109 protein-coding genes, 1 tRNA gene and 2 pseudogenes (1 of these 112 running past the window's edge) are annotated in these 111947 nt (G+C 62.1%); 66 read left to right on the top strand and 46 right to left on the bottom strand.

The genetic code is table 11. The annotated features are described in order from the left end of the window. Together AC066Y_RS32280 and AC066Y_RS32275 are read right to left on the bottom strand one after the other, a co-directional pair. Positions 1-812, bottom strand: partial view of a bifunctional helix-turn-helix transcriptional regulator/GNAT family N-acetyltransferase gene (locus tag AC066Y_RS32280; RefSeq protein ID WP_478277399.1) — the 5' portion only. 130 nt of this gene lie to the left of the window's left edge; the window shows 812 of its 942 coding nt (coding positions 1-812); it begins with the start codon at positions 810-812; its stop codon lies beyond the left edge, outside the window. 92 nt (positions 813-904) lie between these two features. Continuing rightward, a complete protein-coding gene (locus AC066Y_RS32275; RefSeq protein WP_173641253.1) occupies positions 905-1474 on the bottom strand; it encodes a glycosyltransferase family protein in 570 nt (189 codons plus the stop codon). 165 nt (positions 1475-1639) lie between these two features. Here AC066Y_RS32275 and AC066Y_RS32270 point away from each other — a divergent pair, with 165 nt between their 5' ends. The 4 genes from AC066Y_RS32270 to AC066Y_RS32255 all read left to right on the top strand — a co-directional run bounded on the left by AC066Y_RS32270 (position 1640) and on the right by AC066Y_RS32255 (position 6047). After that, a complete protein-coding gene (locus AC066Y_RS32270) occupies positions 1640-2818 on the top strand; it encodes a PA0069 family radical SAM protein (protein ID WP_478277398.1) in 1179 nt (392 codons plus the stop codon). 167 nt (positions 2819-2985) lie between these two features. Next, positions 2986-3432 carry a VOC family protein gene (locus AC066Y_RS32265; protein WP_478277397.1) on the top strand — a complete coding sequence of 149 codons (447 nt, stop codon included), beginning with the start codon at positions 2986-2988 and terminating at the stop codon, positions 3430-3432. 78 nt (positions 3433-3510) lie between these two features. Further along, positions 3511-4287, top strand: coding sequence for a ribonuclease HII (locus AC066Y_RS32260; protein ID WP_478277396.1), 777 nt, complete (start codon positions 3511-3513; stop codon positions 4285-4287). 254 nt (positions 4288-4541) lie between these two features. Continuing rightward, the gene (locus AC066Y_RS32255; RefSeq protein WP_478277395.1) at positions 4542-6047 is read left to right on the top strand and encodes a glycosyltransferase family 39 protein; all 1506 of its coding nucleotides are present in this window, start codon (positions 4542-4544) and stop codon (positions 6045-6047) included. A 96-nt stretch (positions 6048-6143) separates the two neighbouring features. Here the strand turns inward: AC066Y_RS32255 and AC066Y_RS32250 are convergent, their stop codons facing one another. Further along, positions 6144-6968, bottom strand: a complete 825-nt coding sequence (locus tag AC066Y_RS32250; RefSeq protein ID WP_478277407.1) for a uracil-DNA glycosylase — start codon at positions 6966-6968, stop codon at positions 6144-6146. A gap of 282 nt (positions 6969-7250) precedes the next feature. On the opposite strand from AC066Y_RS32250, the gene AC066Y_RS32245 reads away from it, so the two are divergent. The 6 genes from AC066Y_RS32245 to AC066Y_RS32220 all read left to right on the top strand — a co-directional run bounded on the left by AC066Y_RS32245 (position 7251) and on the right by AC066Y_RS32220 (position 16760). Next, positions 7251-8909 carry an electron transfer flavoprotein-ubiquinone oxidoreductase gene (locus tag AC066Y_RS32245; protein WP_478277394.1) on the top strand — a complete coding sequence of 553 codons (1659 nt, stop codon included), beginning with the start codon at positions 7251-7253 and terminating at the stop codon, positions 8907-8909. A 555-nt stretch (positions 8910-9464) separates the two neighbouring features. Next, positions 9465-11252 carry a tetratricopeptide repeat protein gene (locus AC066Y_RS32240; RefSeq protein ID WP_478277393.1) on the top strand — a complete coding sequence of 596 codons (1788 nt, stop codon included), beginning with the start codon at positions 9465-9467 and terminating at the stop codon, positions 11250-11252. A gap of 193 nt (positions 11253-11445) precedes the next feature. Then, entirely contained in the window at positions 11446-12333 is an 888-nt protein-coding gene (locus tag AC066Y_RS32235) for a 4-(cytidine 5'-diphospho)-2-C-methyl-D-erythritol kinase (protein ID WP_478277392.1), read from the top strand. 1101 nt (positions 12334-13434) lie between these two features. Then, the gene (locus AC066Y_RS32230; RefSeq protein ID WP_478277391.1) at positions 13435-14361 is read left to right on the top strand and encodes an SMP-30/gluconolactonase/LRE family protein; all 927 of its coding nucleotides are present in this window, start codon (positions 13435-13437) and stop codon (positions 14359-14361) included. Between the two features lie 133 nt (positions 14362-14494). Beyond that, on the top strand, positions 14495-15088 hold the full coding sequence (locus AC066Y_RS32225) for a GNAT family N-acetyltransferase (protein WP_478277390.1): 594 nt from the start codon (positions 14495-14497) through the stop codon (positions 15086-15088). Between the two features lie 28 nt (positions 15089-15116). After that, positions 15117-16760 (top strand): GMC family oxidoreductase, encoded by a 1644-nt coding sequence (locus tag AC066Y_RS32220; RefSeq protein WP_478277389.1) that lies wholly within the window; start codon positions 15117-15119, stop codon positions 16758-16760. Between the two features lie 168 nt (positions 16761-16928). Here AC066Y_RS32220 and AC066Y_RS32215 read toward each other — a convergent pair whose 3' ends face one another. From AC066Y_RS32215 to AC066Y_RS32205, 3 genes are all read right to left on the bottom strand, one after another. Continuing rightward, positions 16929-18431 (bottom strand): flavin-containing monooxygenase, encoded by a 1503-nt coding sequence (locus tag AC066Y_RS32215; protein WP_478277388.1) that lies wholly within the window; start codon positions 18429-18431, stop codon positions 16929-16931. A gap of 72 nt (positions 18432-18503) precedes the next feature. Further along, on the bottom strand, positions 18504-19346 hold the full coding sequence (locus AC066Y_RS32210; protein ID WP_478277387.1) for an AAA family ATPase: 843 nt from the start codon (positions 19344-19346) through the stop codon (positions 18504-18506). Between the two features lie 105 nt (positions 19347-19451). Continuing rightward, positions 19452-19697 (bottom strand): GlsB/YeaQ/YmgE family stress response membrane protein, encoded by a 246-nt coding sequence (locus AC066Y_RS32205; protein ID WP_456758239.1) that lies wholly within the window; start codon positions 19695-19697, stop codon positions 19452-19454. Between the two features lie 285 nt (positions 19698-19982). Between AC066Y_RS32205 and AC066Y_RS32200 the strand changes: the two genes are divergently transcribed. The 3 genes from AC066Y_RS32200 (at position 19983) to sseA (ending at position 22585) form a co-directional block, all read left to right on the top strand. Beyond that, positions 19983-21158: a vWA domain-containing protein gene (locus AC066Y_RS32200; protein ID WP_050632069.1), complete on the top strand. Its 1176-nt coding sequence runs from the start codon at positions 19983-19985 to the stop codon at positions 21156-21158. Between the two features lie 55 nt (positions 21159-21213). Then, positions 21214-21627 carry a rhodanese-like domain-containing protein gene (locus AC066Y_RS32195; RefSeq protein ID WP_050406810.1) on the top strand — a complete coding sequence of 138 codons (414 nt, stop codon included), beginning with the start codon at positions 21214-21216 and terminating at the stop codon, positions 21625-21627. Between the two features lie 100 nt (positions 21628-21727). Beyond that, positions 21728-22585: a 3-mercaptopyruvate sulfurtransferase gene (gene sseA / locus AC066Y_RS32190; protein ID WP_478277386.1), complete on the top strand. Its 858-nt coding sequence runs from the start codon at positions 21728-21730 to the stop codon at positions 22583-22585. A gap of 10 nt (positions 22586-22595) precedes the next feature. Here the strand turns inward: sseA and AC066Y_RS32185 are convergent, their stop codons facing one another. Continuing rightward, the gene (locus AC066Y_RS32185; protein WP_478277385.1) at positions 22596-23438 is read right to left on the bottom strand and encodes a hypothetical protein; all 843 of its coding nucleotides are present in this window, start codon (positions 23436-23438) and stop codon (positions 22596-22598) included. Positions 23439-23766: 328 nt separating this feature from the next. Between AC066Y_RS32185 and AC066Y_RS32180 the strand changes: the two genes are divergently transcribed. Continuing rightward, entirely contained in the window at positions 23767-25014 is a 1248-nt protein-coding gene (locus tag AC066Y_RS32180) for a L,D-transpeptidase (protein WP_478277384.1), read from the top strand. Between the two features lie 73 nt (positions 25015-25087). Here AC066Y_RS32180 and AC066Y_RS32175 read toward each other — a convergent pair whose 3' ends face one another. Both AC066Y_RS32175 and AC066Y_RS32170 read right to left on the bottom strand, forming a co-directional pair. Continuing rightward, positions 25088-26050, bottom strand: a complete 963-nt coding sequence (locus tag AC066Y_RS32175; RefSeq protein WP_478277383.1) for a D-2-hydroxyacid dehydrogenase family protein — start codon at positions 26048-26050, stop codon at positions 25088-25090. Between the two features lie 126 nt (positions 26051-26176). Further along, on the bottom strand, positions 26177-26419 hold the full coding sequence (locus tag AC066Y_RS32170) for a hypothetical protein (protein WP_478277382.1): 243 nt from the start codon (positions 26417-26419) through the stop codon (positions 26177-26179). Positions 26420-26690: 271 nt separating this feature from the next. Here AC066Y_RS32170 and ettA point away from each other — a divergent pair, with 271 nt between their 5' ends. Together ettA and AC066Y_RS32160 are read left to right on the top strand one after the other, a co-directional pair. Next, entirely contained in the window at positions 26691-28340 is a 1650-nt protein-coding gene (ettA, locus tag AC066Y_RS32165; RefSeq protein ID WP_478277381.1) for an energy-dependent translational throttle protein EttA, read from the top strand. Between the two features lie 168 nt (positions 28341-28508). Continuing rightward, positions 28509-29093, top strand: coding sequence for a TIGR00645 family protein (locus AC066Y_RS32160; RefSeq protein WP_478277380.1), 585 nt, complete (start codon positions 28509-28511; stop codon positions 29091-29093). Between the two features lie 30 nt (positions 29094-29123). On the opposite strand, the gene AC066Y_RS32155 is transcribed toward AC066Y_RS32160, so the two are convergent. Further along, entirely contained in the window at positions 29124-30215 is a 1092-nt protein-coding gene (locus AC066Y_RS32155; RefSeq protein ID WP_478277379.1) for a toll/interleukin-1 receptor domain-containing protein, read from the bottom strand. A gap of 243 nt (positions 30216-30458) precedes the next feature. On the opposite strand from AC066Y_RS32155, the gene AC066Y_RS32150 reads away from it, so the two are divergent. Then, complete coding sequence (locus AC066Y_RS32150) at positions 30459-31691, top strand: lytic murein transglycosylase (RefSeq protein WP_478277378.1); 1233 nt, start codon at positions 30459-30461, stop codon at positions 31689-31691. Positions 31692-31774: 83 nt separating this feature from the next. On the opposite strand, the gene AC066Y_RS32145 is transcribed toward AC066Y_RS32150, so the two are convergent. Together AC066Y_RS32145 and AC066Y_RS32140 are read right to left on the bottom strand one after the other, a co-directional pair. Further along, positions 31775-32059, bottom strand: a complete 285-nt coding sequence (locus AC066Y_RS32145) for a hypothetical protein (RefSeq protein ID WP_029084043.1) — start codon at positions 32057-32059, stop codon at positions 31775-31777. Between the two features lie 237 nt (positions 32060-32296). After that, positions 32297-32602 (bottom strand): hypothetical protein, encoded by a 306-nt coding sequence (locus AC066Y_RS32140; protein ID WP_050422015.1) that lies wholly within the window; start codon positions 32600-32602, stop codon positions 32297-32299. 387 nt (positions 32603-32989) lie between these two features. Between AC066Y_RS32140 and AC066Y_RS32135 the strand changes: the two genes are divergently transcribed. Beyond that, a complete protein-coding gene (locus tag AC066Y_RS32135) occupies positions 32990-33265 on the top strand; it encodes a (2Fe-2S)-binding protein (protein WP_050422037.1) in 276 nt (91 codons plus the stop codon). Between the two features lie 226 nt (positions 33266-33491). Further along, positions 33492-33980, top strand: a complete 489-nt coding sequence (gene bfr / locus AC066Y_RS32130; protein ID WP_092126895.1) for a bacterioferritin — start codon at positions 33492-33494, stop codon at positions 33978-33980. A gap of 96 nt (positions 33981-34076) precedes the next feature. Here bfr and AC066Y_RS32125 read toward each other — a convergent pair whose 3' ends face one another. The 4 genes from AC066Y_RS32125 to AC066Y_RS32110 form a co-directional block, all read right to left on the bottom strand. After that, the gene (locus tag AC066Y_RS32125) at positions 34077-34487 is read right to left on the bottom strand and encodes a hypothetical protein (RefSeq protein ID WP_478277377.1); all 411 of its coding nucleotides are present in this window, start codon (positions 34485-34487) and stop codon (positions 34077-34079) included. 162 nt (positions 34488-34649) lie between these two features. Continuing rightward, positions 34650-35003 (bottom strand): hypothetical protein, encoded by a 354-nt coding sequence (locus AC066Y_RS32120; protein ID WP_478277376.1) that lies wholly within the window; start codon positions 35001-35003, stop codon positions 34650-34652. A 159-nt stretch (positions 35004-35162) separates the two neighbouring features. Next, complete coding sequence (locus AC066Y_RS32115; RefSeq protein WP_478277375.1) at positions 35163-35510, bottom strand: MmcQ/YjbR family DNA-binding protein; 348 nt, start codon at positions 35508-35510, stop codon at positions 35163-35165. Positions 35511-35572: 62 nt separating this feature from the next. Continuing rightward, positions 35573-35974, bottom strand: coding sequence for a nuclear transport factor 2 family protein (locus AC066Y_RS32110; protein WP_478277374.1), 402 nt, complete (start codon positions 35972-35974; stop codon positions 35573-35575). A gap of 139 nt (positions 35975-36113) precedes the next feature. Here AC066Y_RS32110 and AC066Y_RS32105 point away from each other — a divergent pair, with 139 nt between their 5' ends. Continuing rightward, positions 36114-36803 (top strand): ArsR/SmtB family transcription factor, encoded by a 690-nt coding sequence (locus AC066Y_RS32105; protein WP_478277373.1) that lies wholly within the window; start codon positions 36114-36116, stop codon positions 36801-36803. A 15-nt stretch (positions 36804-36818) separates the two neighbouring features. Here AC066Y_RS32105 and AC066Y_RS32100 read toward each other — a convergent pair whose 3' ends face one another. After that, entirely contained in the window at positions 36819-37064 is a 246-nt protein-coding gene (locus tag AC066Y_RS32100) for a DUF2188 domain-containing protein (RefSeq protein ID WP_478277372.1), read from the bottom strand. A gap of 118 nt (positions 37065-37182) precedes the next feature. Between AC066Y_RS32100 and AC066Y_RS32095 the strand changes: the two genes are divergently transcribed. Further along, entirely contained in the window at positions 37183-37449 is a 267-nt protein-coding gene (locus AC066Y_RS32095; RefSeq protein WP_173641287.1) for a DUF2277 domain-containing protein, read from the top strand. Between the two features lie 86 nt (positions 37450-37535). Then, positions 37536-37763 carry a hypothetical protein gene (locus AC066Y_RS32090; protein WP_478277371.1) on the top strand — a complete coding sequence of 76 codons (228 nt, stop codon included), beginning with the start codon at positions 37536-37538 and terminating at the stop codon, positions 37761-37763. Positions 37764-37835: 72 nt separating this feature from the next. Here AC066Y_RS32090 and AC066Y_RS32085 read toward each other — a convergent pair whose 3' ends face one another. Next, positions 37836-38363: a collagen-like protein gene (locus tag AC066Y_RS32085; protein ID WP_478277370.1), complete on the bottom strand. Its 528-nt coding sequence runs from the start codon at positions 38361-38363 to the stop codon at positions 37836-37838. A gap of 131 nt (positions 38364-38494) precedes the next feature. Here AC066Y_RS32085 and AC066Y_RS32080 point away from each other — a divergent pair, with 131 nt between their 5' ends. Beyond that, positions 38495-39481, top strand: a complete 987-nt coding sequence (locus tag AC066Y_RS32080; protein ID WP_478277369.1) for a hypothetical protein — start codon at positions 38495-38497, stop codon at positions 39479-39481. 3 nt (positions 39482-39484) lie between these two features. Here AC066Y_RS32080 and AC066Y_RS32075 read toward each other — a convergent pair whose 3' ends face one another. Together AC066Y_RS32075 and AC066Y_RS32070 are read right to left on the bottom strand one after the other, a co-directional pair. Then, entirely contained in the window at positions 39485-39745 is a 261-nt protein-coding gene (locus AC066Y_RS32075; RefSeq protein ID WP_478277368.1) for a helix-turn-helix domain-containing protein, read from the bottom strand. Between the two features lie 169 nt (positions 39746-39914). Beyond that, a complete protein-coding gene (locus AC066Y_RS32070; RefSeq protein WP_478277367.1) occupies positions 39915-40682 on the bottom strand; it encodes an SDR family NAD(P)-dependent oxidoreductase in 768 nt (255 codons plus the stop codon). 124 nt (positions 40683-40806) lie between these two features. Between AC066Y_RS32070 and AC066Y_RS32065 the strand changes: the two genes are divergently transcribed. Further along, positions 40807-41280: a hypothetical protein gene (locus AC066Y_RS32065; RefSeq protein WP_478277366.1), complete on the top strand. Its 474-nt coding sequence runs from the start codon at positions 40807-40809 to the stop codon at positions 41278-41280. Between the two features lie 86 nt (positions 41281-41366). Here AC066Y_RS32065 and AC066Y_RS32060 read toward each other — a convergent pair whose 3' ends face one another. Beyond that, entirely contained in the window at positions 41367-41621 is a 255-nt protein-coding gene (locus tag AC066Y_RS32060; protein WP_478277365.1) for a hypothetical protein, read from the bottom strand. 273 nt (positions 41622-41894) lie between these two features. On the opposite strand from AC066Y_RS32060, the gene AC066Y_RS32055 reads away from it, so the two are divergent. Continuing rightward, positions 41895-42335 (top strand): lipid-binding SYLF domain-containing protein, encoded by a 441-nt coding sequence (locus AC066Y_RS32055; protein ID WP_092124605.1) that lies wholly within the window; start codon positions 41895-41897, stop codon positions 42333-42335. Between the two features lie 406 nt (positions 42336-42741). Here AC066Y_RS32055 and AC066Y_RS32050 read toward each other — a convergent pair whose 3' ends face one another. The 4 genes from AC066Y_RS32050 to AC066Y_RS32035 all read right to left on the bottom strand — a co-directional run bounded on the left by AC066Y_RS32050 (position 42742) and on the right by AC066Y_RS32035 (position 46326). Further along, positions 42742-43323: an NUDIX hydrolase gene (locus AC066Y_RS32050; RefSeq protein ID WP_212311617.1), complete on the bottom strand. Its 582-nt coding sequence runs from the start codon at positions 43321-43323 to the stop codon at positions 42742-42744. A 19-nt stretch (positions 43324-43342) separates the two neighbouring features. Continuing rightward, positions 43343-43804, bottom strand: a complete 462-nt coding sequence (locus AC066Y_RS32045) for a GNAT family acetyltransferase (RefSeq protein ID WP_478277364.1) — start codon at positions 43802-43804, stop codon at positions 43343-43345. After that, complete coding sequence (locus AC066Y_RS32040) at positions 43801-45228, bottom strand: FAD-binding oxidoreductase (RefSeq protein ID WP_478277363.1); 1428 nt, start codon at positions 45226-45228, stop codon at positions 43801-43803. Before AC066Y_RS32040 ends, AC066Y_RS32045 begins: the two co-directional genes overlap by 4 nt. Positions 45229-45339: 111 nt before the next feature. Beyond that, positions 45340-46326, bottom strand: coding sequence for an L-threonylcarbamoyladenylate synthase (locus AC066Y_RS32035; protein ID WP_478277362.1), 987 nt, complete (start codon positions 46324-46326; stop codon positions 45340-45342). A gap of 79 nt (positions 46327-46405) precedes the next feature. On the opposite strand from AC066Y_RS32035, the gene AC066Y_RS32030 reads away from it, so the two are divergent. Beyond that, positions 46406-46482, top strand: a tRNA-Pro gene (locus AC066Y_RS32030). 135 nt (positions 46483-46617) lie between these two features. Here AC066Y_RS32030 and AC066Y_RS32025 read toward each other — a convergent pair. Further along, positions 46618-47049: pseudogene (locus AC066Y_RS32025) on the bottom strand (tyrosine-type recombinase/integrase); the annotation flags it as partial. A 54-nt stretch (positions 47050-47103) separates the two neighbouring features. On the opposite strand from AC066Y_RS32025, the gene AC066Y_RS32020 reads away from it, so the two are divergent. Next, on the top strand, positions 47104-47526 hold the full coding sequence (locus AC066Y_RS32020; protein ID WP_478277361.1) for a hypothetical protein: 423 nt from the start codon (positions 47104-47106) through the stop codon (positions 47524-47526). A gap of 1273 nt (positions 47527-48799) precedes the next feature. Further along, positions 48800-49123, top strand: coding sequence for a DUF736 domain-containing protein (locus AC066Y_RS32015; protein WP_478277360.1), 324 nt, complete (start codon positions 48800-48802; stop codon positions 49121-49123). Positions 49124-49305: 182 nt separating this feature from the next. Here the strand turns inward: AC066Y_RS32015 and AC066Y_RS32010 are convergent, their stop codons facing one another. Together AC066Y_RS32010 and AC066Y_RS32005 are read right to left on the bottom strand one after the other, a co-directional pair. Continuing rightward, entirely contained in the window at positions 49306-49950 is a 645-nt protein-coding gene (locus AC066Y_RS32010; RefSeq protein ID WP_478277359.1) for an Lrp/AsnC family transcriptional regulator, read from the bottom strand. A 313-nt stretch (positions 49951-50263) separates the two neighbouring features. Further along, a complete protein-coding gene (locus AC066Y_RS32005) occupies positions 50264-51670 on the bottom strand; it encodes a helix-turn-helix domain-containing protein (protein ID WP_478277358.1) in 1407 nt (468 codons plus the stop codon). A 137-nt stretch (positions 51671-51807) separates the two neighbouring features. Here AC066Y_RS32005 and AC066Y_RS32000 point away from each other — a divergent pair, with 137 nt between their 5' ends. The 14 genes from AC066Y_RS32000 (at position 51808) to AC066Y_RS31935 (ending at position 67629) form a co-directional block, all read left to right on the top strand. Beyond that, positions 51808-53337 carry an acyl-CoA carboxylase subunit beta gene (locus AC066Y_RS32000; RefSeq protein WP_478277406.1) on the top strand — a complete coding sequence of 510 codons (1530 nt, stop codon included), beginning with the start codon at positions 51808-51810 and terminating at the stop codon, positions 53335-53337. A 2-nt stretch (positions 53338-53339) separates the two neighbouring features. Next, positions 53340-55355 (top strand): acetyl-CoA carboxylase biotin carboxylase subunit, encoded by a 2016-nt coding sequence (locus AC066Y_RS31995; protein ID WP_478277357.1) that lies wholly within the window; start codon positions 53340-53342, stop codon positions 55353-55355. Positions 55356-55977: 622 nt separating this feature from the next. Beyond that, entirely contained in the window at positions 55978-56337 is a 360-nt protein-coding gene (locus tag AC066Y_RS31990; RefSeq protein WP_478277356.1) for a VOC family protein, read from the top strand. Positions 56338-56404: 67 nt separating this feature from the next. Further along, positions 56405-56911 (top strand): flavin reductase family protein, encoded by a 507-nt coding sequence (locus AC066Y_RS31985; protein ID WP_478277355.1) that lies wholly within the window; start codon positions 56405-56407, stop codon positions 56909-56911. A 306-nt stretch (positions 56912-57217) separates the two neighbouring features. Further along, the gene (locus AC066Y_RS31980; RefSeq protein WP_478277354.1) at positions 57218-58087 is read left to right on the top strand and encodes a branched-chain amino acid ABC transporter permease; all 870 of its coding nucleotides are present in this window, start codon (positions 57218-57220) and stop codon (positions 58085-58087) included. Further along, positions 58071-59102: a branched-chain amino acid ABC transporter permease gene (locus tag AC066Y_RS31975; protein ID WP_478277353.1), complete on the top strand. Its 1032-nt coding sequence runs from the start codon at positions 58071-58073 to the stop codon at positions 59100-59102. Before AC066Y_RS31980 ends, AC066Y_RS31975 begins: the two co-directional genes overlap by 17 nt. Further along, positions 59099-59824, top strand: coding sequence for an ABC transporter ATP-binding protein (locus AC066Y_RS31970; protein ID WP_478277352.1), 726 nt, complete (start codon positions 59099-59101; stop codon positions 59822-59824). The genes AC066Y_RS31975 and AC066Y_RS31970 overlap by 4 nt, the downstream gene beginning before the upstream one ends. Next, on the top strand, positions 59817-60536 hold the full coding sequence (locus AC066Y_RS31965; RefSeq protein WP_478277351.1) for an ABC transporter ATP-binding protein: 720 nt from the start codon (positions 59817-59819) through the stop codon (positions 60534-60536). Before AC066Y_RS31970 ends, AC066Y_RS31965 begins: the two co-directional genes overlap by 8 nt. Before the next feature lie 163 nt (positions 60537-60699). Next, complete coding sequence (locus AC066Y_RS31960) at positions 60700-61467, top strand: enoyl-CoA hydratase/isomerase family protein (RefSeq protein ID WP_478277350.1); 768 nt, start codon at positions 60700-60702, stop codon at positions 61465-61467. Beyond that, positions 61468-62250: a creatininase family protein gene (locus AC066Y_RS31955; RefSeq protein ID WP_478277349.1), complete on the top strand. Its 783-nt coding sequence runs from the start codon at positions 61468-61470 to the stop codon at positions 62248-62250. A gap of 199 nt (positions 62251-62449) precedes the next feature. Beyond that, on the top strand, positions 62450-63580 hold the full coding sequence (locus AC066Y_RS31950) for an LLM class flavin-dependent oxidoreductase (RefSeq protein ID WP_478277348.1): 1131 nt from the start codon (positions 62450-62452) through the stop codon (positions 63578-63580). A 94-nt stretch (positions 63581-63674) separates the two neighbouring features. Further along, positions 63675-64388 (top strand): enoyl-CoA hydratase/isomerase family protein, encoded by a 714-nt coding sequence (locus AC066Y_RS31945; protein ID WP_478277347.1) that lies wholly within the window; start codon positions 63675-63677, stop codon positions 64386-64388. Between the two features lies 1 nt (position 64389). Further along, entirely contained in the window at positions 64390-66261 is a 1872-nt protein-coding gene (locus tag AC066Y_RS31940; RefSeq protein WP_478277346.1) for an AMP-dependent synthetase/ligase, read from the top strand. 135 nt (positions 66262-66396) lie between these two features. After that, positions 66397-67629 carry an ABC transporter substrate-binding protein gene (locus AC066Y_RS31935; RefSeq protein ID WP_478277345.1) on the top strand — a complete coding sequence of 411 codons (1233 nt, stop codon included), beginning with the start codon at positions 66397-66399 and terminating at the stop codon, positions 67627-67629. A 63-nt stretch (positions 67630-67692) separates the two neighbouring features. Here the strand turns inward: AC066Y_RS31935 and AC066Y_RS31930 are convergent, their stop codons facing one another. Further along, on the bottom strand, positions 67693-68556 hold the full coding sequence (locus AC066Y_RS31930) for an AraC family transcriptional regulator (protein ID WP_478277344.1): 864 nt from the start codon (positions 68554-68556) through the stop codon (positions 67693-67695). A gap of 302 nt (positions 68557-68858) precedes the next feature. Between AC066Y_RS31930 and AC066Y_RS31925 the strand changes: the two genes are divergently transcribed. Next, complete coding sequence (locus AC066Y_RS31925) at positions 68859-69404, top strand: hypothetical protein (protein WP_478277343.1); 546 nt, start codon at positions 68859-68861, stop codon at positions 69402-69404. 487 nt (positions 69405-69891) lie between these two features. On the opposite strand, the gene AC066Y_RS31920 is transcribed toward AC066Y_RS31925, so the two are convergent. Next, positions 69892-70275 carry a MarR family winged helix-turn-helix transcriptional regulator gene (locus tag AC066Y_RS31920; protein ID WP_478277342.1) on the bottom strand — a complete coding sequence of 128 codons (384 nt, stop codon included), beginning with the start codon at positions 70273-70275 and terminating at the stop codon, positions 69892-69894. Between the two features lie 380 nt (positions 70276-70655). Between AC066Y_RS31920 and AC066Y_RS31915 the strand changes: the two genes are divergently transcribed. The 9 genes from AC066Y_RS31915 (at position 70656) to AC066Y_RS31875 (ending at position 80115) form a co-directional block, all read left to right on the top strand. Next, positions 70656-72914: a xanthine dehydrogenase family protein molybdopterin-binding subunit gene (locus AC066Y_RS31915; protein ID WP_478277341.1), complete on the top strand. Its 2259-nt coding sequence runs from the start codon at positions 70656-70658 to the stop codon at positions 72912-72914. A 4-nt stretch (positions 72915-72918) separates the two neighbouring features. Continuing rightward, positions 72919-73368 (top strand): CoxG family protein, encoded by a 450-nt coding sequence (locus AC066Y_RS31910; protein WP_478277340.1) that lies wholly within the window; start codon positions 72919-72921, stop codon positions 73366-73368. A 2-nt stretch (positions 73369-73370) separates the two neighbouring features. Beyond that, complete coding sequence (locus AC066Y_RS31905; RefSeq protein ID WP_478277339.1) at positions 73371-74246, top strand: FAD binding domain-containing protein; 876 nt, start codon at positions 73371-73373, stop codon at positions 74244-74246. Continuing rightward, positions 74243-74731, top strand: coding sequence for a (2Fe-2S)-binding protein (locus tag AC066Y_RS31900; protein WP_478277338.1), 489 nt, complete (start codon positions 74243-74245; stop codon positions 74729-74731). The genes AC066Y_RS31905 and AC066Y_RS31900 overlap by 4 nt, the downstream gene beginning before the upstream one ends. Before the next feature lie 38 nt (positions 74732-74769). Next, the gene (locus tag AC066Y_RS31895) at positions 74770-75981 is read left to right on the top strand and encodes an FAD-dependent monooxygenase (protein ID WP_478277337.1); all 1212 of its coding nucleotides are present in this window, start codon (positions 74770-74772) and stop codon (positions 75979-75981) included. 32 nt (positions 75982-76013) lie between these two features. Continuing rightward, a complete protein-coding gene (locus tag AC066Y_RS31890) occupies positions 76014-76730 on the top strand; it encodes an isochorismatase family protein (protein WP_478277336.1) in 717 nt (238 codons plus the stop codon). Next, the gene (locus AC066Y_RS31885) at positions 76727-77539 is read left to right on the top strand and encodes an alpha/beta fold hydrolase (protein ID WP_478277335.1); all 813 of its coding nucleotides are present in this window, start codon (positions 76727-76729) and stop codon (positions 77537-77539) included. The genes AC066Y_RS31890 and AC066Y_RS31885 overlap by 4 nt, the downstream gene beginning before the upstream one ends. 61 nt (positions 77540-77600) lie before the next feature. After that, positions 77601-78653, top strand: coding sequence for a 2,5-dihydroxypyridine 5,6-dioxygenase NicX family protein (locus AC066Y_RS31880; RefSeq protein WP_478277334.1), 1053 nt, complete (start codon positions 77601-77603; stop codon positions 78651-78653). A gap of 112 nt (positions 78654-78765) precedes the next feature. Next, a complete protein-coding gene (locus AC066Y_RS31875; protein WP_478277333.1) occupies positions 78766-80115 on the top strand; it encodes an MFS transporter in 1350 nt (449 codons plus the stop codon). A gap of 337 nt (positions 80116-80452) precedes the next feature. On the opposite strand, the gene dinB is transcribed toward AC066Y_RS31875, so the two are convergent. The 4 genes from dinB to AC066Y_RS31855 are packed head-to-tail and all read right to left on the bottom strand — an operon-like array spanning position 80453 to position 83165. Beyond that, positions 80453-81556: a DNA polymerase IV gene (gene dinB / locus AC066Y_RS31870; RefSeq protein ID WP_478277332.1), complete on the bottom strand. Its 1104-nt coding sequence runs from the start codon at positions 81554-81556 to the stop codon at positions 80453-80455. Beyond that, positions 81553-82278 carry an SOS response-associated peptidase gene (locus AC066Y_RS31865; protein ID WP_478277331.1) on the bottom strand — a complete coding sequence of 242 codons (726 nt, stop codon included), beginning with the start codon at positions 82276-82278 and terminating at the stop codon, positions 81553-81555. The genes dinB and AC066Y_RS31865 overlap by 4 nt, the downstream gene beginning before the upstream one ends. Positions 82279-82281: 3 nt before the next feature. Beyond that, on the bottom strand, positions 82282-82731 hold the full coding sequence (locus AC066Y_RS31860; protein WP_478277330.1) for a hypothetical protein: 450 nt from the start codon (positions 82729-82731) through the stop codon (positions 82282-82284). A gap of 44 nt (positions 82732-82775) precedes the next feature. Continuing rightward, positions 82776-83165 (bottom strand): hypothetical protein, encoded by a 390-nt coding sequence (locus AC066Y_RS31855; protein ID WP_478277329.1) that lies wholly within the window; start codon positions 83163-83165, stop codon positions 82776-82778. A gap of 145 nt (positions 83166-83310) precedes the next feature. Here AC066Y_RS31855 and ku point away from each other — a divergent pair, with 145 nt between their 5' ends. Both ku and AC066Y_RS31845 read left to right on the top strand, forming a co-directional pair. After that, positions 83311-84234, top strand: coding sequence for a non-homologous end joining protein Ku (gene ku, locus AC066Y_RS31850; protein WP_478277328.1), 924 nt, complete (start codon positions 83311-83313; stop codon positions 84232-84234). A gap of 35 nt (positions 84235-84269) precedes the next feature. Continuing rightward, the gene (locus tag AC066Y_RS31845; protein ID WP_478277327.1) at positions 84270-84947 is read left to right on the top strand and encodes a Rossmann-fold NAD(P)-binding domain-containing protein; all 678 of its coding nucleotides are present in this window, start codon (positions 84270-84272) and stop codon (positions 84945-84947) included. A gap of 11 nt (positions 84948-84958) precedes the next feature. On the opposite strand, the gene AC066Y_RS31840 is transcribed toward AC066Y_RS31845, so the two are convergent. Next, positions 84959-85216 (bottom strand): hypothetical protein, encoded by a 258-nt coding sequence (locus AC066Y_RS31840; protein WP_478277326.1) that lies wholly within the window; start codon positions 85214-85216, stop codon positions 84959-84961. A gap of 1056 nt (positions 85217-86272) precedes the next feature. Here AC066Y_RS31840 and AC066Y_RS31835 point away from each other — a divergent pair. After that, complete coding sequence (locus AC066Y_RS31835; RefSeq protein ID WP_478277325.1) at positions 86273-87517, top strand: IS110 family RNA-guided transposase; 1245 nt, start codon at positions 86273-86275, stop codon at positions 87515-87517. 537 nt (positions 87518-88054) lie between these two features. Continuing rightward, positions 88055-90067, top strand: a complete 2013-nt coding sequence (locus tag AC066Y_RS31830) for a ParB/RepB/Spo0J family partition protein (RefSeq protein WP_478277324.1) — start codon at positions 88055-88057, stop codon at positions 90065-90067. Between the two features lie 293 nt (positions 90068-90360). On the opposite strand, the gene AC066Y_RS31825 is transcribed toward AC066Y_RS31830, so the two are convergent. Continuing rightward, on the bottom strand, positions 90361-90516 hold the full coding sequence (locus AC066Y_RS31825) for a hypothetical protein (RefSeq protein WP_478277323.1): 156 nt from the start codon (positions 90514-90516) through the stop codon (positions 90361-90363). A 267-nt stretch (positions 90517-90783) separates the two neighbouring features. On the opposite strand from AC066Y_RS31825, the gene AC066Y_RS31820 reads away from it, so the two are divergent. Further along, positions 90784-91095, top strand: a complete 312-nt coding sequence (locus tag AC066Y_RS31820; RefSeq protein WP_478277322.1) for a DUF736 domain-containing protein — start codon at positions 90784-90786, stop codon at positions 91093-91095. Positions 91096-92240: 1145 nt separating this feature from the next. Here the strand turns inward: AC066Y_RS31820 and AC066Y_RS31815 are convergent. Further along, the gene (locus AC066Y_RS31815) at positions 92241-92687 is read right to left on the bottom strand and encodes a hypothetical protein (protein WP_478277321.1); all 447 of its coding nucleotides are present in this window, start codon (positions 92685-92687) and stop codon (positions 92241-92243) included. 53 nt (positions 92688-92740) lie between these two features. On the opposite strand from AC066Y_RS31815, the gene AC066Y_RS31810 reads away from it, so the two are divergent. Next, a complete protein-coding gene (locus AC066Y_RS31810; RefSeq protein WP_478277320.1) occupies positions 92741-92950 on the top strand; it encodes a helix-turn-helix domain-containing protein in 210 nt (69 codons plus the stop codon). Positions 92951-94473: 1523 nt separating this feature from the next. Here AC066Y_RS31810 and AC066Y_RS31805 read toward each other — a convergent pair. The 7 genes from AC066Y_RS31805 to AC066Y_RS31775 all read right to left on the bottom strand — a co-directional run bounded on the left by AC066Y_RS31805 (position 94474) and on the right by AC066Y_RS31775 (position 101396). Beyond that, on the bottom strand, positions 94474-94674 hold the full coding sequence (locus AC066Y_RS31805) for a hypothetical protein (RefSeq protein WP_229165582.1): 201 nt from the start codon (positions 94672-94674) through the stop codon (positions 94474-94476). A 355-nt stretch (positions 94675-95029) separates the two neighbouring features. Next, entirely contained in the window at positions 95030-95203 is a 174-nt protein-coding gene (locus tag AC066Y_RS31800) for a hypothetical protein (RefSeq protein ID WP_478277319.1), read from the bottom strand. Between the two features lie 1539 nt (positions 95204-96742). Then, complete coding sequence (locus AC066Y_RS31795) at positions 96743-97615, bottom strand: ABC transporter ATP-binding protein (protein ID WP_478277318.1); 873 nt, start codon at positions 97613-97615, stop codon at positions 96743-96745. Beyond that, complete coding sequence (locus AC066Y_RS31790) at positions 97612-98475, bottom strand: ABC transporter permease (RefSeq protein ID WP_478277405.1); 864 nt, start codon at positions 98473-98475, stop codon at positions 97612-97614. Before AC066Y_RS31790 ends, AC066Y_RS31795 begins: the two co-directional genes overlap by 4 nt. 41 nt (positions 98476-98516) lie before the next feature. Then, positions 98517-99938, bottom strand: a complete 1422-nt coding sequence (locus AC066Y_RS31785; RefSeq protein WP_478277317.1) for an ABC transporter substrate-binding protein — start codon at positions 99936-99938, stop codon at positions 98517-98519. A gap of 166 nt (positions 99939-100104) precedes the next feature. Further along, the gene (locus AC066Y_RS31780; RefSeq protein ID WP_478277316.1) at positions 100105-100881 is read right to left on the bottom strand and encodes a Crp/Fnr family transcriptional regulator; all 777 of its coding nucleotides are present in this window, start codon (positions 100879-100881) and stop codon (positions 100105-100107) included. A 158-nt stretch (positions 100882-101039) separates the two neighbouring features. After that, positions 101040-101396, bottom strand: a complete 357-nt coding sequence (locus AC066Y_RS31775) for a gamma-butyrobetaine hydroxylase-like domain-containing protein (RefSeq protein ID WP_478277315.1) — start codon at positions 101394-101396, stop codon at positions 101040-101042. A gap of 222 nt (positions 101397-101618) precedes the next feature. Here AC066Y_RS31775 and AC066Y_RS31770 point away from each other — a divergent pair, with 222 nt between their 5' ends. The 4 genes from AC066Y_RS31770 (at position 101619) to AC066Y_RS31755 (ending at position 105488) form a co-directional block, all read left to right on the top strand. Beyond that, complete coding sequence (locus AC066Y_RS31770; protein WP_478277314.1) at positions 101619-102392, top strand: ferredoxin--NADP reductase; 774 nt, start codon at positions 101619-101621, stop codon at positions 102390-102392. A 105-nt stretch (positions 102393-102497) separates the two neighbouring features. After that, complete coding sequence (locus AC066Y_RS31765) at positions 102498-104240, top strand: fumarate reductase/succinate dehydrogenase flavoprotein subunit (RefSeq protein ID WP_478277313.1); 1743 nt, start codon at positions 102498-102500, stop codon at positions 104238-104240. Between the two features lie 34 nt (positions 104241-104274). Next, positions 104275-104508 carry a 4Fe-4S dicluster domain-containing protein gene (locus AC066Y_RS31760; protein ID WP_092226673.1) on the top strand — a complete coding sequence of 78 codons (234 nt, stop codon included), beginning with the start codon at positions 104275-104277 and terminating at the stop codon, positions 104506-104508. Between the two features lie 2 nt (positions 104509-104510). After that, positions 104511-105488, top strand: a complete 978-nt coding sequence (locus AC066Y_RS31755) for a HEAT repeat domain-containing protein (RefSeq protein ID WP_478277312.1) — start codon at positions 104511-104513, stop codon at positions 105486-105488. A gap of 694 nt (positions 105489-106182) precedes the next feature. Here the strand turns inward: AC066Y_RS31755 and AC066Y_RS31750 are convergent. Next, positions 106183-106360: pseudogene (locus AC066Y_RS31750) on the bottom strand (transposase); the annotation flags it as partial. 96 nt (positions 106361-106456) lie between these two features. Here AC066Y_RS31750 and AC066Y_RS31745 point away from each other — a divergent pair. From AC066Y_RS31745 to AC066Y_RS31730, 4 genes are all read left to right on the top strand, one after another. Continuing rightward, entirely contained in the window at positions 106457-108265 is a 1809-nt protein-coding gene (locus tag AC066Y_RS31745) for an MASE4 domain-containing protein (protein ID WP_478277311.1), read from the top strand. Between the two features lie 670 nt (positions 108266-108935). Further along, entirely contained in the window at positions 108936-109220 is a 285-nt protein-coding gene (locus AC066Y_RS31740; protein ID WP_478277310.1) for a MarR family transcriptional regulator, read from the top strand. A 115-nt stretch (positions 109221-109335) separates the two neighbouring features. Then, entirely contained in the window at positions 109336-110403 is a 1068-nt protein-coding gene (locus tag AC066Y_RS31735; RefSeq protein ID WP_478277309.1) for an HWE histidine kinase domain-containing protein, read from the top strand. Further along, a complete protein-coding gene (locus AC066Y_RS31730) occupies positions 110400-110798 on the top strand; it encodes a response regulator transcription factor (protein WP_478277308.1) in 399 nt (132 codons plus the stop codon). Before AC066Y_RS31735 ends, AC066Y_RS31730 begins: the two co-directional genes overlap by 4 nt. Before the next feature lie 290 nt (positions 110799-111088). Here AC066Y_RS31730 and AC066Y_RS31725 read toward each other — a convergent pair whose 3' ends face one another. Further along, positions 111089-111718, bottom strand: a complete 630-nt coding sequence (locus AC066Y_RS31725; protein WP_478277307.1) for a response regulator transcription factor — start codon at positions 111716-111718, stop codon at positions 111089-111091. Positions 111719-111947 lie beyond the last annotated feature (229 nt).

Here is a 111947-nt window from a genome sequence, read left to right as displayed (position 1 = left end):
AGCGTCATCTTCCTGTAGCCCATCTCGCGTGCGGAGCGGATGCATTGCTCGACCAGCGCGCGGCCGACGCCGAGCCCGCGCGCCTTCTCCTCCACCGCGAGCAGCCGCAGCTTGGCGACCCCGTCGCCGCCGTTGACCAGGAAGACCGAGCCGACCGGCTCGCCGTCGACCTCCGCGATCCAGCAATGCTCACGGGCCGGATCGAACGATCGCAGAAACTGCGCGCAGATCTCGGCCACTAATGCCTCGTAGCTGATGTCCCAACCGTATTCTTCGGCGTAGGCGCGTCCCTGTTGCGAGATCACCCAGCCCATGTCGCCGACGCGATGGCTGCGCAGCAGGAAGCCCACCGGCTTCTCGGCCGGCGGCTCCAGCGACTGCTCGATCGTGCTCATGGCACGCACCACGGCCGCACGGCGGTCGCCGTCCATCTGCTTCAGCAGCGCGCCAACCTCGCTGCGCGAGCGGTTGTCGAGGTCGGCGGCAGCGGTGCGGCCCTTGGCGGTGAGGGCCACCTCATTGACGCGCTTGTCGGCCTTTGACGGCTTGCGGGTCACGATCTGGCGGCGCTGCAGTGCCTGTAGCGTCCGGCTGACGAAGCCGGCATCGAGATCGAGATCGCGCACCAGGTCCGTCGCGGTGCAATCCGTGCGATGCGCGAGCTCGTAGATGATGCGCGCTTCCTGCAGCGTGAACGGGGAATGCAGCAGCTTCGGCTCGATGATGCCGAGCTTGCGGGTATAGAACCGGCTGAAGCCGCGGACCGCAGCGACCTGGCTATCGAGGGCGGTGTCATGGGAGTTTGATTTCATCAAACATATTATTTGACGGAATCAAATGATCTGCAAGCGCTTTCTCACCCGTTTTCTTCGCGCGAACCGGTGCCTGCTTCGTTGAATATGCCCTACGCCACCATGATCCGGCTGCGCAGCATGGTGCGCGAGGAGCGGCCGAGCCGGCGCAGCAGGCGCGCCTCGGAGCGGCGGGCGTCGGGCCGGTAGCCGCCGATCCGCTCGTAATGCTCGCGTGCGATCAGAAGGCCCTGCTCGGCCGAGGGGCCGGCGATCATCCGGGCGACGAATTTGAGGCCGTCGCGCAGCCCGGGATCGGTGTAGGGCGCGCGGGCGTAGCGGAAGATGCCGGCGCGGTCCTTGCCGCTCGCCGCCACCATCTGGATGAACTGGGTGGTCTCCTCGATCCAGCCGGCATCGAGCACCGCGCCGGGATGCAGGAACATCAGCCAGGGCGAACGCGCCTGCCTGGCGCCTGCCGCGAGCGCCGCGGCGCGCGTGCCCTCGAAACGCAGGAAGTGACAGCCGGCGATGTCGGCAACGCGCTCCATCACGTCGCTGTTGGTGCGGTCGACCAGCAGCACCTCGCGGATGACGCCGGCGGCCGCGCCCGGCACCAGCGCGGCCAGCGTTGCGACCGCCGTGCGCTCGACTCCGTCGGTGGGGATGATCACGCTCAGCATGATTTTGAGGCTTCGGTGGCTCAAACGGTGGAGAAACTCCGGCCGTGTTATCACCTTGTCATATTCAAAGCAGCCTGTTCGCCTGCAGATTTTTACGCCATCACTTTGTGGATCTTCTCGGTTTGCGTTCTTGATTTGTTCTCATGTTGTTGTTAGCTTCAAAGCATGAGCCGAGCATCCTCTCATGCCCTCAAGCACCCGCCGGTAACGGCGCCCTCCGATAACCCGGCGGGTGCACCTTCACCTGTTCCTGCCCCTTTTCCCGAGCTGGCCGTCGCGATCGAGCGCGAGCGGCGGCGCGGCCGCGGCGCGCAGTCCAATGCCACCGGCCGCTACGAGGCCGAAGCGCGGGTTGCCTTCGACGACGGCTGGCAGAGCCTCGATGACCTGCCGCCGTTCCAGACCACCGTGGCGCTCGACACCTCGCGCAAGGTAATCACCCGCAACGATTCGCCCGATATCGGTTTCGACCGCTCGATCAATCCCTATCGCGGCTGCGAGCATGGCTGCGTCTATTGCTTCGCGCGGCCGACCCACGCCTATCTCGGCCTGTCTCCGGGGCTCGACTTCGAATCGAAGCTGTTCGCCAAGCCGGACGCCCCCGCGCTGCTCGAGAAGGAGCTGGCGGCGCCCGACTACGAGGCGCGGATGATCGCGATCGGCACCAACACCGATCCCTATCAGCCGATCGAGCGCGAACGGAAGATCATGCGCGGCATCCTCGAGGTGCTGGAGCGCGCCGGCCATCCGGTCGGCATCGTCACCAAGTCGGCGCTGGTGACCCGCGACATCGACATCCTGGCGCGGATGGCCAAGCGCAATCTCGCCAAGGTCGCGCTCTCGGTGACGACGCTCGACCCGAAGCTCGCCCGCACCATGGAGCCGCGCGCCTCGACCCCGCCGAAGCGGCTCGAGGCGATCAAGCGGCTCGCTGATGCCGGCATACCGACCACGGTGATGGTCGCGCCCGTGATCCCGGCGCTGAACGATTCCGAGATCGAGCGCATCCTCGATGCCGCCGTGCATGCCGGCGCCAGGGAGGCGAGCTACGTGCTGCTGCGGCTGCCGCTCGAGGTGCGCGATCTGTTCCGCGAATGGCTGATGGCGAACTATCCCGACCGCTATCGGCATGTCTTCACGCTGATCCGCGACATGCGCGGCGGCCGCGACTACGACTCGCAATGGGGCACAAGGATGAAGGGCACCGGCCCGATGGCCTGGATGATCGGCCGCCGTTTCGAGATCGCCTGCGAAAAGCTCGGCCTCAACAAGCGGCGCACCAAGCTGACCACCGATCATTTCGCCAAGCCGAAGCGCAGCGGGCAGCAGCTGAGCTTGTTCTAGGTGGGAGTAGGAGACCCGTAGCCCGGATGAAGCCAACGGGTCGCGCGAACGCGCGCCCGATGACAGGCTCCGCGAAATCCGGGACCTGTGTCCGCGGTGAGACTTTCCCGGATTGCGCTTCGCTCCATCCGGGCTACGAAGAAGAAGTCAAAACAGTGAGTGCAGCCATGAGTAACGCCCCGACCGCACGCTTCACCGTCCTCACGCTCGGCGTCAACGACATGCGCGCCAGCATCGCCTTCTACGAATCGCTCGGCTTTGCCAGAAAGATGCGCGCGACCGGCGAGGAGGTCGCCTTCTTCGAGACCGGCGGCAGCGTGCTCGGGCTGTTCCCATGGCATCTGCTCGCCACCGACGCAGGGTTGCCGGATCAGCCGCGGCCTTCAGCGTTCCGCGGCGTTGCGATTGCCTGGAACTGCAACGACGATGCCGAGGTCGATCGCGTGATGGCATTCGCGCTGTCGAAAGGTGCCACATTGCTCAAGCCCGCGCAGCCGACCAGCTATGGCGGCTATTGCGGTTATTTCGGCGACCCCGACGGCCACGCCTGGGAAGTGGTGCGCGCGCCGGGCTTCGAGGTTCTCGATAGCGGGCGGGTGTCGATCCCGGATTAGGGCGAGCCGAACTGAATAACGGGGAAGGGCGCCGAGTTCCCGGTTGCGCCGGGGAGCCGGCTTGATCACCATCCCCGCATGATTCGGGATAACTCCAAACGCGCGTCAAAGACCGCATCGAGGAAGGCGCCGGCCAAATCAGCCGGGCCGGACAAGCGCGTCATCGCCGTGACGCGGCCGAGCTTCCGGCGCGAGCGCGCACTGATCAAGCGCGGCATCTGGCCGGTCGCCGGCTGCGACGAGGCCGGCCGCGGCCCGCTGGCAGGTCCCGTGGTCGCCGCCGCCGTGGTGCTGGATCCCGCTCGCGTTCCCAAGGGCCTCGATGATTCCAAGCGGCTGACCGCCGAGCGCCGCGAGGAACTGTTCGAGGAAATCTGCGCCACCGCAGCATTCTCGGTCGCGGTGGCCTCGCCGGCGCGAATCGACCGCGACAATATCCTGCGCGCCTCGCTGTGGGCCTTGGCGCGCGCCGTCCATGCGTTGCCGGAAATGCCGAAACACGTCTTCGTCGATGGCCGCGACAAGCTCGCCACGCCCTGCGACTGCGACGCCGTGATCGGCGGCGACGGCATCGTGGCCTCGATCGCGGCGGCCTCGATCATCGCCAAGGTGACGCGCGACCGCCTGATGTGCGCGCTGGCGCTGGATTGCCCCGGCTACGGTTTCGAGCAGCACAAGGGCTATGGCGTCCCCGAGCACCTCGAGGCGCTGGACCGGCTCGGCCCTAGCACCCATCACCGCAGCTTCTTCGCGCCGGTCGTCGCCGCGCGGCTGAAGCACTTCCCGGTCCCGGCCGAGCTTGACCTGTTCAAGGTGGACGCCGAAAGCGATGCCGCGGCATCGGCGGCGGCGTAGCGCGAACGCGCCGATCATCCTCACTCGTCATCCCCGCGCATGCGGGGATCCAGTATTCCAGAGACAGCTGCGTCTAAGCCCAGCCGCCGCGGCGTACTGGATGCCCCGCCTTCGCGGGGCATGACACCTGTGTTTGGCTTTGCACGGGTAGACCCATCGGCCCCGGTTGCCTCTCCCGCCGCCGCCCGTTATCAACTCCCCAGGGATCAGATGGCGCCGCTCCGTGCGGGTGGCTGGGGCATTTCAGGCGTTTCATGCGGTTTACCTCCCTGGTTGTCGAACTGATCCGCGCCCGGCCGCGCCTCGTGGTGTGGGTCGTGGTGCTGGTGCAGGCGGCGATCTGGCTGTTCCTGCCGCTGATCTTCTACGGCAGTCCGCCCGGCAATCTCGCCACCGTCCTCGCCTTCGGCCGCGAGTATCAGGTCGGCACCGACATGGGGCCGCCGCTTTCGTTCTGGCTCGCCGACATCGCCTTCCGTGCCGCCGGCAATCACGTGTTCGGCGTCTATCTGCTGGCGCAGGTCTGCGAGATCGCCACCCTCATCGCCTTCTACCAATTGGCGCGCGCCATCGTCGGCGGCCCGCAGGGCGTGCTGGCGGTGCTGCTGTCGATGACGGTCGTGGTGTTTTCCTCGCCGAGCGTCGAGTTCGGGCCGCTGATCCTGGCGCGTCCGCTGTGGGCGCTCCTGCTGCTGCATTCCTGGCAATTGATCGGGCAGGATCGGCGCGCCGCCTGGTTCGCCTGGTCGATCGATTGCGGCCTGCTGCTGCTGACGACGCCGGCGGCGCTCGGCATGATCCTGCTCGTGGTCGGCTTTGCGCTTGCAACCGAGCGCGGGCGCCGCACGCTGCGCGCGGTCGATCCGCTCTATGCGCTGCTGGTCATCATCGTGCTGGCGCTGCCCTATCTGATCTGGCTGGTCCGCGCCGACGTGCTGGCGCTGCCGACCTTGCCCGCGGCTGCCGATCTCAAGGCCCGCGCGCTGCGCTGGGGTGTCGTGCTCGGCGGGCTGATCGTGGCGACGGGTGCGATCGTGCTGCTGGCGATCCTCAATTCGCGCTGGTTCGCCCGCGACCGTGAGGATGCCCCGATCATCTACCGTCCGCCGGTCAGTCCGCTGGCGCAGCACTTCGTCTATTTCTTCGCGTTCGCGCCGGCGGTCGTGAGCAGCTTCGTCTCCGGGCTGTTCGATCTGGATCGCGCCTTCGGCGGCGCCGGCGTGGCGCTTCTGATGTCGGGCCTCGCGGTCGTCGTCGCGACCGGCGATCTGATCCATCTCAGGCGGCAGCGGCTGTTGCGCTCGGTGTGGGCCTTCGCTGTCGCTGCGCCCGCCGCGGCCGCGCTGGCGGCGGCGCTGTTCCTGCCCTGGACCAGCACCACCGAGGTGCCGATCTCGCTGCCGGCAGCCGCGATGGGACGTTTCTTCGACGACAGCTATGAACGCCGCACCAACCAGCGCCTGCGCGCGGTGGCGGGCGATCCCGAGCTCGCCAGCCTGATTGCGATGAACGGGCGCCGTCCGCATCTTTTGCTCGACGCCGCGCCGCAGCGGACGCCCTGGCTGTCGGTCGCAAAATTCAACGAGACCGGCGGCGTCGTGGTCTGGCGCGCGCAGGATACCGCCGGCACGCCGCCGCCCGAGCTCGCGCAGCGTTTCCCCGGCCTGGTGCCGGAAGTGCCGCGCTCGTTCGACCGGCTGGTCAACGGCCGGCAGCCGGTGCTGCGGATCGGCTGGGCGATCGTGCGGCCGAAGGGGTAGGGATCCGTAGGGTGTGTTAGCCGAAGGCGTGACCCATCATTCTTTCCGCGATGAACGAAGTCGGTGGGTTACGCTTCGCTAACCCACCCTACGAGGCTACGAAGCCGTGGCAGCTTGCAGCACCTTCGCGATCGCGCGCAGATCCTGCCACGACAACCGCTTGTAGGACGGTGAGCGCAGCAGATAGGCTGGATGGAAGGTGGCGACGGCGCGGATCGTGCGCGTGCCGGTGTCGTAATCGATCCATTTGCCGCGCGTGCGCATGATGCCCTCGCGCGTGCCGAGCAGCGCCTGCGTCGAGGGATTGCCGAGCGTCACCAGCACGTCGGGATTCACCAGTTCGATATGGCGCTGGATGAAGGGCAGGCACACCTGCGTCTCCTGCGGCGTCGGCGTGCGGTTGCCCGGCGGCCGCCACGGGATGACGTTGGCGATATACGCCTTGCTGCGATCGAGCCCGATCGCCGCGATCATGCGGTCGAGCAGCTTGCCGGAGCGGCCGACGAACGGCAGTCCCTCGATGTCCTCGTCGCGGCCCGGCGCCTCGCCGACGAACATCACGCGCGCCTGCGGATTGCCATCGGCAAACACCAGCCGGGTCGCGGTGTGCTTCAGCGCGCAGCCGTCGAATGTCTCCATCAGCGTACGCAAGGCTTCAAGCGTCGGCGCGGTGCGTGCGGCCTCGCGCGCGGAGGCGATTGCGGCGTCCGGCGCGATGGTGATTTCGCTGCGCGGAACGGCGGGCATCGGCGGTGGCCGCAGCGGATTGAGTGCAACCGATGGACGCGGCGCGGCGGGGGCGGGAACTGGCTCGGGCTCTTCCAGCCGGTTGATCGGCTCGTCGCCAAGCGCGCAATCGACCCCGGCCTCGAGGTAAAAGGCCAGCAATTGCTGCAGTGTAGGGGTGGGCTCGGGCGTCAGGGCCATGATGGCTGCAATCTAGAGCATGATCCGGAAAAGTGTGAAGCGGTTTTCCGAAAAGATCATGCTTAAACAAGGAGCTAAAGCGTGATGATCCTTCATCGCGCTTTAGAGCATGGAGGAGAAAAGTGGAGGCTCGATTTCGGAAAAGATTATTCTCTTCGGTATCCGGGCCGTGCAAAGCCATGGAAGCGCAATTCCATGGTTGTCCTTCCGCCAAAAATCGGAAACAACGACTTTTGAAAAGCTTAGAAGCGTTCTCAACGGGCTGAGATCAAGATCATGAGTGCTGAAGACCTTCCCCCGCGCGAGTCTATGGAATTCGATGTCGTCATCGTCGGCGCCGGCCCGTCGGGCCTGTCGGCCGCGATCCGGCTGAAGCAGCTCAATCCCGAGCTCTCGATCGTCGTGGTGGAGAAGGGCTCCGAGGTCGGCGCGCACATCCTGTCGGGTGCGGTGATCGATCCGGTGTCGCTCGACAAACTGATCCCGGACTGGCGCGAGGACGCCGACTGTCCGTTGAAGACGCAGGTCAAGGAAGACCGCTTCTACTGGACGACGTCGCAGGGCTGGTTCCGCATTCCGAACTTCATCATGCCGCCGTTGATGCACAATCATCACAACTATATCGGCTCGCTCGGCAATGTCTGCCGCTGGCTGGCGCCGAAGGCGGAAGCGCTCGGCGTCGAGATCTATCCGGGCTTTGCCGCCACTGAGGTGCTTTATGACGACAAGGGCGCGGTGCGCGGCATCGCGACCGGCGACATGGGCATCGCCAAGGACGGCAGCCACAAGGATTCCTACACCCGCGGCATGGAGCTGCTCGGCAAGTACACGCTGTTCGCCGAGGGCGCGCGCGGCTCACTGTCGAAGCAGCTGATCGCGAAGTTCAAGCTCGACGCCAACTCCGAGCCGCCGAAATTCGGCATCGGGCTGAAGGAGGTCTGGCAGATCGATCCGGCCAAGCACCGCAAGGGACGGGTTCAGCATACGCTGGGATGGCCGCTGAACGACAAGACCGGCGGCGGCTCGTTCCTCTATCATTACGACGACAACCGCGTCGCGGTCGGCTTCGTCGTGCATCTGAACTACAACGACCCGTATCTGTCGCCGTTCGACGAATTCCAGCGCATGAAGACGCATCCTGATATCCGCGAGCTGTTCGAAGGCGGCAAGCGGCTCGCCTATGGTGCGCGCGCCATCACCGAGGGCGGCTACCAGTCGGTGCCGCGGCTCTCTTTCCCCGGTGGCGCGCTGATCGGCTGCGCGGCCGGCTTCGTCAACGTGCCGCGAATCAAGGGCGTCCACAATGCGATGGGCTCCGGCATGCTCGCCGCCGAGCATGTCGCGGCCGCGCTCGGCGCCGGACGCGCCAATGACGAGCTCGTCGAGTACGAGAATGCCTGGCGCTCGTCCGCGATCGGCAAGGACCTGTTCAAGGTCCGCAACGCCAAGCCGTTGCTGTCGAAGTTCGGCAACCTGCTCGGAATGGCGCTCTCCGGCTTCGACATGTGGTGCAACACGCTCGGCTTCTCGCTGTTCGGCACCCAGTCGCACGCCAAGCCGGATAGCAAGACGCTCGATCCGTCCAAGCAGCACCAGCCGATCGCCTATCCGAAGCCGGACGGCAAGATCTCCTTCGACAAGCTGTCGTCGGTGTTCCTGTCCAACACCAACCATGAGGAGGACCAGCCGGTCCATCTCAAGGTCGCCGACATGAACCTGCAGAAGACGTCGGAGCACGACGTGTTCGCCGGCCCGTCGAACCGCTATTGCCCGGCCGGTGTCTATGAGTGGGTCGAGGAATCGGCAGGCCCGCGCTTCCAGATCAACGCCCAGAACTGCGTCCACTGCAAAACCTGCGACGTGAAGGATCCCAACGGCAACATCACCTGGGTTCCTCCGGAGGGCGGCGGCGGTCCGAACTACGAGGCGATGTAAGGCCAAGGGGCGAGGCTGACGCGGCCGACCACATTTGCGTGAGCCAGATTGCGTCTGCGCCGCAACCTGCGCTTGGTCTCTCCCCTTGTGGGAGAGGCCGGATTGCATCGACGGAGGCAATCCCGGTGAGGAGTACCGGTCCATCGAGGGATTTCGACCGACGGATAGACTTGAATCCCTCACCCGGAATTCAAGCTTCCGCTTGAATTCCGACCTCTCCCACAAGGGGAGAGGTGGAACTGGCCGTGTGGCGAGCCCCCGAGGCGCTTTTTGCTTCCGCACGCGAATATGCCGGGGCCGGTCACGATACCGCCATAGTGGGAGGGTCTTGCGGTGGGGCTGGCTGGATCGGCGGCCTAACGGCCTAATCTGCCAATTGATTCGGCATGGGTTACCTTTGGGCGATCCTTGCGGATAAACGTCAAAAGCGGCATTGTCGCTCGCCGTGATGCCGCCGCTTGGGTTCGCATTTTGAGACTGATCGCAAGACCTTGTCGCGAAGATCTTGGCCGTAAATCCTTCGTGGCCTTAAACCCCTGGAGCAAGGCGAACGTGATGCTGTCCACCCGTTTCAACCGCCTGACGATTGCCGTTCTTGCTGCTGCGGCGCTTGCCGTGCCTGCGCAGCTTGCGGCGCAGACGCCCGACCATCCGACCGACAATGCCGCGCAATTCCCGAGCAAGACCGACCTGAAGTCGCTGACCACCGCCGGCAGCTATCTGGCCGCCCGCCACGCCAGTGTCGAGCGCGATGCGGCCTCGGCTGCGGCGTTCTACCGCTCGGCGCTGCGCACCGATCCGAAGAATTCCGAGCTGCTCGACCGCGCCTTCATCTCCTCGCTCGCCGATGGCGACATCGAGGAGGCGGTGAAGCTCGCCGACCGCATCCTGACCCAGGACAAGGCCAATCGCGTCGCCCGCCTCGTCGTCGGCGTGCGCGATCTCAAGCTGAAGAAATACGCCGCCGCGCAGTCCAACATCAACCAGTCGGTCCGCGGCCCGATCACCGATCTGGTGGCCACGCTGCTGTCGGCCTGGGCGGCCTATGGCGCCGGCGACAGCAAGGGCGCGGTGGCCTCGATCGACAAGCTGACCGGCCCCGAATGGTATCCGATCTTCAAGGATCTGCACGCCGGCATGATCTACGAGCTGTCCGGCAAGGAGAAGGATGCCGGCGCCCGCTTCGAGAAGGTCTACAAGCTCGACGATTCGATGCTGCGCACGGTCGACGAATATGCGCGCTGGACCTCGCGCAACAAGGATGCCGCCGCCGCGACCGCGATGTACGAGGCGTTCGACAAGAAGCTGCCGCGTCATCCGCTGGTGCTGGAGGGCATCAAGGAAACCAAGGCCGGCAAGAAGCTGCCGCCGCTGATCGATTCACCGCAGGCCGGCGCCGCCGAGGCGCTGTACGGCATCGGTGCGACGCTGACCCGCCGCGGCGGCGAGGACCTTGCGCTGGTCTATCTGCAGCTCGCGCTCTATCTGCAGCCGAACCATCCGCTGGCGCTGCTGTCGCTCGCCGATCTCTATGAATCGGTGAAGAAGCCGCAGATGGCGATCAAGGTCTATGAGCGGATGCCGGCGTCCTCGCCGCTGAAGCGCAACGCGCAGATCCAGCTCGCGACCAATCTCGACGCCGCCGACCGCAGCGACGAGGCGATCAAGATCCTGAAGGAAGTCACCACGGATCAGCCGAAGGACATCGAGGCGATCCTGGCGCTCGGCAACATCGAGCGCGGCCGCAAGAAGTTCGCCGACTGCGCCACCACCTATTCGCAGGCGATCGACGCGCTGCCGGCCGCCGGCGGCGACAAGAACGCCTGGGTCACCTATTACTACCGCGGCATCTGCGAGGAGCGCTCCAAGCAGTGGAACAAGGCCGAGGCCGACATGCGCAAGGCGCTCGAGCTGCAGCCCGAGCAGCCGCATGTGCTGAACTATCTCGGCTATTCCTGGATCGACCAGGGCATCAACCTCGACGAAGGCATGAAGATGATCAAGCGTGCCGTCGATCAGCGCCCTGACGACGGCTACATCGTCGATTCGCTCGGCTGGGCCTATTACCGGATCGGCAATTACGACGAGGCGGTGAAGAACCTCGAGCGCGCGATCGACCTGAAGCCGGAAGATCCGACCATCAACGACCATCTCGGCGACGCCTACTGGCGCGTCGGCCGCACGCTGGAAGCCAAGTTCCAGTGGGCGCATGCCCGCGACCTCAAGCCCGAGCCGGAAGAGCTGCCGAAGATCCAGGCCAAGATCGACAACGGCCTGCCGGACGACACCTCGAACGCCGCCTCCGCCGACAAGAAGAAGGACGACGACGGCAAGGGCGGCTAGGGCCTGCGGGGAGCGGCAAACTCGGTGTCGTCCCTGCCTAGTGCGCAATTGCGCACTAGGCAGGGGACGACGGCGGCGGATGCGGCGCCTGGGCCGGGATACCCTCCGGAATTTCCGTGCAAACAAAGGGATAGGATCGTGAGGCGATTTACGCTAATCGCAGCGTAATGTTTGTTTTTAGGGGTTTATCGCCGTGCCGGCGCTGATTGAAGAAGGGCGTGCCAAGGTCAACCTGACGCTCAGGGTTGTCGGGCGGCGCGTCGATGGGTTTCACGACCTGGAGAGCGTCGTCGCGTTTGCCGATTGCGCCGATCGTCTCACGCTCGAGCCGGGGCCTGAACTGTCGCTCTCGATGCTGGGGCCGCTGGCCGATGCCTGTGGCGATACATCTGATAATCTGGTGCTCAAGGCCGCGCGCCTGCTCGGCGAGCGCGTCGCGGACCTCGAGGTCGGCCACTTCACGCTGGAGAAGGTGTTGCCCGTTGCGGCCGGCATCGGCGGCGGCTCGGCGGATGCCGCGGCCGCGCTGCGGCTGCTGGCGCGGCTCAACGAGCTCTCGCTCGACGATAGCAGGATCATGGAGGTCGCGCTGCAGACCGGCGCCGACGTGCCGGTGTGCGTCGCCTCGCGCGCCTGCGACATGACCGGCGTCGGCGAGGGCCTGCTGCCGCTCGACCTGCCGAAAATGCCATGCGTGCTGGTCAATCCGCGCGTGCCGGTTGCGACCAAGGATGTCTTCAATGCGCTTGGCCTGCGCCATGGCGAACTGTTGATCGGCGCCACCGATGTCGTGATGCAGGGGCCGTCCTGGCCGGACGCCGGCCGCGCGGTCGACGACTGGATCGCGGCGCTTTCGCGCGGCACCAACGATCTCGAAGCCCCCGCCGCGCGCATCGAGCCCGTCATCAGCGACGTCTTGTCCGCGCTGCGCGAGACCAGGGGCGTTCGCCTGGTGCGCATGTCGGGCTCCGGCGCGACCTGCTTTGCGGTGTTCGGAAGCGATGCCGATGCCCGGGTCGCCGGCGAACGGCTCCGCACCGATTATCCCGGCTGGTGGGTGCATGCGGGCGCGCTGAGCTGACGCGCTCGCAATTACTTCGTAGGGTGGGTTAGCCGTAGGCGTAACCCACCGACCGGTCTTTCATCGATCGATCCGTTCATTTTGGCTGACAATGGTGGGTTACGCTTCGCTAACCCACCCTACGCACCGTGTTCCGGGCGGGTGCGACAAACTGCCCCGACGGGCAACTCAGCAAAAACCTGTCAATCCTCGCGCGCGAAGATATTTCGCTTTATCAGAAGTATAACTCAGTGGCTGTCTCACCCGATCGAGGGGCGCTGCGCATCGTCACGGGTGTTGCGGTGAGATGCGGTGGACGCTGATCGCGCAGTCGACGAATGCGCGTGAAGCGGACGGTGAAGTCGTGTGGTTCTGACGCCCTAGCGGCCGGTGTCTCCTCGCAAGATGCAAAAGCGTGTTGCGGAGGCGGTGACAAACAAGGCCAGTCTCGCCGGGAGAGCACGAAGTAAGCCATAACCCATCGCGCAGGGAAAGCCGGATTGCTCCGGTTATACCTGTGGTCCTACCCCGAGCTTTCTACCTTTTGCTCGGGGCCCATGGGTGCGATCGGCACCCGGCTTTCCCTGCGAGAGCGAGGGCGGAACGACGAGCAAAGCTCGGGCGGATCACGTCGCGAGAATGCGGATGTATGACTCGACAGTCGAGCCACACATTCAGTGTCGTCCCGGGCTTGACCCGGGACCCATAAGCACAAATGGAAGTTGTTGCGCGACGTTGGGGCCACAGCCCCCTCCAACAACACAACCCTGTGGTTATGGGTCCCGGCCTTCGCCGGGACGACGATTGTGGATGTAGGCCGTGCCACACAATCATCGTCGTCCTGGCGAAAGCCAGGACCCATTACCCCAAATGAGAATAGTTGTGCGATGCTGACGCAACGATCCCATTCATTACCAAGCGCGGTGGTTATGGCTCCTGGCTTTCGCCAGGACGACGTTGTGGGCGTAGCATGGTGCTGCCCACCACCTCAACGCCGGGCAGCGTTGCGCCCCTGATTGCTTGGCAAGCCAAACCCCGTTTGCCATAACAGGATGAAACAACAACGTTGCGCGTGCGGGACCGTTCGGAATCCGCCTGCAGCCAATAAGCCGGGAGGATGCCATGGCCAATATCCGCGTACTCGCCACCGACCTCGAGTTTCCCGAAGGTCCGGTCGTGATGCCCGACGGTTCGGTCGTGTTGGTCGAAATCCGCGGCCAGCGGCTGACCCGGGTCTATCCCGACGGGCGCAAGGAGATCGTGGCCAAGGTGCCGGGCGGCCCGAACGGCGCGGCGCTCGGCCCGGACGGCAAGATGTACGTCTGCAACAATGGCGGCTTCTCCTGGATCCCGACCCGCAACATGATCATGCCGGGGCCGCAGCCGGAGGATTATCTCGGCGGTTCGATCCAGCGCGTCGATCTGCAATCCGGCAAGGTCGAGACCGTGGTGACGAAGTGCGGCGAGCATGAGTTGCGCGGGCCGAACGATCTGGTGTTCGACAGACAGGGCGGCCTGTGGTTCTCCGATCTCGGCAAGCGCCGCGCCCGCGAGATGGATGTCGGCGCATTCTATTATCTGAAGCCCGGCATGAACGAGATCGTCGAGGCCGTGCACGGCATCCTGCCCGCCAACGGCATTGGTCTCTCGCCGGACGAGAAGACCGTCTACATCGCGGAGACGCCGACGGCGCGGCTGTGGGCCTATGAGGTGTCCGAGCCCGGCACCATCAAGCCGCGCGACGTGATCTATCGCGGCGAGCGCGGCAAGCCGATCGCGGGCCTCGGCGGCTATCAGATGTTCGATTCGCTCGCCGTCGAAGCATCGGGCAATGTCTGCGTCGCGACGCTGATCTCGGGCTGCATCTCGGTGATCGCGCCTGACGGCACGGTGGTCGAGCGGGTGTCGACCGGCGACCGTGTCACCACCAACGTCGCCTTCGGCGGACCCGACCTGAAGACCGCCTACATCACGCTGTCGGGCAAGGGCGAGCTGATCGCGATGGACTGGTCGCGGCCGGGATTGCCGCTGAATTTTCTGAATAAATGATGCGCTCGCCGTCATTGCGAGGAGCAAAGCGACGAAGCAATCCATCCCGCCACATGTGCGGATAGATGGATTGCTTCGCTTCGCTCGCAATGACGATTAGAGTGAGACCCGCTTCTACGTAGAGGATATTCGAATGCCCTGGCTTGAACCGGTCACCCTTCGCGGCGCGCATGCGCGGCTCGAACCGCTGTCCCATGATCATCGCGACGGTCTCGTCGACGCAGTGAAGGACGGCGGTCTCCCTCAACTCTGGTACACCTCGATCCCGCAGCCGGAGAACATGGCCAAGGAGATCGACCGAAGGCTCGGCCTGCAGGCGGCCGGATCAATGCTGCCGTTCACCGTGTTCGATGCCGACGGCCGGATCTCGGGCATGACGACCTACATGAACGTCGACACGCCGAACCGCCGCGTCGAGATCGGCTCGACCTGGTACGCCAAGCGTGTGCAGCGCAGCGCGGTCAATACGCAGTGCAAACTGCTGCTGCTCCAGCACGCCTTCGAGAAGCTCGATTGCATCGCGGTCGAGTTCCGCACGCACTTCTTCAATCACCAGAGCCGGCGCGGCATCGAGCGTTTGGGTGCCAAGCAGGACGGCATCCTGCGCAGCCATCAGATCGCGCCCAACGGCACGTTGCGCGACACCGTGGTTTACAGCATCATCGCCAGCGAATGGCCGACGGTGAAGGCGCATCTCAACTATCAACTCAACGAAAAGCCGCGCTGACACGTTGGTCGGCGCCAGAAACGAGACGATGGAAACGTTCGACTATGTGATCATCGGCGCAGGCTCCGCCGGGAGCGTGCTGACCAACCGGTTGAGTGAAGATGCGGGCACGCGGGTGTGCGTGCTCGAGGCGGGGCCGAGCGACTGGCATCCTTACATCCATCTGCCGGCCGGCTTCATCAAGACCTTCCACATGAAGAGCGTGAATTGGGCCTACCAGCAGGAGCCCGGTCCGTATACGGGTGGCCGCAGCATCTATGCGCCGCGCGGCAAGACACTAGGCGGCTCGTCCTCGATCAACGGCCACATCTACAACCGCGGCCAGCGCCAGGATTTCGACACCTGGGCGCAGCTCGGCAATCGCGGCTGGGGTTATCCCGACGTGCTGCCGTACTTCCGGCGCATGGAGAGAAGGATCGGCGACGGTGACGACACCTATCGCGGCCGCGACGGCAACCTCACCGTCACCACGATGGACTGGCAGGACCCGCTCTGCGAGGCCTTCATGGCGGGCGCGGTCAGCCTCGGCATTCCGCGCAATCCTGACTACAACGGCCAGATCCAGGAGGGCGTGTCGTACTGCCAACGCACCATCCTGAACGGCCTTCGGGTCAGCGCCGCGACCGCGTTCCTGCATCCGGCGCGAAAGCGCCCGAATGTCGACGTGCGCACGCACGCCCATGTCACCGGCATCATCTTCGAGGGCAAGCGCGCGGTCGGCGTGCGCTACAACCGCGGCGGCAAGCACGGCGATCCGCTCGAGATCCGCGCCACCAAGGAGGTCATCCTCTCCGGCGGCGCCTACAACTCGCCGCAGCTGTTGCAGCTCTCCGGCGTGGGGTCGCCCGACCTCCTGAAGTCGCATGGCATCGAGGTGCGCCACGCGCTGCCCGGTGTCGGCGAAGGCCTGCAGGATCACTACGCGCCGCGCTCGGTGGCCCGGGTCAAGAACATCCGGACCATCAACGAGCTGCGCCGCGGCCTCAGCCTGTGGGGCGAGGCGATCAAATGGGCGACGACGCGGCGCGGGCTGCTGTCGCTGTCACCGACCATGGTCTACTGCTTCTGGCATTCCGGCGAGACCACCGAGAGCTCCGATTTGCAGCTCACCTTCACGCCGGCGAGCTACAAGGAAGGCGTGCAGGGCCAGCTTGAGGACGAGCCCGGCATGACGGTGGCGTCATGGCAGCAGCGGCCGGAGAGCCGCGGCTATGTCCGGATCCGCTCCGCCGATCCGTTCGCGCCGCCGATCATCCAGACCAACTATCTCGCCGAGGAGATCGACCGCCGCGTCGTCGTCGCCGGCATGAAGCTGGCGCGCCGGCTGCTCGCCTCCGAGCCGCTCAAGCCGTATTTCGCCTATGAGGATTTTCCGGGTCCGAAGGTCACGAGCGACGACGAACTGCTCGCGGCCGCGACCCAGCGCGGCACCACCACCTTCCATCCCGGCTGCACCTGTCGGATGGGCCCGGCCGACGCGCCCTGGGCCGTGGTGGATGACCAGCTTCGGGTCCATGGCATGGAGGGCCTGCGCGTGATCGACGCCTCGATCATGCCGCGGATGATCTCGGCCAATCTCAACGCCTCGACCTTGATGATCGCCGACAAGGCCTCCGACATGATCCGCGGCAAGACGCCAGAGGTGGCCGCGAAACTGCCGGAGTATGCGTGAGGGAAAGCTGTGCGCGCCGATGCTTCTTGATCAGCGCGCTGTGTCTAACACCGTCATGCTGAGGAGGCCGCGAAGCGGCCGTCTCGAAGCACGACGGCCCGACTGGGGCCGTGCATCCTTCGAGACGCGCTACGCGCTCCTCAGGATGACGGGACTGCTATCAGGAGCTCAGCCGTAGACGAACGCCTTGTCCTCGAGGTCGATCGCCGGGAATTCATCCTTCTCGGCCCAGTAGTCCTGGTTGTGCTGCCACTCCGGCTTGTCGCCGCGCTTCGGCAGCAGGTGCATGCCGCGCATCATGTAGCCGGGGTTGAAGTTCTCCGGATCGATCCACGGCAGCAGCGGCATGTTGTGGTCTTCGGGGCGCAGCGCCGGCGTCACCTTGTTCGCGCCGGTCGCCTTCATGTGCTTGAGCATGCGGCAGACGAAGTCGGCGACCAGGTCGACGCGCAAGGTCCAGCTGGCGCGGAAATAGCCGAACACCCAGACGAGGTTCGGCACGCCGGTGAACATCATGCCGCGATAGGTCACGGTGTCCTTGAAGTCGAGCGGCTTGCCGTCGATTGCGAAGTCGATGCCGCCATTCGCGGACAGGTGGAAGCCGGTCGCGGTGATGATGATGTCGGCCTCGAGCTCCTTGCCGGACTTGAGCAGGATGCCGGTCTCGGTGAAGCGGTCGATCTCGTCGGTGACGACCGAGGCCTTGCCGCCCTTGATGGCGTGGAACAGGTCGGCATCCGGAATGAAGGCGATGCGCTGCCGCCACGGCCGGTAGCGCGGCGTGAAGTGGGTGGCGATGTCGTAGTCCTTGCCGAGGACGGCCTCGACCGCCGCCAAAAGGTCCTTCTTGGCGCCCTCGGGCTCGGCGAAGGTCCGCCTGGTGAAGGCGTCCTGCTCGAACAGGATCTTGCGGCGGGTGATCTCGTGGATCCAGGCCTCGTCGACCTGAAGCCTGCGCAGCTCCTCGGCGATCTCGATCGCGTTGCGGCCGGTGCGGAAATAGGTCGGCGAACGCTGCAGCATGGTGACATGGCCGGCGTCCTTGGCCATCGCCGGGATCAGGGTCGCGGCCGTTGCGCCGGAACCGATCACGACCACGCGCTTGCCCTTGTAGTCGAGGTCGTCGGGCCAGGTCTGCGGATGCACCACCGTGCCCTTGAACTTCGCCATGTCGGTCCATTCGGGCGTGTAGCCCGCGTCATGGCGGTAGTAGCCCTGGCACATCCAGAAGAAGTTGGTGGTGAACCGCAACCGCTCGCCGGTGTCGATGCGCGTGGCATCGATGGTCCAGAGATTGGTCTCGTTCGACCAGTTCGCCGCGGTGATGGTGTGGCGATAGCGGATGTGGCGGGCGAGGTCGTTCTCCTCGATCACCTCGCCCATGTATTTCAGGATCTCGGCGGCGCTGGCGATCGGGGCGCTGGTCCACGGCTTGAAGCGGTAGCCGAACGTATGCAGGTCGCTGTCGGAGCGGATGCCCGGATAGCGGTGGGTGGACCAGGTGCCGCCGAAAGTCTTCTGCGTCTCCAGCACCACGAAGCTGGTGCCCGGGCATTGCGTGGTGAGGTGGTAGGCGGCGCCGACGCCGGAGATGCCGGCGCCCGCGATCAGGACGTCGAAATGCTCGGTCGTGACGGGCTCGGCGGCGCGGATTTGGGTCTGGACGTTCATCTTCCCTGGTCTTCTTCTTGGTTGGAGCGGTCCAGCAAAACGCCGGAGCGAATGCCCCGGCGCTTGCGTGTACTAGACTTCGCGGCGGCTGAGGAACGCCAGCCGCTCGAACAGGTGTACGTCCTGCTCGTTCTTGAGCAGCGCGCCATGCAGCGGCGGGATCAGCTTGCGCGGATCGCGCTCCCTGAGCATCTCGGGCGTGATGTCCTCGTTCAGCAGCAGCTTGAGCCAGTCGAGCAGCTCCGAGGTCGAGGGCTTCTTCTTCAGACCCGGCACCTCGCGGACCTCGAAGAAGATGCGCAGCGCTTCTTCCACCAGCCGCTTCTTGATGCCGGGGAAGTGCACGTCGACGATCTTGTCCATGGTGTCGGCGTCGGGGAACTTGATGTAGTGGAAGAAGCAGCGGCGCAGGAACGCGTCCGGCAGTTCCTTCTCGTTGTTCGACGTGATCATCACGATCGGGCGCAGCTTCGCCTTGATGGTCTCGCCGGTCTCGTAGACGTGAAACTCCATGCGGTCGAGTTCGAGCAGCAGGTCGTTGGGGAATTCGATGTCGGCCTTGTCGATCTCGTCGATCAGGAGCACCGGGCGCTTCTCATGGGTGAAGGCCTCCCACAGCTTGCCGCGCTTGATGTAGTTCTTGATGTCGGACACGCGCGCGTCGCCGAGCTGGCTGTCGCGCAGCCGCGACACCGCGTCGTATTCGTAAAGGCCCTGCTGCGCCTTGGTGGTCGATTTGATGTGCCAGGTCAAAAGCGGCGCGTCGATCGCCTTGGCGACTTCCTCGGCCAGCACGGTCTTGCCGGTGCCGGGCTCGCCCTTCACCAGCAGCGGGCGCTCGAGCACGATGGCGGCATTGACGGCGACCTTGAGGTCATCGGTGGCGACGTAGTCCTTGGTACCCGTGAATTTCATCGATCTGTTTGCCTTGCTTCGTTCGTCGGCCGCATGGGTCTCACCTTGGGCCTCAACATGAAACGACCGCTCTCGCAGCGGCCGTCGGAAATGCAAATTGTTCGATCAGGCCCGCCTGATCAGCGACAGGATCACCAGCACGACGACCGCACCGATCGTCGCGTTGACGATGTCGCGGACCGCGCTGCCGCCGAGGCTGATGCCGAGTTGCGGCAGCAGCCAGCTCGCCACCAGCGCGCCGATGATGCCGACAACGATGTTGCCGATCAGTCCGAAGCCCGCGCCGCGCACGATCAGCCCCGCGAGCCAGCCGGCAATCGCACCGATCACCAGTGCCGCAATGATGCCCATTCAAACGTCCTGCCCAATGTCTTGTCAGGCGCAATTGTAATTGAAAAAGCCGGGCGGTCTAGGGCGGATTCCGCAGCGCAGCGGTACCCTGAACGGCGCGGCATGCATGGAATGTCGACCGTCATGTTTCCGCCGCGCGGAATGACCGCCGCACGGATACGGGGCGGGGCTTCGTTGGGTGGACCCCGCAAGACCCGGCGCCAGGGGCCATATCAAGGCGGATCGCCGGTCTCGGCATGGCTCGGCCCCTTGACGCCACCGGTCCAGCGGGCGATCTAGGTGAGTATGTTCCTGCAGTTCTTCACATCGCTGCGCGACGCCCAGGTCCCCGTGACGCTACGGGAATATCTGACCTTGATGGAAGCGCTTGACGCCGATCTCGCCGAACAGACCGTCGAGAACTTCTACTATTTGTCGCGCGCCGCCCTGGTGAAGGACGAGCGCAATCTCGACAAGTTCGACCGCGTGTTCGGCACCGTGTTCAAGGGGCTCGAGAGCCTGCTCGACGCCATGGGCAAGGCGGAGATCCCCGAGGAGTGGCTGAAGAAGCTCGCCGAGAAATATCTCACCGAGGAAGAGAAGAAGCAGATCGAGGCCATGGGCTGGGACAAGCTCATGGAGACCTTGAAGAAGCGGCTCGAGGAACAGAAGGGCCGTCACCAGGGCGGCAGCAAATGGATCGGCACCGCCGGCACCTCGCCGTTCGGCGCCCACGGCTATAATCCCGAGGGCGTGCGGATCGGGCAGGAGAAGAACCGCAACAACCGCGCCGTGAAGGTGTGGGACAAGCGCGAGTTCAAGGATCTCGACGGCAATGTCGAGCTCGGCATCCGCAACATCAAGGTCGCGCTGCGGCGGCTGCGCAAGTTCGCGCGCACCGGCGCGCCCGACGAGCTCGATCTCGACACCACGATCAAGGAGACCGCCAACCACGGCTATCTCGACGTGCACATGCGGCCCGAGCGGCGCAACGCGGTCAAGGTGCTGGTGTTCTTCGACATCGGCGGCTCGATGGATTCGCATATCGAGCAGGTCGAGGAATTGTTCTCGGCCGCCAAGAGCGAATTCAAGCACATGGAATATTTCTACTTCCACAACTGCCTCTATGAAGGCGTCTGGAAGCAGAACAAGCGGCGCTTCACCGATCGCACGCCGACCTGGGACGTGCTGCACAAGTACCCGCACGACTACAAGGTGGTGTTCGTCGGCGACGCCTCGATGTCGCCTTACGAGATCATGGTGCCAGGCGGCTCGGTCGAGCATGTCAACGAGGAGGCCGGCTCGGTCTGGCTCGACCGCATCACGCGCACCTATCCGCATGCGGTGTGGCTCAATCCGGTGGCGCAGAAGCACTGGGACTATTCGGAATCGACCACCATCATCCGCCGCCTGTTCTCCGAGCGCATGTATCCGATCACGATCGAAGGTCTGGAGAACGCGATGCGGGAGCTGGTGCGGTAAACGCGCAAGGCGTCGCGCGCCGACGGGCGTGCCAACAACATCCAGGGAGAGCCCCATGCCCCAGAACATCCACCGCGGCATCAAGGTGATGATCGACGAAGCCAATGCCGAGATCGAGACCATCAGCGCGGCCGATGCGATCACGCTGATCGGCAAGAACGACGTCGTGATCGTCGACATCCGCGATCCCCGCGAGATCGAGCGCGATGGCAAGATCCCCGGCGCATTCTCCTGCACCCGCGGCATGCTCGAATTCTGGATCGATCCGAACAGCCCCTACGCCAAGCCGATCTTCCAGGAAGACAAGAAGTTCATCTTCCACTGCGCCGGCGGCATGCGCTCGGCGCTCGCGGCCAAGACCGCGAAGGACATGGGCCTGAAGCCGGTCGCCCATATGGGCGGCGGCTTCGCCGCCTGGCGCGAGGCCGGCGGTCCGATCGAGGCGTGGGAGCCGAAGAAGAAGGGCTAGGCCAGGATGTCACACGCGGGCTTGACCCGCGTGTCCATCGTTTCGAAGCAAGACGGATTGCCGGATCAAGTCCGGCAATGACGATGGAGAGACAGGTAAGATGACGACCACCAACGATCCGCTCGTTTCGACCGAATGGCTGGCTGCGCATCTCGGCGACGCCAACGTCAAGGTGCTTGACGCGACCTTCAAGCTGCCCGGCGTGCTGCCGCTGCCGAAGGACGACTACCTCGCCGCGCATCTGCCCGGCGCCGTGTTCTTCGACGTCGATGCGGTGTCCGATCATTCCAATCCGCTGCCGCACATGTTTCCGAGCGCCGAGCAGTTCGGCCGCGACATCGGCGGGCTCGGAATCAGCAATGCCGACACCGTCGTGATCTATGACGCCGGCGGCTGGGTCGCCGCGCCGCGCGCCTGGTGGATGTTCCTGTCCTATGGCCATCGCAACGTGCGCATCCTCAACGGCGGTCTGAAGAAGTGGCGCGCCGAGGGCAGGGCGGTCGAGAGCGGCGAGGTGAAGCCGAAGCCTGCGACCTTCAAGGCAAACTACGATCCGAAGCGCGTGCGCAGCATCGAGCAGATGATCGCCAATGTCGAAAGCCGTGCCGAGCAGGTGATCGATGCGCGCGCCGCCGAACGCTTCGAGGGCCGTGCGCCGGAGCCGCGGCCGGGCATCCGCGCGGGCCACATCCCGGGCGCCCGCAACGTGCCCTACAACCAACTGTTCGATGCCGCGACCGGCGAGATGAAGCCGCTCGACGATCTGCGCAAATCGTTCAGCGGTGCCGGCGTGAAGCTCGATGCGCCGATCGTGACGAGCTGCGGCTCGGGCGTCTCGGCCGGCGTGCTGACGCTCGCGCTCTACCGGCTCGGCGTCACCGACACCGCGCTCTATGACGGCTCATGGTCGGAATGGGGACAGGCGAGCGGCCCGCCGATCGCGACGGGGCCAGCTTGATAAATAGCTTCTAACGCCGGGTGAGCGGCACCAGGGTCGGGTTGCCGAACGGATCGAGCTGCTGCTGAACGGCCTGCCGCACCGGCGGCGCGCGGACGACCCGCCGGCGCTCCTTGCGATGCGCCGGTTTGCTGGTCGCGTTGCGCTCCGGCTTCTTCGCCTTGGTGGCCTTCGGCGCTGCCGGCGCTTCGATGACAACTTCGGGCCCGCCCAGCGTTGCGATCCTGCTCGCGGCCGCGATGGCCTCGGGTGACGGTGGCGGTGCGGGCTCCGGCGCAGTCATCGCGGGGGCCGGTGCAGCGAGCGCGGGTTCGCCGGGTGCGGCAGGCGGATCGGCCACGGCCGCGACCTTGGCCTCGGCTGGCGCCGGTGCCGCTTCCGTGGAAGCCGGTGCGGGCTGCGGTGCGGGCGACGGATCCGCGGCTGGAGGCTGCGGAGCGACCTCGGCGGATTGCACCGGTGCGGGAGTTTCGACCGTCTGGGCTTCCAGCTTCGGCGGTGCCGGCGGTGCGTCATCCGCCGTCACCGCGGCGAGCTTCGCCGGCTCGGCTGGAGGAGAGGCTTCGGCAGGAGCAGCCGGCTCGGAGGCGGCAACTGGCTCTGAGGGTGTCGCGGGGACCGGGCTGTCGGCCGCCGCCTTGTCCGCGGCTGATGACTCGACCCGCACCATGGCGAGCACCGGCGGGGCCTCGGGCTGCTGCGCGAATTGCGGCTCGGGCGGGGCCCGGCGGGCCGGAATGCTGGCGAATTCCTCATGCGCCGCGCGAAACAGCGCGGCTGCTCCTAACCCGAACACCAGAAGCGACGTCGCCAGCACGATCGCGGCGAACAGGAATCGAAGGCCGGGGAGCATGGGCGCGGGTTCCCCCTTCTGCGGGAGGGTCTTTGATGTCGAGGGAACGCGGTGACCTCACAAGAAAGCCAGCGTCGCGAGCGCGAATCAGGCCGATTCGAAGATATCGCAACCCTCGAAGACTGTTTGTTACAAAATGCGGGCGGTTGATGACTTTGGGCAGATGGACAAACATTCCCGACCCATGAGACATCTTTGCCGCAGCGTTGACGGCACATCACAAAAGCCCGAAATGGCCCGGATTTCGCTGATTTGTCTTGAATGCGCCGCTATCTTCCTGCATTGGGCCGTTAACAGTCCGGTGTGGCTTGGGGACTATAATAGAGCAATGATGATCAACCGCATTCTGACGATTTGCGCTGCCGCGGCTCTCGGCGTGGCGGGAACCTCGCTTGCGCGTGCGCAGCAAGGCTATCCGGCTCCCCAGGGCCCGGCCTATTCGGCCGCGCCGCAGCCCTACTCGCAGGGCAGCATGCCGGATTTCGACTCGCTCGACGATGAAGACGCGCCGCGCAATTCGGCCGCGCTGCCGCCGCCCGGTCCGGTGATGTCGCCGGATGACCCGCGCTATGGCCGCCCGATGAATGCGCCGGTCTATTCCGATCGTGGTGCGCCGACCGGTCCCGTGATGTCGCCCGACGATCCGCGCTACGGCCGCCCGATGAATTCCCAGCCGGTTTACTCCGACCGCGGTGCGCCGATCGGTCCGGTGATGTCGCCCGATGATCCGCGTTATGGTCGGCCGATGGGGCCGCCGCCGGTGATCTATGGCGATCGTCCGGGCGCGCAGCAGGCCAATCGCGATAACGGCGTTCCGGCCGCCGGCGTGTCCTATGGCGACGACCGCGGCGGCCTGCGTCCGCCCGAGGGCGTTACCGGAGCGGTGCCGCAGCAGCAGGCGCCGGTCGATGCCAATGGCAAGCCGGTGCAGATCGCGGCGCTGCCGCCGGACGAGCAGCCGGAAGACGGCCCGGCGCAACTGGCCCCGAATCTGCGCCGCCAGGAAGTGGCGTTCGCGACCAAGGAGCCGGCAGGCACCATCGTCGTCGATACGGCGAACACCTACCTCTATTACATTCTCGGCAATGGCCGTGCGATCCGTTACGGCGTCCGCGTCGGCCGCGACGGCTTCACCTGGACCGGCGTGCAGAAGATCACTCGCAAGGCCGAGTGGCCGGATTGGCATCCGCCGACCGAGATGATCGAGCGTCAGCCCTATCTGCCGCGCTTCATGGCAGGCGGCCCCGGCAACCCGCTCGGCGCCCGCGCGATGTATCTTGGCTCGACCGTGTACCGCATTCACGGCACCAACCAGCCGTCGACCATCGGCAAGTTCGTCTCGTCGGGCTGCATCGGTATGCTGAACGAGGACGTCTCGGACCTGTTCGAACGCGCCAAGGTCGGCACCCGCGTGGTCGTGCTGCCCGGCGGCGCAGCCCCGGGCACGACGACGGCTTCCGCCGCGCCGCCGCCCAATCCGATGGCCCCCGCGCCGACGCAGGCCCAGGCCGCGCCGCCGCCCGGCACGCAGCCGACCTCGGTCCAGCCGCTGCCCGCGCCGGTCACGGTGCGCTAGGCCAACCGGCAATTCTTCAAGAAAAAGGCGCGCGAACAGCGCGCCTTTTTTGTTTGCCGATCGATGTCCGATCTCAGGCCAGCCGCCGCGGCGGCTCGCCGCCTTTGGTGAAGGCGTCGATGCACGCGACCATCTGCTGATAATGCGTCTGCAAGCTTTCGCGGGTCGCATAGCCGAGGTGCGGCGTGATCACGACATTGTCGAGCTTGCGGAGCGGGTGATCCGACGGCAGCGGCTCGACCGAGAACACGTCGATGCCGGCGCCGGCGATCTTCCTCTCGCGCAGTGCCGCAAGGAGGGCAGCTTCGTCGATGATCGGCCCGCGCGCGGTGTTGACGAGATAGGCGGATGGTTTCATGCGGGCGAGATCGGCGGCGCCGACCAGTCCGCGCGAGCGCGGGCTCAGCACGACATGGATGGTGATGATGTCTGATGTCGCGAACAGCTCGTCCTTGCTGGCGTAGCCGACGCCGGCCTCCTTGCATTTCTCCGGCGTCAGGTTGGGGCTCCAGGCGATCACGTTCATGCCGAACGCTTTGGCCATGCCGGCGACCTTGCTGCCGAGCTTGCCGAGGCCGATGACACCGAGCCTCTTGCCCTCGATCTCGGTGCCGGCAAAGCTCTGCCACGGCTCGCCGGCGTGCATCCGCGCATTCTCGCGGCCGATGCCGCGCGTCAATTCCAGGATCAGGCCCATGGTCAGGGGCGCGGTGGGATCGCGGCTATATTGGGTGCCGCACAGCACCACCTTGCGCTCCTTGGCGGCTTCCATGTCGATCGCGGCGTTGCGCATGCCTGACGTGATCAGCAGCTTCAGCTTGGGCAACGCGTCGAGCAGGCTGCGCGGGAACGCCGTGCGCTCGCGCATCGCGCAGATGATCTCGAAATCTTTCAGCTTGGCCGCTGCTTCCGCCTCGCTCGCGAACGGCTTGTCGAACACGGTGACCTCGACGCGGTCCCTGATCGCCGGCCAGTCGGCCAGCGACAGCGCGATGTCGAAATAGTCGTCGAGGATTGCACAGCGGAGCCGCGTCATCGGAAAGGTCCATTCAGGGTGAGGGCGACGGCGGACAATCAACCGTCGGGAAGCCCCGGATGGTTGCGCGCAATCGGCAGGCGTGCAAGCGGCCGCGGTTTCAAAAAGCGGCGATTGCCGGACGGCTCAGGATGGCTTGCGCGCCTTCGCGGTGCGGATATCGGCGAGCATCGATCGGACGGCCGGCGACAGCGCCATCTGCTTGGCGCGGCAGGCCGGACCCGGGCCACGCATATAGTGCAATTCCGGCCGGTAGGGATTGAAAGCCTTGGCAACGAAAGCTCGCCAGAAGGCGCTGAATTCGGCGAACAGCGTCGCCTCGCGTTTGGTCGTGGAGCGCGAAAGAGGTGCTGAAATGATGGTAGCCATGACGTGGCCTCAACTGTTTGTCGCGGTTCTGCCGCGAAAATCGCCGTTTTCGGCGTTGAGAACGAGTTTTGGCCTGATTTATTAAAAGATAGTTTCAATTGTCGTGATTCGGCGCGCACATGGCGTCGACCCCGTAATCACCCGTGGCGAATGGACGGAACGTGGTGAACGGATGGAAAACGACCGCCCCGCGGTTGCGCTTTCGGGGGCCGGCCGTTACATCGGCGGCAGCAAAAATTTCCACAAATCGGATCAATTCCAGGGACAGCGGATGGCTCGCCAGTTCATCTATTTCATGCAGGGTCTGACCAAGGCGTATCCGACCCGGAAGGTGCTCGATAACATCCATTTGAGCTTCTATCCGGACGCCAAGATCGGCGTGCTCGGCGTCAACGGCTCGGGCAAGTCGACGCTGCTCAGGATCATGGCCGGCCTCGACAAGGAGTATAACGGCGAGGCCTGGGTCGCCGAGGGCGCCCGCGTCGGCTATCTCGAGCAGGAACCGCACCTCGATCCCGCGCTCAACGTGCGTGAGAACGTCATGCTCGGCGTCGCCAAGCAGAAGGCGATCCTCGACCGCTACAACGAGCTTGCCGTCAACTATTCGGACGAGACCGCCGACGAGATGACCAAGCTGCAGGACGAGATCGAGGCGCAGGGCCTGTGGGATCTCGACAGCAAGGTCGACCAGGCGATGGACGCGCTGCGCTGCCCGCCCGACGATGCCGATGTCACAAAACTGTCGGGCGGTGAACGCCGCCGCGTCGCGCTGTGCCGCTTGCTGCTCGACCAGCCGGAATTGCTGCTGCTGGACGAACCGACCAACCATCTCGACGCCGAGTCGGTGTCATGGCTGGAAGGCCATCTGCGCAACTATCCCGGCGCGATCCTGATCGTGACCCACGATCGCTACTTCCTCGACAACGTCACCGGCTGGATCCTCGAGCTCGACCGCGGCCGCGGCATTCCCTACGAGGGCAACTACTCGTCCTGGCTGGTGCAGAAGCAGAAGCGGCTCGAGCAGGAGGGGCGCGAAGACGCCGCGCACCAGAAGACGCTGGCCCGCGAGCAGGAATGGGTGGCGTCCTCGCCGAAGGCGCGCCAGGCCAAGTCGAAGGCGCGCTACCAGCGCTATGAGGATCTGCTCAAGAAGGCGAGCGAGAAGCAGACCCAGACCGCGCAGATCATCATTCCGGTCGCCGAGCGGCTCGGCGCCAACGTCGTCGACTTCGAGGGCCTCAGCAAGGGCTTCGGCGATCGGCTTTTGATCGACGATCTCACCTTCAAGCTGCCGCCCGGCGGCATCGTCGGCGTGATCGGCGCGAACGGCGCCGGCAAGACCACGCTGTTCAAGATGATCACCAAGCAGGAGACGCCCGACAAGGGCACCATCACGGTCGGCGAGACCGTGCATCTCGGCTATGTCGACCAGTCGCGCGACGCGCTCGAGGGCAACAAGACCGTATGGGAGGAGATCTCCGGCGGCAACGAGCTGATCCTGCTCGGCAAGAAGGAAGTCAATTCGCGCGGCTATTGCTCGGCGTTCAACTTCAAGGGCGCCGACCAGCAGAAGAAGGTCGGCGCGCTGTCGGGCGGTGAACGCAACCGCGTGCATCTCGCCAAGATGCTGAAGTCGGGCGCCAACGTGCTGCTGCTCGACGAACCGACCAACGACCTCGACGTCGACACGCTGCGCGCGCTGGAAGAGGCGCTGGAGGATTTTGCCGGTTGCGCCGTCATCATCAGCCATGATCGCTGGTTCCTCGACCGCATCGCGACCCACATCCTGGCCTTCGAGGGCGACAGCCATGTCGAATGGTTCGAAGGCAACTTCCAGGATTACGAAAAGGACAAGATGCGCCGGCTCGGCCAGGACAGCATCATTCCGCACCGCGTGAAGTACAAGAAGCTGACGCGCTGAATCGGTTCAAGCGGTCGGGCGCGGCTATCGTGCCGCGCTCGACCGTTCCTCGTTTGCAGGATCGTGACGGCATCGCGGCGCAAATCTGCGGCCAGTTGTCGCTTTTCAAGCGCGCGGGATTGCGTAGATAGAGCGCTCCGCAATTCTCAATTCCGCGAGCACTCCAACATGTCCGCACTATCAGACGCGCCCGCCCGCTCGAAGGGCCGGTCGCTGCGTCCCGTTCCCATGCTGATCTTCGGATCGCGTTGGCTGCAATTGCCGCTCTATGTCGGCCTGATCATCGCCCAGGGCGTCTATGTCGTGCTGTTCCTGAAGGAACTGTGGCACCTGTTCGCCCATGCCTTCGATTTCAGCGAGCAGCAGATCATGCTGGCCGTGCTCGGCCTGATCGACGTCGTGATGATCTCGAACCTCCTGGTGATGGTGATCGTCGGCGGCTATGAGACCTTCGTGTCGCGCCTCAATCTGCAGGGACATCCGGACGAGCCGGAATGGCTCAGCCACGTCAATGCCAGCGTGCTGAAGATCAAGCTGGCGATGGCGATCATCGGCATCTCCTCGATCCACTTGCTGCGCACCTTCATCGAGGCCGGCGCGCTGTCGTCCGGCAAGGGCAACTACACCGAGACCGGCGTGATGTGGCAGACCATCATCCACTGCGTCTTCATCCTGTCGGCGATCGGCATCGCCATCGTCGACAAGCTGTCGAACGACTCGATCGAGGGCGCCAAGCAGCAGGTTGGGCATTAGCCGGGACAACGAGTAATGGCTGGCGCGGCGTCATCGCGCGGCGCGCTGGCCAAACAATGCCGGCGCGGATCTGCCGAGCCATTCGGGGATCTGCGCCGCGCCGCGCGGAAATCCGCGGGCCAGGGCAAGGATGAACGCGGTCTGCCAGACGCCGAACAGCACCAGCCAGCCCAGCAAGGTCGGCAGCCTGACGATTGCACCGTAAATGGTTCCGGCCGCGATGGCTGCGATCCAGGTCACCACGACGCTGTCGATCCGCCTGAACGCGGGGTTGATCAGGAGCACGCCGAGAATGGTGATCGCTCCGCCCACCGCACCGCCGATGCCGCCGATCAGATAACCCATCAACGGGTTGTTGCCGAGCGTCTCGGTGATCTGGGCCGGGCTCGCGGCGTTGCCGTCGACCGGGACGGTCTTCGCGTACTGGCCGAGCGCCTGAAGCGTGACGGCGCTGGCATCATAGGCCGCGATCCATGCCGCGGTCGTGATGGCGACCACCAGCGCCAGCTGAAACCGGTCCTTGGCGCCGAACACGACATTGCAGGCGGCGATCGCCGCGCCGAAGATCACCCCTGGCAGGATCGTGATCCCGCCCGCGTCTGAGACGACGAACGAATATTCCAGGACGTTGAGCGCATAGGTCGCGACCAGGCTGCACAAGACGGCGGACGCAAGCGCCAGCACGAGGAAAGGCAAATTCGGTCGGCCGCGCGACTGCGCGCGCTCTGCAGCCAGCATGCGGTCCACCGCGGCGCGCGTCTCGGCCGCGGCACTGCCCTGCGGCTCCAGGATCGTGACCGCCTTGAGATAGGCCGGGACCTGGTCGAGCGGGGTCGGCGCCATCATCACCGGCAGCACGCGATTGCTCGGGTTCGGCCATTTGGCTCGGGCAAAGGCGAGTTCGCTCAAGGTGTAGCGTCCCTTGGTCACCGATTCCGGGCTGATCAGGAACACCATAAAATCGCTGCTTTCGATGGCTTTTTCGACGCGCGCATCGAAGCTGTCGCCCGGCGGGAGATCGTCGTGCGAAAAGAAGACGTCATGGTCGCAATTGCGCAGGGACTGAGCGATGTTGTCAGCCTGCGATTCCAATTCGGAGGGAAATGACAAAAATATGCGCATGGCAAAACTTACCACCCAGAATTGAATTCTGACATTGCCGAATCCACGTTGCAATGCCTGTTTCCGCTAGTGTGCTGAATGCGAAGTTCGTGCGATTTCGCGGCAGCCGCTTTCACGACCTTCGCATTCATAAAGCACACTAGAATCATAAGTTTGCTAGTGTGCTTATCGAATCCGAAGTTCGCTCCGAAGGTGCGGCGAATGATACGAACTTCGGATTCGGGACACGAGGTGAGATCGATCATGAAATGGCCAGCCACCATCGTCGCATGCTGGGTGCTGCTGTGTGTGCCGCTGCAGCGGCCCGCATCCGCCGCCGACGCCGCGTTCACCCAGTTCATCGCCTCGCTGTGGCCGGAGGCCAAGGCGGCCGGCGTGTCGCGCGAAACCTTCGATCGCGAGACGCGCTCCCTCGAGCCCGACTACAAGCTGCCCGACCTGATCCTGCCCGGACGTCCCAAGACCGGCGCGCCGGCGCAGGCCGAGTTCGTGCAGGTGCCGGCCGATTACATCAAGGAGGCCTCGATCGCGCGGCTCGCCGCGGAGGGGCAGCGGCTGCTGCAGAAGTATCGTCCGTCGCTCGACGCGATCGAGAAGCGGTTCGGCGTGCCGGCCACCATCGTGCTGGCGATCTGGGGCCGCGAGACCGACTACGGCCGCTATTCGCTGCCCTACGACACGTTGCGCGTGGTGGCGACGCAGGCCTATGTCGGCCGCCGCAAGGATCAGTACCGCACCGAGTTCATCCTGGCGCTGAAGATCCTCAGTGAGGGCGCCGTGACGCGCAAGGAGCTGCGCTCATCCTGGGCCGGGGCGACCGGATACACCCAGTTCCTGCCGTCGGAGTATTACAAGCACGGCGTCGATCTCGACGGCGACGGCAAGGTGGACATCTGGCACTCGGTGCCGGACGCGCTCGCCTCCGCCGCGCAACAACTCGTCAACAAGGGCTGGCAGCCGGGCGTGCGCTGGGCCTACGAGGTCACAGCACCCGCCAATGCCGATTGCACGATCGGCGTGCCCGAAGTGACAAAACCGATCAGCCAGTGGCTGCGGGCAGGCTTCGTGCCGGTGCGCGGGCTGAAGCTTGGCGCCACCGAGCAGGCGCAATCGGCCTCGCTGCTGCAGCCCGAAGGCATCTACGGTCCTGCCTTCCTGACCACGCCGAACTACTTCGTGATCAAGGAGTACAATTTCTCCGACCTCTATGTGCTGTTCGTCGGCCATCTCGCCGACCGCATGACGAGCCCGCAGCCGTTCGCGACGCCATGGTCGGCATCGAAGCAGCTGCGCTCGGCCGACGTCGAGGCGATGCAGCAGCAGCTGACGAAGATCGGGCTCTACAAGGACAAGCTCGACGGCAAGGCCGGGATGCAGACCCGCGCCGCGCTCGGCGCCTATCAGAAGCAGGCCGGGCTGAAGGTCGATTGCTGGCCGAGCGAGGCGGTGCTGCGCGCGATGAATGGGCAGCGCTGACCTCCAAGCCTGCTTGGTGGCGGAAAACAAAAACCCGGCCGCAAGGCCGGGTTTTCGAGTGTGATGCTGATAGCGTCGGTCGATCAGTCGCAAACCTGGATGCGACGGAAGCGCCAGCCGTAGCCGTCCCAGAAGCGCTCACGAACCCAGCGGCACGGAGCTTCTTCGACGTAGGTCGGGGCCGGTGCAACATAGACCGGAGCCGGACGGGCGCCAGCAATCGCGCCGCCGAGCAGGGCGCCGCCGATCAGGCCGCCGGCAACGCCGGCTGCGACGGCGCCGCCGTCACCAGCCTTGGCAGCCGGAGCAACCGCCAGCGAACCGGCAATCGTGGTAACGGCGACAAGGGCAGCTAAAGTCTTCTTCATGTCTTTGGCTCTCCTGGAAGATGGTGGCGTCGTGGTTCGGCGCCGGGTTTTAGGTGACTCACACGCTGATCTCGAACTGCTGTCTTGCTAAACAGCGCAGAACAGTCAACCGAAAGTAAACGTCCGCAGGCTCATCGCGCAGAAAAGCGGTTTTTTCTGGCCTTCTACAGCAGACGTCCCGGACAAACAGTCGGTTTTCCGGGACATCTGGTTCGAATTAATCGAGATGAACGGCGATCAATCGCAAACGCGCACGCGGCGAACGCGCCAGGTGTAGCCGTCCCAGAACCGCTGGCGCTGCCAGAAGCAATCGGGACCGTAACCGGGCTCGGCGACATAGGCCGGACCGGGCGCGTAGTAGCCATAGCCGGGACCGTAGTAGCCGTTCTGCGAAGCGATCGCGCCGCCGACGATGGCGCCACCGATCAATCCCGCAGCGACGCCAGCGGCGACACCGCGTTGTGCCTGTGCGGGGGCGGGCACCGCCACAGCCGAAACCGCCAGAGTGGCGGCGGCGCAAAGCGCCAGCAATGTCTTCTTCATGACCTCACCTTTCTCACGGGAGCAGGGACAGCGTGCGTTGGCGATCTGTCTCGCCTCAAGGGGTTCCATATTCCGCTTGAATGATCAATGAACGACGCTGCCGTATTCGCGTCCAAATGCTTGCAGCTTTTGGCATATCTTGCAACGCACAAGCTTGTAGCCGCAGTGAACCGGTGCTTGGAGCGGTGGAAGCCGGGATTTGGCCCGGGAGACCGGCCTGACAGGTTTCCTATTCCCGAAAGGCGGCGTCGACCGATTTAGATTGATTCCAATATGAATCCCGCATCAGTTTGGAATTGCTACAAGAACCGGCTTTTCCCTTTGCATCCGGCCGGGGCCGACAATATCCATATTGGCGAGCATCACCCGTTGGACCCGCCTCTTCTGATGATTGTCTGTTCCTGTAACGTCCTCAGCGACCACGATGTCCGCAATGCCGTCAATGGCGGCGGGTCTGTGACACGAAATGCCAAGCAGGTGTATGGCTGCCTCGGCTGTAGCGCCGAATGCGGCCGCTGCGCGCGCACCATCAAGGCCATCATCGACGAGGCGCTTGGCCCCTGCGCCAAGGCCTGCTGCTCGGGTTGCCCCCACAGCGGCCATCCGCACGCTGCCAACGACGAAGACGCCGAGCCGGCCGAATTCGCGCTCGCGGCCTGCTAGGGCCATTTCCGGTTCTGATCGACGCAGAACCGAAGCTTTCCCGTTTCAATGCGTTTTCTTCATGCGATCCGGCTGCAACGTCGCCGGAAACGCTCTGCCTCCGCAAATCCCTTAAATCCGGTGTCCACGCGCTGCTTCCGCGAAGGGTTGCTCTCTCCGGCAATCTGATTTAGAAGCGTTCTAAATTCAGTGCTGGCCGTTTCGGCCGCGACAGGTGGAGTGGATCATGCAAGGCGACCCGAAGGTCATCGATTATCTGAACAAGGGGCTGCGCAGCGAACTGACCGCCATCAATCAGTACTGGCTGCACTACCGGATGCTCAACAATTGGGGCCTCCTGGAGATGGGCAAGGTCTGGCGCAAGGAGTCCATCGAGGAGATGGAGCACGCCGACAAATTCGTCGATCGCATCCTGTTCCTCGACGGCTTCCCGAACCTGCAGGTGCTCGATCCCCTGAAGATCGGCCAGGACGTCAAGGAGATCATCGAGTGTGACCTGGCCGCCGAGATCGGCGCCCGCACGCTCTATCAGGAGGCGGCGACCTACTGCCACGGCGTCAAGGACTATGTCAGCCGCGACCTGTTCGAGCAGCTGATGAAGGACGAGGAAGACCACATCGACTTCCTGGAGACGCAGCTCGACCTGATCAAGCGCATCGGTCTCGAGCTCTATACCCAGAAGCACGTCGGTCATCTGAAGGGCGAGGAGTCCTGATCGGCCTCTTCGCGCTCGGAGAGTGGCTTTCAAAAATGCGAAAGGCGTCCTTGCGGGCGGCCTCTTTCGTTTTCGCGATCCGGATGAAGTGATCGGTCAGTAGCAGCGGATGATGTTGATGGTGCGATCGCCGTCGCGGCCGGGCACCGTCACGCTCTCGGTGGGGCAGCTCGACACATAAGGCCGATCCGACGGCACCACGGCCGGCGGAAACCGATGCGCCCAATCCCAGGGCACGTCCTGGGTGTAGGTGTAGCGAACGTCGTTCGACGCCGGCGCCGGGACCGCGGCGGCGTAGGGAACATCTGCCGCGCCATCATAGTATCCGCCTGCGTCCGGCAACACGATGCCGGGCACGCGCACATGATGACGGAAGGCCGGATGATGGGAGGAAAACGTGCCGCGCGGCGCCGTTCCGGATCTCGCATGGGTCGCGGTAGAGCAAGCAAGCAGCAGCGCTGCAACGCCGAGGGACGCGATCAGCGCCCCATATGTTCGATATGCCATTGTTCGACAAGCCATGGCCGGCACCACTCGCGGTTACGGAGCATTTGTGCAGACGCTAGGCCGCGCCTGAGGGCGCCCGCAAACTCATCCTTAATTATTGGTTAAAAAGTAAGGTTAACAGGAGGTATCTGTTTCAAATTGGCGCGACTGCGTGGCAGTGCCTCAGACCGCGTCCGCCGGAACGAAGCAGCTGATGATGATGTTGCCGCGGTGGTGCACGTACCACACCACGGCCTCGCCGACCGGATTGCCGCGATCGCGGATGATCGCGCGCTCCGGCACCATCATCCATTCGCCCTCGATCGGCACCCAATAGGCGCCGCCCCGAACGTCATAGCTCGTGCGATGGCCGTCGGAGATATCGCAGCACGGCACGCCGTTGGGCGCGATCACGCTTTTGAACCAGGCGCGGATATCGGGCGGCACGTTGTCGTATTGGCCGTTGTCGAACGCCAGCGCTGCGCCCGCCGTCATGGCGAGCCACGCAAACATCGCGCCATGCGTGAGCCTTCGCATCGCATCCCTCCGCGACAGCCTTGTGCGTGACACGCGCGCATGGTCTCGCGCGCGAATCCGATGTTGGTGCGATTAGGCACGAACCGCGCACGAGATGCATGCCCAAAGAATCAGCGAGGCAGCGCTGCTGTCCCGTGATGCAGTGCGGGATCGCCGCGTTCAGGCCGGCTTCTTCGTGCGCGCCTTCTTCGCAGGCTTTGCCGCGATATTGTCCCGGGCCATTGTGAGCGCGCTACGCAACGTGACCTGATCGGCTTTGGCGAGGCGGACATTGGTGCTGCCGCCCTTGCCCCAGCCGCCCGGCACCGGCCGGAAGATTTCCGGCTCGGCCTCGACCACGACAGCCTGTTGCTCCGGGGTCAGCTTCACCATGCCCCAATCCTTGTCGGGATAGCCGAGCGTTGCGAAGATGCGGTTGCCGACGCGAAAGTCGGCGGTGCCGTGATGCGCGCCCTCAATCACCTCGGGCAGGCTCAGCGCTGTGCGGCGGAAGCGGGTTGCGGACATGGTCGCCGACCTCGATCTCGTCGGCGGAGCCTAACACGTGTTGCTGATGGAGGCGTGTCCAGCTAGCTCGCCCTCAGCACGTTCAGCGCGTACCATCCCCAATAAACACGGTGACGCTGGATCAGGCCGTCCTCGATCTCCATGACCTCGACGAGGTCCATCTGATCGCCATCCGGGGACTGGCGCGGATATTCCCAGGTGAGAATTCGGCCGTCGCTGAAGAAACCCTGCTTGAAGCGCCGCCGCTGCGGTGGGTTGGTGCGGAACACGCGCGTGATGAACTCGCGCAGCGCGGCGCGGCCCTGGACGATCCCGTCGGTAGTCTGCATCAGGTGCTGGACCAGCGGGCTTTCGATCGAGGCATCGGGCGCATAGAGCGCCAGCGCCGCCTCGAGGTCCTTGTGGCCGAGGGCCTCGTCCCAGAGCCTGTAGATGCGTTCTGCGTCGGAATTATTGGCTGGCATGATTGTTCCCTTGCGTTTCGTCTGATGGCACCGATTTGAGCGGAAGAGGCTGCCGCGACGTTTCAGGAAAAACTGAAATGAGTTTCACGGCACGGCGAATGCGGCTAGGACGTTTCAGCGCGATCCGGAGGACGATGCGGTGAGACCATCCCAATCCGTGCAGACGGGATTTTCGCGGATCGCCGAGGCATTGGGCGATCCGGTGCGCGAGGCCATGGTCAGCGCGCTGGCCGACGGCAAGGCGCTGCCGGCCGGCGAGCTCGCCGCGGTGGCCGGCATTTCGCCGCAGGGCGCCAGTGCGCATCTGCAGAAGCTGGTGGATGCGCGCGTGCTGTCAGTGTGGGCACAGGGCAGGTTCAGATACTACCGGATCAGGGACGACGACGTCGCGGCGCTGATCGAGAACCTGGTCGATCTTGCGGCGAAAACCACTGCCGGGCGCAAGCGTGCGATGCCGGCCGAGCAGCTCAGGCAATCGCGCACCTGCTACTATCATCTGGCGGGCCAGCTCGGCGTGCTGCTGTCGAATGCGCTGGTGCGGCGTCGCCTTGTCGTCATCGACGGCCGCGATGGTCGCGTGACTGAGCAGGGGCTGGCCTGGTGCCGCGCCGAAGAGATCGATTTCGATCCGGCGCGGCAGCCGCACCTGCGGCTCTGCAATGACTGGACCGAGCGCGTGCCGCATCTCGCGGGTCCGTTCGCCAATGCCGTGCTGGCGCGGCTGGTCGCGATGCGCGGCGTTGCGCCGCATCGGATTCCGCGCGCGTTGCGGATCACCGACCGCGGGCGGGCGTTCTTCGACCGGCTCGGCGTCGAGGTTCCCTTCTGACGCCGCGAGACCGTGCTAGCGGCCGTCCTGGACCTCGGTCTCCGGGCGGTCATTGCCGGAGGCGGTTTCGGTCAGCCATTTGCCGTCCGACGTCTCGTACTGGATCGCCTCGGTGCGCCCGGGAACGCGTTGCTCGTTGGCGGCGCGCCGGGCGGCGGCAAGCGCCGCGGCGTGGGTTGGAAACGGCTCCGAGAACACCCCGTCGACGGTATAGGCCCAGCCGCCGTCGTGCTGGACCACCTTGTAAATCACGTGGCTCATCCGGAACCTCGTTCCATCGTGGACGATGAGGCTGCCAGAATAGACCACGATGTCCTATTTTGCAGCAGCCGATCGTCCTTGAGACACAAGCCCCGAGGTGCGGGCGAGGGAGACCGACATGTGCCGCAATATCAAGACGCTGTTCAACTTCGAGCCGCCCGCCACCGAGGACGAGATCCACGCCTCGGCGCTGCAATTCGTGCGCAAACTGTCCGGCTTCAACAAGCCATCGCAGGCCAATGAGGCTGCCTTCAACCTTGCCGTGGCGGAGGTTTCCGGTGCTGCGCGAAAACTCCTGATCTCGTTGCAGACCACGTCGCCGGCGCGCGATCGCGAGGTCGAGGCGGAGAAGGCGAGGGAGCGCTCGCGGCTGCGGTTCGGCTGAGGCTCGCGCATTCCGTGATGCGGGTCACGGTACGGTGCCATGTCCCCAGGCATCATGACCGTCACCCCGGTCCCGGAGCAAACGCCATGAAGCCTGCCGCCCTGCTCACATTGTGTTCGATTGCGTTCGCCGTGCTCTGGACCTGCGGCATGCTGTGGTCGAGCGGCACGATCGACCTCGCCAACGTCATCATCCTGTCGGCCTGCGGGGCGTTCGCGGGTATTGCCTGGTACTACGCGATGCGCTGGGTCTTCCAGCTCATGCAGCTCGCCGGGCCGTCCGATCCTCCGGCCGAGCCGGGCGCGGAGCGCTGAGCATCGAGCGCGGTGAGCATCGAGCGCGACACGGACACAGCTGGCCGAGTCGCTCCGTGAGGACAAGAAGGGTTACTTCTTGTCCTTCTTGCGGTGCTTCTTCTTTTTCTTGTGATCGTCGTCCTCGTCCTCGTCGTCAGCGAAATCGATCGCGTCGACGTCAAGGGCGATCGCCTCCGCTGCGGCGCGCTCGGCGGCATCGCGTTCGGCGAGCTCTGCGGCTTCACGCTCCTTGGTGCGTTTGTAGTCTTCCCAGGCGTCGAAGATCATGTGCAGCCACGGCATCACCTGCTCGATCGATGGCAATTGGCCGGGCGGGCCGGCTTCACCGCGCGGGCCGGCGGGACCTTGCGGCCCCTGTGGACCAGCCTCGCCGCGCGGCCCCTGCACGCCAGCCTTGCCCTGCGCTCCCGGCTTGCCCTGGGGACCTGCCTTTCCGACCGCGCCCGCCTTGCCCTGCGGACCCGGCTTGCCACGCGGACCTTCCGGCCCAGGCCGTCCCGGATGTCCCTGCGGTCCAGGCTTTCCCGGCTCGCCCTGACGGCCCTGCGGCCCCTGCGGTCCCCGTTGCCCCTGGCGGGAAGTTGTCTCGTCAGCCACTGATATGCTCCGTCGCGATTTGAAGCCGCTTGTAACAGAGGTTGGAGGACGGCTTCAATTCTGCCTGCCGGCACCGATGCAAGCGATCAACAGTCATAATTCCATGCGCGTATTACAATGGAGAGGGCGTATTGCGGGTTCTGGACGGCATATACCGCGAAGGTGCGAGCGAACCGCAATCGCTCGACATCGTCGTGACGCGACACGATGTGCGCGACGAAGCGGCCTTTCGCAGCACGGGTGTGCTCGAGCTCTATGAAGAGCTGTTTCCCGCGAGCGAGCGCGACAGCCCTGACGACATTGTGCGCTGGCTGTTGTCGGATGATGTCGGCGAGCGGCGTCACTTCAGCGTCGGCGGCCACGAGATGTCCTATCGTCTCGACTCGCGCTGCTTCATCCTGCGCGCCGGCGCCGGGCGCGCGGTCGGGCTCGGCTTCTTCACCTACGATCACGCAAGCGACCTGATCTTTTGCAACCATGTCGGCATCGCGAAGGCATGGCGCGGCGGCGGCCTGGCGCGCGCGTTCTATCGCGAGACGGTCGCCATGCTCGATGCGCTGTTTCCGAACAATATCGGCGTGGTGCTCGAGGTCGAGTCATTCGAACGCGATCGCATGGCCGCGATCATCGCCGATCTCGAGCGGACCGGCAGGCGGCAGCTCGCGGCGGAGGAGCGGGACGAGATCCGCCGATTGCTGCGCGCAAGCTGGTACGACAAGCTCGACTATTCCGTGTTCTGCGACGCGCGCACGATGCGGCCACTCGCCTGCCGCTCGCCATGTCTTGATCCGTCTCCGCCGTCATCGGATTGGGTGGGCGGAGAAGTGAGCTACTGGCTCATGTGGCAGGCGCGGACCGGCGCGGCCTCTGCGGAGCCGCGCGCAGGTCAGCTCTGGCACAAGGCCGCCACCGCAATCTATGTCGAGATCCTCGCAAAATCCCTGGTTGCGGCGGATCCGAACGGCCGGCGCGGCTATTGGGACTATGCGACCGCACTGGTAGGCCACACGCTGCAACGGACCGCGGTGGCCGACGTGCGTCTCGCACGCTGCCTCGATGACGATGCCAGCGCGTTGCTGTCGCGCTGGCGGCGTCTTGCGATCGATCTGCCGATCTGACCGCTACGCCGCGGCGTGCTCGCTGTGCGGCACGTCGATGCCGTCGGCCGAATATTCGCGGATCTTGTTCCGCAAGGTCCGCACCGACAGTCCGAGCACGCGCGCGGCACGGGTGCGGTTGCCGTCGCAGCGCGCGAGCGTTTGCAGCACCAGTTCCCGCTCGACTTCATCGACGGTCGCGCCGATCAGCAGCGGGACGATTTCATGTGGAGCCAGCGACGGCAGCAGTGCTTCCGGCGACGGTACGGTGGACGCGTAAGACATGAACTCCTCCCGATCAACGCCCGCCTCGTCGATGAGGCGCAGACATCGAGAATGAACTACCCCGTAAATCAACGGTGTGCCGGTTTGGTTAATAATTCCTTAACACACCCCTAACTCCCTGCTTTGTAAGCAAAATACCCAGAAATCGCCACGATTGCGGTTCCATCGGTCACAATGTCCGGTAGCCGCCATCGACCATCACGATCGATCCCGAGACATAGGCCGAGAGGTCGGAGGCGAGGAAGATCGCGGGACCGACGATGTCCTCCGGCTTGCCGGCGCGGCCGAGCGGGGTGTGATCCATGAAGACCTTCACGAGGTCGGGATTGGAGGCGCGCACCTTCTCGTTCAGCGGCGTCTCGATGAAGCCGGGGCCGATCGCGTTGACGCGCACGCCGTCCTTGCCAAGCTCGGCGGCCAATGCCTTGGTGAAGCCGAGCACGCCGTGCTTGGAGGCGGTATAGGCCGGTGAGCTCGGTGTGCGCAGATGCACGAAGGACTGGATCGAACCGATATTGACGATGCGTCCGTTGTTCTTGCGCAGCGGTGCGAGGAAGGAATGCGTCACGTTGAAGACGCCGGTGAGATTGATCGAGATGATGTCTTCCCAATCCTTGATCACGGCCTCCTCGGCGCCGAGTATGCCGTTGCGGCGCGCGATGCCGGCATTGTTGACCAGGATCGAGACAGGTCCGACCTTGTCGGCGATTTGCTTTGCCATCGCGATGCAGGCGTCGAGGTTGGTCACGTCGAGCGCAAAGCTCTCCGCCTTGCTGCCGGCGCTCCGGATTTCCTTGGCTGCTTCCGCCGCCGCGTCGCCGTTCATGTCGAGCAGTACCACGCGCGCACCCTCGCGGCCGTAGCCCGCGGCGATGGCACGCCCGATGCCCGAGCCTGCACCCGTGATGACGGCGATGTGATTGTCGAGAAGGGCCATGGTGTTTCCTCGTTCTGATTTATGAGCGTTGTCGACAACACTATTCAAAACTGCGCCAACCGAAACGCCAAGCCGCGTTTGCGCGTTGCTGTTATCCGGATTCGGATGACAGTACGGATCGATCATGGACCAGCATATCAGACATTGGAAAGTCGCGATCGCGCGCTTCTGCGCGGCGCTTGATCCCGACTATCGCGAAATGGCTAGAATGATCGCCCAGATCGCCACGACCGACATCGACGACACGCTGCGGCATGCGGCCGCACAGGTGCTGCCGATCCTGCGCCAGGCGGCGCTGAAATCGGCCGACCGCCGCACCAGATCGATGGCGCTGCGCCGTCTCGGCATCGTCAGCGATGCGCTGCACATGCTGTCCGCGCCGCAGTTCGGCCGGCGTGGCTTGACGCCGAAGGCACTGACGCAGGAAGAGCGCTGCCGGCAGTTGCTTGGCCTGCCGTTCGGCCGCCGTCTCGCGGCGACCGAGGTCCATCAGGCGTTCAAGCGCGCCGCCAAGACGGTGCATCCCGACGGTGGCGGCAACGGCCCGGCATTCCTCGAACTCGCCGCCGCGCGTGACGCGCTGATCAAGCATCACTGACGCGCGATGGCGTTACGGCCTGACAGCACAAGGGCGGACGCCGCGTTGTTGCCGCGCGTCTGCCCTGTGCGGGATCGGAGGGGCGCTCAGAACGAGCAGGTGCCGTTGTTGAGGAGGCCGGTCTTGTAGCTGAACGCGGCGTCGAAGGTCGGCAGCTCCTCGCTGACGACGACGAAGTTCGCCGGCCACGGCGTGGTCGGAATGCTCTGGTCCCAGATCTGGCAGAAGCCGGTGTCTTGCCAACGGATCAGATGATAGGGCGTGGCGCTGGCCGGGCTTGCCGCGGCAAGCACGGACACAGTGGCGGCGATGGCGGCACAGGCAATCGCAAGACGACGCATGGAAAATCTCCGGTTTGAAAAAGTGAATGCTCCGCGGGGAAATCCTGGAGCTCAGGGGCCGATCGCCCCGGACATGCAGTGAGTGTTGCAACCCCGGGAACAGGTTCAACGCCGCTTGCGCGGGCACTCCCGTCACCAATGGGCGCCTGCTGTGCCAAATTGCGCCTGACGACGCGCTTGCTACAGTCGGCGCATTGCGATTCGTGCCCGCGTCGCGACGCGAGCAAATCGACGTGAGCCAAATCGATGTGAGAAAATCCCGGGAGACCGCACATGAAACTTTCATCCACCCTTCGCGCCGCGCTGGTTGCACTGATGGCCTTCACCGGCCTCGCTGTCTCCACCGCCGCGCGCGCCGACAGCGGCTTCGTGACGCTCACGATCTACAAGGCCGGATGGTTCATCGGCGGCTCCGGCGGCAGCGGCGTGCTGACGTTCCGCGGCCGCTCCTATCGGCTGTCAACCGGCGGTCTCGACTACGGCCTGGTGTTCGGCGGCTCCAAGACCGTGCTGCGCGGCCGCGTCAGCAACATCAATCGTCCGTCCGACGTTGCCGGCGTCTATGGCGCGGCGGGCGCCGGGCTTGCCCTCGGCCGCGGCGCGCGCGCGATCGTGCTGACCAATCAGAAGGGCGCGGTGCTTGAACTGACCGGCCACCAGGTCGGCCTGATGGCCAACGCCGATCTGAGCGGGCTTGCGATCACGATGCGGTAGCGCGTTTTGTCCAATCTATCCCGGTCATCCTGAGGTGCGAGCACTTGCGAGCCTCGAAGGATGCACGGCCCGGCTGGTGGCCGATTTATCCTTCGAGGCTCGTCGAAGAGGCTCGCACCTCAGGATGACCGGGATAGAGCATTATCGAGCGAAGTGGCTACCGGCTTCGCGTGAAATAAAGCGCCAAAAGAGCAATCGAGAGCCGCGTTCCGATCCCGTCGGAACGAAACGGCTCTGGCGGGCAGGGTGTGCGCCTGCGTGATTTCGGAATACTAGAATCGTAGCCGTGAGTTGCCCGACGTGTCAAGTGGCCGGTCGAACGCCGGCCGCCGCTGCTGGCTCCTTTGCATGGGGTTGTTTTCGACAATTTGGCAACGCACCTCCCTGCGCGTGACCACGGCGGTGCTTACCTGAACAGATGCAGCGCGGCGTATTGCAGCAGCATGATGGTCTTGCCGTCGACGATGCGGCCATCGCTGATCATGGCGAGTGCGTCGTCGATCGCAAGCTCCAGCACCTCGATGTCCTCGCCCTCGTCGGCGAGCCCGCCGCCGTCGCTGACGCGCATCGCGGCATCGTATTCGGCGACGAAGAAATGCAGCTTCTCGGTCACCGCACCCGGCGTCATGAAGGCTTCGAACACCTTGCGCACGTGCGCGAGCCGGTAGCCGATCTCTTCCTCCGCCTCGGCGCGAATGCGCGCTTCCGGCGCAGCGTCGTCGAGCATGCCGGCGGCGGCCTCGATCAGCAGATCATCATAGCCGTTGGCGAAAGCGGGGTAGCGGAACTGGCGCACCAGCACCACGGTGCGGGTGTTCAGATTGTAGGGCAGCAGCGCCGCTCCGTTGCCGCGGTCATAGACCTCGCGCACCTGGGTCTGCCATTCGCCATTGCTGCGGCGGTAGTCGAAGGTCGCGCTCTTCAGCTCGTAGCGGCGCTTCGAAAGCAGCTGGACGTCCTTGACGCGGACGCGGTCGGCGATGCTCATGCGTAACCCTTTAATTTCGTCACGACGTCGCTTCGCGGCCGTCGAGCCATTTGGCCAGCATCACCGAGGTCGACTTCTCATAGCCGAGCGATTGGTAGAATGCGCCGGCCTTGGCGTTCTCCCGGCGCACCAGCAATTGCAGCTTCGGCACGCCGGCATTGCGCAGCCAGTCCTCGGCCGCCGCCATGATGTTGCGGCCAAGCCCATTGCCCTGGAGGTTGGGATCGACCGCGACGTAATAGACCCAGCCGCGATGGCCGTCATGACCGACCATCGCGGTTGCGACGATCGTGTCCGAGTTGCGGCCGACCAGGATGGCCGAGCTCGGTCCGCGCCGCGCCAGCGCGATATCGGCGGCCGGATCGTTCCACGGCCGGGTCAAGCCGCACGCCTGCCACAGCGCGACGACGTCGGCGACGTCGGCGTCGGTGATCTCTGCAATGGCAAGCGAGGGGGAGGGCACTGTCGTCTGCACGGTCACAGCACCTTGCCCGGGTTCATGATGCCGAGCGGATCGAGCATCGCCTTGACCTGCCGCATCAACTCGATCGCGACCTTGTCCTTGACGTCAGGCAGTTCGTCGCGCTTGAGCACGCCGATGCCGTGCTCGGCCGAGATCGAGCCGCCCATCCGCAGCACGATCTCGAACACGACGGCATTGACGTCGTGCCAGCGCGCCAGGAAGTCGGCCGCATTGGCGCCGACCGGCTGGCTGACATTGTAGTGGATGTTGCCGTCGCCGAGATGGCCGAACGGCACCGGCCGCGCGCCCGGGATCAGCTTCACGACGGCCGCGTTGGCCTCCGCGATGAAGGCGGGCACCGCCGCGACCGGCACCGAGATGTCGTGCTTGATCGAGCCGCCCTCCGGCTTCTGCGCCGCCGACATCTCGTCGCGCAGCTTCCAGAACGCCTGGCGCTGGCTCAGATTGGCGGCGATCACGGCGTCATCGACGATGCCGTCTTCCATGCCCTGGGCGAGGATCGCCTCCAGCGCGTCGCGCGCATCGTCACGCGACGACGACAATTCCATCAGCACGTACCAGGGATGCTTGCTCTCCAGCGGATCGCGGATATCGATGCCGTGGCGGATCGAGAAATCGACCGCGATGTCGGCGAGCAATTCGAAGCTCGTCAGGCTGCCGGCCGCCTCGTTGCGCGAGATCGACAGCAGCTTCAATGCCGCCGCCGGCGACTTCAGGCCGACATAGGCGGTCTCGACCGCGCGCGGCTTCGGAAACAGCCTCAAGGTTGCGGCAGTGATGATGCCGAGCGTGCCTTCGGCACCGATGAAGAGGTTGCGCAGGTCGTAGCCGGTGTTGTCCTTCTTCAGCTTGGACAAAGCGTTGAGCACGCGGCCATCCGCGAGCACGACCTCGACGCCGAGGGCCATCTCGCGCGCCACGCCATAGGCGAGCGCTCCGGTGCCGCCGGCATTGGTCGAGAGGTTGCCGCCGATGGTGCAGCTGCCTTCGGCGCCGAGCGACAGCGGAAACAGCCGGTCGACATCGCTTGCCTTCTGCTGCGCGATTTGCAGCACCACGCCGGCCTCGCAGGTCATGGTGTTGGATTCGACATCGATGTCGCGGATCTTGTCGAGCCGCCGCAGCGACACCACGACCTCGCCGTGATGCGGTGTCTGGCCGCCGACCAGGCCGGTGTTGCCGCCCTGCGGCACCAGCGCGATCCTGTGCTCGCTCGCAAGCTTGCAGATCGCAGCGACTTCGGCGGTCGAGCCCGGGCGCAGCACCAGCGGCGAGCGGCCGTGAAACAGGTCGCGCTCCTCGGTGACGTAAGGCTCGATGTCGGCGGCATCTGTCACGGCATATTTGTCGCCGACGATGGCGCGGAATCTTGCGAGCAATTCGGGTGGAAGCGGCGGCACCGCTGATTGGACGATGTTCATTTTTTCTTGGTCTTTCACTCAGTCGGGATCTTTATTGAGGCATGACCTCAGCGCAAACGCGTGGCGTTTGTCGCGGGGAAACCGGCTCGCACTCTATCCGGGTCATGCCTGTTACCGCCCAACCGCTGCGCGGCGCAGCCGGTCATTGATGGCTTCGCCGAGCCCATCCTCGGGAATGGGCATCACGGCGATAGTATCCGTGTTTCTCTTGTCGAGCGTGCGAAGGTAGCCGAACAGATTGGCGGCGGCCTCGGCGAGATCGCCGCGCTCGGACAGGTTCATCTCCACGGAGGCGCATTCGCGCCGCCCGACCTTGACCGGCCCGAACGCCAGCAAGGCTTCACCGACATGGACATCGCTGGCATTGAGCCGGACCGGTGTCCGCGGTGCATAATGTGACGCGAGCATGCCCGGGGCGATCGGCTGAGCGTCGCCTTCCGCATCGGGCGGCGGCGATTGCAGCGGCTGGCCGAGCACGCGCTCGATCTCGGCGCGGGTCAGCCCGCCCGGCCGCAGCAGCACCGGATCGGAGAAGCAGCCGACGATGGTGGATTCGACGCCGACCTCGACCGGGCCGCCGTCGACGATCAGCTCGATCCGGCCCGCCAGATCGCCGTTCACGTGCTCGGCTGTGGTGGGCGAGACATGGCCGGAGAGATTGGCCGACGGCGCTACCACGGCACCGCCAAACGCCTTGATGATGTCGCGCGCCACTTTGTGGGCCGGAATGCGTATAGCGACCGTATCGAGCCCGGCGGTTGCGAGTTCAGCGACCGGGCAGGACAGCGCCTTCGGCAGCACCAGGGTGAGGGGACCGGGCCAGAATGCTTCCGCCAGCCGCAAGGCCTGCCCGTCGAACAGGGCGATCCGGCGCGCGGCGCCGAGATCGGCGACATGGGCAATCAGAGGATTGAAGGCCGGCCGGCCCTTGGCCTGGTAGAGCCGGGCGATCGCGGCGGCGTTGCCGGCGTCGGCGCCGAGGCCATAAACCGTCTCGGTCGGAAACGCCACCAGGCCGCCCTCGGCCAGTACCCCGGCCGCGGTCGCCGTGGCGGCAGCGCCGGCGGGCAAAATGTGCGTTTTCAGGCCAGTATCCACTGTGACTAGATTCCTCAATTGGGTGCCTTGTGGTCCCTTGCGGTCCCCGAAACCCGACGCTATAAGCCGGCCTCTTAGTCGGAGTGTGGCTCAGCCCGGTAGAGCACTGCGTTCGGGACGCAGGGGTCGCAGGTTCGAATCCTGCCACTCCGACCAGATTTCCTTAGGTTTTTTGTTCTCATCGGTGGCTGTTCCCGAGTCAACCACCGATTTGACCACCGAAACATACCGCGCTTTTTGGCCAATGGCTGCCGCCGCCCCCTGCAAATGATCGGGATGGTGATGGCCATAGGTTTCCTGCAGGACCTCCGCCGACATGCCGAGGAACCCGGCCGCCTCCCAGATCGGCACGCCACGCTGCATCAACCAGGTCGCTGCCGTGTGGCGCAACGTGTGCGGAGTGACTTTCCCGGGCAGCCTGGCCAGATCCACGGCAGATTTGAAGCCTTTCTTTACGGATGCGACCGGTTTGCCATTGAACTCGACGAAGCAGGTGCTGATCAGCTTCCGGTCTTGCCAACGACGCAAATGAGCCAATAGCCGGGGTGGGAGCGGAGCTGGTGTCTGACGCTTCTTGGTGGCTCGCTTCCCGATCGGCCTCCGGTAAAAGATACCACGCTCGAGATCAACGTACGAGTGCCCAAGCTCGGGGTATGGCGATGCCGCCGCGATCGCGCCTGCCCGCGTGCCGGTGTAGAGGCCGATCAGGATAAATCTGGCCACGTGTCGCAGCGGTCGGCGGTCTGTCCATACCGGGTCGCCCTTTGAGCTGCCTGCGTGGATTGTCTGTTTTTCGCGATAGCGCCAACATTGCCAAATCAGGGCCGCCGCCTCGCTGCGTGTCAGCCACCGGTCGCGCGCCTCGCCTTTCGGCGGAAGGGACACGCGAACCGTGCCTCGGTGAAAGCCCTCTTTTGCATGATGGTTGATCGCAGCGCGGAAAGTCTCGAGATCACGGCGCGCGCCGCCCTTTTTGCCGCGATGTCTGACGTAAGCCGCACAGGTTTGCGCGTTGACTGCCGCCAGCTTCTTGCCACCCCAGAAATCGTTGAGCCGGTCGATCCTCGCTTCGATTTCAAACTGATCACCGGGCTCGCCGATATCGGTCAGATAGATCGACAGCACGTCGGCGCAATCGATGTCGTCAATATCTCGTCGACTACGCTCCGGTTGATATTTTTGCGCGATGTAGTTTGCTAACGCTTGCTCTGCTTTCTGCGGAGGCTTTGTTTCAGACGCGCTCGCAATGCATCCTGTGGCGATATGACGGTCGCCGTCCTTGATAATCCAAACGGACTGGGCGACGAGATTGCCTCCGCGATACCGTGCTTTGCGTCTGTAGAGCCGGGCTCCCTTGCTTGGACGCGGCATAATTCCCTCATTCTCTCTATATGAAACAGTGTCGTGTAATCCTTGCCCGCAATGCGCTCGATAATGAGCCTTCCGCGAGCACTCTCTCTGCGCAACCCGGAGGCGGTCATCGAACCATCGGGAAATGCCACGGCCGCCGCCACCGAAAGCCGAAGTGGATCGTGCAGTCCAACAGCTTCGCGGTGCTTTGTGTCGATCATGTCAGTGAAATCGCAAACTGCGAACGCAATGACGGTGATCGAGCCTTAGGCGAGTGGCATTCTTGTTTCTCTGATTGTTTAGAGCGTGTGTTTGTCTCGGAGTTGATGGGAGCCGAAAATGTGTTTCTGTATTGATCAAAGATGCGGTTCTGATCAGCGTTTCCGTTTCTGATCAGCCGCTCCGTGGTGCTGGATGTCTCGGGATTGTCAGAGCCCATCGGCACATACAATCAACCCGTGGACGGCAACTCAATTGCGACGAGCCGCAGTTTGGGCCGATATCATCGGGCAGGGAGAATGCCTGGGACGGAAGCGCCAGCGTTATCCTAGGTGCGGATATTGATCACTTTTGCGAAAGGGCTCATTTCACGTTGTTCGTTTCGGCCGAGTTCTCGACTTGCCATACCGTCAACGGTGCGGGCGAAACAGACTCGACGAAGTTGGCCGCTGACTCGGCTACGCGCAGCGCTTCACACGATGGCCGATAGATCGATCTAGTTCGACAATATGCGGGGCTTGCTCGACGTGGCTTGCTGGATTCTATCGGGTCGAATGTTTTGCCGGTACTGGTAGATTTGACAGGTGGAGTATTGGCCTGACGAACCACGGGTGCGCTTCGATTCGGGATCTCGATGCGCTCGATGTCTGTTTTACCGCTGCTCCAGGGACGATTTCCCTGCTCATGGCTGTACGACCTGTGGCAGCCGTCCCGCCGCCGAAACCCTCGCATGCTTCTTTTTTCCCCGCCGGCAAGCCGGCTCCTCGCGGCCGCTTCGCTGCAAAAAAGGCGCGAGCTCGGGTGCGCCGCTGACGCTTCGCCCCAGGGGTTCGGCGGCGTTCGGCCGCCACGACGGTCTCGCCATCGCAGGGGATCGGCCCTGCGGCAACGAAGGAGACAGACCATGACTGCAATCGGATTCGTCACCCGTAACGACAACGGCGGCTTCAGGGGCGAGCTCAAGACCTTGTCCATCCGTGCCCACATCGACATCGTTCCCAACAGCGGCAAGTCGACTGAGGCCCAGCCGGATTTCCGCATCCTCGCCCAGGGAGTTGAGATCGGAGCCGGTTGGATCCGGCGCGGCGAGAGCAGCGGCAAGAACTACATCAGCCTGTCCCTTGCGGCACCTGAGCTCGGGTCTCGCAAGCTCTACGCCAACCTTGGCCGAGCCGTCGGCTTGGGCGACGATAACGGCTTCTTCCTGATCTGGAATCCCGGAGACTAGCCCGGGATTTTGGGCTCCCGCGCCTCGCGCGGGAGCCTTTTCTGTCTCCAAGCGGTTGGCTCTTGATCGTCGCGTTCGGCGCGCGGGCAATCGAACGCGGAACGGCACTTGGTCTGTGTGCCTTGGAGCGGTCCAAAGGCCACGACAGCGAGCGCAAGCTCGAGAATCTTCTCCTGGGCGCCCTAGCTTAACGGGGGGCTTGAGGGGTACTGCCCGTCACCCTGCACAATCCGAGAAGCCTCGAGATTCATGCCGCCATCGATTCGCGCCTGGGGCGAGGCGCCGTATTGCTGTTTGGTGGGCTTGTCGAGGCGCCTGGAAGATGAGCTGCATGACTTGACCTGAACTGGTCGATTCGTGTCGATGGGGAGCACCGTCTTGTGAGAAATCCGCCTCAAGGCCAGGTTCGAGCGAATGCTGCAGACGCCGGCTATGCGCGAGAGCTGGTTTACGATGAGATCCTCAAGGGCCTCGATGTCAGACACCATAACGCGGAGAAGATAATCGCTATCCCCGGTCATCAGATAGCATTCCATCACCTCGCTAAGGCGATCAATTGAACGCGTAAAGCTCTCGAGTGATGGTTGGGCCTGTCTTTCAAGCTTTACTTGTATGAATGCCGTAACGCCGATGCCGAGAACCGCGGGATCCAGCACTGCAATTCGCCGGTCAATTACCCCGAGCTTTTCGAGCGTACGAACTCGGGCGAGACAGGGAGACGGTGAAAGATTGACACGGGAAGCAAGTTCAACGTTGGTCAAACTGGCGTTCTGCTGCAGTTCATTCAAGATCTTTATGTCGATCCTGTCCAAAGCCGTCGTCGTCATTTCGTTCTCCCATGGGCAAGCATTCGTCGTCCCATCGAGGCCCGGCCCCTCGCGTTATCTCGCGTGGTGACATCTCGATGAAACAAATGCTATCCCTCGCCCGGGCATGTAGAATTTCGATAAAATGACGACTTGTATCGAAAAACGGTCAATCTGGTCTTGCCGCCCGAACGTGTGGCCTACGCGCCGTTGCCTGTTGCCGTCCCGATGGGCAACACGATTGCAAGCTGGGCATTACATTTGGTCGCGGGCCTGAATCGGGGTCCAGCGCGAAGCCTGCAATCTCTGGAGATCCGGGTCTTTGTCGTCGGGCCTAGCCAGGTATTTGGTAGGGCAGTATGTCCCTGCGATCGCGGTCTATTCTCAATCTGCTCTTGAGCGGCGGAATCGCCCGCTGAGAACAATTGGTCCGCTCGCAGATTCGGCAAGAAATTCCGATGGGATCGTAAGTGCCTTTGTTTGTGAGGTCGAGCCCGTCTGCATACACGAAATCTTTCGCGTAGGAGACCTCGCATCCCAGCGCGATGGCATAGCGCGGACGAGGAGAGCCGAAGCCGCCCCGGCCCTTCGAAAGCTCGGTTGCGATACAAAGAAATCGGATGCCGTCTGGTGTCTCGGCGAGTTGCCGAATGATTTGACTTGGGACCTCGAATGCCTGGTGAGCATTCCAGAGCGGGCACGCGGCTCCGTAACGTGCAAATTGCAGCTTTGCCGCGCTGTGGCGTTTGGTGATGTTTCCGGCGCGGTCCAATCGCGCGAAGAAAACGGGCACCCCCTTCGAGCCTTGCCGTTGAAGCGTAGACAGGCGATGGGCAACCTGCTCAAGGCTCGCACCGAACTTGGTCGCGAGCAATTCGAGATCGTGCCGTAGCTCTCGAGACGATTGCAGGAATCTTTGGTACGGTAAAATGAGGGCGCCGGCAAAATAGTTTCGCAATCCGGCCGCGCACACGTTTCGTGCATCGACTGATCGAAACGTCGCCCGATCTGCAATCTGACCAATCCGGTCTTCTTCTTCAAGCGCCGCAATTTGCAGGGCAATCTGGAAGGTTCGAGTTGGTGTAGGTAGATATTGGCTCAGAAAAAGCGTGCGCGATGCACGATCGAATTGCCGCAACGAGGTCTCGTTAGGACCGCTCTGGCGTATCTGCACGCCATGTTGCGATTCCAGGTAGCTGATCAACGCGGTTGTCGCGTTGCTGTCGGGAATATTCAGCCGTTCAGCAAGAGCCTCGGCCGCCGTATCCAACTCGTGGACGTAGTTGTCGACCAGGTGAAAGAAATCGCGAACTTCCTCGTAAGCCGTCGGCTCTCCCGCCAGGTTGGCGATCTGGCCATCCAGGCTGGCGAGCTGCTCGCTGTTGCGACGATATGCCTGATGAGCGATCAGGAGCGCTTGAGCGAAACCGGGAGCGTTCTGAACCACCAGTTTCAACTCTTGTATGCTGGGCGCGTAGGAAGCGAAGATCGGATCAGCCAACGACTCGGTCAGAATCGAAATGACTTTGTCACTGTCGTTAAGCGATAAGGAGCTAAGGTCGACCTGAAATTTTTCGGCGAGAAGCACCAGTACAGAGGCCGAAACCGGCCGCTGATTGTTCTCGATCTGATTCAGGTAACTAAGCGAAATTCCCAGCCGCTCAGCGAACGCGGCTTGGGTGAGCCTTGTGCCCTCCCTTACCTCGCGGAACCGCCGACCAATATAAAGCTTTCCTGCCATTTGCAACTTCGCAATTTACTATTCGCAATTATGTAACATGTGCAAATGTGCGTCTTCAAGCCTTCTCAGGTCTCGTATTGCTTGTGTATGGCGGGGTAGGTGCCTGCCTTAGCGGACCCACTGAGGATAGTTGCGTGATCTCCACAATTGAAGCTCTCGAAGAGCGGCGCGCCGGCGCCAAGCTGGGCGGCGGCGAAAAGCGCATCGAGGCGCAGCACGCCCGCGGCAAGCTGACCGCCCGCGAGCGGATCGAGCTCCTGCTGGACAAGGGCTCGTTCGAGGAATTCGACATGTTCGTCGAGCACCGCTCGATCGAGTTCGGCATGGAGAAGACCAAGATCCCCGGCGACGGCGTCGTCACCGGCTGGGGCACGGTCAACGGCCGCAAGACTTTTGTCTTCGCCAAGGACTTTACGGTGTTCGGCGGCTCGCTTTCCGAAACGCACGCACTGAAGATTACAAAACTTCAGGACATGGCGATGAAGGCGAGGGCGCCGATCATCGGTCTCTATGACGCCGGCGGCGCGCGCATCCAGGAGGGCGTCGCTGCCTTGGCGGGCTATTCCTATGTGTTCCGCCGCAACGTGCAGGCCTCGGGCGTGATCCCGCAGATCTCCGTCATCATGGGCCCGTGCGCCGGCGGCGACGTCTATTCGCCCGCGATGACCGACTTCATCTTCATGGTGAAGAACACCAGCTACATGTTCGTCACCGGCCCTGACGTCGTGAAGACCGTCACCAACGAGGTGGTGACCGCGGAGGAACTCGGCGGCGCCTCGGTGCACGCGACGCGCTCCTCGATCGCCGACGGCGCGTTCGAGAACGATGTCGATGCACTGTTGCAGATGCGCCGGCTGATCGACTTCCTGCCGTCGAACAACACTGACGGCGTGCCGGAATGGCCGAGCTTCGACGATATCGGCCGGGTCGACATGTCGCTGGATACGCTGATCCCCGACAATCCGAACAAGCCCTACGACATGAAGGAGCTGATCCTGAAGGTCGTCGACGAGGGCGACTTCTTCGAGATCTCGGAGACCTTCGCCAGAAACATCGTCACCGGCTTCGGCCGCATCGCGGGCCGCACCGTCGGCTTCGTCGCCAACCAGCCGATGGTGCTGGCGGGCGTGCTCGACAGCGATGCGTCACGCAAGGCCGCGCGCTTCGTTCGCTTTTGCGATGCCTTCAACATCCCGATCGTCACCTTCGTCGACGTGCCGGGCTTCCTGCCCGGCACCGCGCAGGAATATGGCGGGCTGATCAAGCACGGCGCCAAGCTCCTGTTCGCCTATTCGCAGTGCACCGTGCCGCTCGTCACCATCATCACCCGCAAGGCCTATGGCGGTGCCTTCGACGTGATGGCCTCGAAGGAGATTGGCGCCGACATGAACTACGCCTGGCCGACCGCGCAGATCGCCGTGATGGGCGCCAAGGGCGCGGTGGAGATCATCTTCCGCAGTGACATCGGCGACCCCGACAAGATCGCGGCGCGAACCAAGGAATACGAAGACCGCTTCCTGTCGCCCTTCATCGCCGCCGAACGCGGCTACATCGACGACGTCATCATGCCGCATTCGACAAGGCGGCGGATCGCACGGGCACTGGCGATGCTCAGGGATAAGAAGGTCGAGATCCCCGCGAAGAAGCACGACAATCTGCCTCTGTGATCATGTTCAAGAAAATCCTGATCGCCAACCGCGGCGAGATCGCCTGCCGGGTCATCAAGACTGCGCGCCGTATGGGGATTGAGACGGTTGCCGTCTACTCCGAGGCCGACCGCGACGCGCTGCATGTCGAGATGGCCGACGACGCCGTGTTGATCGGCCCGCCCGCCGCGGCCGAGAGCTATCTTCTGATCGACAAGATCGTCGACGCCTGCCGCAAGACCGGCGCACAGGCGGTTCATCCCGGCTACGGCTTCCTGTCCGAGCGCGAGGCGTTTCCGCGCGCGCTGGAAGCAGCCGGCATCGTCTTCATCGGCCCGAACCCCGGCGCCATCGCCGCGATGGGCGACAAGATCGAATCCAAGAAGGCCGCGGCCAAGGCCAAGGTCTCGACCGTGCCCGGCCATCTCGGTGTCATCGAGGACGACAAGCACGCGGTCCAGATCGCCGACGAGATCGGCTACCCCGTGATGATCAAGGCCTCCGCCGGCGGCGGCGGCAAGGGCATGCGCATCGCGCATTCGAAGAGCGAAGTCGCCGAAGGCTTCAACCTTGCCAAGGCCGAGGCGAAGTCGTCATTCGGCGACGACCGCGTCTTCATCGAGAAATTCATCGTCGATCCCAGGCACATCGAGATCCAGATCCTCGGCGACAAGCATGGCAACGTGATCTATCTCGGCGAGCGCGAGTGCTCGATCCAGCGCCGCAACCAGAAGGTCATCGAGGAAGCGCCGTCGCCGCTGCTCGACGAGACCACCCGCCGCAAGATGGGCGAGCAGGCGGTCGCGCTGGCCAACGCGGTGAACTACGATTCCGCCGGCACCGTGGAATTCGTCGCCGGCCAGGACAAGAGCTTCTACTTCCTGGAGATGAACACCCGTCTGCAGGTCGAGCATCCCGTCACCGAGCTGATCACCGGCATCGACCTCGTCGAGCAGATGATCCGCGTCGCCGCCGGCGAGAAGCTTGCACTCGCGCAGAAGGACGTCACGCTGACCGGCTGGGCGGTGGAGTCCCGCGTCTATGCCGAGGATCCGTTCCGCAACTTCCTGCCGTCGATCGGCCGCCTGGTGAAATACCGTCCGCCGGCCGAGGCCAGCCATGACGGCATTACGATCCGCAACGACACCGGTGTGCAGGAGGGCGGCGAGATCTCGATCCATTACGATCCGATGATCGCCAAGCTCGTCACCCATGCTCCGTCGCGTGCCGCGGCGATCGAGGCGCAGGCGACCGCGCTCGACGCCTTCTATGTCGACGGCATCAGGCACAACATTCCGTTCCTGTCGGCGCTGATGAACCATCCGCGCTGGCGCGAGGGCCGGCTCTCGACCGGCTTCATCGCCGAAGAATTCCCCAAGGGATTCTCCGCCCGTGCCCCCGAGGGCGAGATCGCGCGGCGGCTGGCCGCGGTCGGTGCCGCGATCGATCACGTGCTGGGCGAGCGCAAGCGGCAGATTTCCGGCCAGATGGGCGGCCGCGTGGTGCAGCGCGAGCGCCGCCGCGCGGTGTGGCTCGACCGCGCCGAGATCGCGCTCGATGTCGCACGCGAGAGTGACGCCATCGCGGTGCGCTTCATCGGCGCCGACGGGCTCCCCGGCAATCCGCACAATCTGGTGTCGAGCTGGGCGCCGGGCGAGCCGGTGTGGCAGGGCACCATCGACGGCAATTTTGTCGCCGTGCAGGTGCGCGCGATCAACAACGGCTTCCGCCTCGCGCATCAAGGCTATGAGGTGCCGGTCTATGTCTTCACCGAGACCGAGGCGACCTCGGCGCGGCTGATGCCGGTGGTCTCGGCGGCCGACACCGGCAAGAAGCTGCTGTGCCCGATGCCGGGCCTCGTGGTGTCGATTGCGGTGACCGAGGGCCAGGAGGTCAAGGCCGGCGAGACGCTCGCGGTGGTGGAAGCCATGAAGATGCAGAACGTGCTGCGCGCCGAGCGCGACGGCACGGTGAAGAAGATCCACGCCACCGCCGGCGCCACGCTTGCGGTCGATGCGCTGATTCTGGAGTTTACGTGACAACAAGGTATCGCGATCTTCGCATTCTACCGTGAGGAAATGTCGGTGTTCCAGGGCGGCAATGGGACGATCGCCCTCGTATGTCAATGGACTATGGTTGATCAAGGTCGAACGATTTTGCGCACGCGTCTGACTTTCAGTCCGCGTCACATCAAGGCGAACCGAAGTTCCACAACATACTGAAGTGAGCATTCTGAAAGCCTCATTCATGCGACCTGCGGAGACTCTAGAATCGAGCCGCCTTGCAGCAGCGTGAATGGGCCGGCAGAGAGCTCCAATAGTGCAAAATCGATCATCGGTGACTCGCGAGCTGCACAAGCGCACGGCATTAGATCACCAAGGATCGCCGCCCGCCAAATCGCAACCGGCGGAAACGATGATGCGCGCCGATCGCTCTTCCGCGGAAGCGTCAGCGTTCCAATAACGCTATGAATCGTCTCCCCTCTTCGCACGTGCCGGGATTAAGCAACCCGGTCCGATAGCGTGCAGCATAATATGCTGATTGGCGATGCGCGTGGTGAACACTTCGAACATTAATGCCGCCCGGCCGGCGCAAATATCATCCGACAATCGTGGTCTGAAGGTCACAGATCGATGGTGAGCCTGGAATCGAAAGCGAAAGATGAAGCTCAAGCACATCTATCTTACCGCCCTGGAGCCTGAAGCGTTAGCCCGGTTCTATGAAGCGCTCGGATTGACGATCCGCTTCGCCGACAGCGCCAAGTGGGTTCAATTCGCCGGAGAGAAGGCCGCCTTCTGCATCGCAAGCCCGGGAGAGTCGGTATCCGAGCGGGCTCGGAATGCGGTCGTCGTATTTGAAGTGGATGATCTGGAGCTGACGCTCGATCGAGCCCGTGCCTTGGGAGCCGAGGTTTTCGGTGAAGTGCGGGATATGGGGGCGCATGGTCGTGTGGCTAACTTGCAGGATCCGCAGCACAACACGATCCAGCTCTTTCAGGCTGCGATCGCGCAGGGCGGCTAGCCGGCTCCGGATAATTCGGTTCGAGTATTTGCGGGAACCCATCACCATGAACTTCCGAGTGTCTCCGATGCCAAATCAAGAAACCCCGGTGTTCAGCAGCGCGGAATTCCGGAGCGCAATGCGCAGCGTGCCCGGTGCAGTATCTATCGTGACCACGGGGATACAACCGGGCAGGCACGGTTTGACGTTGACGGCCGGCTGCTCATTGTCAACGGACCCATCAAGCGTGCTCGTTTGCGTCAACAAATCCGCCGGCGGTCACGACACAATAAAGCAGAGCGGATCATTCTGCTGGAATATTCTCACGGCTGATCACGCCGAGCTGGCAAAGAGGTTTGCGGGACAGGACGGAAGCAAGGGTGACATACGCTTCACTGAAGGTTTGTGGCGTAAACTCACTACAGGTGCGCCCAGCCTAATCGAGGCAATTTGCAGCTTCGATTGCCGGGTGTCGGGCGCGTACGATGCAGGTAGCCATACGATCTTTGTCGGCGAAGTGGTTGCGCAGACGACCAACCTCGATCGCGAACCGCTCGTCTACGTAAACGGCGACTTCACCGTACCGAAGCGTTAGAAATCCACACTTCGACCAATTCGGCTGTCGAAGGAATGTTGCACGTTAGTCAGAATAGCGTCGGCATGCCGGCCGAGATGTCGCCGCAAAGCTCGAGCCAGAACGTCCTGTCGCTAAGAGGATACCCGTCGTCAAAAGAGGAGCAATGTTTATGCAGGGGACTATGGGCGCTGACCAGATCGGGTGGAAATTCAATGCCGGGATGGTCTCGATCCCGGCCGAGTGCGGCCAGTTACGGGTAGCAGTTTCGCTGAGTGTCGCGGTGTCCAAGGCCCAGTATTCGCTCGCGCTTGTCAGTGTTCGCTGATGCTCTCGCTCTGGCTCAATGTTCTTGCGAGTGGCATTCTGCTCGGTCTCGTTTACGGCCTCGTCGCGTTGGGCCTGACCATCATATTTGGCGTCATGCGCGTCGTAAATTTTGCGCACGGTGAGATGGTCGTGTTCGGTGTCTATATCGGATATTGGACGGTCCGCTTGTGGAACGTCCCAGTCATTGCGGCGGCTGCAATCGCTGCGGCCGTGATGTTCGTCTTCGGATATCTGTTGGAGGCGCTGATCGTAAAGCGGTTCGTAAGCCGGCCGCACCACTATCAGTTCATTGTTTTCATCGGCCTGTCGTTGCTCTTTAGCGGCACCCTGTTGGTCGCGTTCGGGCCGGATCCGCGTCCAACCGCTTCGCAGTTATCGTTTCAGACCATATCACTGGGCTTTGTGACGCTCGACCTGGCGAGGGTGCAGGCAGCAGCGATCGCCGGGCTGCTTATAGCTCTGCTCGGAGCGTATCTGAAGTTGTCCTCGTTTGGCCGGTCGCTGCGAGCGGCGGCGGATAATCGTTTGGGCGGCCTCGTTGTTGGACTGAACATTCCACGAGTCTATGCGGTTACCTTTGGCATCGGCGCAGCCTGTGCAGGGGTCGCCGGCGCCCTGATATCTCCCTTATTCGACGCTCAACCATATCTCGCTGTCGATTTTACTCTACTCGCTTTCGTGACGGTCATTGTGGGCGGTCTCGGTAGCTTCGGCGGAGCACTCCTTGGAGGTTTGGTGATCGGCGTCGCTGAGGCAGTCGCGGCGTTGATGTTCGCGCCTTCGATGAAGACGGCGCTTCCTTACGCGCTCCTGATCATCATCCTGGTTTTCCGTCCGAGAGGGTTCTTTGGTGCAAAAGAAATTTGATCGTGGGTTGGAGAAGACACGGTGGTTCGCCGGGATAACGGTCTTCGCTGTCCTGGGATTAGTCGGAGTACTGGCAAACCCGTACATCATCTCGCTGATGACGATCGTATTGTTGTTCACCTTCCTCGGACAGTCCTGGAATCTGATGCTTGGGATTGGCGGACAGCTATCGATCGGTCATGCCCTTTTTGTCGGGCTGGGAGCCTATTCCGTCGGCGTTCTCGACGTAAAGTACGGCATTTCGCCATGGGTAGGACTCCTGACCGGAATGATCCTCGCCGGATCCGTCGGCGCGCTGATCGCATGGTTGAGCTTCCGGTTCGAAGTTCGCGGCATCTATTTTGCGCTGCTCACGATTGCCGCCGCGGAATTCGCGAGGATCATGTTCAGTGGCTGGGAGTTCGTTGGTGCAATGCAGGGGTTGTTCTTTCCTGCGCCAACAGGCGGGATTGAAATCTCCATGCTTCGCGGCGATGCCCGCTTCTACTACTTCGTCGCGCTTGCATTGGCGGCGTTGGGAATTATTGGAACTGAATTTATTTCACGATCCTACCTCGGATACGTGTGGCGGGCGATGCGCGACGACGAATCGGCCGCACGCGCACTCGGCGTCCGGACATTCCAGCACAAGATTGTCGTGATCTCGATATCGGCTGCAACGGCGGCCGCGGGCGGTGGAGTTCTGGCTCTCGTGCAAGGGTCGATATTCCCGGACTCGATCATGGGAATGGGGCTATTGGTTGACGTCCTGATAGGGCCTGTGGTGGGGGGACTGGGGACCACGTTCGGTCCGCTGGTCGGGTCGCTCGCCGCGATCCCGCTCAATCACTTAATGAGCGCGCTCGGCGATAGTCTTCGGATCCCGGGACTGAACAATATCACATACGGTGTTGTCCTGATCTCGGTCGTCTGGTTCCTGCCAGACGGCATCTGGCCGGCGATCGTGCGCCTTTGCAAAACGATCCAAGCCCCGCCCCGGGCGTGGCTATGGCATCCGCGGAAGGCCGAAGAATGACAACCCTGCTCGAGGTCAAGAACCTTTCCCGGTCGTTCGGAGGCTTGGTCGCGGTGAAGGATGTAAGCTTCTCACTTGGAGCCGGACGGATCACCGCGCTGATTGGACCAAATGGAGCGGGAAAGACGACATGCTTCAACCTGGTCGCTGGTGCTTTGAAGCCGACCAGCGGCCGGGTTCTGTTCGAAGGTCGCCAGATCGATAATTCGCCACCCGAGACTGTTTGCAGGATGGGTATCGCGCGAACATTTCAAATCGTGCGGCCGATGCGCGAGATGTCGGTGCTTGAGAATGCCATGATCGGAGCATTCAGCTGGACCAGAAACGTAAGCGAGGCCAGATCGAAGGCTTACGAGTCTCTTGAAAGCGTTGGTCTCGGCGCCAAGGCCCACGCAAGGACGGATCAATTAACGCTCCCGGACCGAAAAATGCTGGAGACGGCCAAGGCGCTATCGACCAGGCCCAAATTGCTGCTGCTGGACGAGGTTATGGCGGGCCTCCGACCCACTGAAGCTGCGGGTGTTGTAAGCGTACTGCAGAAGCTTGCCGAAGGTGGATTGACGATCCTCCTTGTCGAGCACGTCATGCGCATCGTGATGGAAGTGGCCTCGCGCGTGGTGGTGCTGCATCACGGCGCCAAGATCGCAGAGGGAACTCCCGGAGAAGTGGTTGCAGATCCGAGGGTCCTAGAGAGCTATCTGGGAGCAGGCTTTCATGCTTGACGGTGCGCTTCTGACGATCGATGGACTTTGTGTCGCGTACGATGGATCGTGCGCTTTGAACGGCGTCTCCTTGCAGATCCACAAAGGGGAATTGATCTGCGTCGTTGGCGCCAACGGCGCAGGGAAGACCTCACTCATCAGGTCAATCTCGGGCATCGTTCGGTCGTCGAGCGGTGTCATCAAAATGAGCGGTGTTGATATCACCGGGATGCCGCCATGGGAGATCTGCGAGCGCGGCATTGCCCAGGTCGCGGAAGGTCGGCAGATCTTCGGAAGTCTTTCTGTGGAAGAAAACCTGCTCCTGGGAGGGGCGCTGAAGCGCGCGAAGGCCCGACGGTCCGAAACGCTCGAGTTCGTTTATCACTTGTTTGAGAAGCTTCGTGAGCGCCGGCGGCAGTTCGCCGGTACGCTGTCAGGCGGTGAGCAGCAGATGCTGGCTATCGGCCGTGCTATCATGTCAAAGCCCGAGGTCGTCATGTTCGACGAGCCATCCATCGGCTTGTCGCCCGCCCTGACGGACGTCATGTTTGGTGTGGTGAAGTCCCTGCACGAGCAGGGAGCCACGGTACTGCTGGTAGAGCAGAATGTGGCGAAATCGCTTGCGTTGGCCAATCGCGGCTACGTTCTGGAGAACGGCTCAATCGTGCTCCACGGATCCAGCGACGAGTTGCTGAACAATTCCGAGATTCAGCGCGCTTATCTTGGAATGTAGCGGTCCTGGATGGCGGATCACACCGTCGTCCGAAAAGGCGACCGGGAGATCGCAGCAGAAGATGCCGGGAAATAGCCCCGGCACGACCATTTGTGTCGAGCAGCGGCGTCGGGGAAAGGGTGTACGGCAATCAATTCCGCAAGGCCTCGCTTAAGCTATTTCTATGGAAGCCGATGACGCTCTTCTAATCGAACGCGACCGCGATGTGGTCACCATGACCATGAACAGGCCGCCGGCAAACGCATTGAATAACGCGCTTGTTGGCCGGCTGCTGGACACGTTTCGCGCACTGTCTCGTGAAGTGTCGCCGCCGGGCATTGTCCTGACCGGCCAGGGCGAGCGCTTCTTCAGCGCGGGCGGAGACATAAAGGAGGTCGCCGGCATCGAGATATCCCGGCCTCGGATGAGGAGCTTCCACGCGCTTCTTTGCGAGATGGAAAGATACCCCGCGCCCTTCGTGTGTGCCGTGCGTGGATACGCCGTCGGCGGGGCTTTGGAGTTTCTTCTTCACGCCGACTACGTCATAGCGAACCGCGAATGCAAGATCGGATTTCCGGAGATCAACCACGGCCTCTTGCCAGCAGCCAAGGGAATCCGGAAGGCAGTTCAGAAGCTTGGGCTTCGTGAGGCGCAGGCACTGCTCTACTGGGGCGACTTGACCGACGCCCCAAGGGCACTCCAAATTGGGGCGATCAACGAGATCGCAAGCACCACGGAAGTGATGGTGAGGGCTGCGGAGGTATGCAAGCATCTTCGTCGAAAAGAGCAAAAGCTGTTTGCGGCGATCAAGCGTTCGCTCAACCTGACCGCCCAAATGGACGATGCTTCGCTCGAGGCGGTGACGATCGAAGATCTCGCGGCCTATCTCGTAGGCGATAGCGCGGCACAGGCGCGTTCGCGGTTCCTGTCGAAACAGCCAAGGAAGGCGTGAATGTCAGCATCGGCATTGCCTGACGAGCTCCGCCTTGAACTTATGAGCTTCGAACAGGTATCGGCTGCCCTTGCTGCGGGAGCCTCCACTGTCCTGATACCATGCGGCGCGGTGGAGCAACATGGACCGCACCTTCCGCTCTGCATGGATGCAGATCATGCAGATGCCATCGCCGCAAGGTTGGCGCGGTGTCTAGGGCGCACCCTGATCGCGCCTACCATCAAGGTCGGCTGTTCAGCCCATCATCTGGTCTTCCCGGGGACGATATCCATTCGCCCGGAGACGTTCGAATCGATCTGCCTGGATTATTGCACAAGTCTCGCGAAACACGGCTTCAGACGCATTCTGCTGTTCTCGGGGCACCTCGGAAATTTCCTTACTCTGCGAGATATGCTTCCCCGGCTGAGGAACGCAGTTGCGCAAGACGTCGAGATCGATGCGTACTGCGACGCCATAACCTGGATCGAGAGATGGCGTACCGCCGTCGAGGAAGCGGGCGGTGATCCGAGTGCGGTTGGCGGGCATGCCGATATTGCGGAGACGTCGCTCATGATGTTGCTCCGGCCCGATAGCGTTCGGCTCGATCGGTTCGAGGTCGGCCATCTCGGTGCGCTATCCGAGGAGCAGCTTCAGTCAATGTGGATGAACGGGATCAAGTCCGTCACCGTTAACGGCATCATCGGCAATCCGTTTGGCTCGACGGCCCGGATCGGCGAGCGATGTCTCGAGGCGATAGCGGATCTTCTGGCTGTCTCGTTCGGAAGACAAGGCAACGCGGTCTGAGCCTCTCGCGCTCCGCAACGGTGGATCGCCGCGAAGATTATCGCGTGACGTTCCGCGGTGCCGGTCGCGATAGAGGCAGGTTCGGCTGCTTACGGCACAAAATTCGGAAAGTTATGTAACTACGGGGTGCATTCGAACAAAAATGTTGCCGCGCCCATGAAATGCTTCGCCATCTTGACACTCCATGAGGATCCAGAAGATGGCACTTACGTTCGGGTTTTGGTCGGAGCAAGAAACCCAGGTCGGGCAGAGCTATGGCCGCCGACTCCATGAACTCGTGGACGAGGTGCGTCTGGCTGAAAAGGTCGGATTCGACTGCGTCGCGCTATCCGAGCAGCACGTTGCACTCGGCGGCATATCGAGCTCCGCGCCGGAGGCCGTCTACGGGTACCTGGCAGCCGTCACCTCGCGCGTGAAGCTGAGGTCAGCGGTGACGCTGATGCCCCAGAAGATCAATCATGCCTTGCGATCTGCGGAGCGATTGGCAGTAACCGACATCCTTTCGCATGGCCGCGTGGAATTCTACGCCGGCCGGGCCAACACGACCATCGCCATGCGCGCCTTCAACGTCGATCCGAGCGAAACTCTCGCTCAGATGGAGGAAGGTATCGCGCTCCTGAAGAAATCGATGCGCGAAGATATCTTCACCTTCGAGGGCAAGTACTATCAGATCCCGCCGCGGATGCTGGTGCCCAAGCCGATGCAGAAGCCGCATCCGGTAATCGGCATCGCTGCGACCAGCGAGCGGAGCCACAGCTGGGCCGGATCCGAAGGCCTCGCCGTCATGAGCAACTCGATCTACCAGGGATGGGAGGTCCAGGAAAAGCTTCTAAACACATACCGTCGCGCCTGGAAGCGTGACGAGCAAGGTCCGCTCGATCGGCCGCGCATCGGCATTCCGCTTTTCTTCGGCATCGGGCCAACCGATCAGAAAGCGAAGGACGATTACGCCGAGCCTCTCATGCACTATGCGAGGATTTCAACGGACGCGTATCCCCGTCTCGCAAAGCTTGCCGACGATTATGCGTATATGAGCGAGAGCGTGCCAGCCATGGAGCGCGCGGGAAAGGACTGGGACTACTTGCTCAACCACTCCGCGACAACAGTCTGCGGGAGCCCCGACACCGTCATTCGTCAGATCGAGAAGTTCCAGGCGATGGGCGTCGACGAAGTTCTTCTGCATCTCGACTCCGTCAGTCACGAGAAAATCATGGAAGCGATCGACATGTGTGGCCGCTATGTGATCCCCCACTTCAACGACAGAAACAATGTCGTGCGGCCTACGGAAGATATTCTCGGACAGATCCGCGCCATGCGACCGCAAAAGTAAGACCAACAGGAACCAACGGAAAATAGCCATGTCGAAGCAGAACTACAAATATCTGATCGTCGAGAAGCGGCCGAGCGGTGTCGCCATCGTCACAATGAACCGGCCGGAGATCCTCAATGCGATCAATTGGGATATGCACAACGAACTCGAGCGGGTCTTCGTCGAGCTGGACGAGGACAAGGCAGTCCGCGCGATCGTTCTGACGGGGGCGGGACGGGGGTTCTGTTCGGGCGGCGATCAGAAAACGCTCGACAAGAGTCCGATCCCGTCGCCGACTCGGGGCGGACGCCATCTGATCCGGAACATGCTGGAAGTCGAGGCGCCGATCATCGCCGCGGTCAACGGCGTCGCGGTCGGTCTCGGGGCAACTCTGGCCTTGTTCTGCGATGTCATATTCGCGAGTCCGGCCGCGAGGTTCGCCGATACGCATGTTACCGCAGGCGTGGTCGCGGGCGATGGCGGCGCGGTGATGTGGCCACTGTTGATGGGGCCCGTCCGTGCGAAGCACTACCTGATGACGGGTGACTTCATCTCCGCCGAAAAGGCCGCGTCCATCGGCATGATCAACGAGGTGATTTCGAACGGGGACGTCAAGGATGCTGCAATCGAGTACGCAGAGATGCTTGCGAGCGGCCCAAGAGAATCAATCATCTGGACCAAGTATTGCGTGAACAAGATCATCAAGCAGTACGCGCATCTGCTCCTGGACACCTCGACCGCCCTCGAGACGATCACCTTTGCCGCGCCCGACCGGCGCGATGCCGTGGCCGCCTTCGCTGAAAAGCGCAAGCGCTTCGCGGAGCGTTGAGGTGAGCGCCGAGGGTTTTGCGTCAGGCGCCCAACTCGCCGACGTGACCATTCCGCAGCTTCTGAGCCAGCGGAGGGTGGAGCTTTCTGATGAGATCGCTTTCAAGCAAAAACGTCGCGGTGAGTGGATCGCCACGACCTGGAAGCAATATTCGGACCGAGCGGCTAAGCTGGCGGCCACTCTGCAAAAGGGTGGGTTCGAACGCGGCGATCGCGCGGCCATCATGGGGGATGTGTCCCAGGAATGGCTTCTTGCGGATATGGCGATCATTTGTGCCGGCGGCATCATGGTCGGCGTCTACTTCACCTCGTCGGCGGAGGAGGTCGGTTATTATCTCAGCGACTCCGGAACGTCGTACATGTTTGTCGGGGGTGAACTTCAGCTCAACACCGTCCTTGCATCGGGCCATGCGGACCAGCTGAAAAAAATCATCGTGCTCGATCCCGCGTGGAAGAAGGCAGGCGGACCGACGAACGTCGTCTCTCTTCATGACTTCTGGAGGGAAACATCGGTCGACGCCGACATCTTTCTACAGGAGCAGGTCGCGAAAGCAAAGGCGAGCGATCTGACCAGCATCGGATACACGTCCGGCACGACGGGATTTCCGAAGGGAGCGATGCTGACCCATTTGTCGCTGCTCGCCGGTGCGCACAGCGTAACCCTGTTCACGTCGAAGATGCGCTCCGATGTCCACCGTGTCGTCGTGCACCTGCCGATGTCACACACGGTGGCACGCGCACAGGCAACGACACTGCCTCTGCTCATCCGCCTGGTGCCGTACTTCGGCGAGAGCAGCGCAGAGTTCGCTCAAACGATCAAGGAAGTGAAGCCGACCTACTTTATGGCTCCGCCGCGCTTCTTCCAGCGGTATGCCACCCAGATCCTCAGCAAGGTTCACTCCGGGTCCGAGAAGCAGAAGCAGGACTATCAGCTCGCGATGACCATCGCCCGCAGGGCCCTCGATGATCGCCAGGCCGGAAGCGTGCCGGACCCTTTCATTTCTGGCCTCTTTGCCGTGTGCCAGCAACACGTTTTTCGTCCGCTGCTTTGTGAGGTCGGGTTCGAGGAACTCGCGGTTACATATACGTCGTCCGCGGCGATGCCTCCCGAGCTTATGTCGCTGTGGCAGCTATGGGGACTGCAGCTGAAGGAATGTTACGGACAGACAGAGCTGGTCGGTGCCAACCTGGTGCAGATGGCGGAATGGCCGGAGGCTGGCACCGTGGGCGTACCCCTGCGGGATCCCGCTTGGGAGACCGCGGTTCTCGAAGACGGGGAAATGATTGTCAGGGGACCGGGACTCTTTGTCGGTTACTGGAATAAGCCCGAGGAGACCAAGTCCGCTCTTCGCGATGGCTGGCTCTACACCGGCGACATCGTGGACGTCGATTCGACGGGCCTCTTCAGGCTGGTCGATCGAAAAAAGGAGATCATCAACACTTCCAATGGGAAATCCATCAGCCCGACGCAGATCGAAAACGAGCTCAGGCGCAGTCCCTTTATCTCTGAGGCGGCTGTGCTTGGAGAAGGTAAGAAGTATCTCACCGCGCTGATCGAGGTGAACGCGACCGCGACGATGGATTGGGCCAGATCGCACGGTCTGCGGATCGACCGGTACTCGGAACTGGCGAACTCCGAAATCGTGGTGCGGATGATCGAAGCGGAGATCGGCAAGGCGAATGGCAGGCTCGCCAGGGCCGAGCAGATCAAGGCGTTCCGGATATTGCCGGAAGAACTTTCTCCCGAGAACGGCATGATGACGCCGACTCGGAAGAAGCGTCGGAAGCAGATCACGGAGAGGTATCGGTCGTTGATCGATACGCTTTATGACGAGAGCGAAGACAACCTCGTCAAGGCGGAAATTAATCCCTGAAAATCACGCGGGCGGCGCATCCCGTAGGGCGCCGAGCGCGAGTGCACGTCCCCGGCGCGAGAGCACCTCACTGGTCATTGAGCGCGCCTGTCAGACCGCATCGATAATCTTGCAGCCAACCAAAAGGGGAGTTACATGAGAAAGCACAGCGAAAGCGGTTTGACCCGCCGGTCCTTGATCGGTAGCGGAATTGGCGCCGCCGTCGGGCTCGTATCGTGGCAGTCAAGAGCTGCCACCCCGGCCAAGGTGCGCGTCGGCGCAATCAATCCAAGCAGTGGCGTCCTGGCGTTTCCGGGGCAGGCTTGCGTGCGCGGCATCGATGTCGGTGCGAAGTTCGCAAAGGAGAAGTTCGGTATAGACCTGCAAATCATCCATGCGGACACGCAAAGTCGGCCGGAAAACGGACGGATTGCCGCCGAGAACCTGATCAGACAGGGGTGTACGGTACTTATCGGCGCGTGGGATTCCGGAGCAACCATCTCCGCGCTTCAGGCCGCAGAGGCCGCAAAAGTGCCTATGGTCGTTCACATCGCGAGTGCGACCCAGGTGACTTCTCAAGGATTCACGGAGGTGTTCAGGTACTACCCGACGTCCCTCACAATCGTCAGGAAGTCCCTCATGGAGCTGAAGTCACTCCTGTCCTCGCTCAAGGACGCTCCAACAAGCGCCGCCGTCATGCACCTCAACAATACGATGGGACAGTCGACCGCGGCGAGCATCGATCAGGCCTGGAAGGAGGTCGAAGTGCCCCTCCGGATTGCCGAGTATATTCCATACGATGAAAGAGCCAAGGATCTCTCGGTCGAAGTTGCAAAAGCCAAAGCGTCAGGCGCGGACGCGTTGGTCTCCGTGACGCGTGTCAACGACGCCATCATGATCATTCGGGAATGCACCAAGCAGGGGTGGAATCCCAAAATGATCTTCTCACCCAACTCGAATGGCGCGCAGGACAAGGCGTACTATGACGCGTTGGGCAAGTACGGCGACGGCGCGATACTCTCGACCCTGTGGTATAATCCGAAGGCGCCCGATGCCGCGGCGATCTTGAAGAGATTTGCGTCCGATTATCCAGATGACTGGGTCGACGGGAATTCAGGGTGTGCCTTCGAAGCTGTTCAGATTGTTGCGGACGCCGTAAGCCGCGCCGGTTCTTCCGAGTCTGCTGCGATCCACGCCGCGCTTAAAGGAACGGACATGACGCCTATCCTGATGTCCAGCGGCAAGATCAAATTCGACGCCAATGGCCAGAATACGGGCAGCGACGTGACCATCCTTCAAGGGCAGAACGGGAAGCCTCGCGTGGTGGCGCCGCAGTCGGTCGCCGAAGCTGCGCTCCAATATCCTCTGGTCCCATTCAACTCGCGATAGGCGAAGCCGTGAGCTGCGGCCCCAGCAGACGATGTTGGGGCCAGGGCTCCCGGGCGAAGGTCTTCAAGCCAAAGGCTCACGGCTGACGAAGCTGGTTCGCTCGGCAAGGAAGCGGCGCGGGCTCTTGCCCATTGCCTTCTTGAACATGGTTATGAAGGCGCTGGGGGTTTCATAGCCCAGATCGAGCGAGACGGCCTGAACGGAAGATCCTGCAGACAGCCGCTGCAGCGCGACGAGGATGTGAAGGCGCTGTCGCCAGCGCCCGAACGTCATCCCGGTTTCCTTCAAGACCAGGCGGGCGAAGGTCCGGACGCTCATCGCGTACCTGGTCGCCAATTCGTCGATCGTGCTGCGATCTCCGGGGTCATTGAGCAGCGATGTCGCGAGATGCTGAAGTCGGCTGTCGGTGGAGATGGGCAAGTACATCTGTTCGGTGGACATCTGCACCAATTCGTCGAGCAGCACGCGTCCGAGCCGGCTGGTCGGCCCCTCGACCGGATACAGGGGAGGAAAGACGGAGAGCCGATGTATCAGTTCACGGACGAGCGATGATATCGTGAATGTGCAGCACGTGCTCGGAAGCGTACTCGCCTGCGGATCGATGAAGACGACGTAGACCTTTCCATTGTCCGAGACGCAATTGCTATGCATGACCCCGGCGGGTATCCACACGGCACCCTGCGGCGGAACGATCCATAAGCCGCCAGGGGCGCGACACATCACCGATCCATGTGAAGCGACAACCAGTTGTCCTTTCTTATGAGAGTGGAGCGGAAGCTCGTCATTGTCTTCGCCGGTTTCGATGCAAAATGAGGTTATCGGCCGATCGAATTGATCTGGATCGATCGGATCGTAGTTGATCCGAAGCTCGGGCAAATTCATTCTGGCAAGACCAGGATCCATTTCGGACGTGGACAACATGCTCATCGAATTCGCTCGTTCTTGGCTGTAGTTCCCGCAGTTCAGGAGACGGCGACAAGGGGCTCGGCTCGGTTCAGGTAGAAGATAGCGCTCCGGGAAATGCTCGTCACCGAAAAGTAGCACGGAGAAACGAGAATCCGACCCTGGGGGTCCGGCCGGGACGAGCACTTTGGTGACCTTAACGGCTGCTCATGCTCGGGGTCCGCGATCGGGCCGGAACGTCAACGCGACGCGAGCAGCTGCGACAACACGCGCAATTCGAATGCCGCTTCCCGGCGTCGGAGAGGTCGGCGCGCCGATGGCAGAGAATGCCGGACCTCGCGTCAACTGGCCTCATCGATCGCGCTTTTAAGCCTGGACGCGAGAGCTTTCGGCAGGAAATGCTGCAGCCTCCAATGCTACCACGGAAGAATATCGCAGAAAGTCTACGGCACGGCCGCGTTGCTTGTTGGGAAGCAAAGCCAAGCTGCGCGGTCCAGGAGATCGAAGACGGAAGGCCGCGCACGGCGATCGTTCGGGGGCAATTGGATATGACGGAAGATACTCGAACCGTCTTCAGCATACCCTTGAGCGCACAGGAGCAGGAGTTCGCGGCAGCATGCCGAGACTTTGTTCTGCAGAAGGAACCAGAGCTCAGATCGTCGATCGTTGTCGTGAACGATATGCTTTCGATCGCCAACCGGCCACATGTCCGGGAAGCATTCATGGAATTCGGCCTGGCCAGATTGGTCCGAGTTCTGCGGCTCGCAATCGTGGGTAAAGCGATTGCGATCAGGAGAGCGCCCAAATTGCTTTTTGATCTCGCACGCTTCAGGACAAAAATTGTCCGTGCCCTGCGCAGACGCGCGGGATAGCCGCTGGCGGAGCGGGGTCGATCGATCGCGCGAAGAAGCCCGGCATCAAATAGACGGCCACTGATGGGTGCCATCTACCGCGGGATCATGTCGTCATCGGCAGCAGACCGACTGGCGAGCAGATCCATACAGCATGGCTCGCGCGCCGATGCGGCTCATCCCGGGCATGTCTCGCGAGCGAACGGATGCATCCCTATGAGGCGCACGCTGCATCGGCGCCTGCCGCAAACCAGCGCGAAAAATGCCACAGAATAGCGCAGTTCCCTCCTCTTCAGCACAAAATGCCGGGCGGCATACCGGATAGTTCTGCCGCTGAGATCGTTCGTTGGGCTGTCTTCGATCGAGATCCGCGTTCGGCGTTTGCGAAGGATCTACATCCTTCGCTCCTCCCTGTACTTGGCCCGGCTCGCGCCGGGCCATTTTTTCGCTTGGCATCGATCGAAACGATTGCGGGATCAGCTTATCGGTCGGCTCTGCGCTGCCGGACTCAGCGGCGTATGACTTTCTTGAGGATTTCGGTCAGCGTCTTAAATTCCTCCCGGGTCAAGCGGGCAAAAGTCTCGCCCGAAATCTCACCAATGGTCTCGATCGCAGCGTCAGCTGTTCGCCTCCCCTTGTCGGTCAATTCGATCTGCCGTCGTCGAGGATCTAAAGGATCCTTGGAGCTCTTGATCAGCCCGCGCGATTTCAGGCGATTGATGACGCCGGTGATCGTTGCTGAGTCATAGTGGATCAGCCGCCCCAGGTGATTTTGAGAGCATGATCCGACTTCCCTCAATTTCGCCAGCGTCGAGAATTGGGGTGGGGTCAGCTCTTCGATCATCTTCTCGGCAAAGATGGACGTGTGTGTGCGAAGGGCGACGCGCAGCAAGAACCCTGGTGCATCGTCCAACCTGTAAGATTGGGCGGCCTCTCTCGTCTTCTCAGTCGGAGGCAACTTGGTTTTCGGTTGCACGGTTTTCGTTCCCTTGCGGCACTTAACCTGGCTCGGTTTGAAGAAAGTTCGATGGCTTGGCTCCGAGAGTGTCGGGCTGCTCGTTTGTGTACATTCGTTGAACCCAAGAATCCATGCCGTTCGTTCCCATCGCGATCGATCTGATCGGACCATTCTTCGCTGGCGCATCGTTTATTACTCGTATACGAGTGTAGCGCTTGCATACGAGTGATAGGTGAGGTAGGGTTTGAAGATTGCCCCTGAAGGAGCCGCGTCGGCGCGACCATCGGGGGCGACCTCGCACCCCGGATGCGCGCATGTCGACGACTGACATTATGAGTTCTGTGCGGCCCGACCTCATTGAGAAGGTCACGGGTCGCGCGGAATACGTAACTGACCGGATGATCCCAGGAGTGCTGCACGGCTTTGTGGTTCGCTCGCCCGCGAGTCACGCACGCATCGCCTCGATCGATACGCGCGCTGCCCGGTCAGCGGACGGCGTCATTGACGTGCTTGTCGGCGAGGACGTCGTATCGTTCGGTTGCTGGGGAGTTGTGCTCAAAGACCGGCCCATCATAGCGATCGACCGGGTCCGCTACGTGGGTGAGCCGGTCGCCATGGTGATCGCCGAGACCATCGAGATCGCCGAGGCTGCCGCGGAGCTGGTCGACATCGCGTACGACGAACTTCCGCATGCAACGACCATCCGGGATGCGTTGGTGGCGGATGCGCCGCTCATCCATGAGCGTCATGAAAATCTCGAGGACTTCTACTTCAAGGGCGGCGCCCGGCCGACCCCGAACAGCAACATATTCCACACCTACAGAAACAACGTCGGAGACGTCGACGCTGCGGAGGCAGTTGCGGCATACATCCACGAAGACCACTTCAGCTTTCCGGCGATCTCGCATTTCGCGATGGAGCCGCATACGGTCATCGCCGACTTCCAGGGCAACTCCCTGACGGTTTGGGCTGGTGCGCAGACGCCGACGGCGGTTCAGAAGGTCCTGTCCAGGCTCTTCGGGCTGGCCTTGGCCAAGGTTCGCATCATCGTCCCGTTCGTTGGCGGGGGATTCGGTGGGAAAGCCTCCGTCAAGATCGAGCCGTTGGTCGCTGCCGCTTCCTGGAAGGTGCGGCGCCCTGTTCGCCTCGCTCAATCCATGGCCGAATCGATGCTCACCTGTCGAAGGCTCGGCGCAGACATCACGATACGAACCGCCGTCGACGCCAGAGGACGGATCCTCGCGAACAGCGCGAAACTTCTGCTCGACGGCGGAGCGTATTCAGATACGGGCTCAGCCGTCGCCACCAAATCGGCAAATCGCATCATGGGACCGTACGTGGTGCCGAACATGCGCCTCGAAGCATGTGCGGTCTACACGAACACCGTCCCGGGCGCGGCATTCCGCTCAATCGGTGGCCCGCAAGCTGTTTGGGCCAAAGAATCCCACATGGACAATGTGGCCGCGGCAATCGGCATGGATCCGACCGAGTTCCGCGTGCTGAATCTGGCCTCCCGTGGTGAGCGCATCCGCCCCGACCTGCGTGCGCTCGACATGGACATGAGCGAGTTGATCGGTCGGGTGACGCAATCGTTCGCGCCGGAAGCGAAACCCTCCAACCGCCAGGCGCGCGGATTGGCCGTCGCCGCAACCGATCCGGCGAACACGCCGATCAGTAACGCGATCGTGCGTCTCAAGATCGATGGGTCGGTCCTCGTTTCGGTCTCAAGCATTGAGGTTGGTCAGGGTGCGCACGCGACGATGGCCCAAATTGCGGCGCAAACCTTGAAGCAGAAGGTATCTGCGGTCACCGTCCTGCGCTCCGATACAGCGGTCGCCCCTTACGACTGGGGTACCGGCGCGAGCCGCTCGACCGTCGTCGTTGGCCTCTGCGTCGAGAGCGCCGCTCTCGACGCAGCCGATCAGATTCTCGAAATGGTTGCCGAGGTCTGGGAGCTTCCCCGCGACAGCCTGTCACTCGTCGAGGGGGGCGTTTCGACTGGTTCGGAAGTTCTCACTTTCCATCAGATATTTCACCGCAGCCTGGGTGTCGATTCGGGAGAAGTCGTCGGCCGCGGCGCCGTAACGCCGCGTTCGAAGAAGGGCGCCCTGGCCGAGTCACCTTTGTTCTGGGAGACCTCCGCGGGCCTCGCCGAGATCGTCGTCGATGAAGAGACCGGCGAGATCCATGTTCCTCGGTATGCCAGCGCCGCCGACGTCGGCCGCGTGATCAATCGCCTCGCTGCGGAAGGTCAGGACGAAGGCGCTGCGATCATGGGGCTAGGGCACGCACTCTATGAAGCCCTCGAGTTCGAAGACGGACAACCCGTCAACGCGACGCCGATCGATTATTCAATACCGCGAATCTCCGACGTGCCGGCCTCGTTCGACACGATACTTGTCGAAAACGGCGATGGCCCCGGGCCTGGCGGAGCCAAGGGAATGGGCGAGGGAGCAATCCTTCCAGTCGCACCGGCGATCGCCAATGCGCTGTTTTCAGCCTACGGCATCCGAATCACCGATCTACCAATGACACCCGAAAAAGTGTGGCGCGCACTCCAGAAGAGGAACTGAATTCATGGAATTCTACATGTCAATGGCGGTGCCGGCGACGCCGGCGCAGCTTTGGAACACGCTGCTCGACGTTCCACGCATATCAAGCTGCATTCCCGGGTGCGAAAGCGTCGAGGAAATCCAGCGGCTTGCAACCTACAAAGCGACCGTCAAGCAGAAGATCGGCCCTTTCAAGCTCGAAGTGCCGGCAGACATCATCGTTGAGTCGATCACCGAGCCGTCTCACATGCGCACCCGCGCTACGGGCCGCGACAAGATCACAGGAACACGGCTGGCGGTTGTCCTCGACGTGACCGTCACACAGGACGGGTCTGGTTCCACATTTGCCGTGGACGCGAAAGTCGACGTGCAGGGCCGGCTTGCGACCATGGGATTCGGCATCATCAAACGCCGCGTCGATCAGAACTTCGAAGAGTTTGAGAAGCGGCTCAAAGAAATGCTGGGCGCGGCCTAATCATGCTGCCGTCACCCTTCCAATTCGAGCGGCCCTCGACGATCGCCGACGCCGTGCGTGCCGTCGGCGATTCTGGCGACGGCATGTTCTATGCCGGTGGGACCGAACTGCTGCTCGCGCTGAAAATGCGCCTCATCCGTGCGGACCGCCTCATAGACATCAAGGGAATCCCTGGGCTCGATTGCATCGCCGTCAACGATCTGAACGAGATCGAGATCGGCGCGCGCTGCACGCACAAGAAAATCGCCGGCGATTCCGTCATCCGCGAACACGTGCCGGCCTTGTCAGCGCTGTGCGCCGAGGTTGCGAACATCAGGGTCCGCAGCGTCGGAACCATCGGCGGCAACTTATGCTTCGGGGAGCCTCACGCCGATCCGCCGACGATGCTGGCGGCCCTGAACGCACGACTGGTGCTCGAGGGGCCCAAGGGCACGCGTGAAATTCACGCTGATGATTTCATCCGAAGTGAAATGGAAACTGTGCGCGAGCCTGACGAGTTGCTGAGAGTCATCGTGTTCCCGCGGCCCGCGGGACCGGTAACCTATCGCCGGTTCAAGCATGGTGAGAGGCCATCGGTGAACGTCGCGATGGCCTGGTCACTGAACGCCGGCGGGCGCACCATCAAAAGCGCTCGCGTGCGGGTCGGCGCGCTTGGTTCGCGGCCACAGCCCTTGACGGCCGTCGAAAGCGTCCTCCGAGACGTGGCTGTAGGCGAGGCGCGTGGCAGGATCGAGACAGTGCTTCCGGCAGCGCTGGATCAGCTTGAAGTCAACGCGGATCGGCATGGCGGGGCCGATTACAAGCGTCACCTTGCAGGCGTGCTTCTTCTTCGTAACACCGATGAAGCGATCATCGCCGGCGGGAGCTGGCTGAAATGACGCAGCTGTTGGCCATTTCTTTTTCGTTGAACGGCAAGAGCATCGTCGTCGACATCCCGGCCCATACGCTCTTGATCGACCTTATTCGCGATCGCTTCGGTCTCAAGGGGACAAAGCGCTCCTGCGACATGGAAGTGTGCGGCGCCTGCACGGTCCTTCTCGACGGTGAGCCGATCTCGAGTTGCACAACGCTCGCCGTCGATGTTGATCGGCGCGAGGTGACCACAATCGAGGGCGTGACGCCGTCCGACGGGCTGTCCCGTATTCAGCAGGCATTCGTGCTCCACGGCGGCCTGCAGTGTGGCTTCTGCACGCCCGGATTCATCATGGCGGTGACAGCGCTTTTGAAAACCACTCCACATCCGACAGACGCGGAAATCCGGCATCATCTGGACGGAAATCTCTGCCGCTGCACCGGTTACATCAAGATTTTCGAAGCCGTGAAGAGCCTTGCGCTTGAGCAATCTTCGCAAGATGCCGCTTGATCGCCGCGAAATAGTGCAGCCACGTTTTGGAGGTATCAATGAGTATCGATGAGATCAAAAAGACAAGCGTCCTCATTGCAGGCGCGGGCATCGGCGGATTGGCGATGGCACTATCGCTGCTTCGCCGCGGAATCGATTGTGATGTTTTCGAGCAAGCGGCCGAGTTGCGCGAGGTAGGCGCCGGCCTATGGGTGTCTATGAACGGCGTCCGTGTTCTTTGCGATCTCGGCCTCACCGAGCAAGTCGAACAGAATTGCATCGCAGCCGAGCGACGTTCCATCCGGCTCTGGAATACTGGTGAAACTTGGTCCCTCTATAACCGGAGCTCCGACGCAGCCCGTAACCAGCCCTATCTTCTGTTGCGCGCGCACCTGTTGAAAATCCTCGTCGACGGTGTCCGACGATTGAAGGCGGACGCCATCCATTTGAATGCTCATGTTGTCGGATTCAGCCAGAACCAGGAGGGAGTTCGGGCCCGGCTCGCGGACGGCCGCGAGATCGAAGGTCGGGCGCTGATCGGCGCCGACGGTTCGCATTCGAAAGTCCGAACCGGACTGATCGGTCAAATCGAAAGCCAGTACACCAACGCAATCGCCTGGCGTGGTCTTGTGCCGGTCGACCGGCTCGAGCCGCATCAACGCGAGCCCGTGGTGTCGACCTGGATCGGGCCGACCGCGCATGTCACGGCATATCCGGTCCGTTGGCAGAACACGGAATTGATGACGTTCTCGGGTCAGGTCGATCGCAACGACTGGCTCCTGGAATCCTGGTCGGAGAAGGGGTCTGTCGAGGAGTGCCTGAAGGACTTCGTGGGCTGGCATCCCGACATCATCGCGCTCGTCAGCAACGTCGAAAGCCTTCACAAGTGGGGTCTGTTCGTGCGGCCTACGCTGTCTGGTTGGTCGCAAGCACGGGTCACGCTTCTTGGAGACGCGTGCCATTCCATGCTGCCATATCTCGGTCAGGGGGTGAACATGGCGTTGGAGGACGCCTCCGTTCTCGCCCGATGCCTCGAGCAGCACCCCGACGATCCAGCGAGAGCTTTCCAGACATATCAGAGCCTGCGCCTAGATCGCACAACCAGGGTTGTGAAGTCCGCGGCCGGGATGCTGCCGATCTTCCATAACCCGGCGCTGTCCAAGGCCGAAACCGCGGGAGACTACATCAGGACGCAGTGGGCGCCGGAAGCGACCGCCGCTCGTTACGACTGGATCTACCAGTACGACGCGACCGCCGTTCCTCTTCATTGATATCTCTTCCAAACGAGCACCGGTGCACAACGATGATCGGCAAAGAGCAGCCCTGGGACGACGTAATACCGCTCGAAGAGCGCGAGACCTATGCGATCGCAGGATTGGGTGGCGCGGCTGGATTCGGCAAGCGGCCTGCGCTCCTGGTGATCGACGTGCAGTACCGCTCGGTCGGTGACCGTCCGATGCCGATCCGCGAGGCGATCAAGCAATATCCAACCAGTTGCGGTGAGGCTGGTTGGCAGGCCATAGCGCAGATTTCCGATCTGATGCGGTTGTTTCGCGGGAGAGGATGGCCGGTGATATTTCCGCATGTCGCCTGCAAGGTCAGCCATGACCAAGGGTCATTCGCGGCAAAAATTCCAGGCATCATGCAAATTCCGCCCGAGGGCTACGCCTTTGTTCGCGAGGTGGCTCCAGAGCGGGGGGAACTGCTGCTGCCAAAGACGCAGGCAAGCGCGTTCTTCGGCACCCCGCTCACGACGTATCTCGTCGGGGCCGGGATCGATTCACTGGTGGTGACCGGTTGCACGACCAGCGGCTGCGTCCGGGCATCGGTTGTCGATGCATGCGCGCTGAATCTCAAATCGATCGTGCCGAGCGATGCCGTCTACGATCGTTCGCCGACTTCGCACGCCGTCAACCTGTTCGATATAGCCAGCAAGTACGCAGATGTGATGCCAACCTCGGAAGCCATCGAGCGGCTTCGTGCGCTGCCGGATGATCGTAACAGGGATCGCCCGACATGAGTGTCGCCCAGGTCTCCCGTCTGCTCTACGGTGCTCACGTACGCGCGAACGGCATCCGCCAGCATTACCTGCGCTTCGGCGGAGCCGGCCCGGCCATCGTCATCATCCCGGGCATCTCAACGGCCGCGGCACAATGGGCGTTCATCGCGGAACGTTTGTGCATCGGACACGACGTCTATGTAGTCGACGTCCGGGGGCGCGGCCTTTCCGAAAGCGGACCGCATCTCAACTATTCGCTGGATGCCTGCGCCTCCGATCTGGTCTCGTTCGCCGAGGCGCTGGAAATGGGCGCGTATACCCTGCTCGGCCACTCCATGGGGGCCCGGATCGGAATTCGTGCCGCACGGTGGCGGCCATCGTCCATAAGACAGTTGATCCTGGTCGATCCACCGGTCTCCGGCCCCGGACGTCGCGCCTACCCGAGTCCGATCGGGCCTCTTCTCAAGCTGCTTCATAGCGCAAGCCTTGGGGAAGCGGACGCGGCGCTGCGAAGCCCGTCCGCGCCGCGCTGGCCCGAAAAGCACATTCGTGCGCGGGCCGAGTGGATGCACACCTGCGACGAGCGTGCCCTGATCGAAAGTCACAAGGGCTTTCATCACGATGACATTCACAATGATCTTGCCAACCTCAGCGTCCGCACTTGGCTGCTCGTTGCAGGCAAAGGCGACGTCATCCGTCCCGAGGATGAAAGAGAGATTCAAAGATTATTACCGTCCATCGAGATCAAGCGACTGGAGAGCGCAGGTCACCAAATGCACATCGACGACACGGAAGGCTTCCTGTCGATCGTCAGTGACGTCCTCGCCTGACCGCCGAAACGCCGGTCGGAGCGCTGCGAATACATGCCTGGCAAAGAGGAGATGACTGAAGATGACCCGGCAACGCATCGATGTTGAAATGCTCGAACTCTTCAAGGCCGAACTTGCACTTTGCAAGGTGAGGGAAGGCGAGGTCGTAGCTGTCCTGAGCGGCGGCGAGGATCAGTCGGAGTATGCCCAGACGTTCATGCTGGCCGCGCGGAGCCTTGGCGCGACAACCTTCCACCTCAATGTTCCAAAGTACGGCCAGAGCAAGGTTGCGGGCCAGCAGGGCAGACACGCGCTGAGCGGCAACCAGCCGGCGATCGACACACTCAGGCGCGTGGATATGGTGATTGATCTTCTGGGCCTGCTGTTCTCGCGCGAGCAACTCGAAATTCAGGAGGCGGGCACGCGCATTCTGCGCGTAATGGAGCCGTTCCACATTCTCAAAAAGATGTTCCCGACTGAGGATCTCCGCCGGCGAACCGAGCTCTCACGAACGCTCCTGCAGTCAGCCAGAACCATGCGCATCACGTCGCCGGGCGGAACAGATGTGACCTACGGCCTAAAGCAGTATCCGGTCATTTCCGAGTACGGATACACGGATGAACCGGGCCGCTGGGATCATTTCCCGTCAGGATTTGCTTTCACGCAAGCTACCGATGGGGACGTCAACGGAACTGTCGTTCTGATGCCGGGCGACATTCTCTGCGCATTCAAGCGCTACATCCAGTCTCCGGTCACGCTCACCATCAAGGACGGCTACATCGTCGACCTCAAGGGCGAGGGCACCGACGCGACGCTCATCAGGAACTATATCGACAGTTTCGGCGATCCACGAGGTTGGGCAATCTCGCATATCGGGTGGGGATCGAATGAGCGCGCCGACTGGCACCATATAGCTGCATCTCAGCAGCTCGCGTCGGAGCATATCATGAATGCCCTTTCCTTTTATGGGAACGTTCTGTTCTCGACGGGACCAAATACCGAGCTTGGCGGCACGAACGACACGCCGTGTCATCTCGACATCCCGCTTCGCGGCTGCAGCCTCTGGCTCGACGATGTCCATATCCTCGACAAGGGCGAGTTTGCCTATCCGGAGTTGAGGGCACCAGGCCGCTAGGCCGCGCCCATCGACCTCGTGCCCGGAGCCGTATTTGCGGCCTCCAATAACGCGGAAAGCGCTTCGGCAACGACCATCCACTGTTCAGCTCTTTCAACGGGAAACGCATTGCATGTCCACAACCAGCTCAGGCGCGGAAGATTACACGGCCACGCAACGGTATTCGATCATGATCTCGGCAATGCTGGGATACATTCTCGACTTCTATGATGTCCTGATCTTTCCGTTTCTCTTGCCCGCGATCCAGCGGTCAATGTCGCTATCGTTGACTGAGATCGGCTCTCTGCAGGCCCTGACCCTATTCGGATCGGCGATCGGCGGGGCCCTGTTCGGCGTCATCGGCGATCGCCTTGGCCGCAAGACCTCGCTTCAGTTCACTATCGCATTGTTCTCGGTTGCGGCGATCATTTCAGCATTCGCATGGAATTACTGGTCGCTTGCGGTGCTGCGGTTCATCACCGGCATCGGTCTTGGCGGCGAGTATGGCGTTGGCATGGTGCTTTTCAACGAAGCCTGGAAAAAAGGCAGCCGAGGCTTCGGCGCGGCTGCGCTTCAGGGCTGCGCCGTGATCGCATCGTCCACGGCTTCGATCGTCGGAATCTGGCTCATCGCGACGTTCAGCGACGAGTGGAGCTGGCGCATCGGCCTGCTGAGTGGCGGAGTGCCGATTCTGCTGATCATCTTCATCCGCTTCTTCATGCCTGAATCGAAGATCTGGCTGGAGTATGAGGCCCAACGCAAAGCCGGTCAGGTTGCAGAGGCAGCCCGCACTCTTCCCCTTGCAGATCTGTTCCGCAACGGTCTGGCGCGGCAGACCGCTACTGCTTTCGTATGGCTGATGAGCTACATGCTGTGCTACTATAGCGTAGTCTCCTTCATTCCGACGCTGTTGCTCCGGGACATGCACACGCCGGGCGACGTCGTTCGCACCACGGCCGTCCTTCTTTCGGTGGTCAGCGGCATCTGCTATCTCGCGAACGGCTTTTTCAACGACAGGGCCGGCCGCCGGTTCGGTGCTCTCGTGCCGGCATTGTTCTGGATCGGATCGCTGGTTGGCATGGCAGTGTGGGGAGGTCAGCTCTACGCCGGTTCGAAGGCCGAGTGGCCGATGTTCTGGCTCTATATCGGCTTCGGGATTGGCAACGTTGCGCTCGGCGTGACGGGCGTCTGGATCTCGGAACTCTATCCGGTCAATCTGCGCGCGACGGCAGTGTCCACATTCTATATGGGCGGTCGCGGCCTTGGCAGCATCGCGCCGGTTGTTGTGCCCCTTGCAGCCGCTCATTTCGGCGGAAGCCTGCTGAACGGCATGGTCGCCGTGGCTCTTCCCGCCGCAGCTACCTTCGTTCTGGCCTCTCTTCTGCTTCCTGAGACGCTCGGTCGGGATTTGTCCGCGAAGGGCTTCAAGGCCGATGCGGACTCGGAGCCGGCGATGAAGGCTGCTCCGGTCTCGAGCGTATGATGCGCTCGTGAAATGACGCGCAGCCGGCGAGATGAGAGCTAGGCGCGCTCATCTCGCCGGCCGGCGCGGAAGGCGGAATCCGCTACCGGGCCGTCGATACGGACAAATGACGGCTGATCGAGACCCTCAATGCATCATCAAAAGTTGGCCAGCACCGTCTTCTTCATGCGTCCCGCTGCCCCGATGGCAGGTGTTGCCGACCGGCCGATCCTCGGCGCCACTGCCGAACTTGTTGCAGGCATGCGATAGAGCCGCTTCGGCAATCCGGATTTCCGCAGCGTGGCGATGAAAGACGTATCGTCCGGAATTGGCGACGTCCTTGTGCCAGCCGCGACCTTCAGATCCGCAGGTCAAGTTGCGGCGCCGCATCGTCGCCTTGTAAGGACGAAAGCGAAACCCCCAACAGCCGGACTGACCTGGAGAAGGGTATCTCGTTTTGAAGCAGCGCGATCGAAAGTCGTTCGAGTTCTGCGCGGCTTGAAACCGCGGCAGCTACCGACCTGCTGCGCGTGATGACTTCGAAATCGTTGAACTTTACCTTGAGGGTCACCGTTCGGCCACGCGCTGCCTTGTCTTCACAGTGCCGCCAGACTTTGTCGACAAGTGGCTGCAGTTCGGCGGCCAACGCTTGGAATTCGGTCAAATCGCTTGAGAAAGTGGTCTCTGCGCCGACCGACTTTCGGATTCGATCCGCGCGGACCTCACGATGATCGACGCCCCTCGAGATCCAATAGTAGTACGCGCCGGCCTTGCCGAAATTGGCCTGCATGAATTCGAGCGACTGATTGCGGATATCGAGCCCAATGTAGAGGCCCAGGGCATTCATCCTGGCGCCGGTCGCAGGACCAATGCCGTGGAATTTGCCGACGGGCAAGGTTTCCACAAAGGCCGGGCCCATCTCAGGCGTGATGACGTACTGGCCATTCGGCTTGCGGTGATCCGAGGCGAGTTTTGCCAGAAACTTGTTATAAGAGATGCCGGCCGAAGCATTGAGACCTGTCTCGACCTTGATCTTGGCCCGGATAGCGAGCGCGACGTCGCGCGCCCATGGAATGCGTTGCAGGTTGTCGGTCACGTCGAGATAGGCCTCGTCGAGTGACAGGGGTTCGATGATCGATGTATGCTCCGCGAAGATGTCACGGATCTGCTGCGAGATGGACTTGTAGACCTCAAAGCGCGGCTTGACGAAGATCAGATCCGGGCATTGCCGTTTTGCCGTGACGGACGGCATGGCCGAACGAACTCCGAACTTTCTGGCTTCATAGCTGGCCGCCGCTACGACGCCGCGTTCGCGGGGACCTCCAACGGCGACCGGCTTGCCGCGCAGGTCCGCATTATCCCGCTGCTCGACGGACGCATAGAATGCGTCCATGTCGATGTGGATGATCTTGCGCTGGGGGACCGGCGCAACCGCCTGGTCGTCATCGATCTCGAGGGTCACATCGCTAGCCCGGCTGTATCTTCCTTGACGCCACGAGCGACGATCCGAAGTGTTCCGTCGGCAAGCGGCCGCTGTAACTTCAGTGCCTCGCCAGGAGGTGCCGTCATCCAGGCCTCTATCTCATCCGGAGATGTGAGGATCACCGGCATCGCCTTCGGGTGGATGGCGCCAACCTCTGCGTTCGGCTCTGTCGTGAGGAACGCGTAGAGGTCATTGGTCGTCTCGCCTTCCTTGACTTTCCGAACAGACGTCCAATTGGTCCAGATGCCGGCGAAGCAGGCGAGGGGACGCGTCTCATCGAGCGCGAACCAGATATCGCCACCCTCGGCCTTGTTGAACTCGCTGAAGGAGTTGAACGGCACCGCGCAGCGGTTTTCGGGGCCGAGCCATCTCGTCCAATGCTTGCTCTTCACGTTGCGGATGTTGGTCGTGCCGCTGTCCGGCTCCATCCGCAGCAATTCCTTGAAATCAACCGCCTTACCCTTCGCTTCGAGCTTTACCACACGCTTTTTGGTCGCCTCCATCAGGGCGTGCTGCGATGACGGCATTCCCCACCGCGCCGTCGTGAGTTCGCGGCCCTCGGCGCCATTGCGCACGATCGGCGCCTTGTAATCGGGAAAAACCCCCGGCATCGGCGCCAGATTGCCGACATACCGGTTCACGACGCGGAACAGCGCGGCGATGGCGGCCTGGTTGGTCGTGATCGAGTAGAGATCGCACATCGGTCAGGCTTTGGTCCGAGAGTGGCGCGGCTGCCCCGCCAGTTGTAACAGAGTCGCAGAGGGACGCCGGCCGGCCGTGCTGCATTTTCGGCAGCGCAGCCGGCTGGCGAGATCATGTACGAAGGTGGCCCGCGGATTCTTCATCGCCGCGAGGTCAACGTCACTTGGCGTCTTGCAACCTTCGCATCTGATTTCGAGCCAGGCGAAGCCTCCATTCACGGCCTGGTCGATCGTCGGGGACGGATCGATCGGCTCTCCGTCGGACCACATGCGTTCGTTCCAGCTCACGCACAGCAGCTTGTCCGCCTGCTGGATGCATGCTTCCCCCTTCGCCCGCATTTCTGCCGATCGGGTGGCCAGGATGTTGGCCATTGCGCGCGCCTTGCCAAGCTCCTTCTTCAGCGCCTTGCGGCCGCTGCCCGACAAGGGCGTAGGGTGGTATTTCGGGGCCATCCGGACACCGGCGCAAAGAGATCCGATCGGCGACCTGGTGCTGGCTACGGCGTCTCGAACGCCGGCCAGCACCCGTCTTCCTCATGCCTGCCAGTTCGTTGCCGGCAGGTGTTGTCGAGCAGCCGCTGCGCGACGTCCTTCCAGATCGCGTTGCGGCCATACAACCGGACTGCATCGGTTGTCTGGATTTCGACGATCCGCTCGCAGCGGCGGCACGACACGCGAAGGACGTGACGCCGAATGTCAGACAGACGCCGTTGCCGCATCTGGGCATCGGCCACATCGGCGCGAGGATCCTTGAGCACCGAATCCCAGTATTCGGCGGGAAGCGGTGCATCCGGAGCGGGCGAAGCCGGTCTGCGGGCGGCCTCGGCGGCCAGTTTTTCCATCTGCTTCGGGGTAGGCATGCGCCAGCTCGCGGGTCGGTCAGTCATGCCGAATTAGAACATAACAAGAACAAATGTCGAGTCCGCTCAGGCGGTCGCGGAGAAAAATCGTCCAGTTGGGGACGTCGGGATGTCGGAACCAAGGCCCGCGGATCGTCTTGAATCCGGTATCAGTATCGGAGTTCCCACCACCATGGCCCCCCGCGCTAACTGGAAAGGCTTTCTGCGTCTTTCCCTCGTCACCTGTCCGGTCGCGCTGTATCCGGCCACGTCCGAATCCGAGAAGGTCTCGTTCAACCAGCTCAACCGGAAAACCGGCCACCGGATCAAATACGCCAAGGTCGACGCCGACACCGGCGAAGAGGTCGCGAGTGAGGACATCGTCAAGGGTTACAAGGTCGACACCGACACCTTCATCGAGGTGACCAAAGAGGAGCTCGAGAATGTCGCGCTGGAATCGACGCGAACCATCGAGATCGACGAGTTCATCGACCGCAGCGAGATCGATCCGCGATATCTGATCCGGCCCTACTACCTGTGTCCTGATGGCAAGGTTGGGCACGATGCGTTTGCCGTGATCCGAGAAACCATCCGCGAGATGAACAAGGTTGCCATCGGCCGCGTGGTGCTGACCAACCGCGAGCACATTATCGCGCTCGAGCCCATGGACAAGGGCCTGATGGGAACGCTGCTGCGTTATCCCTATGAGGTGCGACCCGCGGCCGAATATTTCGACGAGATCCAGGATATCAAAGTGACCAAGGACATGCTCGATCTCGCCAAGCACATCGTCAATCAAAAGTCGGGTCACTTCGAGCCTGAGAAGTTCGAGGATCAGTACGAAACCGCCCTGATCGACCTCATCAACAAGAAGCGGGCCGGCAAACCGATTACCGCGAAGGAGCGGCCGCGTGGCGAGAACGTCGTCGATCTGATGGACGCGTTGCGCAAGAGCATTGGCGGCGAGAAAGCCGCAAAAAACTCCAAGCCGCCCAAGAAGCCACGCAAGGTCGCAAGCGGTCAGAAAGAAATGCTGATGCCGATCACCGGCAAGAAAGTGGCGAAGGAAGCTGCGGCCAAGAAGCCGGCAGCAAGGCCGCAACGGAAATCAGCTTAGGCCGTCCTGCCGAATTTTTCTGATATAGGCACGGCATGGCATTTCGTGTCCTGATCATCGGCGGCACGGGGCAGGTGGGCGCTGCGGTGGCGCGGGCCCTGGCTGCGGAGCCGTCCTGCGCTGAAGTCGTGATGGTCAATCGCCGGGCGATTTCCCTGAACGCTGCTCCCCGTGTGCGGCAGGTGGTTCTGGATACCGCAGCTGCCGAGTTTCCGTCAGATGTGACCAAACTTGCCCAGAGCATGATCGCGCAGGGCGATCCCGTCTTTGCGGCATGCTGTGTCGGTGTCGGTCAAGGCAGCCTGAAATGGAGCGAAGAGGAGCTGAAGGGCCTTGAGATCGGCGTGGTCGGTGGCTTTGCCCGCGGTTGCCGCGCCGGGGGGATCACACGGTTTGCTCTGCTCTCGGCCGTGGGAAGCACCTCGAAGAGCAGGATTCGCTACGTGCGGATCATGGGGCTCAAGGAGGAGACGGTTCAAGCGGCAGGCTTTCAACGTCTTGCGATTTTTCGCCCTGGAATCATCGCGGGCAATGCGCACACGCCGAGCTATGTCGCCTGGCTTGGCCGCCTGATTCCGGGGCGTTTTGGCGCGATCGAGCAGGACGATATCGCTCGCGCCTTTGTCGCTGAGTTCGTCAGCAGCACGGCCCAGGATGGTGTCGTGTATTTCGAGAACGGGGCCATGAGGCAGATGTCTTGCGCGCTCGAATAGCCCTTCCTGAATCAGGGGCATTCCGGGCAGGTATCGCCGATCGAATCCAGCACCTCGCGAACCTCAGCCACCGCCTCATCAGTGGAGATCCTTGCTGGCGGGTCTTTACGGGCGATATCGATGGCGCGATTCCGCGCACGGGGATCGGCGCGATCCTGCATCCAGCCGTGCTCCTCGCACTCGCGGATGGCGCCCGCTTCCAGGAGCACGTGGATCGCCCATCCGCGCAACGTCCGTATCGCCGGCCTTTGTTCCGTCGTCATCAGCATTGAAACCGCTCCTGACATTCGAATCGCTGTGCCCGCTATTCGTTCCCCTCCTATCACATGGCTGGGATTCGCGACGACGCGAGCTCGAGGATTGAAGTCCGGTGAGCCGTGGCGCTCCCGTTCGCTTCTGTCTTGCGTTGCAATGGATAACGACCGAAGTCCGATGCTGCGACCCGGGAAAGCACCAGGCCAGGTGGGAAAGAGTTGAAGAGATTCTTTCCAAGGCGCAAATCAGTGACGCGACGACAATGGCTCGCAACGAGGTTCAGTTTCGTCAAACTTGGTCATGGTGTCTTTGTCCAGGCGCGTGCGGCGATGGCCGCACCGGGCTCTTGTGAACCGAGCGCGTGACGTCTCGGCTATCCAACTTCGATCCCTCGCGGAAACATATGACGATCTCGCGCGCGATATATCGCAATATATAATGTGTCGCTCGCCGGAGGCACTCGCCCGCGTGCCCCGCCGTCATTGCCTGCCGGCGTCGCTATCACTGTCCCGCGTTCGGGTGCCTTGTTGACCGGTCTCGCGACTGCAGTCGCCTCGGGGCCCGCGGTCATTGCATGCCCGCGTCGCTATCACTGCCCTGTCGGCGGCTGCCTTCCTGATTTTCTCACTCTTGGCTTGATTTCACTTCTTCCGAGTTGCCCAGCATGCTCACCGTTGAGACCTCAGGGGCGCTGCCCCTCGCGCGCGCTAGGGTGAAGCGCCGGCTTGCGCCGGCGCCGACCCGAGCGGTCTCCCCGGTCTTCCGCGCTTTTTTACTCTGCCGACCTTGGACGACAATGCACGCGCTTGTGCAGACCCGCTTCTCGCGAAGCGGCCCTTATCAGGCGGGCGATCCCTGTTCCAATCAAAATGCTCCTCACGGGGCTATCGTTGGCCTACGGGCTGATTCGTCGGGAGCCACCTGGTGATCCTGCGCCGTGAGCGCCCAGAGGGGACGAGTGCCCCGACGGATGAGCTGCGTTCGACGCCCCGTGGGGAGTTGCGCCTTTGAGCGCCAGAACAGGGCCGGCGAAGATCGCAGCTGCCCGACCACGCAGAAAGGGAACGGGAATGATGGAAGATATAGCTGCATACGTCGGCGTCGATTGGGCATCGGCGACGCACTACGCTTACGCTTTGGATGCCCAAGGAGCAAAGCTCGGCCATCGCTCATTTAAACATAGCGGGGAAGGTTTGGTTGAACTGGCAGGCTGGGTTCAGCAAACGACGGGTGCCGAACCAGGTCGTATCGCGATTGGCATTGAAGTCCCGCACGGACCCGTCGTCGAAAGCCTAATGGATTCTGGCTTTCTCGTTCATGCATTGAATCCAAAGCAGCTCGATCGCTTTCGAGATCGATTCACGATGGCGGGCGCAAGAGATGATCGGCTCGATGCGTTCGTGCTCGCCGATGCTCTGCGGACGGATCGGCGTTTCTATCGATTCCTGGAACCGGTCCATCCGACGATCATTCAGTTGCGTGAGTGGTCACGCATGACGGAAGACTTGTCTGCCGAACGCAATCGCCTGGCCAACCGCTTTCGTCATCAGCTGTGGCGCTATTTTCCACAGATGCTCGAGCTAGCAGAAGATTGGTCGAAGCAGTGGATTTTGGATCTTTGGGATCTGATCCCGACACCGGCAAGGGCGCGTACGGTGAGGGCGTCGACGATCGAGAGGCACCTCAAGGAGAGCAGGGTAAAGAGGTGGACCGCGGACGCTCTGCTCACTCATCTTCGCAGTACACCCATATCGGTGGCAGCCGGCGTCACGGAGGCCTGCGTGGCCCATTGTCAGCTAATTCTGGGCCGTCTGCGGTTGGTGATGCAGCAGATGAAGCTAGCCATGAAGGAGCTCGAACGTCTTTGCTCGGCGGTCGCCGAGCTCCCATCAGCGACCGGCATATCGCCTCAGGCCGATCCCGAGATCTTGCGGTCGATGCCTGGAATCGGAACGATTGTCCTCGCTGCACTTCTGTCCGAGGGACATGATGCGATCGTTCGCCGAGATGCTCAGGCGCTTCGGGGATTATCGGGCGTCGTACCCGTCACGCGACGCAGCGGTAAGCAAATTGTCGTGGTAATGAGGCAATCTTGTCCACACCGTCTGAGGACCGCTGTCTATCATTGGGCACGCGTTGCGGTGCTGCATGACTGCCAAACGCGCAATCGATATGCCGCCTTACGAAAGCGCGGACATTCCCATGCTCGCGCGCTCCGATCAATCGGCAGCAGGTTGATTGGCGTTGCTTGCGCCATGCTCAGGACCGGCGAACTCTTCGACAACGACCGAGCACCGCAGTCCGTAGCGGCCTGATCCTGACCTCGGCGAGACGCGAAGCTTCCAAATTGCGTAGCGTCGCGACGACGTCAGGCCCGGATGTAACCAGTCGTTCTTCACATCAGCGAGCGACGACACTTTTGAGTATCCGTCGCCGTGCCGGCGTTGTTTTGCGCGTCACTGCGCTCCCGCGGCGAAGGCTTAGGGCTCCGCCCTCAGCGCGCTTCGGAGTGCCTTCCGCCCAGCTTCGGTCGTTCTCACTGACGCGATCGGCGACAAATATCCACGCTCCCTGCAGCCGGTTCCCCGCGAAGGCACTCGCTCCGCTTGCACACCCGCTGCTCGCCGCGAGGCAGGGCTTCGAGCGCGATGTTGCGCTCTTCACCCTGCCCAAAAGGTGAGGACGGGAAGCCACAAATGTTTGGTCGAACCCGCGAGAAAAAGGCTCTTGCAAAAGGTGGGAAGCCCCTCCGCTCGGGTCGCCCTGGCACTTGCTACCCCCGATCTCGCCGACGGGCAGGGGCGCAGGCGCGTGGTGCGCCCTGCACCCATGGAAGCAAAGGAAGAATGATCATGTCGGCCAAATCAGTTGAAATCATTCCCGCGAGCGGGACGGAGGTTCTCATTCCGCTCAACAAGCTGAAGAAGTCCCCGAACAATGCGCGCAAGACGCCGCACAGCGAGACGGCGATTGAAGGCTATGCGGCGAGTATCGCCGCCAAGGGCATCTTGCAGAATCTGGTGGTTGAGCCGGAGTTCGATGGAGAGGGAGCGGCCACCGGCTTCTATCTCGTGACGATCGGGGAGGGCAGGCGGCTTGCTCAGCTCCTCCGGGTCAAGCGGAAGGAGATCAAGAAGACCGAGCCGATCCGCTGCATCGTCGATACCGCGAACGATCCCCACGAAATCAGCCTGGACGAGAACGTCACCCGCGAGAACATGCATCCCGCCGATCAGTTCGAGGCGTTCAGGAAGCTGGCGGAAGAACGGGGGCTCGGCGCGGAGGAGATCGCGGCCCGCTTCGGCGTGACGGCTCATGTGGTGCGGCAGCGCCTGCGGCTGGGGGCGGTTTCGCCCAGACTGATGCAGCTTTATCGCGACGGCGATCTGACTCTCGAGCAGCTGATGGCGTTTGCCGTCGTCGACGATCATGCCCGGCAGGAAGCCGTCTATGAGCGGCTGCCCTTCGACCCTGATGCCTCTACCATCCGTCGCCTGCTCACCGAAACCCATGTCGCGGCCACGGATCGCCGCGCGCGTTTTGTCGGCCTTGAGGCCTATACGGAAGCGGGCGGCACGATCCTGCGCGACCTCTTTACCGAGGATCGCGGCGGCTATCTGGAAGACGTCTCGCTGCTCGATTTGCTGGTGACCGCAAGGCTCGGCCGCGAGGCGGATGCCCTGCGGGCGGCCGAGGGATGGCGGTGGACGGAAGCCCATCTCGACTTCCCGCATACCCACGGAATGCGCCGCGTCTATCCGCATCCGGTCGAGCTTTCGGCTGAGGATCAGGCCGCCCTTCAGGCGGTCCAGACCGAGTTCGACCGGCTGACCGAACAGCACCAGGCGGCCGAGGAACTGTCTGACGACGTGGACGCGCGCTTTGGCGAACTGGAAGCTGAAATTGAGCGGCTGGAAGCAAAACGGCAGGCCTACGATCCCGCCGACGTCGCGCGCGGCGGCGCGTTCGTGGTCCTCAATCACGACGGCACGGTCCGGATCGAACGGGGTTTTATCCGCCCGCAAGACGAGAAAGCCGATGCTGAAACCGGGCCGGAAAGCGACGCCGAGGCGCGGGATGAGGACGACCGGGAAGGCGAGGACGCCGCGCCGGATGGCGAAGACGACGAGAGCGCGAGCGACGAGGAGGACGAGGAGCAGAAGCTGTCCGACGCCCTCGTTCGCGACTTGACTGCGCACCGAACCTTGGGGCTGCGTCTCAATTTGAGTGAGCAGCCTGACGTCGCCATCGTGGCGGTCACCCACGCGCTCGCCGCGCAAGTCTTCTATTTCGGGGCCAATGCCCATGTGGTCGGCATTCAACCGGTGAAAACGGATTTGGCCGTGCATGCGGCCGGAATCGAGGACACGTTGGCCGGAAAGGCGTGGTCGGATCGCCATGCCAATTGGGCGAGGCAGATGCCCCGGGACCCGAGCGGGCTGTGGGATTTCGTGGCCGAACTCGACCACGACAGCCGCATGGCGTTGTTCGCGCATTGCGTTGCCCTGACGGTCAATGCGGTCAAATTGCCATTTGACCGGAGGCCGCGCGCCCTGGCGGTGGCCCGCCGTTTGGCCGAGGCGGTGGCCCTCGACATGACCGCCTTCTGGCGCCCGACGGTGCGCGCTTATCTCGGCCGCGTCACCAAGGCGGGCATTCTGGAGGCCGTGCGCGAAGCCGTCAGCGAGGAGGCGGCCGAGCGCCTGTCGGACATGAAGAAGGCCGACATGGCGCAGGCCGCCGAACAGCTATTGGCCGCAACTGACTGGCTGCCGTCGCTGCTGCGGACGACCGCGCCGCAGGGGCAATCCGCAATGCAAAGCGAGGCGCAGCACGGCGAGCCCTGTTCGCAGGCTGCGGAGTGATACCGGCGTCGGGGGCGCGTGGGCGGCCCCGATGGGTCAAAAATTTCGGCCGCACGCCTGTGGCGTGCGCCCGATTCCATAGCTGCAAAGTGGCGATTCCCTACACAAGCGCTTCATCCGATCGGGGGACGATCCGTCTGATCTACGCCGATCGCTGCAGCCTGGGTGGCTGTATCGCGCCTCCTTCGACCTTCACCAGCGAGGCGTAGATCGGGCCCGGGAAGTTCGGATAGTGTCTTGATTGCGCGCATCGAGAGCGCGTTTGGGTCGACAATTCTACCGATGCCGTAGGCTCATTGCGCGCAGATGTGGTTGGGTTCGCTTGCGTTGATTCGGCTGCGTCTGCCCTGCGATTGATTCGCGGACATTGGCTTTTCTTCGACCGATCCGGCCGTTGTCTGATGCTGCGAGGGGGCGGTCGCCACGAAAATCTCTGTCAGTTCAGTCATGGGCTCGCGTCCAACGCAGTCTCGATTGGGCTGATCAAGCCCGAGGGGCGGCAAGGGCCTCGATCGCCTTCCCGCAACGGCTCACGCCTGCTTTTTTCCCCTGCCGGCCTGGCGGCGGCATTCCTCGCGAAAGACAAAAAAGCAGGCTTTCGCCGTCCTCCGCTGGCGCTGCGGGCCTAAAGGCTGCGGGCCGATCGCTCCCCGGGCAAGGGATCGCCATCGAGGCTGCGATGGGCGCGGCCCGAGCAAAAACAGACGGAGATTATCATGGCGACCATCGGTACTTTCACCGCTTCCGACAACGGCTACACCGGCTCGATCAAGACGCTGACGCTCAACATCAAGGCAAAGCTAGTCGCATCCGAGAAGGACAACGACAAGGCTCCCGACTACCGCATCTTTGCGGGTAGCACCGAGTTCGGCGCCGCCTGGAAGAAGACCGCCCGCGACAGCGAGCGCGAATATCTGTCGGTCAAGCTCGACGATCCGAGCTTCCCGGCCCCGATCTACGCCTCGCTGGTCAAGGTCGAAGGCGATGAGGGCTTTACCCTGATCTGGTCCCGCCGCAGCGGCGACTGATCCTCTTGGATCATCGGCCCCGCCTCCTCGGAGGCGGGGCTTTTTTTGCGTTTCTTGCACCGCTTGGGGAGGGAGAAGAGGAGCCTTTTTGCGTTGGGAGAGGGCTTCGCCGCTCGCCAAAATGCGAGCGACCTGAGGGATCTTGACGCAGTATTTTTGAGCTGACGCTCGCATTTCGCATCGGATTGAGCTCTGATTTTCGATCTTCGGAGGTGTGATTTCGTCAGCTTCCAGAGGCGATGGCGCCCCCTTGCCGCAGCAAAATTTCTGCCGTTGACGAGCGTGGAAACCTGCACGGCGTGCCGGAATTTTTGCGGTCGGCAACGCTTCGTGGCGTCGATGCAAGGACCTTGTCATAGCAGCGAGAGGAAGCGAGAATGGGTAAGATGAAGCGCACGAGACGACCGATTAAGAGTGCAAGATAAAAGCACTGTCGCCGCAGGGCGACCAAGTGGTTGTCTGCACATCCAAGAGTTGGCGCTACTACGTTCTACGATGTCGGCAGAGCCAAGCCAAGGCCAAGGCGCGTCTTGCTGATTGCGTCTGCGGCTGCGAGCATGTGGCCACCCGCCACCGGGGAACAGGTAAAGATCGACGGTGAATTCGGAGGGAAGCTTGGCCTGTTAGACGAAAGCTCATGAGCGCAGCCAGTAGTCTTCGACATCTCTGCTTTGAGCGTCGCATTGAAGATTTGCCGTTAGAACGAGATTGGAGCTTCGGACCAGGAGCATGTTTCGCTCATTGGCCAGCGACACCAGAGGCAACGATGTCAATGTTCGCTATCTCCATCACGACGCCGGCAGGCGTTGGGCTTGCCCGGCGAGGTCGTTGGACACGGCGGCGCGCCATTAGTTCCGCATCATCATTGTCATGACGCATCATCTCATCGGCATACGCAGCAGCATCGTGCTATGTGGAAGGGACGAGGAAGGGGCCTCGCCGCGACGGTGTCGCTAGGCGCTCGCCAAGTCAGCGCCTGTCGGCGCTTAGCAGTCCGGCATTGATTGGACGCATGCGCGCGCCGATTTGTCTCGCGAAAGGCCAGCGCTCTGGCTAATGGTCTCACTAGCGGAAATCGGCATTGTCCGGTGATCGCCAAAGATCCTCCGGCCCGAACACAATAGCGGAGCCTTGCTGGGTCGCTCTCATGCCTCATTTGCCGAACGTTCGAACGACGCGATCGCGCGTTGCACCGCACGAGCTGAATCTTGAAGCCTTTTCAGGAGCATTCTCAGCTCCTCTTGTGTCGTTTCATCAAGACGCAGGTTGTCGCCAGCCAGGAACTCCTGGATTAGGTGGTCAATGGAAACCGTCTTGACCGCTGACCAGCAAACGGATGCCTCTCCAGCGACAGAGGACGCAATTTTACCGTCGCCTGCCAAAGCTATTTCCACGGACACGTTAGCGAGAACCGCACGTTCGATCAGCTCGAGAGGGACCTCCAATGAAGCCACAACTCTCCCGGTCGACACGTCGAGATAGCCTACATTCGAGACTTCACGCCCACATTTGACGAAGGGACTGAGGCGCAGCTCAACCGGACTTGCTGACATAAGTCGCCCAATTTCCTGAACGAAGGGAAGGATATCCATTTTATGACTCATAGTCTATGGGCTAGACAGCACAGTTTCTCTTGCTGTCCTGCATGCGCTTGCAGGATCGAGTCGGTCTCAACATTCAAGATTTACGTCGGGCAAGGAAGCTCAGCCAAGAAGAGCTCGCCGGCTTGTCCGAGGTCCATCAGACGTACTTGAGCGGGGTCGAAAGCGGTAAGAGAAATCCATCGCTTTTGGTGATCGAGCGGATAGCCAAGGCTCTAAGGGTCGATCCGGAGGAGTTGGTTCGTCGACGATGACTAGCAGGAGGCCGGCTAATTAACGAAAGCAGTAAGGTGCCCGCACGATGGTGCTATGAGGGCGCTAATTTTGCCTTGTGGGATCGGGTGCCAATACGACCGTCGATGGTTGGCCCGGGTCCGGCAGGCCCGCACGGCCGAGTGTCGTTACGCCGTAAAAACTCGGTAAAAGTGCGAGGAAGCGAGCGGCCTCAGACAAACCGCGCAGCGCCGGTAGATTAACTTTGAGGCTGCTTAGTCCCGTCGGACCGAGGAGGCGGACCGTTGCGCCACCTATCCGGACCCGGCACACTTGTCGCGTCGATGCCATGTGCCAGCACGGACCATGCCCGACCGAGACGAATTCAGCCTGCCACCAAGCGGACGCTCGCAATCCGCGCCGCGCATTTTTGCTCCAATCCGGAATGTTTGAGGCTGACGGCGGGACCGCACTCCGACGAAAGCAAAAGTCTCTCAACAGGACATGCAGCGCATATCCATGCGGCTTCGGTCAACGGCCCCCGCTTTGAGAAGACCCAAACGCCGGCTCAGCGTCGGTCCATCGCTATCGGTATATGGCTATGTCGCAGTTGCGGCGACGCCGTTGACAAAGACACCGCACACTATACCGCGGAGGCCTTGCGGCGGTGGAAGCGCGATCACGAAGCCATAATTGCGGAGGTTGCTACCAAGGGCTACGCCTGCTTGTGCAGACGAGTCGGGATTGACATCCATGGGTCTCTATCGCCGAACTCTCTTCAGCACGATCATCAGTGGATTTACTTGGCCCTCTCAAGGCTGAAACAGGGGTTCGATTCCCCTAGGGAGCGCCACTCTTTTGGTTCGACGCTGTTCCTGTTCAAGTTTTTTGGGTTTTTGTCCCACCTTCACGCGCGGTGGGACAGCGAATGTTCGGTATTTGATCCGAGTCCATCAGAACGGTTGGTTGTCAAGCTCTCGAACACAAGCTTCGAGGTTGCGCAATCGCTCCAGACCGCATGTATCGCTCGAGTTCGTGCATCGGCGTCCACTTCGGCCGCCGCTGGGTCTCGCAGCCGAGTCACTTACCTCGAGGTAGCGATAGCCGGCGTTGAGCGCGTGGCCGAGCGCAGGGGAGGGCTGTGCCGGGCCCTGGAAGGCGAGCATGCGGGCGAGTTCCAAGCTTGGCAGGCGACGGCGTCGGCCTCCAGCCGGGCTTTCTTGGCCCGCTCGGCCGGGTGCCTGACCGTCGCGCCCAACATATACTCGCGAGACTTGGATCCCATTGCCCATGATCGCGCCGATCCGCGGAGGTGGGAAGCCGCTAGAGCTATCGGGCAAGCCCGCACCCGCCTACAACGACTTGGTCAATGGTCGCCCGACTATGACGGTGGGGCGGCTAAAGAGGTCCACCAGGATAAAGCAGTAGCTGGCGGAGGGGACGGGCGATCCGCGGCGGCTCTACGCAAAGAATGGCCCCAGCGAGCGGGAAACACGCCGAGGACGCACCGAGCAGCGGCCTTCGGCGAAAACTGAAGGGGGACGCTGCCTGGGCGATCTTCGAGCTAGCCCTTCGTTACGATCGGAGCAGGAGCTTTTCCAACCGGGTATTTTCCGACGGGGTACTTGCCAACCGGATATTTGCCAATTGGCATCTTGCCAATCGGAGCCTGTTCGGTGACCGGCTGCGGACGAGGGAGGTCGGCCGCACTGGCAGCAGCCACGAAACCGAAAGTAGCAACTCCAACAACCAGAAACTTCAACATCGTTATCTCCGAGATGGGTAGCTGAGCACGAACACCCTTTACCCTCTAACGGCTACAGGGCAATTATCGCTGGTGCTCGTGCGGTCGTTTCTTTGCCGAATGTGACAAAAGCGACACGGGGCGATTACTTTGCGTGGTGCTGGATAAGGACGGGCGAGACCGACCTCGTACTGTCGGCTCAGAAGGTGGCACTTGAAGGACGCTCCGCCCGAGGCGCCCTTGGCGAAATTGATCACCTCACCCCAGTCGAGCCGCGTGTCGACCAGCCGACCTGGCCGCACGCGGTGCATTTGAGGTGTGCCGAGTATCGTACCGCGTTGCCAACCCGTCCCAGCCGTTGCGGCATCGTAGTGAGCTAAATTGAAGGGCTCATTGATCCGCAGGTCTCTTGGGTTTTCTTGAGCGCGTGGGCACGCCAATGTTTGAGCACGTACCCCTGCTCACAGCGATGGTGCTTCTGGGCGTAGCTAATCGAACCGATCACAATCAAAGCCACTACGACAAGTCCGGCGACGATGTTCTGCACCATGGTGGTCAATCCCTGGGACCGCACCGCCCCAAACGGGGATGATGGACACCGGAATTCTTCCGGGCGATGGATATTTGGGATTAGGTTTCCCTGCGGGCCATCGGTTAGCACCCGATACCCCATTCCGCCGATGGGTGCTTTGGCGTCCCAGTTGAAGTTTGGCCAGACGTCGGCGCCGCGCTTGCCCGTAAGCAAAGGGCTTGGGCGGCTCAATCCGCCTGCGGCTCCGCTGGCGTTCTACGTCGGCTGTCTCGTGGCCTGGAGCCAAGAAGGTCCGGGAGCGGTGACAATTCGGGGCGCGGCTCGGTGGCTGGTTCGTCTCGGAATGGGCCCGACGCCTGCGGCTGCTCACAAGGCCAATGAGGCCGACGACTACCAGCGCGACTCCGGCGATGATGAGCCAGTGCGGTAATTCCAGCCAGCCTATCGCGACCTTGATCATATCAATCCGCTTACTTCTTCGCCTTCAGCCGACGTCGACCAGCCGGCGGATGGCCTCCGGGCGCCGGGAACGCCTTGCGACAGATCGATCCTCGATAGGTGATGGACGCGGGCCGAAGGCGGCCGGGAAAGGATTGATTGCTACTTTGGCCCGAAAGCGCTCAGCAGTCCGATCGCTATGGGAACGAGAGCGACGCAGATCCAGAAAGCAGGCGCGCCAGAGCTTAGGCCGGCAAGAAGAATCCATCCGCCGATACCGACGATCAAGAGTGAGATCGCATAGGCAGCCGCCTTGTCCATGTTCGATCTAGGCGCAAACGAGGATCGATGTAGTATTTAGGACTCGCCAGGGGGCAAAGCGTTCCTGCGGGCAGGTGTCCGGATGGATCGCGGGATCGATCGAAAAGGCTTACGGGCTCAACAATGCCATTCTCGACAATTGTCACGTCCGGGTCAGCTTTGCGACCAATGACGAGCGGACTGCGCTACGTGCCGCGAGCGCGTCCCGTTCGGCCTGTTAACCTGGGGCCTGAGATCTCACTGCTCATCTGAGATGCCAATGAATCACCGACGCCCGTTCCGCATCGAGAACGCCGCAACGAAATCGCAACGAATAGGGTGAAACGACTGTGAACGAAACGGGACGGAAGTGGCTGCTACAGCAAGAAAAATTAACGATTTAGCGAATGTTCACTGCGTTCGGGACGCGGCCCCCTTCGTCTCGCCAGTCGAAACCTCTCGTTCCGACAGGGTGAAAAGTCTTTGCATCTTCAAAGCGGTTCCACCAGCCATTTGTCGGAATGGCCACTGAATCTTCTTGAAGATCATGCGTCTCTTAATCAGCCTGTCGGATTTTGCGTTGAGCATCGTCCCTGGATCCATAGACCTCAGATCTCCCCACAGACGCTCGTTCTCGTATGGCTCGCTCGTGCTTCAGCGAATGATTGCAGCAGATATCCAAGTCCGGACGGGCGTGGGAGAAAGGCGGTAGCGCTCCAGTGACTCAAACTCGCGGCGCCTTCGGTATTCATGCCGAGCCGAAGCATGTGATTTGAGTTTGTCAGGCAGCGACGTTCTGCCGCATCATAGACGTTGCCATCAAAGTACCTCGGCGAGCGAATGCCCTTGCAGCTCGATTGTGAGCCCCTGCATGCCCAGGTCATTGATCTCGCCGCCCATCGCCTTCAGGCTTTCTTCGCGGATGAGGGACATCAATCCTCGGCGCAGGGCCAGAAATTCCGACGACATCATCATCGATTGCTGCCGCGGGCGCTCAAGCGGAATCGGAATCTCCGCCTTGATCGAGCCGGGGCGTGCGGTCATGCAGTAGACACGGTCGGACAGGAAGATCGCCTCGTCGATGTCGTGGGTGACGAACAGCACCGAGATCTTCAGCCGTTGCCACATGTTAGTGAGGATCTGCTGCATGATGACGCGGGTCTGCGCGTCCAGTGCGCCGAAGGGTTCGTCGAGCAGCAGCACCTTCGGTCCCGTGGCCAGCGCGCGCACGATGCCGACGCGTTGCTTCATGCCGCCGGATAGCTTCTCTGGATAATGCTTCTCGAATGCCTCGAGCCCGGCGAGTCCGAGCAGCGTGCGCGCCGCGCGCTCGCGCTGCGAGCGCGGCATGCCGCGCATTTTCAGGCCGAACTCGACGTTCTCTCGCACCGTCTTCCATGGAAACAGCGAGTATTGCTGGAACACCATACCGCGTTCAGCGCTCGGACCATTCACGGGCTCGCCATCGACGGTAACGATGCCGGTGGTGGGCTTGAGAAAGCCGGCAACCGCGTTGAGCAGCGTCGATTTCCCGCAGCCGGAAGGGCCGACGATCGAGACGAACTCGCCCGGATTGACATGAATATGCGTGTCGCTGACGGCTTGCACGGCACCGTCGACGCTTTCGTAGCTGAGGGAGAAATGGCTGACCTCGATATGGCCTTGCGGCGGTTTGGTCCGAACGTCATTCATTTCGGCCTCCAGGGCATCACCAGTCGACCGGCGCTCCGGATCAGCAAGCTCGATCCCAGTCCGAGCACGCCGATCGCGATCATGCCGAGGGCGATGTCGGGATACTGGACCAGCGAATAGGCTTCCCAGGTGAAGTAGCCGATCCCGTACTGTCCGGAGATCATTTCGGCGGCGATCAGGGACACCCATGCCACGCCCATGCCGACGGTGAGGCCAGTGAAGATGTGCGGGAGCGAGCCAGGAAAGTACACCTCGCGAAAAATCGAGCGCTCGCGGGCGCCGAGGCATTGCGCGGCGCGCACCAGCACGGGGTCGACCAGCGTCATGCCGTGCAGCGTGTTGACCAGAATCGGGAAGAAGGAGCCGAGAAACGTGATGAATACAATGCTCTGCTCGTTGGTCGGCCACAGCATGATCGCCATCGGCACCCAGGCGATCGCTGGGATCGGCCGCAGCACTTCGGCAACCGGAAAGACCACCTCATGGACCAGCTTGAAGCGGCCCATGATCAGTCCCAGCGGCATGCCGATGATGGCCGCTAGCGAAAAGCCGATGAAAATGCGCCGGCAGCTCAGCAGCAGGTGCATCAGGAATTTGGGGTCGTGGATCGCCTTGGTGAAGCTCGTATAGACTGCGAGCGGCGTGGGCACGTTGATGAAACGCACGAAGAAGACGACGCGATACGTCGTGAGTAGATGCCAGAGGAGTAGGAATGCGGCGAGTGAAAGCGCGCCGATCGCGGTCGCGCGCAGGCGGTCCTGATTGAGGCGATACCAGCGCCTCGCCAGTTTGTCGAATGACGGCGCAAGAGCGGGCGTCGTGGCAGGAGGGGGCCCGCTGACGGCCGTGGCTGACGGCATGGCGTCGTCCTCCTGGTGCCGCAGGATGGCGGGGCTGCTACTCACGTCTTGCCTCCGCTGACGACCGACTTCACTGCTTCGTCGAAGCTCAGAACCTTGCCGCTGATCCTTGCCGCGTAGGCTTCCGCATCCTTCTTCAGCAGGAAGGGTGCCACCTCGCCGTCGCCGACGGCATAGAATGCCTGGTCGGCGAACAGCTTGATGCCGCGGGTGGTGTCGAAGACATAGGCGACGTTGATCTTCTTGCCCTTGGCCTTGAAGTCGGAGTAGGCGCCGAGTGTGCAGGCGGCATTGGCAAACGGCAGGATGCCGGCATCGTCGACCCAGACTTCGCCGGCCTTGCGCGGATCGGCGACCGGCTTCTTGCAGAAGCTGTCCTCGCCCGAAATCTCGTAGTTTTTTGCGCTTGCGACCTGCGTGTCATAGTCGAGCTTCATCTCGGCATAGGCCTTGCGGATGTAGGAATCATCGACCCACTTCTTCGGATCGAATTCCTTCATGCGCCCGAGCTTCTGCAGCACCGTGACGTCGGTGACGGCGGCATCGATCAGCGCCGGCTTGACGGTGGGATCGGTGGTCATGTTGCCGCCCGGCCCGAGGAAGACGTAGACCACCTCCTTGTTGATGCCGGTCCATTCCTGGATCTTCTCTGCGGCGCGCTTCGGATCGTCGCGCAGCCATTGATTGGCGGCAATGAGCGCTTTCATGTAGGCCACAATCACCTCGGGATACTTCTCGGCGAAATCGGTGCGCGCGACGATGCCGTGAAAGGTCGGCAGGTTCGTCTCGACGCCGTCGAATATCTTCCGAGCGAAGCCGCGGAATGGCAAGAGCTCCGCGAACGGCACGAAGTCGGCATGCGCGTCGATTTTCTTCTCCTGGAGATTGGTCGATCCGACCTCCGGGCTCTGGCTCACGAGCTGGAAAAAATCGGATGGGTAGCCTCGGTCCTGCATCGCTTTGAGCACCATGCCGTGCGCGGCGGATCCGAACGGTACGCTGACGAGCTTGCCCTTGAGGTCGGCGAGATCATAGTACGGCGAGTCCTTGTGGACGACGATGCCGTTGCCCGAGCCGGAGAGATTGTAGGCGGCGATCGCGATCAGCCGGCTCTTGCTCTCGGGATTGCTCTCGAAAGTGAAGCCGTTCACGATCAGCGGATAGTCGCCCATCATGCCGATCTGCAGCTTGTTCGCCATCATCGCATTGGTGACGGGCGGACCGGAGGTGAAGTTCTGCCACTCCAGCTCGAACTTGATGTTGGCGTATTTGCCGTCGGTCGGCAGGTATTTTTCCAGGAGATGGAGTTGGCGGATGACGACGCCTGCCGTGACAGTGTTGGTGGTCGTGTCCTGTGTGCCGATGCCGATGGTCACCGTTTCCGCCGCGGCCGGCTGCGCGAGCAGGAGCGCCAGCGACGTCACCGACATCGCGAGCGAGAGCGTGGGAAGGTGGCGGACCATTCTCATCCTCTTCCAGGTTGGATGTGCTGTGCCTGCCATGATTGGGTGAGGGCGCCGGCAGGGCAAATCCGGAGTCGTCACCGCTGTCGATTAGTTGCCGCGAAATGCCACTTGCTTACTCCTTGGGCATTTTGGCGCCGGGAAGCCAATTGCATGTGCATCGGCCTCAATCGGAAGCCTGTCCTCGCATCTCTTGCAGGATCTCGGGCCGGCAGACCACGATCTGGGATCGCTTGGTCACGACGATCCCCTTCTCATGCATGCGCTTCAGGCTGATCGTGACCCACTGCCGGGTGGCGCCGACCATGTGGGCGATGTCGGCATGGGTGAACGCCGCCGCGATCACGGTGCCGTCGGCGTCCTCGACGCCATAGAGCTGGACGAGGTGCAGCAGCAGATGGGCCAGACGCTGGGTGACCGAGCGTGTTCCCAGCATCTGGGCCAGCGCCGAGTAGCATTTGCCCTTGAACGTCAGGCCTTCGATCAGGCCGATGGCGAGATTTGGAAGCTCCGCGGCCAGCGAGCGCAGCTCCTTGCCGGGCAGGTGCACGACGCAGCAATTGCTCGACGCAATACCGGACCATTGATGAAAGGTGCCCTCGAAGACTTCCGGTCCGCCGACGAAATTGCCGACATGCCAGTAGGCGAGCGTGATCTCGCGCCCTTGGGGCGAGGTGTAGAAGACGCGAATCCGGCCGCTTTCGATCAGCCAGATGCCGTCATGCTTGCCGCCCTGGCTGAACAGGGTCTGGCCGCGATTGAGAACCTTGCGACGGCCCTGCTTGAGCACCAGCTCGCGCTCGCGTGGCGTGAGCTTCTCCATCAGCGGCGGGGGCCCGCCGATCCATCGCTGGTTCTCGGTGAGCAGCAGCGAGGAACTGCCGGCAGGCCGGATTGTTGCGGGAACGGTCCCGCGAACCGCATTGGCCGCCTGCAGTAACATCGAGCTGCCTCCGGATTGTCCAGACCGTTCTAAACATGAGCAATGTCCGTGCCAGAGCGGGTTGGCAAGTGGGGGGCAGGTGGGACCCGACGTCTGCGTCGTCTTGAGATTGCACCAGGCGCGCCGGCCCGGAAAATTCATCGCTGAGATCAGGGGATTTATAGAACAGCGGCTTGCCGAGCGGCGCCCGGGATAGAACACGAGATCTGCTCGTGTCCCGCCAGGCTCAGCAGATAAATCTTTGGATAGATTCCGCGGTTGTGCCCGTCGGAGAACGCGATGTTGAGCCCGTAGCCCAAATCGCCGATCTCGGTGATCGCGATGCCGGGAAACCGTTCAGGAAACCGTCCGTCGAAGCGGGCGCGCGTGCAGTGGGCGCATTTGCAGGTGAGCCGGAGCTGCTCGGCGGTAAGCCTCACTTCATTGTTTTGCGCGGTGCGCAGCACGAGTGTCGCGAGATCGGCGCTGGGCTCGTAGTCGATCACGGTCGGCGCTACCAATGCAGTCACGGTCATGACGGTTCTCCACCCCGTTTCCTGACACTGCAACGACGGGCGCGATAGCAACTAATTGCCGGATCGGATGCAAAGCCGTGGGCTCGCTGACGCTGATCGCCTGCTTGCAAATCACTGCTTGCAAAATATGAAACTAATCGACCGAAGACAGCAGATCGCGATTGCCGGATTTGCGTCTCTTCCAGACCTTGCTTGCATCGCGCATGCAAGGAGAGACGAACGATGAGCGCTTTTCAGAAGGAAACGGTCCTCTCGGTCAGGCACTGGACCGATTCCCTGTTCAGCTTCACCGCCACGCGCGATCCCGGCTTTCGCTTCCAGAACGGGCAGTTCGCGATGATCGGGCTCGAGGTCGATGGCCGGCCCCTGATGCGTGCCTATAGCCTGGCGAGCGCCAATCACGAGGAGGCGCTGGAGTTCTTCAGCATCAAGGTGCCCGACGGTCCTTTGACCTCGCGGCTGCAGAAGATCAGGGAAGGCGACATCATCCTGGTCGGCCGCAAGGCGACGGGCACGCTGATCACTGGCAATCTGATCCCGGGCAGGCGGCTGCTGCTGTTGTCGACCGGCACCGGGCTGGCGCCGTTCGCCAGCCTGATCAAGGACCCCGACGTCTACGAGAGCTACGAGACCATCGTGCTCGCCCATGGATGCCGCCAGGTTTCGGAACTGGCCTATGGCGAGCAACTGGTCGAGAGCCTGCGTGACCACGAATTCCTCGGACCGCTGATCAAGGACAAGCTGGTCTACTACCCGACCGTCACCCGCGAGCCGTTCAGGAACCGTGGTCGCATCACCGACCTGATCGCCTCCGGTCAGCTGTTCGACGAGATCGGGCAGCCCGCGCTCGATCTCGAGACCGACCGCATCATGCTTTGCGGCAGTCCCGCGATGCTCGACGAACTCCACACGATGTTCACCGCGCGCGGCTTCGCCGAGGGCAATCACAGCCAGCCCGGCCATTTCGTGATCGAGAAGGCCTTCGTTGAACGATAGCGGCGGAAATTGTCCGACGGCGACAACTAATTGCTATCGCCGCCGGACCACCTGAACAAATCTCACGTCGAGGCGCCGGTTGCGCCGGCGAACCAGGAGCAAGCGATGGCACTAGATCAGATCGTCGACGGACTTTCGGAGGTTTCCTGCGACGTGCTGGTGATCGGCGGCGGCACGGCCGGCCCGATGGCGGCGCTCAAGGCCAAGCTCAGGAATCCGAAGGCGGATGTCGTGCTGCTCGAAAAAGCCAATGTCAAGCGTTCCGGCGCGATCTCGATGGGGATGGACGGGCTCAACAATGCGGTCATTCCGGGTTACGCGACGCCCGAGCAGTACACCAAGGAGATCACGATCGCCAATGATGGCATCGTCGATCAGAAGGCGGTCTATAAATACGCCCAGAACTGCTACAAGATCGTCGAGGAGCTCGATAGTTTCGGCATCCGCTTCCTGAAGAACGAGAACGGCGACTTCGCGGTCAAGAAGGTGCACCATATCGGCACCTATGTTCTTCCGATGCCGAATGGCGAGACGGTCAAGAAGGCGCTGTATCGCCAGCTTCGCCGCGCCCGTATCCTGATCTCGAACCGCTACATGGCGACGCGGCTGCTGAAATCCGCCGACGGACGCGTGGCGGGCGCGATCAGCGTCAACACCCGCACCGCCGAGATATTGGTGATCAAGGCCAAGGCTGTGATCTTGTGCATGGGAGCGGCCGGCCGACTCGGACTTCCGACCTCGGGCTATATGTTCGGCACTTACGAGAATGCCGCCAATTCCGGCGATGGCTATGCGATGGCCTATCACGCCGGTGCTGCGCTCGCGAACCTCGAATGCTACCAGATCAATCCGCTGATCAAGGACTACAACGGCCCGGCCTGCGCCTATGTCGCCGGACCCTTCGGCGCTTTTACCGCGAACAACCAGGGCTCGCGCTTCATCGAATGCGACTACTGGTCGGGCCAGATGATGCTCGAATTCTACAACGAGCTGCTTTCGGGCAAAGGCCCGGTCTTTCTCCAGCTCAAGCACCTGCATGAGAAAACGATCGAGGAGATCGAATCGACCTTGCACAAGGTGGAGCGGCCGACGCGCGGGCTGTTCCAGCAGGGGCGAGGGGTCGACTACCGTCAGGAATCGATCGAGATGCACATCTCCGAGATAGGCCTTTGCTCGGGTCACAGCGCCTCAGGCGTTTTCGTCGATGACCACGCGCGCACCACGGTGCCGGGCCTTTACGCCGCGGGCGACATGGCGAGCGTGCCGCACAATTACATGTTGGGCGCCTTCACCAACGGCTCAGTCGCCGGCACGGACGCGATGGAATTCGCCGACAGTCATGATTTCGCTGATTTCGACGCCGCGGACGTCGCCATGGAGCGTGAGCGTGTGCTGGCGCCGACCACGCGCGAGGACGGTATTCCGCCGAACCAGATTGAATACAAGACGCGCCGCCTGGTGAACGATTATCTGCAGCCGCCGAAGGTCACGCGCAAATACGAACTTGGCATGCGTCGGCTCGCTGAGGTCCGCGAGGACATGACGCAGCGAATGATCGCGCGCAACGCGCATGAACTGCTCCGCGCGCTCGAAGTGCAGTCGATCATGGATTGCGCCGACATGGCAGCGTACGCCTCGCTGTTCCGCGAGGAGAGCCGTTGGGGCCTCTACCACTGGCGCACGGATTTCCCGGAGAAGGACAACGAGAACTGGTTCTGCCACACGCTGCTGTCCAAACAGGATGGCAGGATGACGAGTGCGAAGCGCGCCGTGGAGCCCTACATCGTGCCGATCGCGGACGACGAGAAGGATCTCTACGACAAGCAGCGCGTCCGCGCCAGCGTGTGAACAGACCGACCGCAATACAACAGGAGATTGGACGATGCCACTCGCTTCCCATCAGACGTCGGTCCCCGTGGTGGTCGACGACGCCAAATGCATCGCGGACAAGGGCTGCACGGTGTGTGTCGACGTCTGTCCGCTGGACGTTCTGCGCATCAGCGATATGACGGGCAAGGCTTACATGGCCTATGACGAGTGCTGGTACTGCATGCCCTGCGAGGCGGATTGCCCGACTGGCGCTGTGACCGTCAATATTCCCTACCTGTTGAGGTGAGCATGTCGAGCCCGTTCGAATCCTACGACGATCTCGAGGACGCCGACGAGCGGCTGCAGGCGGCGGACCCTGCGGAACGTCGCGTCGCCATCATTGCACTTGGCCATTCGGGCGATCCGGCCGCGGTCGGCCATCTTGCCAGGATGGTGCCAGATCCTGATGCCGGCGTGCGGCAGCAGGTCGCGATGGCGCTGGGAGAGTTCGACGGGCCGGAGGCGGCGGATGCGCTGGCAGGATTACTGGTCGACCCCGAGAGCATTGTCGCGGCGGCCGCGGCGGACAGCATGACCGAGTTCAAGGACCCGGCCTGTGCGGATGTCATCCTGCCGCTGGTCAAACATGCCCACGCCTTCGTCCGCATGGGGGCGTTGCGGGCGCTGAAGGAGCTGCGGCGCAAGGATACGCTGAAGCCGGCGCTGGAGGCCCTGCGGGACCAGGACGCGGCGGTGCGCGTGCAGGCGATCGGAGTGATAGGCTTCCTCAAGCTCGAGGAATCGATTCCGGCGCTGACGGCGCTGATCCACGATCCCGACGCGCATGTGCGACGCGCCGCGGTGAGCGCGCTGGCGTTTTCGCAGATGAAACCCGCAGCCGAAACGATCAGGCGTGCGCTCCAGGACGGCGACTGGATGGTGCGCGAGATGGCGGCCGAGACGCTGGGGCTCAATGTCAACGGCGCGTTGGCGGCGGATCAATTGATCGGGTTGCTCGCGGACGAGTTTTGGCAAGTGCGGCTCAAGGCCGTCCGCAGCCTCGGCAAGATGAAGATCGAGCTGGCCGTGCGCCCGATCGGGAATTGTGTCAATCACGCGCAGGCGAATCTGCGCAAGGAAGCGGCCGCCGCGCTCGGTGAGATCGCTCATCCCGACGGCGAGGCGTTCCTGGCGGTCATTGCGGACGACCAGGATCCCGATGTGCGAAAGAACGCGCGCTGGGCGCTGCAACAGATCGCGGCGAAAAAGGCGAAGGCGAAATCGTAGGTCAGAAAACCTGCTCCGCGAATTGGTCGGATCGTCGCGAACCCGACGACGGCACGTTCACAAGCAAAACCCATCGCCTTGGAGCGGCGCAGGGCCGGCAATGCAAACGCGCTCCTTCCGCAGTCCGGAGCTATGCCACGTCGGCGAGCCGGCACGGTTGGCTTGTCGGACGTACTCCCTCTTCATTCTGAATCGCCGTGTAACCTAATGCTGGAAGGTGAGCCAGCTTTGGCACGTTTTCTTGATGAGGTGCGGTCATTTGTTGCCTCCGATATCAAGCGCTAATTGAATTGGGCTGGGTATGGCAGGCCCGGTTTTTGCCCGCAGAAACGGCCCGCGTTGTCCCTTCCCGTCTGCTCTTTGCCTTCACGACACGTTGAGCGTCGTGGCATTTCGGTCATGAACCGAGCGCCGCGGAAAGCCGATGGGCGGTGTATGTGCAGAGGGCGACGCTACGGCAACCTTGCAAGGCCCAAGCTGACAAGGTTTGGTGGTGTTGCGCCGAGGTCCGCATCGGGCCGAAGCCGCCGACAATCGATGGGCAGAGCATGTCCGCTCTGCCCAGGTGAGTCAGACATCCACTTGCAACCGTGCGGTCGACTGATGATCGGGAGGATGTGAGGCAGGTAGTAGGCGCGGCCTACCTCATGGGAGCCTGCCCGGGCATTCATCATAGAGCCCACACGCCCGCTCATTGCCAGCGAACGAAGTGGTCGTAGTAGGTCGTGTACGGACCGCAGTTGTCCGGCAGGTCGTCCCAGATCGCAAGACCCAGAAGATGCCATTGAGGACACGATGATCGTTCGGTAGCATCGGCTTGATGGCTGCCACTCTCCGTCAGTAGCGCATCGTTCGTCCCTAAGGGCTTGGATCACGGCAAGACTGTTCGGCTCAACATGGCCGCCAAGGAGCGGGTCGGGCGCTGTGCACCTGAAGCGGGCTTATGCTCATGCTGAGCTTTGTCGTTCATGACCCCGTCAGACATCGTCGATTCTCCGAAAGATGATTCATCAGAACGCCTTTCAAGTGTGGCGTTTGGAAGGTTACAATGCCGAATTATGTCCTTTGGGGGTGCCATGAGGTCGCGCCGTTTCAGGAAATTTATACACGGCGCGACAGCAGTATGGCCGCGCGCCGCACAAACGGGCGGTCGGTTACCGTACGATGCAGCCGGAGACGCGGTTCAAAAAGAACAAGATTTCCCATTAATTATCGCAAACATGCCCGCAACCGCAGAGCAAAAGGCGATTGCCGTCGGCGTCGCGGTCCTCTTGTTCGTTGCGGCGGCGGTTATCGCACCGTTCGCGAGCATGCAGTTGGGCCGGATGGATGCCTTCATTCCAGTTTTGCAGACAGCCTTGACCATCATCGATTTTATCACGGCAACTCTTCTGTTCGCTCAATATTCCATCCAGCCGCACGCCGCTCTTCTCGCGCTCGCAAGCGGTTACATTTTCAGCGGTTCGTTCGCATTCCTACAGACGTTGGCCTTTCCGGGCGGGTACGCCCCCGCTGGTCTGATTGGTGATGGGCCTAACAGTCCAGCTTGGATTTACGTGCTTTGGCACACGACGTTTCCGGCAGCCATTATTGTCTATGCGCTCTCCAAGGATGCCAAGGGAGCCGCCAGATCGGACAGAGCGGTAATAGCAGCCATTGCAATCACCATTGCTTGCGTACTTGCGGTGATAACGGGACTGACTTGGATCGTGACGACAAAAGCCGAATATCTCCCGAGCTTCTATACCGACGTCAGATTTCAGACACCCCTTGGCAATCAGGCCAACGTGGCGCTTTTGCTATGGGGTTTTACCGCGCTCACTGTGCTGCTATTTCGCAGGCGCACTATCCTCGATCTATGGTTGATGCTGACTTTGCTTGCGTACTCGCCAAATTTCTTGGTGGCGATCATCGGCAGTTCGGTGCGATTTTCCATCGGTTGGTACGCGGCCCGCTGCTTTGTTCTGATCGGCAGTTGCATGTTGCTGGGCGTTTTGCTCGTCGAGACAATGTTTCTCTATTCACGGCTTGCCAGCGCCATCACTTTGCAGCGACGCGAACGCACCAACAGGCTTTTAAGCGTGGCGACTGTCACAGGCGCTATCGCCCATGAGTTGAGAACGCCATTGGGAGCCATCGCGCTGAATGCAAGTACGGCCCTCAACCAATTACGGTCGAGTCCTCCCAAGCTAGAAGATATCCAAGACATCTTAATGGACATAGAGGGTGACAGCCATCGCGCGAATGCAATGATTTCGAGCATCCGCGCGATGACAACCAAGACGATTCATCGAAGCGCTCTGACTAGCGCTGAGGATGCGGGGCAGCTCGCACTAAGATTGTTGAAACACGATCTTCAACTCAACGAAATATCCGTCACCACGGAGCTTCAAGGCAACCTTCCCGAGGTGCAGATGGATGGTATGGAACTCCAGCAAGTACTCTTGAACCTCGTCAGAAATGCTATCGATGCGATGTCCTCCACGCCCCCTGAAGCACGACGGCTGCGGCTTAAGACCAGTTTCGACGGTCAATCGACAGTATTGATTTCAGTACGAGACTCCGGACCTGGAATTCCGGCCGAGGCGCGAGCGCGCATATTCGATCCGTTCTTTACGACGAAACCTGGTGGTATGGGATTGGGGCTCGCCATCTCTTCTACCTTGGTTGCAAACCACGGAGGCAAACTGAGGCTGATCAATTCCGACACCGACGGCACCACTTTTGAGCTTGCAATACCGGTCGGCGCGCAGCGCTCGGCCGCGTCGATGAGTTGATCGAATCAACCTCACGCGCTTCCGGTTTTAGCCTTTTCCGAAGTGGTGGCTCTACCCCTGGGATGCCCGCTGAGGAAGATCGGAAATTTGCGGGTTGGGCTTGATATAGATCAATAACGCACCGAGGAATTTGGGTCGGGGTAGAAAAACACCAGGGGCGGCTCAGTTTTGTGGCCAAAAGCTAATCAGGGGGAGAAAAGGATGAAAGGGCTAACGGTACTCGGCGCTGCTCTCGGTGCAGCGATGTTGTGTTTGACTCCCGCTTCGCTTCACTGGTCCCCTGCAGGGACTGTCGTTATCTCCGTAGACAAAGCTGACGCTCGTGTCGGTCGCCCGCTCACACCTGGCAGTGTTGCGGGGGTTCATAGGAGAGTGCATCGACGCGCGTACTACGGAGCTGCGGTAGGTGCGGCCGCCGTCGGAGCAGCAGCCACTGGAGCTTACTATCACGGCCGACGCTGCGGTTATCATCCATATCCGCCATGTTGAAGACCGCCAGAACCCGCGCGGTAAAGAGGACGGACAAAGGTTGAGTCCGTTAATGGACAAACGTGGTTCGAGCAAGATTCTAGCAGCACGGCAACGCTTGGTGCTTTGTCGCCTCGTGATCGACATCATGAGGAGTTTGCACGGAGCCTAAGCCCCGGCGAGTGAGCCATTCGGTGGCCGGTTGGAGACGTTCTTTATCGGGGTGTGCATAGCTCTTGGTCAGTTTGAGCAAAAACCATTCTCTGTCGCCGAGATCGCAGCCTATATGCGCGTGCCCCGAACGACCGTCGCACGGAGGCTGGAGCGGCTGCAAAGCTGGGGCCTCATTCAGCGTCAAGGGCGCCGCTATTACGTAGATGATGGCGCGCTCAATTCTCTTTTTGGACTGCGAAGCTACCAGCAAATACGCCGATTGCTTGACAAAGCTGCCGGCGAACTGACCGTTTTGGACACTTTGCCGGATTGACGATGGCGCGCGAAAGTCGAATACCGATTGCGCGGGATTACTCGGCGCGAGCGCTCGAACCCGCCTCCCAGGACTATTTACACCTATCGACTCAACCGCGTATCCGGGGCTGCCGATGCTGTTTGCGCATGCTTTTGACAGTCCCAACCTGCTCGGCTGGATTCGTCGCTTCCGAAAACGTCCAATTCGGGTCTACGGCTCCGCATTGGGGTTGGTCGCTGCAGCGACTTTGGTCAGGCTGGCTCTCCACCAAGAGCTGTCCAACGCATCCCCATTCACGGCCTACAGTCTCCCTGTACTCTGCATAGCTCTCCCTGGTGGCTTCTACCCCGGAATGGCGACGTTGGCAGCGTCCTTGGCAACCGGCTCAATTCTGTTTCTCCCGCCCGCTTTCAGCCTTACTCTCGCCGAGGGCGCTGAATGGCCGCTACTCATGTTCGCCGCAGTCGGCGGCATTCAGGTAATTCTGGTTTCGGGATTGATCGCTGCAATTCTGTTGCACGACGGCCATCAGCAATTTCTCTTCGGAGAGCTGCGTCATAGGTCTCGGAACCTGTTTGTGGTCCTACAGGGGATCGTTTCTCGAACATTGATGGAAAGCCAAACGCTCGCGGACGCAAAGCAGGCACTGGAAATGCGGCTGGACTCGTTGGCACGCACTCACGCGATGCTCGCCGACAGCGGGTGGATAGGAGCGCCGCTCGATCAAATCGTTTCGGAAGAGCTGATCAGCTTTGCCAAGCAAGTTAGCTGTACCGGCTGCAGCCTGCCCCTCAACACACCAGCAGCTCAAAACTTTGCGCTCATCATCCACGAGCTGGCAACAAACGCTGTGAAGCATGGAGCGCTTTCGCGACCGGAAGGACGAATCACGATCAAAGGATGCACTCAATCATGCGAGGGACGTGATCTATTCGAATTTATTTGGACCGAAAGCGGAGGACCTACGGTGGACTGCCCTAAGCGCAAGGGATTCGGAAGTTCAATTCTGAACGGAATGGCGAAGCGGTTTGCCGAGATCGCTGAAGTAACCTATCGCCCGGAAGGACTTGTGTACGAACTTCAGGTCGGTCTTAGCTCCATTCGAGTATCTCTTGCGATGAAATCCGCTCTGCAGGGCGCAGTGGAATCATTGAGTTCGGCACCTGCCGCGTCTGGCAATAGTAGCGCGACAACAATATGAAAGAACCATCAGACGAAAAACTAACACGCAAGAAGCCCAAACTTGTCCTTGTGGTTGACGATGACGCCGCAATGCTACGGAGCGTAGCTCGTCTGCTGCGACAGCTCGGCTACACCAGCTTGCTGTTTTCCTCGGCGGAGGCGTTCGAGAACCACCGCGATTTCGGCGGGGCGGTTTGCGTCCTTCTTGACATCAACTTGGGTAATGCTTCAGGCATCGAAGTGAGGCTCCGTCTTAAGGCGTCTGGCAACTCTGTGCCGGTCATCTATATGACGGGGAACGATACTCCTGCCGTTCGCGAGGCCGCGCATCAATCCGGGTGTCTCGCCTACCTCACAAAGCCGTTCTCGGCGGGGTCGTTGATGGAGTCGCTCAAGATAGCCTCGGTTACTTGATGCTACCCAAACAATTGATCGCCGCTTCATTTAGCGACGAGCGCGGCCAATTGCTTCAGCTCAGCAACGTTATCCAAATTGCCGGGATAGCGCAGCGGAGCACGGCGCAGGCTTTCGAGAGCCATGTCTGGACCGCGACGTTGCTTGGCTCGACCGCGCCTTTTTTGCGGCTTGGGAACAGATCCTCCGCCACGCAACTTGCGTGTCGTCGCCAAGCGGTGGGGTTCGGCGCGTTACTGGTTGGTTTCTAAGAGGCGCGCCGTTACTAACAACTCTCTTGAGCAGCTCCATCAGCTCCCTGGGCTGCTGGACGCGCTGTCCAAGACGCCGACGCGTTCGGCAAGAGAAACGAGTTCTGCTAAGGATTTGACTTGCATTTTTTCCATCACCCTGTGGCGGTGGGCCTTCATCGTGCGCTCAGTTCCGCCTATCGCGCGGGCGATCCCCTTGTTGGTGTTGCCGCGAATGACAAGGTCGAAGACCTGGCGTTCGCGTGGTGTCAATGTCCTGATGCGGGCGCGAACGGCATCCAGTTTTTGCTGCAGGTCACGCGTCGCCTCATGAGCTGCGAAGGCTCGTTCAATTGAGCGAAGAAGCTCGTCGGGTGTAACAGGTTTAACCAGAAAATCATCCGCACCGGCCTTAATGGCAGTCACTGTGGTCGGAATGTCGGGATGGCCGGTGAGGAATATGATCGGCAATGTCGAGCCGAGTTCGCTCAAGCGCCCTTGTAATTCCGGACCACTTATTTCCGGCATTCGCACGTCGAGGAGGATACAGCCAAACGCGTCGGGCAAGTGGTCCAGCAGCTGATGAGCTGAAGCATAAGCCGCCACCTCGTAACCGGCATACTTTAAGCGGCGTTCCAGCGCTGTCCGGAACGACAGGTCGTCATCCACAATATGCACCGTCCGCCGCACTGTGAGTTTCCTTCGACGAGATGCCTTTCATCTTATCAAGGAACTACTGTCCGAGGTAATCTTTTTGTGAGATCGCACGAGGGACGCTTCTACTTCGGACGTTAAACGTCGGCTCTTGGGGGTTTAGCAGAAGCCTCTTTTAGAGCATTGCCAGTTCTGTGACCCGCAACATTGCCAAATGGTCAACGGCTGCGCAGATGGCGATGCTGACCCACAAGCCGTGAGACCC

The sequence above is a fragment of the Bradyrhizobium sp. USDA3010 genome (assembly GCF_056429065.1).
This window is presented reverse-complemented; position numbering and strand designations above follow the sequence as displayed.

What these genes read in the sequence shown, in the direction of transcription:
- AC066Y_RS31995 (WP_478277357.1), top strand. Translation starts at nt 53,340, where the DNA reads ATGTTCAAGAAAATCCTGATCGCCAACCGCGGCGAGATCGCCTGCCGG.
- AC066Y_RS32185 (WP_478277385.1), bottom strand. Translation starts at nt 23,438, where the DNA reads ATGCTCCCCGGCCTTCGATTCCTGTTCGCCGCGATCGTGCTGGCGACG.
- AC066Y_RS32070 (WP_478277367.1), bottom strand. Translation starts at nt 40,682, where the DNA reads ATGGCCCTTCTCGACAATCACATCGCCGTCATCACGGGTGCAGGCTCG.
- AC066Y_RS31855 (WP_478277329.1), bottom strand. Translation starts at nt 83,165, where the DNA reads ATGACTGACCGACCCGCGAGCTGGCGCATGCCTACCCCGAAGCAGATG.
- AC066Y_RS32040 (WP_478277363.1), bottom strand. Translation starts at nt 45,228, where the DNA reads ATGAACATCGTCCAATCAGCGGTGCCGCCGCTTCCACCCGAATTGCTC.
- AC066Y_RS31860 (WP_478277330.1), bottom strand. Translation starts at nt 82,731, where the DNA reads ATGGCCCCGAAATACCACCCTACGCCCTTGTCGGGCAGCGGCCGCAAG.
- AC066Y_RS31825 (WP_478277323.1), bottom strand. Translation starts at nt 90,516, where the DNA reads ATGACTGAACTGACAGAGATTTTCGTGGCGACCGCCCCCTCGCAGCAT.
- AC066Y_RS31830 (WP_478277324.1), top strand. Translation starts at nt 88,055, where the DNA reads ATGTCGGCCAAATCAGTTGAAATCATTCCCGCGAGCGGGACGGAGGTT.
- AC066Y_RS32110 (WP_478277374.1), bottom strand. Translation starts at nt 35,974, where the DNA reads ATGCCAGCCAATAATTCCGACGCAGAACGCATCTACAGGCTCTGGGAC.
- AC066Y_RS31925 (WP_478277343.1), top strand. Translation starts at nt 68,859, where the DNA reads ATGCCGGACCTCGCGTCAACTGGCCTCATCGATCGCGCTTTTAAGCCT.
- AC066Y_RS31970 (WP_478277352.1), top strand. Translation starts at nt 59,099, where the DNA reads ATGACAACCCTGCTCGAGGTCAAGAACCTTTCCCGGTCGTTCGGAGGC.
- AC066Y_RS32220 (WP_478277389.1), top strand. Translation starts at nt 15,117, where the DNA reads ATGGAAACGTTCGACTATGTGATCATCGGCGCAGGCTCCGCCGGGAGC.
- AC066Y_RS32005 (WP_478277358.1), bottom strand. Translation starts at nt 51,670, where the DNA reads ATGGCAGGAAAGCTTTATATTGGTCGGCGGTTCCGCGAGGTAAGGGAG.
- AC066Y_RS32010 (WP_478277359.1), bottom strand. Translation starts at nt 49,950, where the DNA reads ATGACGACGACGGCTTTGGACAGGATCGACATAAAGATCTTGAATGAA.
- AC066Y_RS32175 (WP_478277383.1), bottom strand. Translation starts at nt 26,050, where the DNA reads ATGACGCGGCTCCGCTGTGCAATCCTCGACGACTATTTCGACATCGCG.
- AC066Y_RS32075 (WP_478277368.1), bottom strand. Translation starts at nt 39,745, where the DNA reads ATGTCTTACGCGTCCACCGTACCGTCGCCGGAAGCACTGCTGCCGTCG.
- AC066Y_RS32195 (WP_050406810.1), top strand. Translation starts at nt 21,214, where the DNA reads ATGCCCCAGAACATCCACCGCGGCATCAAGGTGATGATCGACGAAGCC.
- AC066Y_RS32095 (WP_173641287.1), top strand. Translation starts at nt 37,183, where the DNA reads ATGTGCCGCAATATCAAGACGCTGTTCAACTTCGAGCCGCCCGCCACC.
- AC066Y_RS32260 (WP_478277396.1), top strand. Translation starts at nt 3,511, where the DNA reads ATGATTCGGGATAACTCCAAACGCGCGTCAAAGACCGCATCGAGGAAG.
- AC066Y_RS31960 (WP_478277350.1), top strand. Translation starts at nt 60,700, where the DNA reads ATGGAAGCCGATGACGCTCTTCTAATCGAACGCGACCGCGATGTGGTC.
- AC066Y_RS32210 (WP_478277387.1), bottom strand. Translation starts at nt 19,346, where the DNA reads ATGAAATTCACGGGTACCAAGGACTACGTCGCCACCGATGACCTCAAG.
- AC066Y_RS31895 (WP_478277337.1), top strand. Translation starts at nt 74,770, where the DNA reads ATGAGTATCGATGAGATCAAAAAGACAAGCGTCCTCATTGCAGGCGCG.
- AC066Y_RS32145 (WP_029084043.1), bottom strand. Translation starts at nt 32,059, where the DNA reads ATGAAGAAGACTTTAGCTGCCCTTGTCGCCGTTACCACGATTGCCGGT.
- AC066Y_RS31780 (WP_478277316.1), bottom strand. Translation starts at nt 100,881, where the DNA reads ATGTTACTGCAGGCGGCCAATGCGGTTCGCGGGACCGTTCCCGCAACA.
- AC066Y_RS31755 (WP_478277312.1), top strand. Translation starts at nt 104,511, where the DNA reads ATGTCGAGCCCGTTCGAATCCTACGACGATCTCGAGGACGCCGACGAG.
- AC066Y_RS31965 (WP_478277351.1), top strand. Translation starts at nt 59,817, where the DNA reads ATGCTTGACGGTGCGCTTCTGACGATCGATGGACTTTGTGTCGCGTAC.
- AC066Y_RS32055 (WP_092124605.1), top strand. Translation starts at nt 41,895, where the DNA reads ATGAAACTTTCATCCACCCTTCGCGCCGCGCTGGTTGCACTGATGGCC.
- AC066Y_RS31865 (WP_478277331.1), bottom strand. Translation starts at nt 82,278, where the DNA reads ATGTGCGATCTCTACTCGATCACGACCAACCAGGCCGCCATCGCCGCG.
- AC066Y_RS32140 (WP_050422015.1), bottom strand. Translation starts at nt 32,602, where the DNA reads ATGAAGAAGACATTGCTGGCGCTTTGCGCCGCCGCCACTCTGGCGGTT.
- AC066Y_RS32050 (WP_212311617.1), bottom strand. Translation starts at nt 43,323, where the DNA reads ATGAGCATCGCCGACCGCGTCCGCGTCAAGGACGTCCAGCTGCTTTCG.
- AC066Y_RS31985 (WP_478277355.1), top strand. Translation starts at nt 56,405, where the DNA reads ATGCCAAATCAAGAAACCCCGGTGTTCAGCAGCGCGGAATTCCGGAGC.
- AC066Y_RS31840 (WP_478277326.1), bottom strand. Translation starts at nt 85,216, where the DNA reads ATGCTGATGACGACGGAACAAAGGCCGGCGATACGGACGTTGCGCGGA.
- AC066Y_RS32205 (WP_456758239.1), bottom strand. Translation starts at nt 19,697, where the DNA reads ATGGGCATCATTGCGGCACTGGTGATCGGTGCGATTGCCGGCTGGCTC.
- AC066Y_RS31775 (WP_478277315.1), bottom strand. Translation starts at nt 101,396, where the DNA reads ATGACCGTGACTGCATTGGTAGCGCCGACCGTGATCGACTACGAGCCC.
- ettA (WP_478277381.1), top strand. Translation starts at nt 26,691, where the DNA reads ATGGCTCGCCAGTTCATCTATTTCATGCAGGGTCTGACCAAGGCGTAT.
- AC066Y_RS32015 (WP_478277360.1), top strand. Translation starts at nt 48,800, where the DNA reads ATGACTGCAATCGGATTCGTCACCCGTAACGACAACGGCGGCTTCAGG.
- AC066Y_RS31890 (WP_478277336.1), top strand. Translation starts at nt 76,014, where the DNA reads ATGATCGGCAAAGAGCAGCCCTGGGACGACGTAATACCGCTCGAAGAG.
- AC066Y_RS32135 (WP_050422037.1), top strand. Translation starts at nt 32,990, where the DNA reads ATGATTGTCTGTTCCTGTAACGTCCTCAGCGACCACGATGTCCGCAAT.
- AC066Y_RS32065 (WP_478277366.1), top strand. Translation starts at nt 40,807, where the DNA reads ATGGACCAGCATATCAGACATTGGAAAGTCGCGATCGCGCGCTTCTGC.
- AC066Y_RS32240 (WP_478277393.1), top strand. Translation starts at nt 9,465, where the DNA reads ATGCTGTCCACCCGTTTCAACCGCCTGACGATTGCCGTTCTTGCTGCT.
- AC066Y_RS31815 (WP_478277321.1), bottom strand. Translation starts at nt 92,687, where the DNA reads ATGGATATCCTTCCCTTCGTTCAGGAAATTGGGCGACTTATGTCAGCA.
- AC066Y_RS32180 (WP_478277384.1), top strand. Translation starts at nt 23,767, where the DNA reads ATGATGATCAACCGCATTCTGACGATTTGCGCTGCCGCGGCTCTCGGC.
- AC066Y_RS32155 (WP_478277379.1), bottom strand. Translation starts at nt 30,215, where the DNA reads ATGCGCATATTTTTGTCATTTCCCTCCGAATTGGAATCGCAGGCTGAC.
- AC066Y_RS31770 (WP_478277314.1), top strand. Translation starts at nt 101,619, where the DNA reads ATGAGCGCTTTTCAGAAGGAAACGGTCCTCTCGGTCAGGCACTGGACC.
- AC066Y_RS32125 (WP_478277377.1), bottom strand. Translation starts at nt 34,487, where the DNA reads ATGGCATATCGAACATATGGGGCGCTGATCGCGTCCCTCGGCGTTGCA.
- AC066Y_RS31875 (WP_478277333.1), top strand. Translation starts at nt 78,766, where the DNA reads ATGTCCACAACCAGCTCAGGCGCGGAAGATTACACGGCCACGCAACGG.
- AC066Y_RS32150 (WP_478277378.1), top strand. Translation starts at nt 30,459, where the DNA reads ATGAAATGGCCAGCCACCATCGTCGCATGCTGGGTGCTGCTGTGTGTG.
- AC066Y_RS31785 (WP_478277317.1), bottom strand. Translation starts at nt 99,938, where the DNA reads ATGGTCCGCCACCTTCCCACGCTCTCGCTCGCGATGTCGGTGACGTCG.
- AC066Y_RS31760 (WP_092226673.1), top strand. Translation starts at nt 104,275, where the DNA reads ATGCCACTCGCTTCCCATCAGACGTCGGTCCCCGTGGTGGTCGACGAC.
- AC066Y_RS32230 (WP_478277391.1), top strand. Translation starts at nt 13,435, where the DNA reads ATGGCCAATATCCGCGTACTCGCCACCGACCTCGAGTTTCCCGAAGGT.
- AC066Y_RS31885 (WP_478277335.1), top strand. Translation starts at nt 76,727, where the DNA reads ATGAGTGTCGCCCAGGTCTCCCGTCTGCTCTACGGTGCTCACGTACGC.
- AC066Y_RS32215 (WP_478277388.1), bottom strand. Translation starts at nt 18,431, where the DNA reads ATGAACGTCCAGACCCAAATCCGCGCCGCCGAGCCCGTCACGACCGAG.
- AC066Y_RS31945 (WP_478277347.1), top strand. Translation starts at nt 63,675, where the DNA reads ATGAACCGGCCGGAGATCCTCAATGCGATCAATTGGGATATGCACAAC.
- AC066Y_RS31845 (WP_478277327.1), top strand. Translation starts at nt 84,270, where the DNA reads ATGGCATTTCGTGTCCTGATCATCGGCGGCACGGGGCAGGTGGGCGCT.
- bfr (WP_092126895.1), top strand. Translation starts at nt 33,492, where the DNA reads ATGCAAGGCGACCCGAAGGTCATCGATTATCTGAACAAGGGGCTGCGC.
- AC066Y_RS32100 (WP_478277372.1), bottom strand. Translation starts at nt 37,064, where the DNA reads ATGAGCCACGTGATTTACAAGGTGGTCCAGCACGACGGCGGCTGGGCC.
- AC066Y_RS31820 (WP_478277322.1), top strand. Translation starts at nt 90,784, where the DNA reads ATGGCGACCATCGGTACTTTCACCGCTTCCGACAACGGCTACACCGGC.
- AC066Y_RS32275 (WP_173641253.1), bottom strand. Translation starts at nt 1,474, where the DNA reads ATGCTGAGCGTGATCATCCCCACCGACGGAGTCGAGCGCACGGCGGTC.
- AC066Y_RS31935 (WP_478277345.1), top strand. Translation starts at nt 66,397, where the DNA reads ATGAGAAAGCACAGCGAAAGCGGTTTGACCCGCCGGTCCTTGATCGGT.
- AC066Y_RS31980 (WP_478277354.1), top strand. Translation starts at nt 57,218, where the DNA reads ATGCTCTCGCTCTGGCTCAATGTTCTTGCGAGTGGCATTCTGCTCGGT.
- AC066Y_RS32200 (WP_050632069.1), top strand. Translation starts at nt 19,983, where the DNA reads ATGTTCCTGCAGTTCTTCACATCGCTGCGCGACGCCCAGGTCCCCGTG.
- AC066Y_RS32270 (WP_478277398.1), top strand. Translation starts at nt 1,640, where the DNA reads ATGAGCCGAGCATCCTCTCATGCCCTCAAGCACCCGCCGGTAACGGCG.
- AC066Y_RS31735 (WP_478277309.1), top strand. Translation starts at nt 109,336, where the DNA reads ATGCTGTTTGCGCATGCTTTTGACAGTCCCAACCTGCTCGGCTGGATT.
- AC066Y_RS31805 (WP_229165582.1), bottom strand. Translation starts at nt 94,674, where the DNA reads ATGTTGAAGTTTCTGGTTGTTGGAGTTGCTACTTTCGGTTTCGTGGCT.
- AC066Y_RS31795 (WP_478277318.1), bottom strand. Translation starts at nt 97,615, where the DNA reads ATGAATGACGTTCGGACCAAACCGCCGCAAGGCCATATCGAGGTCAGC.
- AC066Y_RS31930 (WP_478277344.1), bottom strand. Translation starts at nt 68,556, where the DNA reads ATGAGCATGTTGTCCACGTCCGAAATGGATCCTGGTCTTGCCAGAATG.
- AC066Y_RS31910 (WP_478277340.1), top strand. Translation starts at nt 72,919, where the DNA reads ATGGAATTCTACATGTCAATGGCGGTGCCGGCGACGCCGGCGCAGCTT.
- AC066Y_RS31950 (WP_478277348.1), top strand. Translation starts at nt 62,450, where the DNA reads ATGGCACTTACGTTCGGGTTTTGGTCGGAGCAAGAAACCCAGGTCGGG.
- sseA (WP_478277386.1), top strand. Translation starts at nt 21,728, where the DNA reads ATGACGACCACCAACGATCCGCTCGTTTCGACCGAATGGCTGGCTGCG.
- AC066Y_RS31955 (WP_478277349.1), top strand. Translation starts at nt 61,468, where the DNA reads ATGTCAGCATCGGCATTGCCTGACGAGCTCCGCCTTGAACTTATGAGC.
- AC066Y_RS31790 (WP_478277405.1), bottom strand. Translation starts at nt 98,475, where the DNA reads ATGCCGTCAGCCACGGCCGTCAGCGGGCCCCCTCCTGCCACGACGCCC.
- ku (WP_478277328.1), top strand. Translation starts at nt 83,311, where the DNA reads ATGGCCCCCCGCGCTAACTGGAAAGGCTTTCTGCGTCTTTCCCTCGTC.
- AC066Y_RS31835 (WP_478277325.1), top strand. Translation starts at nt 86,273, where the DNA reads ATGATGGAAGATATAGCTGCATACGTCGGCGTCGATTGGGCATCGGCG.
- AC066Y_RS32225 (WP_478277390.1), top strand. Translation starts at nt 14,495, where the DNA reads ATGCCCTGGCTTGAACCGGTCACCCTTCGCGGCGCGCATGCGCGGCTC.
- AC066Y_RS31810 (WP_478277320.1), top strand. Translation starts at nt 92,741, where the DNA reads ATGCGCTTGCAGGATCGAGTCGGTCTCAACATTCAAGATTTACGTCGG.
- AC066Y_RS32160 (WP_478277380.1), top strand. Translation starts at nt 28,509, where the DNA reads ATGTCCGCACTATCAGACGCGCCCGCCCGCTCGAAGGGCCGGTCGCTG.
- AC066Y_RS32090 (WP_478277371.1), top strand. Translation starts at nt 37,536, where the DNA reads ATGAAGCCTGCCGCCCTGCTCACATTGTGTTCGATTGCGTTCGCCGTG.
- AC066Y_RS32115 (WP_478277375.1), bottom strand. Translation starts at nt 35,510, where the DNA reads ATGTCCGCAACCCGCTTCCGCCGCACAGCGCTGAGCCTGCCCGAGGTG.
- AC066Y_RS32245 (WP_478277394.1), top strand. Translation starts at nt 7,251, where the DNA reads ATGAGTGCTGAAGACCTTCCCCCGCGCGAGTCTATGGAATTCGATGTC.
- AC066Y_RS31745 (WP_478277311.1), top strand. Translation starts at nt 106,457, where the DNA reads ATGACCCCGTCAGACATCGTCGATTCTCCGAAAGATGATTCATCAGAA.
- AC066Y_RS31905 (WP_478277339.1), top strand. Translation starts at nt 73,371, where the DNA reads ATGCTGCCGTCACCCTTCCAATTCGAGCGGCCCTCGACGATCGCCGAC.
- AC066Y_RS32255 (WP_478277395.1), top strand. Translation starts at nt 4,542, where the DNA reads ATGCGGTTTACCTCCCTGGTTGTCGAACTGATCCGCGCCCGGCCGCGC.
- AC066Y_RS32265 (WP_478277397.1), top strand. Translation starts at nt 2,986, where the DNA reads ATGAGTAACGCCCCGACCGCACGCTTCACCGTCCTCACGCTCGGCGTC.
- AC066Y_RS31880 (WP_478277334.1), top strand. Translation starts at nt 77,601, where the DNA reads ATGACCCGGCAACGCATCGATGTTGAAATGCTCGAACTCTTCAAGGCC.
- AC066Y_RS31915 (WP_478277341.1), top strand. Translation starts at nt 70,656, where the DNA reads ATGTCGACGACTGACATTATGAGTTCTGTGCGGCCCGACCTCATTGAG.
- AC066Y_RS31730 (WP_478277308.1), top strand. Translation starts at nt 110,400, where the DNA reads ATGAAAGAACCATCAGACGAAAAACTAACACGCAAGAAGCCCAAACTT.
- AC066Y_RS31990 (WP_478277356.1), top strand. Translation starts at nt 55,978, where the DNA reads ATGAAGCTCAAGCACATCTATCTTACCGCCCTGGAGCCTGAAGCGTTA.
- AC066Y_RS31765 (WP_478277313.1), top strand. Translation starts at nt 102,498, where the DNA reads ATGGCACTAGATCAGATCGTCGACGGACTTTCGGAGGTTTCCTGCGAC.
- AC066Y_RS31800 (WP_478277319.1), bottom strand. Translation starts at nt 95,203, where the DNA reads ATGGTGCAGAACATCGTCGCCGGACTTGTCGTAGTGGCTTTGATTGTG.
- AC066Y_RS31900 (WP_478277338.1), top strand. Translation starts at nt 74,243, where the DNA reads ATGACGCAGCTGTTGGCCATTTCTTTTTCGTTGAACGGCAAGAGCATC.
- AC066Y_RS32060 (WP_478277365.1), bottom strand. Translation starts at nt 41,621, where the DNA reads ATGCGTCGTCTTGCGATTGCCTGTGCCGCCATCGCCGCCACTGTGTCC.
- AC066Y_RS32170 (WP_478277382.1), bottom strand. Translation starts at nt 26,419, where the DNA reads ATGGCTACCATCATTTCAGCACCTCTTTCGCGCTCCACGACCAAACGC.
- AC066Y_RS32120 (WP_478277376.1), bottom strand. Translation starts at nt 35,003, where the DNA reads ATGCGAAGGCTCACGCATGGCGCGATGTTTGCGTGGCTCGCCATGACG.